The following is a 92645-nucleotide window of genomic DNA, read 5'->3' as shown; positions in this document are numbered from 1 at the left end:
ATCAATGACATGGTTACCTCCTAATCGAGGTGACCGGCCAAAAGGGGGATGCTCATGCCTTGCTCGATGGCGCTAAGTGTCCAAGCTCGTGCAGCGTCATCGGGCCATCTCCCCACGGCTTCGAGGCAACCCAACGATGCCTGGTAAGCGTGTCTTTCCTCTTTGGCAGTGATCTGCTTTGTCATGGCGAAAGCAGTCTCTTGACGGCCTCGACATACTCTTCAACGTCGTTGGCAACATCTTGAGGATCGAGGTTGCCAGGAGGACCAATATCACCGTAAGCCTTGTGCTTGCGCATGTTGTTTAGGTCAATGAGCAAGTCACCCACATCGGGTAGGCCATGAACCGAGGCAAGTTGCCGAGCTTCTTGTTCTTTCCTGGGGTGACTTCCAGGTCGGGGCAGCCCCAAAATGCAAAGCAGCCGCAACCACGCAAGCTTCGAGACAGTAAAGGCCGCACAAAGACAGGTCAGCCCAATCCACTGGGTCATCCCACGAGGCAAGCACCTTCTCAAGATGGTTCAGTGCTATCTGGAAGGATTCTGCTGCTGTCTGCTCCATTTGGGAATCCCCGCTTCTATTTCGGCGGATCAAATCCAATACGCAATCTACTTGCCGCTGAAGCAAGAGCAGCGACCAATACGGCTCACACTAAGTTGCAATAGTCTGGGGCATGGCCCAAAACCAGGCTGACGAGCGCTACATGATCTTGTCTTCGGACACCCATGCCGGCGCCCAGACCCGAATCTACAAGGAGTTCTTGGATCCCGCCTGGCACGACGAGTTCGACGCCTGGGAGGCGGCCATCACCAATCCGTGGGTCGACCTGCGGGACATGGATGCGGCCAAAGTCAACTGGGACTGCGACGCCCGCACCGCGGCCTGCGACGCCGAGGGCATTACCGGTGAGGTGCTGTTTCCCAACACGCTCACCCCCTTCTACGACATCTTGGTTCACCTTTCCGGCGTGCCCGACACTGCTACCGCCTATGCCCGCCGGTGGGCTGGTCTGCAAGCCCACAATCGCTGGCTGGTGGAGTTCTGCGGATACGAGCCCATACGGCGCAAGGGCCTCATCCAATTGCTGCCCAACGACCTTGACGACGCCATTGCCGAAGTGCGGTGGGCGGCCGAGACCGGGGTGATCGGCGGGGTGATGATCCCCGCCATCCCGCCAAACCATGTGGTCGAGCCGTTCTTCCACCCCCGCTACGACCCGCTGTGGGACGTGTGCAGTTCGTTGGAGATGCCGGTTCACCAGCACATGGGCTCGGGCTGCCCCGATTTGGGGGACGATCCGGTGGCGTGGGGAATCACCATGGCCGAGTACGAGATTTGGCCCAAGCGCACACTTATCCACCTCATTCTGGGCGGGGTGTTCGAGCGTTTCCCCGACCTGCGGGTGGTTTGGACCGAAATGTGGGGGATGCGGTGGGTGCTCGAAGAGCTGAGCCGCATCGACCAGCGGCTCCGCAATATCCAGAGCCAGTACGCCAACGACCCCCGAGTGCTCAACTATGCCCCCACCTTCGGCTCCGACACGGTGGACAGCTTGACGCTGTCGCCCAGCGAATACTGGCAGCGAAATTGCCGCATCGGAGCCTCCATGCTGCCCCGGGCCGAGGTCCAGTACCGCCATGCGGTGGGAGTGGACACCATCATGTGGGGGGCCGACTTCCCCCACGATGAGGGCTCCATCGGCTACACCACCGAAGCGTTGGCCGCCACCATGTGGGACGTGCCGGAAGACGAGTGTCAAAAGATGCTCACCGATGTGGCCGCCGAGCTCTACCGCTTCGATACCGAGGCCCTGGCTCCCATCGCGGCCCGCATCGGCCCCCCGGTGGCCGAGGTTCACACACCGCTAGATGAGCTGCCGGAGTCCAAGAGCCTGTCATTCAACACCGACCCCCCACTTGAATCGGTGATCACCTTCTAATCGCTCCAGCGTCGCTTCATAATTCCTGCTGAGGGGGTGTGTGGGGAGCGTTAGCGTTGCGATGTGGTGGTGATGCTGGGGGATATTGTCGATGAAGAGCTCTTGGCTCGGGCGGTGGCCGATGGCTATGTCTCGGCCCGTAGCGAAGAAGGGCTGATCGTCTACAACTACACGGCAGCTGCGCAGTACTCGGGGACGTGGAACGAAGCGACGCTGGTGTGCCGCGGGCTAATTGCAGATGCCGATGGGAGGGTGGTTGCCCGCCCGTTTGGGAAGTTCTTCAACCATGATGAGCCGCAGGTACCCGTCATGCCCTCGGACGCAACCATGATCGTCACCGAGAAGTGGGACGGGTCGTTGGGCATCCTCTACACGGCTTTGGACGGCACCAAGCGGATCAGCACCCGGGGGTCTACTCGCTCAGACCAGGCGCGGGAAGGGACCCGCATCTGGCGAGAGAAGTATGAGGGTCTGGACTTCGGGCCGGGTGTGACCCCGTTGTTCGAGATCGTCTACCCCTCGAACCGGATCGTTGTGGATTCCGGGGAATGCGCGACCTCGTGCTGTTGGCGGTGATCGACAACGCCACCGGCGCTGATCTGCCCCTTGAACGCTATGACTGGCCGGGCACTCAAGCTGCGCAGATCAGGTTCGAGACTCTGGCCGATCTTGCCGCGCATATGGAACGCCCGCGTCCTAGCGAGGGTATCGAAGAGGGATTCGTGATCCGTTTCGACACCGGTCCCGCCGAGCCACATCCTCGAATCAAAATGAAGTGGGCCGACTACCTGGAACTCCACAAAATCGTTACCGGGTTGACTGGCACTGCCGTTTGGCGGGTTGCCGCGGTTCGCGCCATGGACGAACGAGGAATGCCGGCCAAGCGGATCGCTGCTCGGCTGCACCTGGATCCGTCTGTTGTCGAGGGAATGCTGCGGCAGACCGATGCGGTGAAGGCGCTATTTGAAGTCGTCCCCGATGAGTTCCACGGGTGGATCAAAGGGACACTGGCCCAATTCGAAAAGGAGGCTGCGGCACGTATCGCACTGTGCGAATCGTTGGTGGCCTGCGCTGAGTCCGAATCCGACGGCTCGGACCGCGGGTTCGCGGCAGCCGCCCAGCGGTTTGCCGCTGACAATGGTGTGCATCCTGGAATCCTGTTTGCGTTACGCAGGGGAAAGCCTGAGGCCTACGCCTCCATCTGGTGGGATCTCAAGCCCGACGCCGATTCAGACACTCCTGCCGTCGGTTGGGAGACCCATCCGCCAGTTGCTGGCTGACCGTGCCATTGATGTGGTTGTCGGCACGGACAATGTGAGGTGGCCGTTGGCCGCTGCTACGGTCATCGCCCGTGCCGGTCACTAAACAGAATGTTATTGAACGGTGCTTCAATTCCGAGGTCCGATTGCCCTACGAGCTTCGGCTGCATGACTTCACATCGGCGATGCAGGACGTTTACGACTTCTTTTTCGACGTAAACTCACATTTGACCGACAAAGGCCTGGGACGCTTGGAGGACACGCTGCGGAAGGCCAATCTGTCCGGAACGCTTTCTGACATGGTCACGGCCAGTCTGGCCAAGCATTCCAGAGTCCTGACCCAGAATCGCTATCACAACGGACACCCTGATCTGATCGTGCAGAGTAGGTTCGCCAACGACTCAGTGAAAGCTGGGGATGAGGGTGTCGAAATCAAGACAACCGTGAAGAAGGGTGGGGCAGTCGACACCCACGGAGCGCGAGAGCAGTGGCTCTGCGTCTTTGTCTACGAAGTCGACAACAAGACTGAGCCAGCCATTGATCGCCGACCGCTGAGGTTCACCGAGGTGTATCTCTCGCATGTGCAGATCGACGACTTCCGAAGGAACGAACGAGGCGAGTTAGGCACACGAACGGCAACTCTCCACAGGGAAGGCATTCAGAAGCTGCGAGGCAACTGGGTCTACCTCGATGCGGGGTCAGTAGACGACACCGAGCCGATGCAGGGTTCGTAGTCCCTCAGCAACGGGATGGCAGCCTCGGCGAGCCGCAGATATTCGGGATCGGACTCCACCCCAGCGCTCGCGTAGCCGAGGCGTTCGGCCGCTGCGATTGTGGAACCCGATCCTGCAAATGGATCGAGAACGACGCCCTCACCCATCGGCAAGATTGCACGTACTACTTGGCGCAGAAAGGCCTGAGGCTTGAGGCTCGGGTGCGGGGCTAGTTGCCTTTCGTCGGGCCGGGTCGGAGCGGATGTGATGACATCGCCGAAGGGTCGATCTTGCGAGACGCGCCGCAGTCCCCCAGTGCCCCACCTGCGCAAGTTGTCCTGCACTCGCCCTTCAAGCGGCTTGCGGAACAGCAGCCACGGTTCCCACTTAGACCTTGGCATAACGGTCACGTCAGAAAACTCTTCGTGGGCGTTCTTCGGCCGGTCGCCACCCCGCATTGTCATCACAAGCCTGACTACCTCTCCCCGCCTCTCGAAACCCGAATGGCACACCGCAACTGCCACCCGATGCGAAAGGAGGGGATTCGACGCGACAAGCACATGGGCACCAGGCACCAGCACACGAAGAAGGGCGTCAGCCCAAGTGGAGAAGAAGCGATCCAAGGCATCTAGATCCGAGGGCGTCAGCGTGGTGAATCTGGGCACTGGGGAACGCTGATGGCCGTCGAAGGCAGGCGGGAGGCGCCAAACGCCCCCACGACCGCGACGAAGTTTCCGCTGTTGGTCCGGCTGGTATTCAACAAGCCCATAGGGAGGGTCGGTGACGACACCATGGACCGAGTTTGAGGGCTGGTCAGCCAGCCAGTCCAGGCAGTCGCCATGAAATAGGGTTGCCCGGCCTATCTGGAAGGCCGCGGGCCACGCCGAACCGAATACGGCCTCAGCTGAGCTCATAGACGCCACGCTGTACTCTTCTGAACTGCTTGGCTGGCCCTGTGTTGAGATTGAGATAGCTGCGAACCGACGACTCTGCGACCGTAGTTCCAAGTTGAGCTTCAACTGCGGCATGGATGTCCTTCACACTCATCGCACTTCCGGCATCGGTCAGAGCATCGCCAACGGCGTCGCGCACCTGACCAGGCCTCAGGCGATTCTGTTTGGAGGGGGAAGCAACGACCACGGAGCAACCGTAGACGTCTAGACGTCAAAAGTGGTGGACCACGCGACCGCGAAACCAGCATACGAAAGTGGAGTGACGCTTCAACTCAGCGACGATGGGTTTCGAGGGGTTGGCTACGCTGGGGGCTGATGAGAAGGATCACCTCATGATCACGGGGATGAACCATGCGGTGCTGTATGTGCGCGATGCCCGGCGCCAGCAGCAGTTCTATGCCGATGTGCTGGGGTTCGAGACCATCATCGACGAACCGGGGCAGTTCGTGTTCATGCGGGCCCCGGCGTCGGAGAACCACCACGACATTGCCTTTTTCTCCATTGGCGACGGGGCAGAGCCGTCGTCGGCGGGCCGCCGGTCGGTGGGGATGTACCACATCGCCTGGGAGGTACCGACCCTGGAGGAGTTGGTCGACATCCGCCAGCGGCTAGTGGATGCGGGCGCTCTCTACGGCGAGAGCGACCACGGAGCCAACAAAAGCCTTTACGCCAAAGACCCAGACGGACTGGAGTTCGAGGTGATGTGGCTGGTGCCGGCCGAGCATTGGGGCGACGAGGAGAACGAGGCCATCATCCGGCCGCTGAATCTTGCTGAGGAGCAGCGCCGCTTTGCCGCGTTGGCCGCGGACGACTGACCGCCATGAACTTCACCAACCAGTACTGCTACTTCTACGAAGACGACCTGTTCGTGGACACCGATCGGGATGGCTTCCGTCGGCGGGTCATAACCGGAGACGGCCTTCAGCTCTGCTTTTGGCGCATCGCCGGTGGGGCCACTGGGTCGTTCCTGCACCGCCATGAAGACCACGAACAGCTCGGCATTATCGTTCGAGGCAAGCTCGACTTCCGCATCAACGACGATCCCGACAGCACCGAGCGGGTGGTGCTGGGCGAGGGCGAGGCCTATATCGCGCCCAAGGGGGTGTGGCACGGTGACTCGGTGTTCATCGGCGATGACGAGTACGGCGAGTGCTGGATACTCGACGTGTTCGCCCCGCCCCGCGACGACCTGCTCGCAGGCTAATCAATGTCCGACTGGCGGCTGGCCGTTGACATCGGGGGGACGTTCACCGATGCGGTGCTGTTGGACGCCGCCACCGGTGAGGTAACTGTCAACAAGGCCCTCACTACCCCGGCCGCCCCCCTCGAAGGGGTACAGGCCGCGGTGGGCCAGCTCTTGCGGCGAGCTGAGGTAGCTCCCGGAGAGATCACTGCTCCCATCGTCCACGCCACCACGCTCATCACCAATGCCCTCATTGAGAATAAGACCGGTCGGGCCGCCCTGGTCACCACCACCGGTTTCGGCGACACCCTGTTGATCCGCGACGAGCACCGCTACGACATGTACGACCTCCAGATCGAGTTTCCCGATCCGCCCATCAGCCGGGAGCTCACTTTCGAGATCGACGAGCGCACCGCGGCCACCGGGGAGGTGCTGGTGGTTCCGTCGGCGGCCAGCATGGCCGCGCTGGTGCGAGGGCTGGAGGCCGCCGACGTCGAATCGGTGGCGGTATGCCTGCTCAACTCCTACGTCAACCCGGCCAACGAGCGGCTTCTGGCTGATGAGCTGCGCCGGGAGCTGGGAGTGCCAGTGTGCGCTTCGGCCGATATCTCGCCGCAGATCAGGGAGTACCCCCGCATGATCACCGCGGCCTGCAACGCGGCAACCATGCCCATCATTGGCCCGTATCTGGACGAGCTTCAGAAGTGGCTGTCAGCCGAGGGGTTCGGCGGTTCGGTGCTGATGATGCTGTCCAATGGCGGGGTGGTGTCGGCCGATGACGCTGCTGCCGCCCCGATCCGGCTGGTGGAATCTGGACCGGCCGCCGGCGCTCTGGCCGCCCGGTGGTTTGCCCGCCGCATGGGGGAGGAGAGATTGCTGGCCTTCGACATGGGGGGCACTACCGCCAAGGCTGCCCTGGTGGAGGAGGGAGAGCCAGCGCTCACCAACACCTTCGAGGTGGCCCGGCGGTACCGGTTCAAGAAGGGGTCGGGCTTTCCGGTGTCGGTGCCCTCGGTCGACTTGGTGGAGATCGGCGCGGGGGGCGGCAGCCTGGCCCACCTCGACCAGTTCGGCCTGCTCAAGGTGGGTCCTGAGTCGTCGGGGGCCGATCCTGGTCCGGCGTGCTACGGCCAGGGCGGCGATCAACCGGCGGTGACCGACGCCGACGTGGTGTTGGGCCTGCTAGACCCCGATGCCTTTCTGGGTGGCGACATGCCCTTGGATGCCGGGCTGGCGCAGTCCGCCGTCGAGACCTTGGCCGATGGTCTGGGCCTCTCGATCACCGACACCGCGGCAGGGATGTACGAGGTGGTCAGCCAGAACATGGCCGCCGCCGCCCGCATGCACGCGGTAGAGCGGGGGGTGGATCTGCGGGGGGTCACCGTGCTGGCTTTCGGAGGGGCCGGGCCGCCCCACGCCTGCCGGGTAGCCGAGCTGCTGGACTCGGATCGTGTGGTGTTCCCGATCAACGCCAGCGTGCTGTCGGCGTTCGGGACCCTGGTGTCGCCGGTGCGCATCGACCTCGCCCGATCCATGCCAGTGAAGCTGGCCGAGCTGGCACCCACGGAGCGGGACGGTCTGCTGGAGGAGCTGCGGGAAGAGGGCCGCCGGGTGCTGCTCAGCGCCGGCGTGCCCGAGGCCGACATCAGGTTCCGCTACGGCATCGACGCCCGCTACACCGGCCAGGGCAATGAGATCACCGTCTGGGTGGGAGAAGGGGATACCTGGTCGGCCTCCGAAGACGAGGTGGTGGGGGCGTTCGAGTCGGAATACCGCCGCATCTACGGCATGACCATCGACGACGTGGCCATTGAGGTTGTCACCTGGCGCCTGTCAGCCCGAGCCGACCCGGCCGAAATAGCTGATGCCGAATCGCCGCCGACCGCCGCCAACCGCTCTCCTAAGCCAGTATCCACCCGCACGGCAGTATTCGGCCGAGAGGAAGACGCGATCGAAGTCCCGGTTTACCGCAGGGCCGACCTGGCGATCGGCATGTCCTTTGCTGGCCCAGCTTTGGTGGAGGAGCGGGAGACGACGTCGATCATTCGTCCCGGATGGGAGGTATCGGTTTCTTACGACGCTTGTCTCGTCGCGGTTCGCGATCAAAAACCGCCTCCCAAATAACGATCTCAGCGAGAAACCAGAGCAGCTCTATGAATAAGACCACAACAAGCCCAAAGAAAGCCTCCGCTTACGATCCTATTCAACTTGAAATCCTGTGGCAGTCGCTCATCTCGGTGGTGAACGAGCAGGCCCGGGCGCTCCAGCGGGCCGCATTCAGCCCCATCGTGCGCGAGGCCGGCGATCTGGCCAACGCAGTGTTCGACAAGCGGGGGCGCATGGTGGCCCAGGCGGTGACCGGCACCCCCGGTCACATCAACTCCCTGGCCATTGGCGCGGCCAACATGCTCGATGAGTTCCCCCCTGAGGCCCTCGAGCCCGGCGACGTGCTGGTTACCAACGACCCCTATCTCACTGCGGGCCAGCTGTTGGACGTGACCGTGCTGGTTCCGGTGTGGCGTGCTCCGGCCGCCGGGGGCGCCCCTGTGCCCATCGCCTACTTCGGTTCCACCATTCACCACACCGACGTGGGCGGCTACGGCATCGGCGCGGGGGCCCGGGACTGCTTTGAAGAGGGACTGTGGATCCCCATCTGCAAGCTCATGAAGCGCGGCGAGCGCAACGAGGACGTGTGGAAGTTCATCTTGTCCAACGTCCGCCAACCCGACCACATGGCTGGCGACCTGCACGCCCAGATGGCATCGGGGGAGGTGGGCGCCCAGCGGCTGGCCTCCCTATGCAACGCCTACGACCTCGACGACATCGAGGAGTTGGCCGATGAGATCATCGACCGATCCGAGGCAGCCACCCGGGCTAGTATCGCCGAGTTGCCCGCCGGTGAGTACCAGGCCGACGCGGTACTGGATCTGGCCGACGGCAGCCGCATCGACATTGTGTGTTCGTTGCGGGTGGACCCCGATGTCGGGGAGATCATGGTGGACTACGGCGGCACGTCGGAGGCCAGCCCGTGGGGCATCAACGTGGTCCGCAACTACACCCACGCTTACACAACGTTCACGGTGCGCTCGGTGCTGAACCCGGAGATTCCCAACAACCATGGCAGCCTGGCCCCGATCAAGATGACCGCCCCCGAGGGGTCAATCGTGAACGCGGTCCTGCCCCAGCCGGGCACCGCCCGCCACGTGGTTGGGATGTTCTTGCCCAACGCCCTGCTCAAGGCCCTGGCCCAGGTCAAGCCGGATGAGTCCATGGCCGAGGGGGCGGGCGCGGTCTGGACCATGCAGGTGAGCGGCAACCACGACGACGGCACCCCGTTCATCACCGCCATGTTCACCTACGCCGGAGGGGTGGGAGCCCGGGCGTCCAAGCCGGGCTTGGACGCCTGCTCCTATCCCACGGGGGTGAGCGCGGTGCCCATCGAGGTGGTGGAGGCCTCTGCACCGGTGCGCTTTTCTCGCAAATCACTGCGCCCCGGCTCTGAGGGGCCGGGGGCCCAGCCCGGCGGCAAGGGCCAGACCATCGAGTTCAGCGTGGACACCTCCCAACCTTGGCTGCTCAACGCGGTGACCAGCCGCCTGTCCGACCCGCCGAAAGGCATCTTCGGCGGCGGCCCCGGAGAGGCGGGTTCGTTCCAAGTGAACGGCGAGCCGGTTACCACCCAGAGTCGGATCACCCTCGACCCCGATGATGTCGTGCGCCTCGACCTTCCCGGCGGCGGAGGCTACGGACCTCCCAGTGACTGATCCGGTCGCCTTCTCGTCCGTTTGGGAACGAGCGGTTGAACGTGGTGGCGATGCCGCCTTTCTGATTTTCGAGCGGCCCGACGGGACCACAGCTTCCTGGACCTATGAGCAGTTCGACGCCACCATCGCTGGTGTTGCCGCCGGACTGATCCAGCGGGGGGTGGCTCCCGGCGATTCAGTACATCTGGCGCTGACCAACACCCCGGCATTCGTGGCCCTGTGGCTGGCCGCCAACCGGCTGGGGGCGTGGATCGTGCCGTCCGATCCCATGGGCAAGGCACCGGAGTTGGCCGACCACATCGAGCGCACTCGGCCCAAGGCCGGCTATTGCGCTACCAGTCGAGCCGATGTCTACCGCCAGGCTGCCGAAGTGAGTCCCGATTTTGCCATCACCGAGCTGGACGAAGCCAGCGCCAGCCTTGATGCGCTGATTGGGAATGCCCGGGTGGATTGGCCCGCAGTGGATATTCGGGACCGCGCCGCGGTGATGTTCACTTCGGGGACCACCGGGCGTCCAAAGGGGGTGGAGATTACCCAGGCCAACTACGCCTTTTGCGGACAGGTCATGGCCAAGCGGGCCGATCTGGCCCCTGACGACCGCCAGTTGGTGGTGCTGCCCCTGTTCCACGCCAATGCCCAGTACTACTCCTTCGCCTCGGCCATCTGGACAGGGGCCTCAGTGGCGCTGATGCCCTCCTTTACTGCCAGCGGGTTTCTGGCCCAGGCCGCCCGCCATCACGCCACCTGCGCCAGCCTATTCGCCGCCCCGATGCGGATGATCCTGGCCCGAGGCACCCCGGTCAACGGTGTCGGGCTTCGCCACTGCTGGTACGCCCAGAACATTGCCGACGATCAGTACGAAACCCTGGCCGCTTGGTTCGGATGCCGGCCCCGCCAGCTCTACGGCATGACCGAGACCATCCCCGCCGTGCTTACCGAGCCGGCCGACAACCCCGTGCCGTTCTCCATGGGAGAGGTCACCCCCGGCTGCCAGGTGATCGTGCGCGACGGCGAAGTACTGGTCGGGGGACAGCCCGGCTCGACGCTGTTCGCCGGCTACCTGGACGATCCAGAAACCACCGCGGCCTCGTTCACAAACGACGGCTGGTTCCGCACCGGCGACCGAGCCCGCGTCGAAGTTGATGGACGCCACTACTTCGACGGCCGGCACTCCGATGTGCTCAAAGTGGCGGGGGAAAACGTCTCCATTGTGGAGGTGGAGTCGGTGCTGGCCAGCCACCCCGCGGTATTGGAAGCCGCGGTGGTGGGCGCGCCCGACCCGATACGCGACGAGGTGCCGGTGGCCTTTGTGGTCCCCGCCGACCACGCCACACCCCCAACCCATGAAGATCTGTCGTCTTGGTGCCAAGAGCGGCTGGCCAAGGCCAAACTCCCCCGGTCGTTTACGCTGATGGACGAGCTGCCTCGAACCAGCGTGGGAAAAATCCGCAAATTCCTGCTACGACAAGAGGCGGAGGCGACAAGGGGGTGACCACATGACCATGTTGACCAACGATTTGTTGGTGTCGTTCGACGATTCCATCACTGATGTCGCCACCGCGGTCACCCTTCCCCCCGAGATCTACACCTCAGAGGAGTTCCTGTCCTTTGAGCGTCAGGCGCTGTTTGAGCACGAGTGGTGCTGCGTGGGGGTGGCCAGCCGCATTCCCGAAACGGGCGACTGGTTCACCGCCACGGTGAGCACCGAGCCCGTGATCGTGGCCCGCCAGCGAGACGGTGGCATCGCGGCGTTCTCAGCCATCTGCCGCCACCGCGGTATGCAGGTGGTGGAGGGGGAGGGCAACAGCCGCTCCTTCCGGTGTCCGTACCACCACTGGAGCTACCGGCTGGACGGCCGACTGATGGGTGCCCCGGCCATGGAGCAAACCGAGGGCTTCGACAACGACGACTGGGGCCTGCCCAATCTGGCGGTTGAACTGTGGCACGGGTTCATATTTGTCAACTTCAATCCCGACGCTTCACCCTTGGCTCCCACCTTGGAGCGGTACGAGCCGTACCTCACCAACTACGAGCTCGACAACTGCGTTTGTCCGGGCACCTTCACGCTCGAAGACCTGCCCTGGAACTGGAAGGTCATGTTCGAGAACTTCAACGACGGTTACCACGCCAACCGCCTCCACCAGGTGATCCAAGACTTCTGCCCCTCAGAGATGGCCCGGTTCCCAGTGCCCTGGTCGGACGACTCCAACGTGATCTTCCGGGAGAACGGCTACACCCACATCGACGGCGGGTTCAACGCCACCCGCAAGGCCCTGCTGCCGGTGTTCCCACAGCTCACCGAGGAGGAGCGGTGGCGGTCGACGTTCGCCTTGATCCCGCCCACCCTCTGCTTCGGCACCGCCCCCGACCAAGCATTCTTCTTCATCGTGCGACCCAAATCGGCCGAGACCATCGATGTGGAGATCGGCTACCTGCTGCATCCCAGCGCGCTGGAGCACCCAATGTTCGACCACCTCTTCCAAGCCAGCGACGAGGGAGTGCAGGTGTTCGTGGCCCAAGACCAAGACGCCACCACCAAGGTCCAGCGGGGCCTGCGGTCCCGCTTTGCGGTGCGGGGCCGCTACTCCTGGCAGGAGGAAAGCCACGTGCAATTCAACCGCTGGTTGGTGCAGCGCTACCGCCGGCACTGGCCGGCGGGCACGGCAGTTTCTGACGGGGCCTGACTATTGGGACGGCTGGGCCGATGCTGCTTCGGCGTCGGCTCGGCCCTCTAGGCGACCCACTCGGCGGACCAAGTCCATAACGACCTCGGTCAGCTTGTCGATTCGCTCATGGAGATGGGCGAATCCCCTGTGCATTTCTTCTCGGAGTTGGGTGTCGCCGTTCTTTATTTCTTCTCGGAGTTGGGTGTCGCCGTTCTTTATTTCTTCTCGGAGTTGGGTGTCGCCGTTCTTTATTTCTTCTCGGAGTTGGGTGTCGCCGCTCTGTATGGCTTCTGCCACCTGGGCAAATCCCCTCTGCGTTTCTTTTCGGTGGAGGGCGAGGTCGGCGCGTCGGCCTCGGTCGAGGTAGAGCATCAGGGTGATGATTACCCCCAGCAGGGCGAGAATGGTTTGGTCCACGAGGTTCTCCTCATCTAGTCCAGGCGGTTTGCTGAGGGAAGATTTAGGGCCAGCCTACCGCACAGGGTGACAGATCCAACTGCGACCATCGGGGAGGGCGAAGGTCAGTAAGACGAGGACAAGATGGTGCGAGTAGGCTGCTGAACGTCAACTGGGCCGAATGGCCCGACATCGCAGGAGGGGAACGATGACGAGACGACTTACCCGCAAACTGATACTGATGGCCGCGCTGCTGTCGGTGCTGGCCTTGGTGGCCGCTGGCTGTGGCAACGACGACGATGACGACGGCGGCGCTGCGGTTGAGGCGCCTGCGCCAGAGCCCGAGCCCACTGAAGCCCCCGAGCCGGAGCTGATGGACGAGGAGCCCATGGACGACGAGCCGGAGCCCGAACCCGAGCCGATGGACGACGAGCCGGAACCCGAACCCGAGCCGATGGACGACGAGCCGGAACCCGAACCTGCACCCACTGAGCCGCCGATTGACATGGAGCTGCAAGCGCTGCTGGATACCTTCGACGCCAACGGCGACGGCACCCTCACCATCGGGGTTGCGGCCGCGGGGCCACGCGACGACCAGGGTTACTACCAGTCGCTGGTGGACTTCGCCGAGGAGTTCTCCGCGGCCAACGGGTTCGCCCCGCCCATCGTGAGCGACAACATCGGTGCCGCCGAAGCCGCTCAGGCCATGGCTGATCTGGCTGCCCAAGGCGTCGATGTAGTCTTGGTGGGCGCCAGTGAGATCGCCGAGCCCCTGGCAGACCTCACCGAGCAGTACCCCGACATCTTCTGGTACTGCAACTGCGGGGCCGGATACCCGGAGACCCCTGGATTGGCTCAGGCCACCGACTGGGGCGCTCCTATCCACTACACCGCTGGTGTGGCCATGGGCGCGGCGTTGCAGGATCACGACGGGGATACCGCGGTGTTCCTGGGCTGCTGCGACCTGGGCTTCGAGAAGGAGGCCTATAACGCCACCGTGTACGGTCTTCAGTCGGTGGACCCGTCGTTCACCATGGAGTATGTGGCTACCGGCGCGTTCCCGTTTGACTTCGACAACTCGGCCAACGCCACAGCCGCGCTCACCAACGCCATCGCCGAAGGCGCCACATTGGCCTATGCCTACTTGGGCGGAGCGCTGAACCCGGTCGGCCAGCTGGCCACCGACGAGGGCATCGCGGTATTCGCGGCCGGTCCTGGTGACATCTGCTCTCGCGATGATGGGATCAACTGGACAGGCTCGATCGTGTTCGATGCTGGCCGTTATGCCCGGATCGTGTTGCCTTTGATCATTGATGGCGAGCTGACCGAGGGTTCGACCTTCCAGTTCCCAACCGCGCCGGGCCTCAATGGCGGCGAGCTGTGCGATCCCTCGGCAGAGGGAGAAGCACTGCTGGCCGATGCCTTCGATGCAGTAGCCACCGATGGCGAGCTGCTCGGCGTGCTCGGCGGAATCTCCGGGGCCGCCTACGGCGGCGGGTGACCGACGCAACGACCGAATTGACAGGCGCCGGGGGGTCTGACCCCTCGGTGCCTGCGGTCGAACTCGTCGGCATCACCAAGCGCTTCGGGGGGATCGTCGCCTGCGATCAAGTTGACTTGACCCTGTACCGGGGCCGCATCCACGGCATCCTGGGCGAGAACGGAGCAGGCAAGTCCACGCTGATGAAGGTGCTCATCGGCCTCGTGCTGCCTGATGCCGGGTCGATCCGCATCGACGGCCTGCCCCGCACCATTCACGACCCTATAGCCGCGGCCGCTCTGGGAATCGCCATGGTCCATCAGCACTTCAGCCTGGTCGACCAGCTCTCGGTGTGGGAGAACGTCGCCCTGGGTGAGGAGGGACGGCTGAAGTCGGCGGGCGTGCGCGACCGGGTGGCGGCCATCAGCCAGCAGTATGGCCTGGAGATCGATCCCGACGCCCGAGTGGGCGAACTTACCACCGGTCTGCGCCAAAGGGTGGAGATCATCAAGTGCCTGCGCCGCGACCCCCACATCCTGGTGTTCGACGAGCCCACCTCGGTGCTCACTCCCGAGGAGTCAGAGGAGCTCTTCGGCACGCTGAGAGAGGTGGTGGCCGCTGAAGGCCGAGCCGTGGTGCTGGTCAGCCACAAGCTGGACGAGGTGCTGCACGCCACCGACGAGATCACCATCATGCGCCAAGGCCGGGTGGTGGATCACCGGCCCACGCAGGAGGCCGATGCCCGCAGTTTGGCCCGGGCCATGGTGGGACGGGAGGTGTCGCTGCGTTCAGAGCGAGCCGCCTTCGGCCTTGCTGAAATCGAGGCGGCCGACGGGAAATCCGCCGTCGACCCTGAAGACCCCCGACTCACCGGCCCGGCAGTCTTGGATGAGCCGGTGATGCGAATCGAAGGAGTCACCGTACGGGGCCGGGGCGGGGCGCGGCTGCTGGACGACATCAGCCTGGACCTTCGAGCGGGCGAGATCGTGGGTGTGGCCGGCGTGGAGGGCAACGGGCAGCGGACCTTGGGCGACCTCCTGTCCAGCCTCGTCCCGCTGGATGCCGGACGGGTGGTGGTCAACAACGCGGAGGTGCCTACCGGCTCGCCGGGGGCCATGGCCAAAGCCGGAGTGGCGGTGATCCCCGAAGACCGCCATGACTCCGGGGTGGTCTTGGACATGACCGTGGCCGAGAACCTGCTCATCGTGGACCCTCACCGGGTGGCCCGCCATGGTGTCATGGACAAGGCTCGATCCACCGAAACGGCTCAGCAGATGATCGAGGAATTCGACATCGGCTGTTCCGGACCCGACGCTCCGCTGTGGTCGCTGTCGGGAGGAAACCAACAGCGGGTAGTGCTGGCCCGCGAGTTGGCTGCCGAGCCTGATGTGCTGGTGGCGGCACAGCCCACTCGAGGACTGGATGTGGGGGCGATTGAGTACATGACCGATCGACTGCGCCAGACAGCGGTTGACGGTGTGGCCGTGCTGTTGATCTCCAGCGAGTTGGAGGAGATTCTCGAGCTGGCCGACCGCATCGTGGTCATGTCTCGGGGCCGCATTGTGGGTGAGCTGTCCCACACCGACGCCAACCTCGAATCCCTTGGAATGTTGATGGGCGGAAGCAGCGAATGACTAGAGGCGCCCGGCTGACCGAGTGGGTGGCCCTTTACGCCCTCAGCGTTGCCGTGGCCCTAGCCCTGGCCAGCGTGATTGTGGAGGCCACCGGAGGCGACTGGTGGCCGGTGGTACAGGCCTTGGTGGACGGAAGCATCATGGCCCCCGGCCGGTGGGGAGGGACTCTGGGAATCGCGGCGCCCCTGCTCTTGGTGGCCTTGGGCACAGTGATCTCGTCTAAAGCCGGCTTGATAAACATCGGCCAAGAGGGCCAATTGCTGATAGGTGCGGCAGTAGCGGTGTATTTCAGCTTCCGCATCGGCGGCCCCGGCCCGCTCAACGTTGTGCTGCTGCTCTTGTTCGGTGCGTTGGGCGGGGCAGCTTGGGCCTCCATATCCGGATTGCTGCGGTTTTGGCGGGGGGTGCCCGAGGTTCTGAGCACCCTGCTGTTGGTGTTTGTCGCCCTTCAGGCGGTGGGGTACGGCTTGAAGTGGCAGTGGCTGCTGCTGGCCGATGAGGCCAGTCGCGGCAACCGCAATCTGGTGAGCGAGCAGCTGGCCAAGGACAACCGGATTCCACGTCCGGACATATTCGGCAACGAGTTTCCCATCACCGTCTATGTGGCGGTGGCTCTGGCTTTGGCGGTGGCCTACGTGCTGGCCCGCACCGTATGGGGTTTTCGGCTGCGGATGCTGGGCCACAATCCCCGAGCCGCCCAGCGGGCCGGGGTGTCGTCCACGGTCTATGGAGCGTCGGCATTGGCGATAGGCGGGGCCTTTGCCGGCTTGGCCGGGGCAGCCATGTTCGCCGGCGGAGGATTCTCGTTCGGCAACTACCGGTTGGTGCCCGGCTTCTCCGACAACATCGGTTGGACCGGCCTCTTGGTGGCTCTGTTGGCCCGAGAGCGGGCGTTGCCCGCGGTGGTGGCTGCATTTGTGTTTGCCGGACTGCGGAACGGGGCGGGCTTCGTGAACAGCACCGGGGTGCAGAGTCGGATCACCGATGTAGTGCAGGGGCTCTTGGTGCTGGCCCTGCTGGTGCCCCCCGCGGTGGTCTTCCTGCGGGATCGGCGCCGGGCGCGGGCTGCGGCAACGGAGAGGGTGTGATGCGGTGCTGATCGACTTCTTCTCCGCGGTGGGCGACGTGCTGTCCAGCGAGTCCACCTATATCAACGGCGCGCTGTTTGCCGCGCTGCTGGCCTTCGCGGCCACCGGGGAGTGGGTGGCCGAGCGATCCGGCACCTTGAACATCTCGGTGGAGGGAATGCTGCTGAGCGGGGCCTTCGCGGGGATTCTGGGGTATCACATTTCGGATTTGATCGTGGTGGGCTTGGTGTTCGGTGTGATCGGCGGACTGCTGATCGCTGCCGTGCAGGCCGAGATGAGCCATCGGCTTACCGCCGACCAGTTTGTGGTGGGCCTCACCCTCAACATCTTGGTGTTCGGTTTGGTTGGGTTCTTGGATCGAGAGATTGAGCCCCAGGCCCTTCGGGCCTCAACAGTGGAGATCCCCATCCTGGTGGACATTCCCCTGCTCGGGAAGGCGTTGTTCGGGGAGCCGTGGCCGTTCTACCTCCTCTATGCGTTGGTGCCGCTCTCTTGGTGGCTGGTGTACCGCACCCGATGGGGGCTGGAGTTGCGGGCCGCGGGGGAGAATCCGCAGTCGGCTGACGTGAGCGGCATCGATGTGAACCGCCGCCGTCGCCAGTCCATCTACTATGCCGGGTTCACGTCCGGGTTGGGCGGGGCCTATTTCCTGTTCGCTCGGATCGCCGCGTTCGACGACTCGGTCATCGGCGGCCAGGGATTCATCGCCATCGCCGCGGTGATCTTCGGGGGCTGGACCCTATGGGGCACCATGGCCGGTTGCGTGCTGTTCGCCGGGGCTCTCTCCTTCCAGCTGTCGCTGCAAGGTCTGGGCTATGAGCTGAACACCGAGCTATTGCAGGCTCTGCCCTACCTGGTGACCCTTGGAGCCATGGCTATCTTCGCCAAACGGGTGCGACCGCCCGCCGCCTTGGCCCGACCGTTCATCCGCGGCCTGAAATAGATGGAGGAGGGCGGCGATGAAGGCGATGCGATATCACGAGCCCGGCGGCTCCGAGGTGCTCCGCTACGAGGAAGTGCCCGACCCCGAGCCTGGCCCGGTAGACGTGGTGGTGGACGTGGTGGCCACTGCGCTCAACCGGCTGGATGTGGTGCAGCGCAATGGCTGGTTCACCATGCCCGGCTTCACCCTGCCCCACATCGCCGGTATGGACGTGGCTGGTGTGGTATCCGAGGTGGGCCCCGAGGTCGATGGGTTGGCCGTGGGCGACCGAGTGGTGCTCGACCCGTCGCTGGCCGGGGTGGACGACCGCTCCAAATTAGGCGGCAGGGGCGATCTGTATGGAGAACTGGGCATCATCGGGGCCACCGCCGACGGCGGGTATGCCGAGCGCTGCCTGGTTCCGGCCTCGCACGTCTACCCAGTACCCCACGCCATGTCGCTGGAGACCGCGGCTACCTTTCCCACCTGCTATCTCACCGCCGCCCATGGGCTGTTCGAAGTAGGCGGGCTCACCGCGGGCGAGACGGTGATGATCCACGCCGCCGGTTCCGGGGTCTCGGTGGCCGCCATCCAGTTTGCGGTGAACGCCGGGGCCACCGTGCTGGCCACCGCGGGCACCGACGAGAAGTGCCAGCGGGCCCTTGAGCTGGGGGCATCCCATGTGCTCAACAATCGAACCGATGACGTGGCCGCCTGGGCCCGGGAGCTGACCAACGGAGCGGGGGTCCACATGGTGTTCGACCATGTGGGTACTGCGCTGTTCGGCCCGTCGCTGTTCGCGCTGGGCATCGGCGGGCGACTGGTGAACTGCGGCAACTCCTCCGGCGACGAGGCGGTCATCCCGTCGCTGGGCTACGTATTCCACTCCGGCATCAAGATCCTGGGCTCCGATCCCTATCGCCCCGAGGAGTTCGGCCCGGCTTGGGACACGTTCTGCGGCGACGGCTTCGCGGCTGCGGCCGACTCGGTGTTCGACCTGGCCGACGCCGCCGACGCCCAGGCCAAAATGCTGGCCAGCGACTTCTTCGGCAAGATCCTGCTGAAGCCCTGACATGGATTTCAGGAGAACGAGTGGCTGAATCCCCGTATCCCGAACTGAAGAAATCCCACGTCCCCGAGCGGGTAGGCCGCCCTTGGACCGACCACAAACCCCCGCCATCAGCTCCAGTGTGGGCCGTGATCGGGGGCCTCGGTTCGTTCTACGTGCTGGTGGCTGCCCTTGAGCTGGAGGTATTCGATGCCTTGGCCAATCGAGGTGCAATCCCCGGCATCCCCCCGGACGTGACCGCTCCCGAGCTGGCCAAAGAAATGGGAGTGTCAGCCCCCCACCTGGAGGCGCTGCTTGACTCCCTGGCGGTGCTCGGGCTGCTGGAGCGAGTGGGTGGCCGCTACGGCCTGAACGACACCGCAGCCCGCTATCTCACAAGCGACGGAGCCGCATCAATGGCCTCGCTGGTGCCGGTAGCCCCCGGCCCGCTAGAGAATTGGTCCCACCTCGCTGAGACCATTCGGGCTGGCCGTCCCGCGGATCCAATCGACAACGACCCGGCCGACTTCTACCGACCCCTGGTGGAGGGCACGTTTACCACCATTCTCCGAGCCGCCACCCGAGCCAACCTTCAAGTGCGCTACAGCGCCATGACCGCACCCCGGGTGTTGGATTTAGGGGCTGGCGGCGCCCCGTGGGCCATCGCCGTACTCAAGGCCTGCTCAGGGGCTACCGCGGTGATCAACGACCTCGACGGAGTGATCGACGTAGCCCGCCGCACTGCCGCCGAGCACGGCGTGGCCGACCGCTGCGAGTTCCGCCCCGGCGACTTCCACGCCATCGACATCGAGCCCGAGGGCTACGACATCGCGGTCCTGGGCCATGTCTGCCGCACCGAGGGCCCCGACGGTGCCCAGAGACTCATCGCCCGAGCCTGGGAAGCTCTGCGCCCCGAGGGACGACTGCTATTGGCCGACTACTTTGTCGCCCCCGAGCCCCAGTGGAGCCCCCACAGCGTGCTCATGGGGATGACCATGATGGCCAGCACCGTCCGCGGCTTCGGCATCACTGCGGCGCAGGTCGCCGAATGGTTGCGAGAAGCCGGCTTCGAGTCTCTCCGCCTCATCGAACCCATCGGCCACCAATACGCCTACACCGCCACTAAGTCCCGCCGATCCCCAGGAGGATCACCATGACCGAGCACATAGACACGCTGATCAAGGGCTGGTACGTGGTCTCCATGAACCCGACCCGCGACATCATCAGGCACGGCGCGGTGGCAATCCGCGGCAACCAAATCATCGACGTGGGCAAGGCATCCGACTTCGAGGCCCGTTACCAGGCCGCCGAGACGGTGGGGGGCGATCGGTTCGTGGTCACCCCGGGATTGGTCAACACCCACATCCACATCACCGGCGAACCCCTTACCAGGGGCTACGTGCCCGACGACACCCCGTTCGAAGAGAACGTGTTCCAGTGGCTGTGCCCGCTCTACTCGGTCTACACCGCCGAGGAAGAGCGCCTGTCGGGGCAGTTGGCCGCGGTGGAGATGCTCAAGTCGGGCACCACCTGCTTCTTGGAGGCGGGCACCATCCGCTTCGTCGACGAGGTGATGGACGGCTTGGACGAGGCTGGCATCCGGGGCCGCATCGGCAAGTGGGTGTGGGACCTGCCGCCCGAGCCCAGCGTGTACCGCCAAGACACCGACGAGGCCATCGCCAACCTGCGCGACACCGTCGAGCGGTTTCGGGGCGCGGCTGGCGGACGCTTGGGGGCATGGTCGATGGTGGTGGGCCACACCACTTGTTCCGACCCCCTCTGGCAGGCTGCTCGGGCCGCGGCCGATGAATTCGAGGTGGGTCTGAGCTTCCACATGTCTCCGGCTACGTTGGATCCAGACACCTTCATAGCGGCGTTCGGCCAGCGGCCCATGGTACATCTCCATGAGCTGGGGGTGCTGGGCGACGACACCGCTATCACCCACTGCGTGCATGTTGACGACCAGGAGATCCAGCTTCTGGCCGGGGCGGGATCGACAGTGGTCCACTGTCCCACCACCGCGCTGAAGGTGAGCTACGGCGTGACCCAGATCGGCAAGATGCCTGAGATGGTCAGCGCCGGGGTGAACGTGAGTTTGGGCACCGACGGCAACAATGCCTCCAACTACTCTGATCTGATGCGGGCCACCTACCTGGTGGCTGGATTATTCAAGGATGCCCGCATGGACCCCCAAATGTTCCCCGCCGAGAAGGCCTATGAGATGGCCACCCTGGGTGGGGCCCGCACCATGCTGATGGAAGATCAGATCGGCTCGCTTGAGCCGGGCAAGCTGGCCGATGTGGTGCTGCATGACACCGACCGCCCTGAATGGCGGCCCTTGCTCAATGTGATGAACCAGCTGGTGTGGTCGGCCGACGGCCGGGGCGTCCACACCGTGTTCGTGGATGGCCAAAAGGTGGTCGACGCCGGCCGCATGACCACCATCGACGAGGACACCTTCTACGCCCGTTGCCAAGAGGCCGGAGAGGCCATCGTCGGCCGCTCCGGTCTGCCCGATAAGGCGAAATTCCCGATCTGGTAGCGGGAGAGCCGCCTGCGATTACAACTCGCGCTTGACCACTTTGCCAGCAGGATTGCGAGGCAGGGGGGTGGGGCGGATCTCCCAGAGGGTGGGTACCTTGTAGGGGGCCAGCACCTCTTTGCACCACTCAGACAGTTCGTTGGTCTCAACTGACGCACCTTCGTTTAGCACCACCACGGCCTTGACCTCTTGGCCCATCTCGGGGTGGTCCACGCCGAACACCGCCGATTCGGATACCGATGGGTGGGCGTCGAGGCGGTACTCGATCTCTATGGGGTAGATGTTCTCGGCGTTGCGCAGGATCATGTCCCGGGCCCGGGAGTTGATGTATAGATAGCCGTCCTCGTCAAAGCGTCCGATGTCGCCGGTGTTGAGCCACCGGCCCTCGCCTATGGTGGCGGCAGTGGCGTCGGGGTTGTTCCAGTACTCGAGCATGGTGTAGGCGCTGCGGCACCAGATCTCGCCCTCTTGCCTCGTGGGCAGCGGCTTGCCGTCGGGGCCGCGGATCTCGGCTTCGAACCCGATGGCCACCCGGCCGCACGATGTGGGACGCTCCCGATATTCGGCGCCGCTGATAGTGGCGATGATCGCCACCGACTCCGACGATCCGTACCCCATGCCAACCGCGGGCGCGGCGTTGGGAAAGGCCTGGCGCACCAGGTCTTGCACTGCCGGACTGGCCGGAGCACCGCCGAAACCCACGTTGACCACGCTAGAGGTGTCGAACTCCGAGAAGCGGGGGTGGTTTGCCAGCCGTGATCCGATGCTGCCCAGAGCGGCGAAGGAGGTCACTCCCTCGTCTTGGATGAGCTGGAGCACCGCCTCGGGATCGAACCGGCCCCGGCGGTACACGATTTTGCCCCCGGTGACCATGCTGATAAGCGTGGTGGCATAAAGCCCCGACACGTGGAACAGCGGAGAGGTGCCCAAGGTAACCGCCTGGGCCGGCGGGCTGGGTGCCGTACCCTCTCCAGCAGGAGGGTTGGCTCGCATCTCGGTGAACACCCGCACCGCGCCGTTCATCATGGTGGACTGCACGAATCCGATCATTCCCCGATGTGAGGCCACCGCCCCTTTGGGGCGTCCGGTGGTGCCGCTGGTGAATAAGATCACCGCGGGGTCGTCCTCGGCCAGTGGGACATCGATGTCGTCAAGGCCGGTTCCTGCACCGGCGGCAATAAAGTCGGCCCAGTCGTCCTCAATCACCAAGCACGGTGTGCCAGTGCCCCCCGAACCGGAGCGCTCCAGACGGGGGCGGTCGGCGATCACCAGAGCGGGCCCGCTGAGCGCAGTGGCGTAGTCCACCTCGTCGGCAGTCCACCAGCCGTTGTAGGCCGACACGATAGCTCCGATACTGGTAGCGGCGAAGAAGCTCACCACCCACTCGGGGCAGTTGGCCGCGAAGATGGCCACCCGATCGCCACGGCTGATGCCCTGCTGCTGCATCGCGGTGGCCGCGGCCGCCACTTGGGCGATGAAGTCATTGAAGGTGTGCCGCTGGCCTTCCAGCACCAGGAAATCCCGGTCACCGAAATTGGCGGTGTTGGCCGCCATCTCTCGCAGCGAGCGCATCCGGGTGGCGAACACTGTCGCTGGCTGCCCCAACACCTCCTCGGTGGTCAGCTCGAACAACCCCCCCGGCCCGGTCAGCTCTTGGATTACATCTTCTCGAATACCCACGGAGTTGCACACTATTCAATGGAAGGCCTCGGACCGGCTTCGACGGGTTGAAACAGGAATAGAACCTCTATCGTGGGGCCATGACCGAAGTTGTGATCGTTGAAGCCGTTCGCTCCCCGGTGGGGAAGCGAAACGGTGGTTTGTCGTCCGTTCATCCCACCTCGCTGCTCAGCCAGGTGCAGTCGGCCGCGGTTGAGCGGTCGGGGATCGACCCCGCCGCCATTGGCCAGGTGGTAGGCGGCTGCGTGGATCAGATCGGGGCCCAGGCCATGAACGTGATCCGTACTGCGTGGCTTACCGCCGGGCTGCCCGAGGAAACGGCATGCAGCACGGTGGATTCCCAGTGCGGCTCCTCGCAGCATGCAGTGAATCTGGGCTACAGCCTGGTGAAGTCCGGTGTGGAGGACGCGGTGCTGGCCTGCGGGGTGGAGAGCATGAGCATCGTGCCCATCGGCTCGAATGCATCGGCCGAAGGAGTGGGCCGCCCGGTGACCCGCGACTACTTCGACCACTACGAGTTCACCTCCCAGTTCGAGGGGGCCGAGCGGATGGCCGACAAATGGGGCATCACCCGGGAGGACTGCGACCGGTTCGGCCTCTCATCCCAGCAGCGGGCCGCCCGGGCCTGGGACGAGGGCCGGTTCGAGACCCAGATCGTGCCCATCGAGGCCCCGGTGCTAGACGATGACGGCAAGAGGACCGGCGAGGCGGTCACCATCAGCGTCGACGAGGGTATGCGGGAGACGACCCTGGAAGGGCTGGCCACCCTTAAGCCGGTGGCCCGGCCCGACGGAGTCCACACCGCGGGATCGTCATCGCAGATCTCCGACGGCACCGGCGCGGTGCTGATGACCACCGCTGAGCGGGCCGAGCAGCTCGGCCTCACCCCGAAGGCCCGGGTGGTCGAGACCTGCCTGGTGGGGTGCGATCCGGTGCTGATGCTGGAGGGGCCGATACCGGCCACTCACCGGCTACTGGAGCGCTCCGGGCTGGCCATCGACGACATTGACGTGGTGGAGATCAACGAGGCGTTCGCTTCGGTAGTGCTTTGCTGGGCCGCAGAACTGGAGCCCGACATGGAGCGGGTCAACCCCAACGGCGGGGCCATTGCCTTGGGCCACCCCCTGGGCGGCACCGGGAGCATCCTGGTCACCAAGGCGCTGCACGAGCTTGAGCGCACCAACGGCCAGTGGGGCCTGATCACCATGTGCTGCGGAGGCGGCCTGGGTACCGGGACCCTGATCGAAAGGCTCTGATGGCAACCGACGCCGGGTTGGCCGACGAACTGGTCGGCGCTATCCGGACCTGGGTGGAACGCGAGGTCATCCCCAACGCCTCCAACCTGGAGCATGCTGACGAGTTTCCCGAGGACATGTTCACCCAGATGTGCGAGTTCGGCCTGTTCGGGGCCACCATCCCTGAGGACTACGGCGGGTTGGGACTGGACGCCACCACCTACGCCCGCATCATCGAGGAGCTCTCTCGGGGATGGATGTCGCTGGCCGGCATCCTCAACACCCACAAAATCGCCGCCACCATGATCGGGCGCTACGGCACCGACGAGCAGAGGGGTAGCTTCTTGCCCCGCATGTGCGATGGGTCGTTTCGCTCGGCCTTCTCGCTGTCGGAGCCCGACGCGGGCAGCGACACTCGCAACATCCGCTGTCGGGCAGTGCCCGATGGCGATGAGTGGATTGTCAACGGCACCAAGATGTGGGTGACCAACGGTATGCGGGCCCAGATGGTGATGCTGCTGGCCCGAACCCCCGATGACCGCATCACCTGCTTCATCGTGGAGAAGGAGCCGGGGCCGGGCACCGACGGCCTCACCGTGTCGCGCACCATCCCCAAGCTGGGATACAAGGGCGTGGAGACCGTGGAGATGGCCTACTCCGACTTCCGGGTTCCCGACGCCAATGTGCTCGGCGGCCCCGACGGCGTGGGCCACGGGCTGAGCTATGCCCTTTCGGCTCTGGAGCTGGGGCGGATCAACATCGCCGCCCGGGCGGTTGGGGTAGCCCAAGCCGCCTTGGAGGCGGCCATGAAGTACGCCCAGGAGCGGGAGACGTTCGGACGGCCCATCTACGACCACCAGGCCATCGGGTTCAAGCTGGCCGAGATGGCCACCAAGCTCCACGCCGCCCGGCTGATGACCTACGACGCCGCCCGCCGCTATGACTCCGGGGAGCGCATCGACATGGAAGCGGGCATGGCCAAACTGTTCGCCTCTGAGGCCGCCTTCGAGATCGCCTCCGACTCGCTGCGCATCCACGGGGGCAACGGCTACACCGAGGAATATCCGGTGGAGCGCTACTTCCGGGACACCCCCCTCATGATCATCGGAGAGGGAACCAGCGAAATTCAGAAGATGGTGATCGCCCGTCAATTGCGGGATCGGTATTCGTGAAAGGGCACTTGATGGCCGAGATAACTGAGGATCAGCTGCGTCAAGAGGTGCGGAATCTGCTGGCTGACGTCGATCCCGCAGAGGCCACGCAGTACGAGTTCCGGGGCGCTCAATTCGACCGAGGCCTGTCCCGGGTCGACTTTCCCGAAGGCAAAGGGGGGCTCGGCCTGTCGCCCAAGGCCCAAACCGTGGTGGACGAGGAACTGCGCAAGGGCAGCCACTATTGGCACGATCTGAACGTCAATCCCATTGGCATCGGCATGGGCGCTCCCACCGTGTTGGCCCACGGCACCGAGGAGATGCACCACCGTCTGTTGCGCCCGTTGTTCACCGGCGAGGAGATCTGGTGCCAGATGTTCAGCGAGCCCAGCGCGGGCTCTGATGTGGCCGGTTTGGCTTCCCGAGCCGAGCTCGACGGCGAGGAATGGGTGGTTAACGGACAAAAGGTGTGGACCTCGCTGGCCCATCGTTCCCGTTGGGGCATGCTGGTGGCTCGCACCGATCCCCACGCCCCCAAGCACCGGGGCCTCACTTATTTCGTGCTCGACATGACGCTGCCGGGAGTGGAGGTTCGCCCCCTCTACCAGATCACCGGTGAGGCCGAATTCAATGAGGTCTTCTTTGATGATGTCCGTATCCCCGACTCCATGCGGCTAGGAGAGCGGGGCCAGGGCTGGAACGTGGCCATCACCACCCTCATGAACGAGCGGGTGGCGCTCGGCGGAGGCGTCCCTGAACGGGGGAGCGGGCTCATCGGCATCTTGGTGTCGGCTTGGGAACAGCTTCAATGCCAGGCCGATGGCCAGGAAGGGTCTGAGGGCGTCCGCCGCCGGGTGCTGCGGGATCGAGTAGTCCGATTGTGGACCGAGGCCGAAGTCTTGCGGCTGACCAACTGGCGGGCCCGCACCCTGTCGTCAGCGGGAACCCCCGGCCCCGAGGGGTCGGTGGGCAAAGTGGTGTCGGCCGAGTTGAACCAGCGAATCTATGAGTGCCTGATGGACGTGATGGGGTCGGAAGCCATGCTTTTCCCCCAGGGCTATCCGATGTCGAGGCCCGATCAATCACAGGAGTATTCCCTTCGGACTACCCCTCCGGTCAAGGGCTTTCTGCGGTCGCGGGCCAACACCATTGAAGGCGGAACGTCCGAGGTGATGCGCAACATCCTGGGTGAGCGGGTGCTCGGCCTGCCCAAGGAGCCCGGTGTCGACAAGAACACCCCCTGGAGTGAGATTCCCCGCAACTGAAAGGGCGTGGCGATGGTAGATGCTCAGCACATGCGCACCGTGATGGAAAAGTACGCTGCCGCGGTGAGCGCCGGCGACAGAGAGGCGATCGTGTCGTTCTACGCCCCCGACGGATCGTGCCAAGTGCCCGTGGGTGGGCCGGTGCACCAGGGGATCGACGCCGTTCGGGCGTTCTACGAGGGCAATGAGCTGGCCGAGACCCTGGTATTGACCGGACCGGTGCGGGTAGCGGGCAATGAAGCAGCTGCCCCGATGGTGGCCCAGGTGTGTTTCGACGGCGTGGACTACGAGCTTGATGTGGTGGATGTGGCCGTGTTCAACGACGACGGGCTCCTGACCTCACTGCGGGCGTTTTATTCGCTCGACGATCTGCGTGCTGTTTGAGCAGTTGAAGAAGCGGCGGCGGTTGTTGCTGTGGCTGGCGGCGTTGGGACTGCTGTTGGGCTGGAGCCTCACCTGGGCGCTTGACTCTCCGCAACGGCCGGTGTTGGCCGAGCGTGACGACATTCGGACTGCGGCCGTTCACATCAGCGGCGTGGCCTGTGGCCAATTCAGCGAGGGGAGCGGCTTCGCCGTCGAGTCCGGTCTCGTGCTCACCAGCGCTCACGTGGTGGCCGGAGTCGAAGAGATCAAGGTGACCGCGCCGGATGGGAGTTCGGGACGAGGCGTTTTGGTGGGGTTCGACCCGGGAAGGGATGCCGCGGCGCTTTCGGTGTCGGGTTTGGGACTTTCCCCGGTAGCGATGGCCCCGGCCGTCGCCGCCCAGGCCGATGAGGGCGATGTCGGCACAGTGGATCGCGATACCGGCTTGGAGTTCGAGCCCTACCGAGTTCTTCGCCGCATACCGGCCTCGGGCGTCGACATCTACGAGAAAGAAGCGGAGAACCGCTACCTGTTGGAAGTCCGCTCACTGCTCGCCGCGGGCGACTCGGGTGCCGCGCTGGTGAATGTGGACGGCGAGGTGGTGGGCATGGTCTACGCCGTGGCCCGAGGGCAGCGGGATCAGGCCTATGCCCTAGATCGAAACGAGATCGCCGAATTCCTGGCCAGGATCGATCGAACCCCACTTGCCACTCCGCCCTGTCACGCGTTGTAGGGGTTGAGACGGCCGATAGGGCTAGTCTCATGCGATGCCAGTGGACTTGGACGAGCTGCTTTCTCCGGCGCACACCGCAGTGGTCACCATGGAATGCCAGAGGGGGGTGATCGGTGACATGGCCTCCATGGGGGGCCTGCGGGATGTGATGCTGGACCGAGGGGCCATTGACGCCGGGGCCCGGTTGTGCGCTGGAGCCCGGGCCGCGGGGGTGCCGGTGGTGCACTGTCTAGCCCACTTCCGGGCCGACCGGGCAGGAAGCGTTACCAACTGCCGGATGCTGGCCGCGTCGGCCAAGATGAGCGAGCAGAACGGGGGGCTGCTGATCGGATCGGAGTCGGCCGAGGTCATCCAGGAGTTCAACCCGCAGCCATCCGACATCGAGGTCGCCCGCTGGCACGGAATGTCCCCGTTCATCGGAACCTCGCTCGACCAAACCCTGCGAAATTTGGGGGTCACCACTGTGGTGGCCGCGGGAGTCTCGCTGAACGTGGGAGTGATGGGGATGGTGATCAACGCCGTCGACTACGGCTATCAGGTGGTATTGGCCGGCGATGCGGTGGCCGGTATACCGGCCGACTACGGCGATGCGGTGATGCATAACACCATGGCCTTTCTCACCACGATGGTCACCGTGGAAGACATCGTGGCCCGGTGGTCGTGACCGAAGCCACCGAGAAAGCTGTGCACGTTGGGGCCGCCGATAATCCGGCGGCCAATAAAGCCGTCGTAGAGCGCTTGGTGCGCGACATCGTGAACGGCGGGAAGATTGACTTGCTCGATGAGGTGCTGGCCGATGGCTTCGTCGCCCACGGCGTGGGGACCGGCCCGTCCGGCCCTGACGGAATGCGCCGCCTGATCACCACCTGGCGCACTGCATTCCCCGACTGGCAAGACCACATCGACGAGATGGTGGCCGAAGGCGATCTAGTGGTGCTCAAAATCTCGGCTCAAGGCACTCACGACGGTCCTCTGCTGGGCATCGAGCCCACCGGTGAGACCGTCCAGTGGGGCATGATCGAGATGGTGCGCCTCACCGACGGAAAGATCACCGAGCAGTGGGGCTACTCCGACTTTGCCGATGTGGTGCGTCACCTCCGTAAAGTTGCCGCGGCACAATCCGAACAGCAATCCGAACTGGAGGCTTGATCATGGCCGATACCTCACCCGTACCCGACTACGCCGGACTCATGCGGCTCGACGAGAAGGGCTTCATTGTGCTGGGCGCCGGCCAGGGCATGGGACGTCAGTCCTCACATGCCCTAGCCCAGATGGGGGCCAAGGTGTTTTGTGTGGACCTCGAGCAGGACCGGGCCGAGCAGGTGGCCAATGAGGTGGACGGCATCCCGTGGATTGCCGACATCACCAAGCGGGAAGACGTCCAGGCTCTGGTTGACGAGGCTGGTAGGACCATGGGATCGATTGAGGGGATCGTCGACATAGTGGGCGTCTCCGGTTGGTCTGGAGTGCTGGACATCGACGACGCCGAGTGGGACTGGCAGTTCGACATGGTGCTCCGCCACGCCTACCTGATCTCGCAAATCGCCGGACGGGCCATGAAGGAGACCGGCGGGGGAACCATGGTGTTTATCGCATCGGTCAGCGGTCTCACTGCGGCCCCCAACCACGCTCACTACGGAGCAGCCAAGGCCGGACTCATGGCATGGATGCAGTCGGTGGCCATTGAGCTGGCTCCCTACGGCATCCGGGCCAATTGCGTGGCGCCGGGCACGATCCTGACCCCTCGCATGGAGGCGCTGTTCGACGATGAGAGAAGGGCGATGAACGATGCCGCCGTGCCCATGGGCCATATGGGCGTGCCCTCGGACATTGCCGGTGCAGTGCTCTATTTCTCCGCGCCGATATCCAACTTCGTTTCGGGTCGCACATTGGTTGTGGATGGGGGAGTAGACGCCGACTTCCCCTACAACCCGATGTAGTTACAATGTGCCTATGGCGGATGAAGTGAGCGAACCGGACAATCGGATCGTCGTCGGAGTGGAAGGATCGGGTGGGGCCCGAGCCGCGCTTCGCTGGGCCATCAAGGAGGCTCGATACCGCAACGCCGCGGTGGATGTAGTGACCGCCTACTCAACCACCTACGTGCCCGCCTCGCCGGACTTCAACTATGTGCCGCTCGACCCCATCGATTTGGAGGCTGAGGTCAAGCGGATGCAGGACAGCATCATCGACGAAGTCCTGGCCGAAGTCGACTCCGAAGGGGTGGAGGTCAGGCGCCGCATGATCCGGGGTCGGGCAGCCGACACCCTGATCGCCGAGTCCGACAATGCCTGCATGCTGGTGGTGGGCTCACGGGGCCGGGGCGGTTTCCGAGGCTTGCTGCTGGGCTCGGTCAGCCAGCAGATCACTCATCACGGCAGCTGCCCAGTGGTGATCGTCCGCCCCGACCTGCCTACGTAGCTGTCTTTCGGCGCTTCCTTCTCCGTCGGAGCGGCTCAGATCTCTACGATGACCTTTCCCCAAGTGCGGCGGTGGTAGATGTCGTCGAGGGCGGCGGGGACATCGTCGAAGGCATAGGGGGGGAACACTGGGGGATTCAGGCGCCCTTCTTCGAGGAGGGCAAAGATCTCCTGGCGGGCCCGTTCGGATGGTTCGGGATTGCGGCCTACCGACGCCCCCCAGTGGACGCCGACCACTGAGTAGTTCTTCAAAAGAATGTGGTTGGTGGGAGCGTCGGCGATTCGGCCGCTAGTGAAGCCGATCACCAACAGTCGGCCATCCCACGCCATGCACCTCCGGGACCGATCAAACACGTCACCACCCACTGGGTCGAGGCACACGTCTACACCATGGCCTTCGGTGTGGGCTCGAACTGGGTCGACAAAATCGGGAGTCTCTCGGTAGTCGATGGCCAGTTCCACTCCCATTTCCTTGAGCAGGGCGGTTTTCTCGGCCCCACCAGCGGTGGCGATGATCCTGGCACCCGCAATCTGGCCAAGCTGCACGGCAGCCGAGCCCACACCACCCATTCCAGCATGAACCAACAGCGTCTCGCCTTCGGCCAGGCGTCCCCGGTCGTGGAGGGCGAACCACGAGGTGCCGTAGTTCACTAGCGCTGCGGCGGCTGCTCCGGCCGTTATCCCTTCGGCCAGCTTGTGAACGCCGCTGGCCCGCAGCGCAGTCTTCTCGGCGAGTGACCCCCCGCCGATACCCACCACTCGGTCACCGACGGCCAAGTGGTCAACCCCGTCGCCGAGTTCCCGTATCCGGCCCACCACCTCGGTACACGGTGACCACGGCAGCTTGGTCTCCATTTGGTAGAGGCCCCGAGCCATGAGACAGTCCACAAACGTCAGCCCCACGGCTTCAACATCCACCACGACTTGGCCGGGGGCTGACTCCGGGGGGTCGACTTGCTCTAGCTGGAGAAACTCGACTGGGTCGCCCAGCTCATATTGTCGCCAAATCTGCATCAGCTTCCCTTGGTGTCGGCACTTGAACCGGCCGCGGCGGGGCGGTCCACCACCGACTTGATGCTGTCCAAGGCCCGCTGTTTGAACTCCTGCACCGACGCCACGTTGCCGGCCAGAGCCTGGTATTCCGACATAGTGCGGATGGCGTTGCGGGTGCCCATCGCCTCCATGCCCCGGTGGACACTGCGTTTATTGATCTGCTGGAGGTCGGACGGCACCCGGGCCACCCGCTTGGCCATCTCCAGCACCCGCTCGTCCAACTCCTCTTCGGGGTAGGCCCGGTTGGCGAAACCCATGGCGGCTGCCTCGATGCCGGTGTATGAGTCGCCGGTGAGCATCATCTCCATAGCGTTGCGGAACCCCACCAGCCAGGGGTGGTAGTTGAAGTCGGGCGGGCTCAGCACCCGCACCACCGGATGGCCGATGTCGGCGTTTTCGGCCACATAGACCAGGTCACAGGCGGCGGCTAGCTCTGATGCTCCGGCTAGGGCGTAACCGTGGATCTGGGCGATAACCGGTTTGGCTAGCTCCCAGATGGCCAGCCAGCTGTCGGTCACGTGGCGGGACCACTGCCCGTCGCCCCCGGCGGTGTAGTGAGGAGGATCGTCCATGAGCGAATCGGTCAGGTCATACCCCGACGAGAAGCACGGTCCAGCTCCTCGAATGATCGACACCCGCACGTCGTCGTCGACATCGGCCGCTTGCAGGGCAGCCAACAACTCCTTTCGCATGGGAGTGCTGATGGCGTTTCGCTTTTCTGGGCGGTTCAGGGTTATGCGACGGATGTGGGGTGCAGGATCATCGAGCAGGATGAATTCGTAGGACATGGCCTGACCCTATAACGACCGGTGCCCCGGACCCGAAGGCCCGGGGCACCGAGTGTTCCGATCAGGTAGTGGAACTACTGCTGGGTACGCAGTCGGCGGCTGAGGCCGAGCACCATCGCACCCGCGAGCACCACTGCGAGAGCAACTATGGCCAACAGCGGGGTGTTAGAGCCGGTGTCAGCCAGCATGTCGTCGCCCATGTCGTCAGCCATGTCATCGTCCATGTCATCAGCCATGTCGTCGTCGCCCATGTCGTCAGCCATGTCGTCAGCCATGTCGTCGTCGCCCATGTCGTCAGCCATGTCGTCGTCGCCCATGTCGTCAGCCATGTCATCGTCCATGTCATCGTCCATGTCGTCAGCCATGTCGTCGTCGCCCATGTCGTCAGCCATGTCGTCAGCCATGTCATCGCCCATGTCATCGCCCATGTCGTCGTCGCCCATGTCGTCAGCCATGTCGTCGTCGCCCATGTCGTCGTCGCCCATGTCGTCGTCGCCCATGTCGTCAGCCATGTCAGATGCACCGACCGTCACAACAACCCGCGCGCTCTCGCCACCTGGCCGCAGCTCAAACATGACCAAGACAACTCCGTCTTCAAGGACATTCGCAGTCACTGTGGCAGAGAAGTTGCCGTCACCGTCGTTGGTGGCCGTGCTACCTAGGCCACAAATGGCGAGGAAGTTATCTGATGTGATCTCATCAGGATCAGCGGTGTTGCAGGCTGTCGCATTGAGGGAAGCAGCGGTAAAGCCACTTCCGGACAAGGAAATCTCGTGCTCACCTGCGGCATCCACATAGGCCGGATCGGCCGTCAATGTCGGCCCACCCTGGGCTGTGGCGGCGCTTGCTCCTACCCAGGCAACAAGCGCCAGTGCCATCGCAACGAATACCAACTTGGTCTTGGTCATGACATAGCTCCTTGGGCCGCGCCGACATTTGGCCAGCCCCTACTCCTATAGGTTACGAAACCTTAGCGCGGTATTGCGTTTGTGTCATCCATCTAACAATTACATTTCATCCCTGGTCAGAAACGACCGGTGCCCCGGACCCGAAGGCCCGGGGCACCGAGTGTTTTGATCAGGGGTTGGTGTTACGTGTTACAGGGTGCGCAGCCGGCGGCTGAGGCCAAACACCATCAGACCAGCGAGGGCGATGCCCGCACCGATGATGACCAGCAGTGACGTCTCCACGCCAGTATCTGCCAGCATGTCGTCGTCCATCATGGCCATGTCCGCATCGACTATCACCTGGACGAATGCGCCTTCACCGTCTGTCCGGAGTTCGAACAGCCCAAAGGCGATGCCTGCTTCACCGATTTCAACTTCAACGGTGTTGGTCCAGGTGCCATCTGCTTCCAAATCGACCGCCGCGCCGAAACCGCCGCATTCTGCGATCAGTCCGGCGCCGCCAGCAGGTCCGATAATGGCATCCATATCAGAAGTGCCGCAGGTCACGAAGTTCACTGACGAGAGCGTGTAGCCAGCTCCATTCAGGGTGATCTCGTAAGTGCCGGGTTCGGCCACATAGTGCGGATCGTCCCCGTTGGCCGTCAAGGTCTGGTCCTGAGCCGAAGCGGACCCGGCGAACAAAAAGCCCACCAGCGCCACTGCCAGCCCAACGAAAATCAACTTGGTCTTGGTCATAGTTGTGTCTCCCTGGACCAAGCCAAGTGTCGGCCGGCCCCTACTCGGAATAATTGAGGCCAGACTTTAGCCCCTTCAAACGCCCATGTCATTAATTCTCCAAACACAAGTAGTCAATGCAGGGGGATAGAGGTCTCCTGGCTAGGGTGCCCGGCGTGGAGTCCATACGAAACTTCCGAACGCTGGGTGGCCAGACCACGGTTGACGGGCAAAAAGTGCGCACTGGGCTGGTATTTCGGTCGGCTCACTTGGCTGAAGCCTCCGACGCCGACTTGGACTCGTTGATTGATTTGGGCATTCGAACGGTCTTCGATTTCCGGAACCGGGGAGATCTTGCCGCAGAAGGCCCCAACCGACTGCCCGACGGGGTGGAGCAGGTCTCGCTGCCGATGGCCGATTCTGCGAACCCGTCCGGGCTTCGGGAGAATTTCTCTGCTTTCAGCGCCGATGAGCTAGAAGAGAGATTCGGCAACGGCAAGGCCTTCCAGTGGATGAAGGAGGCATCGGCGAGATTGGTAAGCGACCCGGTGCGCTCGTCCCAATTCGGTGAGTTTGTGAGAGGGGTTTTGGCACCGGGAGCGGCTCCGTTGTTGTTTAATTGCAGCGCGGGCAAAGACCGCACCGGCTGGGCGGCCAGCCTGCTGCTGCTGGCCGTGGGGGTTCCGGAGCAGCAGGTGGTGGATCACTACCTGGAGACCAACCAGCATGTGATTCCCGGCCGCTATGGCGAACTGATGATGCCGCTGGCCGTAGTACACGAGGACTACTTTGCCGAGCAGATGCGGGTATTGGCTGGCACTTGGGGGAGCTTCGATCAGTACTGGGCCGACGGTTTGGGCCTAGACGGAGGGCATCGACAGGCCTTGCGGGAGCTACTGCTGGATTAGTGGCTAGGGGGCTTTCAGCTCGCCGATGTTGTGAACCGGGGCGAGGGTGTCTTGGAGGTAGTCGGGGCCCTCCAGGGTGTCGACGAACCAGCCGGTGGGGCACATGGTGAGGATTTCCACCAGGCTGAACCCGGCCCCGGCCATCTGGGACTCGTAGGCCCGAGTGATAAAGCGCTTGGTGCGAGCCACGTTGCCTGCGTTGTTTACCGCACACCGGGCAACATAGGCCGCGCCGTCCATGGTGGCGGCGAGATCGGAAAGCAGAATCGGGTGGCCGTGCCGGTGGGCATCACGCCCCTCGATTGAGGTCTTGGTGCGCTGTCCCAGGGTGGTGGTTGTGGTCATCTGGCCGCCGGTTTCGCCAAACACACCGTTGTTCAACAGCAGGCAGGTGATGTTCTCGCCCCGGGCCGCGGCGTGCAGCACCTCTTGCAGGCCCTCGTTGACCATGTCGCCGTCGCCTTGGATGGTGATCACGAATCCGTCGGGCAGCATCCGCTTGATACCGGTGGCCACCGATGGGGCCCGGCCGTGCAGGGCTTGCACCACCTCCACGTCGAGGTTGTGGGCAAATGCGGTGTAGCAGCCGATGCCAAAGACGGTGATCGTGGACTGGGCCAGTTCCAATTCTTCGATGGCCTCCATGGCGGCCCGTATGGCGATGGGCTCCCCGCAGCCGGGGCAGAGGTGGTGGTTGGCCTGGGTGATGAGCGACGGCGTGAAGTCGTCAACGAGCGCAGCGGGCTCTTGTGGAGGTGATTCGGTGGAAAGGAATATCCGCTCGTCGCTCATGGCCCTCCTCCCTTCATGGCCCTCTTCCCTTCATGACAGGGCCTCCAAGATGCGTTCGGAGATGTCGGGCACGTTGATGTCGGGTCCGATCCCAAAACCGGAGTGATCCCAACTCGGGCTCCCGATGAACTCCACCGGCACTGCCCCCAGCGTAGCCAGCCGCACGTCGTCGACCATCTGGCCCATGTTCTGCTCGTACACCGCTACTTTGGCGGCGCCGGCGACCGCGCTGTGCATAGCCTGCGACGGGAACGGCCACAGCGTGATGGGGCGCACGTAACCCACCCGGTGACCGGCGTCGCGCAGTCGCAAGCAGGCGTAGCGTACGAACTTGCCCACCGATCCGTAGGCGGCCACCACCAGATCGGCGTCATCGCAGAAGCCGATATCGACCAGCGGGTCGACTCCGGCAGACATCTCTTGGATGTGGGCCGCACACGCCGCGTAGTGGGCCCCCAAGTCGAATCCCTCCTCGCCCTCAACGCCGCCCCCTAGGGGAGAGATGATCTTGGCTGACCCCGACCCCCCCGAAGATCCGTTCAGTGCCCAATTGGGCAACTCAGGGGCGGCTCCTTCTATGGAGGGAACCGAAACCGCCTGGTAGGTGTGGGCCAAGTAGTAGTCGCCCAGCACCATCACCGGAGTGCGCCACTGACTGGCCAACTCGAACGCCAGACGGGTCAGCTCCACCGCCTCGGGCACGTCCATGGGAGCCAGCACGATGTGGCGGTAATCGCCGTGGCCGCCGCCGCGGGTGGCCTGGAAGTAGTCGCCCTGCCCCCGGGCCATGTTGAACACCACCAGAGGAAGGCAGGCGTTGGTGATCTCCGACAGCGATTCCTGCATCAGCGACAGCCCTTGACCGGTAGACCCGGTGGCGGCCAGGTGACCGGTGGTGGCCGCCCCCCAGGCCATGCCCACCGCCTCCAACTCGCTCTCGGCGTTCATGCACACGCCGCCCACCTCGGGCAGCAGGGCGGCCATGTGCTCCAACAACTCGGTGAACGGGGTCATGGGGTATCCCGCGAAGAACCGGCAGCCGGCGGCCACCGCGGCTCGGGCTATGGCCTCTGATCCTTCTAGCAGCGCCCGGTCGCTCATTGTTCGCCCTGATCCTCGAGCGGCAGATCCAATGGTATGTCGTACTTGTACACCTGGAACACGAAGTCGGGACATATCTGGGCACAGGCCTGACAGCCGGTGCAACCAGCCAGCAGGCGGGGATAGCGATAGCCCCGGGTGTTGACCTCGTGGACGGTCATCTCCAGCACCCGGGGCGGGCAGGCGTCGATGCACAGGTCACAGCCCTTGCAGGCCTCGACGTCGATGACCACGGTGCCCCTGACGGTCACTGTGCCTCCCGGGGTGCTTGGGCTCACGCCGCCATCTCCCAGCCCGAGGCCAGCGCACCCTCATTGGCCTCGATGAGCTGGCTGCGGTAGGGCGGCACCGAGCGGCGCATGCCCTCAACCAGTCCGTCCAAGCTCACCAGTCCGGACCTCCGCCCGTAAACCCCGGACATCACCATGGCGGCCAACAGCGGGTTGCCCAGATCGGTGGCCACATCGGTGGCGGGAACCTCCACAACTTGATAGCGATCCTGGTCCAGCTCGTCCTCGAACACCGAGGTGTTGACCAGCACCAAACCGTGGTCGCGGATGCGCTCCCGCAGCGGAGTCCAGTACTGGTGGTGCATCAAGATGGCCGACCAGGTGCTGAACAGCACCGGCGGCGCCTCGATGGGATGGTCGCTGATCACCACCGTGCTGTCGGTGTTGCCTCCCCGCATCATGCCGCCGTAGCTGCCGAACACCAGCACTTCTTTGCCGTCGGCAGTCGCGCCCTGGGCGATGACTTGGGCGGCTAGCTGCACCCCTTGACCACCGATCCCGGTGAGCATCAGCTCCCGCTCCCCGGTGGCCTGGTCGTTCATCGGCTGTGCCCGATTGGCCGATTCGACACGGCTTATCGGCCCTTCCACACCGGGGGTCTTTTTTCCACGAATGCCCGGGGCCCCTCTTTGAAGTCCTCGGTCTCGAAGAGTGCTCTCCCGGCTTGGGTGGCGATCTTGAAGGATTCGGCTTCGGTGGTTTCCAATCCATCGAGCAGGGCTTGGCGAGCACCCCTGACTGCCAACGGTGGATTTTCGATGATGCGCTCAGCCAGCGCCTTTGCCTCTGACAGCGCTTTCCCGGGTTCGCATACCACGTTTACCAAACCCAGGGAAAAGGCCCGATGGACGTCGATGGTGTCGCCGATCAGCGCCATTTCCATGGCGATGTTCACCGGTATGCGACGGGGAAGCCGGCTGACGCCACCCTCGGATGCGATCAGGGATCGCTTGACCTCAGGCAATCCGAACACGGCATCAGCAGACGCCACCACCAGATCACAGGCCAACACCATCTCAAATCCTCCGGCCACCGCGGGGCGGTCCACAGCCGCGATGACTGGCTTGGTGCGCTGACGGCGGGAGAAGTGGCCGAAGCCATGCTCGGGATGCATGATCCCCGCGGTCCGGCCCTCAGAAAGTGCTTTCAAATCGGCGCCGGCGCAGAAAACGCGGCCGTTGCCAGCCAGGATTGCCACCCACACCTCATCATCAGAGTCGAACCGGTCGAACGCCTCGCCCAATGCGGCGGACAGCTCCGGGCTCATGGCGTTGCGCGACTCCGGCCGGTTCATGGTGATGACCGCTATTCGGCCTTCAGATTCGTAGATGGCCAGGCTCATCGCGCTTCTCCCTACTCTGGATCTCTGACCTTCAAAAGCTGCTTGCCGTGGTTGGCGCCGGAGAACAGCCGTAGAAATGTTGCGGGGATGTTCTCGAATCCTTCCTGGATGTCGGTTTGAAAGGTGATTTCTCCGTCAGCCACCCACTTTCCGAGATCCTCGATGGCCGCGGGCACCCGGTCCATGTGGTCAAACATGATGAAGCCCTGAAGGGTGAGCCGCTTTTCGATGAGCTGGAACATGTTGGGCGGCCCTGGTCGGCGTAGGCCCTGGTTGTAGGTGGAGATGGCCCCGCAGCAGGCTATTCGCCCCCCTTGGGCCATGTGATTCATGACCGTCTCCAGCATGTCCCCGCCCACGTTGTCGAAGTACACGTCAACCCCGTCGGGGCAAAGTTCAGATAACCGGGCGCCTACGTCTTCGTTCTTGTAGTCGATGGCTCCATCCAGACGGGCCTCTTCGAGGAGCCATCGGCACTTGTCGGTCCCTCCCGCAATGCCCACCGAACGGCAGCCCTTGAGGCGGGCAATCTGGGCGGCCACTGACCCGGTGGCCCCTGCTGCCCCCGAGGTCAATACCGTCTCGCCCGGTTGGGGACGGCCGACATCGAGCAGACCGATGTGGGCGGTGAGCCCTGTGCCTCCCAGCGGGCCCAACATGACCGGGATGGGGGTGCCTGGTGGCACCACCCGGACGTTGCCGTCGACCACCTCGTAGTCCTGCCAGCTCATCATGCCGCTGACCAGGTCGCCCTCGTTCAGCGCCGAGGTGTTGGAGGCAACCACCTGGAAGACCCCCGGTCCCACCATGGGCTGGCCCAAAGGCGCAGGGGGCATGTAGGTGATGAAGTCCTCCAACCATGTGCGCATGGCCGGCTCGAAGCTGAGATAGCACAGTCGGGCCAGCGCTTGGCCGTCACCCGGTTCGGGGACGGCAGTCTCCCGGTACTCGAAGTTGTCCACGCCCACCGGCCCGTCGGGCCTGGTGGCGTAGATCCACTGGCGGTTCATCCCGCCAAACTACTCGGGTAGGTCCTCTGGCCTCTCAGCGAGCCGGGCGGACTCGCATCAACATGGTGGCCATCAAACGGTCCCCTTTGCCCAGATCCCTGATCTCGGCCACCACCCACCCAGATGATGGGTCGCCCATCCAGCGGCAGGTGCTGTACACCGGGCCGATTTTTCCCCCCAACAGGTAGCGGATGTCCATGTCGGCCACCGCGTGGGGCGTGCCGAGATCATGCTCGGCAAAGGTCTCGGCCCCCACCTCGCCCACCAGAGTGACCATGGCCCCCTGCATGATGCCCGCAGGGTTGAGCAACTGCGGGGTGAGCTCGACCTCCACATGGCCGGTGGCGGCATCCACCACCTCGATGCCAGCCACCTCGGCTAGGGGCTGGTCGATGTCGGGAAGCCCCGTGAGATCGGGACGGGGAGGGTCGTGGATGGGCTTGGCTGGATCGCCGGGTCGCTGGTGGTGGCGACCGAAACCGATCTGGGCGTAGCCGATCTCGGCGCCGTCGGTAGTGGTGAAGCGGCACTCGCAGGTCAGCGTGGAAGCCCCGGCCCGCAGCACCTCGGCGTAGACATCGATTTGATCGGGAAGAGGGACGGCTGCGGTGCGGAGTTGGAAGTCAGTGGTGAAATGCCAGCAGTCGGGATCTTCTTTCTCCCCGATCATGCCGCCCGTGATGTCGGCGATCAGCATCAGCACTGATGGCCTCACCTGACCGCCATAGCACTGCTCGTCGAACACCCGGAGCATTCCGTACCCGGGCTGGGAGCTGGGGTCGCAGTAGATCCCCAGTTGGGCGGTAAGCATGAATCTCGAAGTTGATGAATCAGGGGCGTTCATGGTGCCCTATTTCCCAAGGCGTTTTGGTTCTAGACGGAGACGTCCTCTAGGACGGTGCCCTTGAAGAAGTCAGGGCGGGCTTCGGAAAAGAAGCGGTGAGCGTTGCCGAAGGTGAATGCCCGGAACTGGTCTTCGTTCAGCCAGCCGTGCTCCACCTGCTCCCACACCTCAGGCATCACTTCTGACATGTCGGGCACGTCCCAGTGGCCCACGTCGGAGGAGAAGATGGTGTTGAGGTTGGCTCCTTCGGGTAGAGCGCCGTCGAAGGCCAGCCGCACAAGGGGGTCGTCGGCTTCGCACCCGAACCAGTAGGACCGGTCGATCTGCTCGATGATGTCCTCGGGGCAGGTGATGCCGGCGGCCTCAAAGTCGTTGACCACCACATCATTGCTGATGCCCTTCTGCATCGATTTCCCGAATCCGGCGGGCAAGTCGATGGGGTCGTTGGCCTCAGCCAGTAGAGAATCGAAGTACTCGGGATCAAATCGGGCCGGATCGTAGGCCTTCAGGCCTTCGGGACCGCGCTTCTCCCAGTGGCTGAGGAGGTCGCATACCAATTGGGCACCCCAGGTGACCCCTCCTTCAAGGAAGCCGAGGCGCAGGTCGGGGAAGCGATGGGTAACTCCGCCGAAGAAAATCGACTTGGCGGTGGCCTCACTAGCGGCGCCGAAGTTGCCCAGGTGGTTGTAGGTGAAGTTGGAGATGGAACGGCGTCCGTCCCAGCCCATCGATCCGGAGTGGAAGCTGGCCGGGGTTTGCAGGTCAACTAGCCGCTGCCAGAGGGGGTCGTAGTCGTAGGCCGAATCGAGGCCCAGCGAGTCGATCCAGGTGGCCATCTCCCCGCCGGCCGGTAATTGTCGGGGCACGAATCCGCCGATCATCACTGCCTTGAAGCCCAATTCGGTGACCGCGAACTCGAGATGCTCAATGGCCTCTTCGGGGGTGTGGGTGGGAATGGCGGCTACCGGAGTCAGGCGGTCTTGCAGGCCTTGGTAGCTGTCGGCCAAGTACCGATTGAGGGCTCGGCAGAGCTTGTTGCGGACCTCGTCGTCTTTGTAGGCGGGAAAATTGAGTCCGATGCTGGGGTAGCACACCGCGAAGTCCATTCCCAGCTCTTCGATTCGGTCGCGGAAAAGCGCGGGTGACACCGCGGTGGCGAAGTCGCGGGTGTTGCCCAGCGGCAGGGCCCACCACGGACCCCGGAAGGAGCGCTGGGCCAGCCGTTCGTCAGGCGACAGGCCGCTCCAATTGCGCTCTCCGTTGAACGAGCAGCTTGACATGTAGGGGTAAAGCCCTCCCTCAAGCCCCTCGTCGAGGCAGTACTGGTGCAGGGCTGGGTAGTGCTCGAACACGTGCCCATCGGCGTCGATAACGGGATGGCCGAGGTCGGCTCGGATGTCGGCGGCGGATCGCTGGCTGCTCATGGGGGAAACGCTAGCTACTACCGTTGGTGGTTGTCTCAGTGACACGAGATAGAAGAGGTTCAGAAGATGAGCACCGTTACCCCCGTTCGCCCTTGTATTTCGGCTGATTCGCACGTGACCGAGCCCGACAACACCTACATCGACTACATCGATCCCAAGTTCCGAGACCGAGCGCCGCGGGTGGATTGGGCCGATGACATGGGCGTGTTCATGTCGATCGACAACGGTCGCAACCGGATGCCTTTCGGCATGATCGCCGCGGCGGGCAAGAGCTGGCATGAGATCAGCATCTCCAGCGGCACTCGCTGGGAGGAGCTGCACCCCGGCGGCTACGACCCGGTGGCCCGACTGGAAGAGCAGGACCGCGACGGCGTGGTGGCCGAGGTGATCTATCCGTCGGTAGGGATGACCATTTGCAACCACCCCGACGGCGACTACAAGAAGGCCTGCTTCGACGCCTACAACCGCTGGATAGCCGAGTTCAACTCCCACTCCCCGGAGCGGCTCATCGGCCTGGGCCAGACCGCGATTCGCTCCGTGGACGAGGCCATCGCCGACCTGGAGGCCATGCGGGACTTAGGGCTCAAGGGGGTCATGCTTCCCGGTTACGCGGCCTCCGGCCTCGACTACGACCATCCCGATTTCGACGCATTCTGGGAGGCGGCGGTGTCGATTGGGATGCCGCTGTCGTTCCACATCCTCACCTCGGGCAACGACCACCCCATGGCCGCTCACTTCCGAGGGCCGAAGATCAACTCGTTTCTGGGGATTATCCGGGGCAACCAGGACATCATCGGCACGCTGATCTTCGGCGGCGTGTTCGAGCGCCATCCCGATTTGCAGGTGGTGTGCGTGGAGGCCGACGCCGGCTGGGCGCCCCACTGGATGTATCGGGCCGACCACGCCTACAACCGGCATCGCAACTGGTTGGAGAGCGCCGAGCTGTCCAAGAATCCCAGCGATTACTTCCGAGAGAACGTGTACCTCACCTTTCAGGACGACTGGGTGGCATTCAAGCTGCTCGACCTGATGAACGAGAACCGGGTGATGTGGGCCAACGACCACCCCCACTCCGACGCCACCTGGCCGTGGTCGCAAGAAATGCTCACCGAGCAGACCACCCACATGACCGATCACCAACTTGACCGAGTCCTCCGCGACAACTGCGCCGAGCTCTACGGACTGACCGTCTAGATCGATTTCGGTCGCTGGCTGAGTTTTTTCATATTTTCAGGCATATTTCAGGGGGGAATGTGTCACTGGGGTTGGTATAATTTCATCTATGGAATTTACGTTGAATCCCAGTACAGGCGGTGCCGACGACGGTGCTGCTGAGGGTTTTGCGTTCCCGGACTATTCGGAGGCCGGCGCTTCGGAGCTGTTGGGTTTGATGGGCGAGGCTGATCTGTTGCGCCGCCGGGCGGAGGGCTATCTGGTCGGGTTGGTCGTGCGTTACGGCGAGCTCGAAGGGCCGGGCGCGGCGGCGACGGTGTGCCACCAATTCGGTATCAGCGCCTACCGGGCCCGCCGGCTGGCCAAGACGGCCGAGAGCCTCACAGCCATGCCGCAGATTCTTGGCGCAGTCCAAGACGGGCACATCTCCGCGGACCAGGGCGCGCTGGTCGCCGAGTCGCACAAGCGGGCGCCGATGAGCGAACAAGACCAGCAGGAGTTGCTGGATCTGGGCGGCTGGCAGGGCCACGACGAGTTCAAGAAGTCAGTCGCCGCCCGCGAGGACCAGCGTCGCGCCGATGACGGGATGGGCCGCGCCGAGCGCCAAAGAGCCCGCCGCTCCTTCAAGGTGTTCGACAGCAGCGGCGGCATGGTCGTGTTGCACGCCGAACTGGACCAGGTGTCCGGCGAGCGGGTCAAAATCGCTGTTGACGCCATGAGCACCAAGATGCTCGGCGACGACATCGCCTTCGACCCCATCCGCACCTTCGAGCAGCGCAACGCCGACGCGCTGGTCGCGCTCATCACCCAGCAGCCCGCCGAGACCGCCAACGCTGTAGCGGAAGGCACCTCTGGCTGCGGGATCCCAAACGAGGTGGCGGCGGTGGCGCCGGACTGCGGCATCAGGCCGCAGAAGACGGTGCTGGTGATCTCCGCCGACTACGACGCCATCGAGGGCCGGCTCCAAAACGCCGGGCTGATCGACGGGACGCCCATCGAGCTCGACGAGCTCCGCCGCCTCGCCTGCGACGCGCAGATCGTGCCGATGATCTTCGCAGCCGACGGGCAGCCCCTCTACATGGGAAGAGCCCAAAGAGCACCCACCAAAGCCCAGAAGCTGGCCCTGTACCGCAGAGACCGCGGCTGCGTTGGCTGCGGCATCCGACCCCAAGTATGCGACGGCCACCACATCCAACCATGGGACCACAACGGGCCCACCGACATGCCCAACCTGGTGCTGCTGTGCCCCAAGTGCCATAGGAAAGTCCACAAACACGGTCACATTCTCGGGCGCGATTCTGCAACGGGCCGGAACCGCCTGCTGCCCCCACCCCGGCCCAGCCCCACAGCCCACCCACCGCCCGCTGAGCAACTGACCGCCGCCTGAGCCCACGCCCCGCCAACACCAGGCCGCCGCCTGAGCCCACGCCCCGCCAACACCAGGCCGCCGCCTGAGCCCACGCCCCCAAACCCCCGCAGGCCCTGTCGCCATGATTTGATGGAGCCCGTGCAGATATCGGTGCCGAGGCTGATAGGACTGGTGGTCGGACTGATGCTTCTGGCCACAAGTTGCCAGTCAGACCCGTCGATTCTGGAACAAGCCCTCGACCCCGGCACAGCAACGCCCACAGAGGAGCCATCGCCCGCGGCCCTACCTTCAGCTACGCCGTCGGCTCTCCAAGACCACGGCACACCCTCTCCGGTATCAGAAGATGGATTGTCTGCCGCGGAGCCTGAACTCGAGAATCGTCCAGATGCGTATCTTGGCCGCCCTCCCGAAAGTCTCGCTCCGGAGGACTACAGCGCCGTGCCACCGGAGGTGATGATACGTGATCTTGTGCGCCAGGGAGAGACGCGCGAGCCGCCGACGATCAGAGTCACCGGCCATGGAACCTCTTTTGAGCTAACAATCTGGACTACATGCTGGATCGACTTCATCGGTTCTGACGGCACATATTCGGACTACTGCGCTGACGGCGTTCCCGATCTCGTTGACGAACTTGAACGGGTGCGCGGGGCTGGACCCCTCTATGTCGAGTTTCCCGTGGCCGGATGGGAATTCAGCGCGACAACCTTTCAGATTGGTGACGAAGAAGGGTGCGGCCGTTCCCAGACGGAGCCGCTCGCCCGCATCGCACCCACCGTCCACAAACTGGTACCGCAGGGCTTCGCCGGTGCCTACATCGTCGATGTATACGGCAGCGGTCCGGGCGGCGACGTGATCTCCTCGTTCGTGTGGGAGATGACGGTTGATGGCGTTCTGCCGGTGCCGAAGGCCAACATGGGGCTGTTGTGGTTCGACGACGGGCAGGTGACCACCTACGCCGCCGGAATGTCGATTTCGGGGCTTGCCATTACACCTGACTCGGCTTCTGCCACCGTGATTGTCACAGCCGCCAACGGCGCCAGCACTGAAGTGCGTTACGTAGAAGACAGGCCGGAAGGTTGCCGCAGCCCCGGATTGGTGAGTCTGGACGTCAACAGGAGCGATGCTCTGCGGGCTGCGGCTCTGGGTGAGGCACCATTCACCTACGACGTCGAGTTGACGATGGACGGCACGGTGTACAGGGCAACAGCAACTTGGCCCCGAGACGAGTTTGTCGACCATTCCGGTTACGTCCCACTCAACTTTGACCCGGCCCTCCCCGCCCTCGCCCCTAGAGAGGCCACTCCGACGCCTCCTTAAGTGGCTCCTACGACCTGCTCCAATCTCGAAGCATGAGCTGCATGACGGCTAGACGCGATCAGTTGGCCGTCATATCTGGTTGGTGCGGAGGGCTTGCCAGATCCGTTCTGGTGTGCAGGGCATGTTGATGTGGGTGACGCCGAAGGGGGCGAGGGCGTCGATGATGGCGTTCTGGACGGCGGGGGGCGCGGCGATGGTGCCGCTCTCGGCCACTCCCTTGGCGCCGAGGGGGTTGCGGTCGGTGGGGGTTTCGGTGAAGCGGGTTTCCACTTCGGGGACATCGCTCGCTGCGGGTACGAGGTAGTCGGCCAAGCTAACGGTAAGCGGGTTTGCGTCGGCGTCGTAGCGCATCTCCTCGAAGAGGGCGACGGCGATGCCTTGCACGGCGCCACCTTGCACCTGGCCTGAGGCTTGCATCTCGCTGAGCACCCTGCCGCAGTCGGTGACGGCCACATGGCGGATCAGGTCCACATTGCCGGTCTCGGTGTCGACTTCTACAACGGCCACGTGGGTGCCACCGGAGAAGGTGGGCTGGCCTTGGTCGAAGGCCGCGGTGGCCTCGGTTCCGGCCAAGTCGGTTAGTGCGATGCTGGCTGAGGGGGTGCCCCGGATGCCCAGGGTGGCGTCGGGGTGGAGCTCGATGTCGTCTACTGCGGCTTCGAGCAACTCGGCGGCCCGTTCTTTCAGCTTGTCGCGCAATCGGCCAACTACCTGGACGGTAGAGCTGCCGGCCAGCGAAGCCGATCGCGATCCAAAGCTGCCCAACGCAGAGCGGAAGCGGCCGGTGTTGGGGGTGGCGGCCATAATCAGGGCAGGGTCTACATCCAAGGCGTCGGCAGCTAAGCGGGCGACAACAGTCTGCATTCCCTGACCGATGGGGGCGGTGCCCGCATCAATCTCGATGCGGCCGTCGTCGGTCACCCGGGCCGAGGCCGGCTGGCAAGGCTCGTGGCGGCCAGTGAAATCGGCCCAGCAGCTGATGCCGATGCCGAGGAGCCGGGGCTTTTCCGAGACTCTGAGGGCAGCTTGGTCTTCCCGTAGTTGTTGGTATCCGATCTCTTGGAGAGCCTGCTCCAAGGCACCAAGATGGTTGGCTTCATCCATGAGCAGTTCGCCAGGGGTCTGTCGGGGGAAGTCATCGGGCCGAAGCAGGTTGCGGCGGCGGATCTCCGCCGGGTCCAGATTCAGAGCTCGCGCCAAGTTGTCCATGGCCCGCTCCAAGAGCCCAATGGCCTCGGCTCGGCCCGGGCCTCGGTAGGGGCCGGTGGGGACTGTATTGGTCATCACCGCCGAAGCGGTGACCGCAACCCGGTCGATCCGATAGGGGCCGGGGAGCAGCCGCTGGGTTTGCAGCGGCTCAAATGCGCCCATCCCGGCGTACCCGCCCACATCTGCGCTCACCTCGGCTGTCAGCGCGGTGACAGTCCCGTATTGGTCGGCGGCCAGCGTGATGCTCTGGTCTTGATCCCGGGCCTGCATCGACAGCAGATTCTCAGGGCGGGTTTGAACGAGGCGCAGCGGCCGGTTCAGTCGCTGGGCCAATTGCGCGGCCACGGCAAACAGGCCGTTCTCGCCCCAGCACTTTCCTCCGAAGCCGCCTCCGATGGGGGGTACCACCACGCTGATCTGATCGTCGGGCAAGGCCAAGGTGCGGGCCAGCTCGTCGTGGGTGAGAGCAGGCATTTGGGAGTTGACATGGACTACCACCCGGTCGCCGTGGGGGACGACAAGACCAGCAATACCCTCAATGGGAGAGCACGCCACCCGGGGATAGTGCTGAGAGAGGGTGACGGCTACTTCGGCCTGTTCGAGAGCAGAACGGACCGCGGTGGGATTGCCGGATGGGACGGTGAGCACGACGTTGGACCCGTGCCGGGGATGCAGGAGCGGTGCATCCTCGCCGGTGGCAGAGGACAGGTCGGAGAGTGGGGGCAGCGGCTCGTAGCTGACCTCAACTAGTTCGCAGGCATCGGCCGCGATTGCTTCGCTGACCCCAACGATGGCGGCTACTGCCTCACCGACATAGGCCACCGATCCCTGGGCCAGCGGGGGTCGGCTGATCTCTGTGGGGGTGATGCCTTCCACGCTCGGCTGGGTGATCAGCGCAAGATCATCGGCAGTGAATACTCCGACAATGCCTTCGAGGGCTTCGGCGGCCGATGTGTCGATACCGGCAATGGTTGCCCGGGCCACCGGTGACCGCACGAAGCCCAGCCATAGCGCACTCTCAACATTGAGGTCACCGCCAAAGCGGGCTCGGCCGGTCAGCAGGTCGAAGTCTTCGACCCGGCCTTCCCAAGTGCTCACAGCAAGAAGTCTCTACAGGGCTTCTTCGATGACGGTGCCCTTGAAGAAGTCGGAGTTCGTGCCAGCCCAAAGCGACATCGGGTGCTCGAAGGTGAAGGCCCGGAAGTCGGCCTCATTGAGGATGCCGTCGTCCACCAACTCGTAGGCCTCGGGCAGCACTTCTCGCACATCGGGGACATCCCAGTGGCCCACGTCGGAGGCGAAGATGCCCTTCACCACTTGGCCCCTCGGGGTCACCTTCCGGTTAAACCCGATAGCGGTCATGGGGTCGTCGGCTTCGCAACCGAAATGGAACCGGTCCCAGATGGCCAGGATGTCTTCCACGGTGTCCACCCCGCTGAGGGCGAACTCATCGATGGTGGCCGGGTCTTCGTCGGGCTCGCTCAGCATGTGCAGCGCTTCTTGGAGGCGGTCGCGGTGGCTGTTGGCCGCTTCCGTCCCAAATTTGTCAAAGAGCTGGCCCAGCTCGTCCATGTCCACCGCGGCGGGGTCGTAGTGTCCGATGGCGTCGCGGTTGCGCTTCTCCCAGTGGCCGATCACATCAGACAGCAGGTTGACCCCCCAAGCCACGCCCCCTTCCAGGAAGGCCCACCGGAGTTCGGGGAAGCGGTGGGCCACCCCGCCCATGAACACCGCCCGGCACAGGGCCTCGCCGGCAGCGGCGAAGTTGCCCAGGTGGTTGTACACGTAGTTGGTCTCCGACGTGCGGCTGCCCCAGCCCATGCCCGCGGAGTGGAAGGTGGGCGACACGCCGAGTTCGGTACACCGCTGCCACACCGGGTCGTAGTCGCAGGGGGAGTCCATGCCCAGGGTGTCCATGCGGCGGGCGTGGCGGTGGCTGGTGTTCTCCCGGTCCACCGGCCGGGGCACCAGCCCGGTCATCATCACCGGGCGCATGCCCAGTTCGCCCGCTGCGAAGTCCAGTTCGGCAATGGCTTCGTCGGGGGTGAACATGGGGATGATGGCCACCGGCATGAGGCGGTCGGAGTAGGGCTCGTATGCCTGATGGAAGTAGAGGTTGAACGCCCTTGCCGCCCCGACGCGCAGGTCCTCGTCTTCGAGGCCCATGCAGGTCAGCCCGTAGGTGGGGTAGAGCACGGCCAAGTCGATCCCGATCTCGTCCAGTCGCTCGTACAGCAGCTTGGGCAGCAGGGCGGTGGCCCGGTCGAGGGTGTTTCGGGCCGGCAGCCCCCACCACGCCGAGCGCATCATCCCGGCGGCCCGGCGCTGCTCCAGGGTCAGATCGATGGACTTCCGCGCCCCGTACTCCACGACCTTGAACTTGTCCACCAGCTCGGGACCGCCGACGGTGGCCATGATGTCGTGGACTTCGGGGAGAAACTCGACGATATGGCCGTCGGAATCGATGATCGGATGGTCGATGGCGTCGCGGATGCGCCGCACCTCGGCGCTGGGCTCAAAGCTCATGGGGGACACACTACGACCCCGGATGTCAGTGGTGTCAGGCGTACACTTCGGCGGTATGCGAGGCGTTATCAGCTTCGGGGGCTACGTGCCGTACCGGCGCTTGGACCGGTCGGCCATCGCCGCGGTCATGGGCAAAGGCGGTGGGCGGGGCACCCGATCGGTGGCTTCCTACGACGAGGACACCACCACCATGGGGGTGGAGGCAGCCCGACTGGCGCTGCGCCCTGCTGATGCCGAGCCCCGGGCGTTGTGGTTTGCCACCGCCGATCCCGCCTATCTGGAGAAAACCAACGCCACCGCCATCCACGCCGCCCTTCGGTTGGATTCCTCCGCGAGCGCGCTGGACTTCGGGGGCGCGGTGCGCTCTGGCATCGGGGCGCTGCGGACTGCCCTGGATGCGATTGGACCGACGTTGGTGGTGACCGCCGACAAGAGAGGCGGACTGCCTACCGGTGCCGATGAGGCCACTGGCGGCGACGGCGCCGCCGCATTCTTGATCGGCACAGAGGACGACGGGCCGATGGTGGCCGAGTTGCTGGGTTCGGCATCGGCCACCGAGGAATTCGTGGACCGTTGGCGCCAGCCGGGCTCGCCCAGCACCGGCCAATGGGAGGAGCGCTTTGGCGAGACCCGCTACGGCCCGCTGGCTGACCAAGCCTGGAAAGAGGCGCTGGGCGCGGCGGGCATCGGAGCCGACGATGTGGATGTGGCGGTGGTGACCGGGTCTCACGGCCGAGCGGTCAAGCGGGTGGCCGGCCAGCTCGGAGCGGCTCGGGTGGCCGACGACTTGGGCGCGGTGGTGGGCAATACCGGCACGGCCCATCCGGGATTGTTGTTGGCCAATGAGTTGGAGCAGGCCGAACCCGGCCAGACCATCGCGGTGGTGATGCTGGCTGACGGGGCGGAGGTTCTGATTCTGCGGGCCACTGAGGCGTTGGCCGCTTACGCGTCTGCCCTTCCCGTGGCCGACCAGATCGCTGCTGGCGCCGAGGTGAGCTACGCCACGTTCTTGCAGTGGCGGGACATGATCCAGGTGCAGCCCCCGAATCGACCCGAGCCAACCCGACCGTCGTCGTCGGCCGCGGCCCGAGCCCAGGACTGGAAGTACGGGTTCGTGGGCAGCCGGGGGACCGAGAGCGGAACGCTGCACCTGCCGCCGGCCCGGGTGTCCATCCGCCCCGAGGACGATCTCGATGCCATGGACCCGGCGCCCATGGCCGACGTCGGGGCCACCGTGGTGACCTTCACCATCGACCGGCTGGTGTACTCGGTAAGCCCGCCGGTGGTGTTCGCAGTGGTGGACTTCGACGGGGGCGGGCGGCTCCCGGTTGAGTTGACCGACGTGGATCCCGACGCGGTCCGCATCGGCCAGCGGGTGGAGATGACGTTTCGGCGGCTGTACGAGGCCGAGGGCATCTACAACTATTTCTGGAAGGCCCGCCCGGCGCGGTCTTCATCGGGAGACTAGGAGGCGACCGATGGCCAGTCATGGCATCAAAGACCAGGTGGCGATCATAGGAATGGGTTGTACCCAATTCCGGGAGCACTGGGACAAGGGAACCGACGACTTGCTGATCGACGCCGCCACCGCCGCTTTCGACTCCGCCGGCGTGGCCAAAGACGATGTGGACGCATTCTGGCTGGGCACGGCATCAAGTGGCATGAGCGGACTCACGCTGAGCCAGCCCCTGAAGCTGGAAGGCAAGCCGGTCACCCGGGTGGAGAACTTCTGCGCCACCGGCTCGGAGGCACTGCGCCAAGCCTCCTATGCGGTGGCCAGCGGGGCCTACGACATAGCCATGGCCATCGGGGTGGAGAAGATCAAGGACTCCGGCTATCAGGGATTGAACGCCGCCCCCGCCCCCCACGACGGCACCAAGCGGAACCTGACCGCCGCGGCCATGTACAGCCTGGTGCTCCCGGCCTACGCCGCCCGCTACGGGGTGGACGAGGACGAACTGCGCATGGTGGTGGCCAAAATTGCCGAGAAGAACCACCGCAATGGGGCGCTCAACCCGCTGGCCCAGTTCCGCCGGGAGATGCCGGCCGAAAAGATCTGCGAGATGGCCTCGGTGGCCGGGCGGCTGTCAGTGTTCGACTGCTCCGGCGTGGCTGACGGTTCGGCCGCCGCCATCGTGGTGCGAGCTGAAGATGCCCACAAGTACTGCGACGACCCGCTGTACATCAAGGCGCTGTCGTTCGTGTCGGGCACCGGTGGCGGGCTCATCGACCCCGACTACGACTACACCACGTTCCCGGAGTGCGAGATGGCCGGAGCCGACGCCTACCGCCAGGCGGGAATCGACGACCCCCGCCCGGCACTGGCTATGGCCGAAGTTCACGACTGCTTCACCCCCACCGAGATGGTGCTCATGGAAGACCTGGGCTTCTGCGAGCGGGGCACCGCCTGGAAAGAGGTGCTGGCCGGGACTTTTGAGCGCAACGGCGACATGCCCATCAACACCGACGGTGGCCTCAAGGCGTTCGGCCACCCCGTGGGGGCCTCCGGCCTGCGCATGCACTACGAGTGCTGGCTCCAACTCCGCGGCCAAGCCGGCGACGACCGCCAAATCGACCTGTCCAACCGCAACCTCGGCCTGGTCCACAACCTCGGCGGCTACCCCGGCGAAATGGTCTCCTTCGTCTCCATCCTCGGCCCCGAACTGGGATGAAGACTCCATCTGAAGAAGACATCCGACTGCTTGCTGACAAGATTGAGGAGAAACTGACCTTTGTCGTCTACGAGAGACTTCCTGGCCTACTTGTCGAGGCGGTGAAACTGGCAGCGGTGACCGCTGCAACTTCGGGGAGTGGACCGGTGGCGGCAGTTGCGGCCCGAGGTGGCCGAGGGGCCAAGGTAGCGAGAGCAGGGTTAAGGGCACTCAAGATGGCCAAGGCAAAAGTGGCTACGAATCTGGTGGCGAAGAGGGTCACGCAAGCAGGACAATCGGTGGCCCAGACAAGATCGACTCGGGCTGCGGAGCAGGCGATAAGAAGGGTTCTGCCTCCCGATCGGATCAGGGCCATCGCCGATCGAACAGCTGTCTTGGTGATGCCGATGATGGCTAATGCATCAGAAGCGGGGAAGGATCGCGAATTCCGGCGGGCGCTGGCTCAAGCGCTTTCGGAAGCGGGGGTGGCAAATGCCATTGCCAAAGAACTGACTGAGCGCTTCACCAAGAGGTTAGGCAAAGCCGTTCCACAAAGGGTGCGAGACGCCTTGGAGAAGGCACTTCGACAGGAGTGACGACTGGTCGCCAGTGCGCTTTTGTAGGCCCGTTCAGAGCTTGAGGTGCTTGCTATCGCGAATCAGGCAACGATGGGTTGGAACTGTGGGCCGGACAGCGGCTCATAGTTTTCCGGCCAGGGAGCGGTCAGCCGGCAGATAAGTCGCATGTAGGGCTCTACTTCAGGGGGGTTGACGTGTTCGGCAGTGATCATGATGTCGTCTTCCCCGATGAGATCGCGAAGATCGTGGACGGTGTCCAGCAGATAGTCGGGGATCCAGCCCACGGTCTTGTTGTTCCGAGTGTTGATGAGAATTGCCTGCGGGTTTGTTGAGTTTTTGGGCTCATCTAAGAGGCTCAGACGGTCTCCCGGCCGCAAACCGGCCACTGCGTCCGAAGCCCCTTCGAGATGTCGCACTCCTCGGGCGAAGAACAGAGCGGTGAGATTGCCGTTTTCGGTCCGACGAGGAGGAGCGAACACTTCGATGCGGTCGGTCATCTTGCGACCCTCGTTGCGGGCCATGACCTCAAAGGGGTCAGTCTCCACATCGAGTCCTAGAGTCTCGACGTACTCCGCGTAGTCCGGACGTTGACGAGGCATCTGCCGTTTGCGGAATACAGGAAATAGCTGATCGTCCACATAAAGCCTGTGCAACTCAGGCAGACCCGGCAACAGCGGAAAGCCATCCAATGTTTCCGCATGCTTCAGATACACGAATTCGAACTCCTGCGACTCATCAGAGACGCGCTGAGTAAGCAACCCAACGGGATGGATCAAACCGTCAGGGTGGCGCCAAGTCACGAATAGGTGGTGGTCCGTCATTTGATCCACTCTATCCACGGGGAGTGACAGGTCGAATGTGACCAGAGTAGCCGAACTCATAAAGACAGTCGGGACCAGTTACGTCGCAGCATCCGCTCCGCGAACTCCTTCGATAGATCTGACATCCGGCGTTCTGTGACTTGCCAGATCGGGGCGACTAGGTCATCCAATTGCTGGACACGTCCGAGCCAGTGCACAAAAGCAGGTTGTCCGTCGAGTGCTCGAGCTTGCCCCACAACTTCGACGGGGTGAGACCTGTCGGCAAAACGGGTCTTGGCACGATCCGCCCAGCCCTCAGGGGTGAAGTTGCTGTCTCGCGAAGTAAGCCGTTCTTGCTTTTGCTGGTCACTGAGCTGGAAGCCCAGGCTGGAAGCGTGATCAAAGGTTGGCGCCAGACGGTGTTGACCTTCTAGGGAGGTCAACTTGATTGCACTCCAGTTTTCTTCGTGCCGGTCGGTATTGCCGATCAGAGCGTCTAGGACCAAGTACCCGACAAAGACATCCCAAGCCGATAGCCCTTCATCGGCATTCGATGGAGGGTCGACGTCTCTGAGCGCTCTGGCAGCTGCTTCCACCGTGTACAGCTCACGACGGTGATGCGAAACGCTGATACCCACATTCCACATCAATTCGTCGCCGTTGATGAGGCTCTCCCCTTCTTGAAGAACTGATCGACAGACAGTCCCGTAACGGATCTCGTCGGGGGTGCGCTCAACCGCGAGTTCAACAAGCGCGGCAGGGATGCCTAGGACTCTGGCTACTCCGTAGGCCACACGCTCGGCCCAGTCATCGCCTTTGCGATATCCAGGGCTGCCGTGTGGTTCGTTGAACGTGGCGTACTTCATTAGCCAGCGCTCTTGGGTGTCGGGATTCGTTAGCCAGCGCTTGGGCTTGGTGCCCAATTCCTCTCTACCCGACCGGGGCCAATCGCTGACGTCTAGTTCTGCGTACTCGGTGATTGCCGGCACTGGGTTGTGGTTGCCCTCAGCCATCAACCTTGAAGGGTACCTAGGGGCTGTGACAACGCCAGATATGTATCAGCGGGGCCAGACTTGGGGACAGCGGGGGTGGTCAACGGGTTCGCCCTCGGTGACTTCGGAGTGGTGGGGCTTTAGGGGGGTGCCTCGCTTGAAGCGGTAGACGGTGCCGTCGCCGCAATAGCGAACCGAGATGGCCCGGCGCCACTGGTCGGTGACGTTGGCGTGGGCGCCGTGAAGGGTCATGGCGTGGTGGACGGCCACGTCTCCGGGCTCCATGTCGAAACAGAGCAGGTGCTCGGCGTCGTCCCGGTCGTAATGGGGGACTTCCTCGCCGTCGGTGTTGGGCATGGAGAGCTGGCTTACGAACCAATTGGGTCGGAAGTTCCGCTCCCAGCGGTGTGAGCCCTTCACATAGACGGTGGCTCCGGTCTCTTTGCTGATGGGGTCGAGCGGGCACCAAGTGGTACACACCTTGTCGCCCTCCAACTGGAAGTAGGCCATGTCTTGGTGGATTGAGGTGGGTTCCTCGGTATGGGGCTCCTTCACCAGCACGCTGTCCTCGTAGAACCACAGCTCTTGGCTCTTCATCAATTCAGCAGCCAACTGGGGCAGGGGGGATCGGGTGGCGAATGCCTCAAAGTCGGCATCGTCCCACCAGTGGTCGGTGCCGCCGTGGAATTGGCCCCGAGGGGCGCCCCTCTTGGCCGCGTCGGGGTCGTTGAGCACCGTTCCCCCGCTGGGCGGAACCACCATGGCACCCATCTCGGTCATGTTGTTCATCGCCTCGGATCCCAGAGCTCGTTCCACCGGCCTGGTCATCGAGGCCAAGGTGTCATCAGAGAGCACTCCTCTGACAACCACCACACCGTCGCGCCAGAAGCCCTCGATCTCTTTTTCCGTCACCAGAGCCATAGCGGTAATCCTTACATCTGCTCCAGTTCGGGGGGCATGCCCAGGTGGACCAAGCTCTCGGCGGTGGAACCCTGGGGAGTCCAGTCGGAGGTGTCCATGGCGTTGGCCATGCCCTGGGCCACCGACTCCATAGTCAAGTCGATCTCTTGGGCGGGGGAGGCGGCGTACACGATGCGGGCGAACTGGCCGCCGCCCACGGTGAATGCCTCGCCGTTCACCATGCACTGATCGCTCACCAGATGGGCCACCACCGGGGCCACCTTCTCGGCGCCGAAATGCTCCCGCAGGTGCGACTTGAACGGCGATTCGGGCAGGCCCTCGGTCAGACGGGAGATGGCCGCCGGCAACAGCAGGTTGGCGGTGATGTTGTGGGCTTGGCCGAAGATGGCCTGGGTGCGGGTAAAGCCGAACAGCCCCGATTTGGTGGCGGCGTAGGAGGTGGTGGGGTTGCCGAAGCAGGCTGGAGAGCCGGTGTTGATGATGCGCCCGTAGCCCCGCTCCACCATGTGGGGCCATACCGCCTTGGCGGTGTTGAGGCATCCCAACAGGGTCACTCCCACGTGGCGGTACATGTCGTCGGCGTCGATGTCGGGAAAGAAGGACGCGCTGGCAAAACCGGCGTTGTTGATGAGGATGTCTATACGGCCCCACGCCTCGAGGGCATTGGACACCAACGTCTCGGCTGTGGCTGGGTCGGCGATGTCGCCGTTGTTGGCGATGGCCTCGCCGCCGGCGTCCCGGATGCGTTGAGCTGCCTCCTCTGCGATGTCGGGATTGATGCCCTGCTCAACCAGTCCCAGCGTGCCGTTGCCGAAGTCGTTGAGCACGATCTTGGCCCCCCGCTCGGCCAGGTAGCTGGCGTGGGCGAATCCCAGGCCGATTCTGTCTGCGGCGCCGGTGACTATGGCGACTCGGTCTTGGAATTCACTGGGCATGGCTGGTCACGCTCCGTTCAGAAGGGGGGCGAGAGTCTCGAGGGTTTCGAGGCTGGGGCGGGTCTTGTCTGCTGGATCGAGCGGCTGGATGCACACGTGGGTGGCGCCGGCCTCAAGGTGCTGGTGTATCCGCTCCGCCAGGGTGTGCTCGTCACCCCAGGCCACCACCGCGTCGACCACCTCATCGGCGCCGCCGTCGTCGAGGGCACTTTCTTCGAAACCGCAGCGCATGAGGTTGTTGCGGTAGTTGGGCATGTGCAGTGGCCCGACCATGGCCGCCCGGGCCCGCTCCCGGGCCCGCTGCGGGTCGGTTTCCAGCATCACCTTCTGCTCCGGGCAGATCCAGGCGTCGGGCCCCATGATCTCCCGGGACCGCCGGGAGTTCTCCGGTGGGGCGAAGTAGGGATGGGCGCCGAGGGTGCGCTCGGCGGCCAGCTTCAGCATCAGCGGTCCGAGGGCGGCCAGCACCGTGGGCGGTTCGCCGTCGAGCTCCGGCCCCCACCACATGGCGTTCTCCATCTTGTCGAGGTACTCCCGCATCGACGGGATGGGCGCGGGGTAGGGCTTGCCCTGCATCCGCTCCACCGGAGCTTGGTGCGACACCCCGAGGCCGAGCAAGAAGCGCCCTCCCGACTGGTCGTGCAATTCCTTCTGAGCGCAGGAAGTGGCCTGGGCCTCCCGCAGGTGAATGTTCACCACCCCGGTGGCCAGCACCAGGGTGCTGGTGTGGTTGAGCAGCAGCGAAGCGTGGGCGAATGGATCGCGGCCGAAGGCATCGGGGATCCATAAGGCTCCGTAGCCCAACTCCTCGATCCGCTGGGCGAACTTGATGGCCTCGCTAGTGGAGAAGCTGTCGGTGCGGGTCCACACCCCGGCGGATCCGATGTCCATGGTCATGGCGTCAACGTAGCGGTCTGCGCCCGCATCAGGAGATGTCAGGCCACGATCTGATTGTCGTGGAGACGGGCGATTTCAGTGCCTGACAGGCCGAGGACATCGGCCAATACCTCATCGGTGTGTTGGCCGAGGCGGGGGGCGGGGCCGGGATCGGCCACATTGTCGTCCGAGAAGCGGAGGGGAGGGCCAGGGGTGAGATATTGGCCGGTTTCGGGGTGTTCCACATCGGCAAATAGCGGATTCTCCGTAGAACAGCGGGGGTCGTTGGCCACCATCTCCAACATCGACTGATACCGCCCCCAGCACACCCCTTGGGCGTCAAGCGCGGCCGACGCCTCGGCCAGGCCGTGCCTCGCGCACCATTGGGCCACCAGTGGATTGAGGCGGTCAAGGGCCAAGTAGCGGTCGCCGTCCACCCTGGTGAAGTCCAAGCCGGTCTCGGCCTCTAGCGCGGCCACTTCTTCGCCGATCCCGCAGGCGGCAACGATGCTCTGCCACTGGCGGGCGCTCACCGCCACGATCTGGATGCGCTCGCCGTCGGCCAGCTCGAAGTCCCGCCCGAAGGCACCGTAGATGTCGTTGCCGATGCGGGGCCGCTGGGTGCCCAGGAGCTGGGCCTCGGCCACATGGCCGAGCATGGAAACCGCAGCCAGGGCTACATCCGACAGGGCCAGATTCACCAAGCTCCCCTCACCGGTGCGGGACCGTTGGCGCTCGGCGGCCAGCACCCCCACCGCGGCGGTCTGGCCGCAGATGATGTCCCAGGCGGGCAGCACATGGTTGAGGGTGCCATCGGTGCCGGTGAGCCAGGGGTAGCCCATGGCGCAGTTCACGGTGTAGTCCACCGCGGTGGAACCGTCGTGGTTGCCGGTGATGACCACCATGATGAGGTCGTCTCGGTGGTGGCGGAGGCTGTCGTACGACAGCCACCCGACGGCGGGGAAGTTGGTGGTGAAGATGCCGGCGTCGGGGCCGGGGGCGGTGGCCAGAGCGGTGATGAGCTCCCGCCCCTCGGGAGAGCGGAGGTCGACCTGGATCGACCGCTTGCCCTTGTTCAGCCCCTGCCAGTACAGCGACTGGCCCTCGGGAGTGAGCGGCCAGCGGTGGTAGTCGATGCCCCCACCGATGGCGTCGAAGCGGATCACGTCGGCACCGTGCTGGGCCAGGGTCATACCCCCCGAAGGGCAGGCCACGAAGGCCGATCCCTCCACCACCCGCATTCCGGAGAGCACGCCACTCATGATCGGGCTTCCAGCAGGGGCAGGACCTCAGCGCCGAAGCGGGCGATCTGGTCGATGTACTCGGATGCGTCGCGAGATCGGAAAAAAAGAAACAGCACCGAGGTACCCAGCTCGTGAGCATAGCGAAGCGACTCCGCAACCTGGTCGGGAGAGCCGCCGATATACGGCCATCCCGGCAGAAAAAGCCCCTCGGGAGGGTCGCCGACATAGACGGCCCCGGCCAACCAGCCGAGATCCACTTCATCGAGGTCGCGGCCCACAACATCGGCATGGGCCCGCATGTAGTCAATCTGCTCGGCCATGGCCTCCCGTGGCGTGCCCTGGGGAATCCAGCCATCTCCCCGCTCCACCACCCGGCGCAGGGCCGGACGGGTGCTGCCTCCGATCCAAACGGGAATCGCGTCCTGCGCGGCGGCGGGACCCACTCCCACATCCTTGAATTCGTAGAACTCCCCGCTGAACTCGCAGAACCCACCGGCGGCCCCCACGGCAGCCCGCACGGCGTCGATGGCCTCGTCGGTCATTCGGCCCCGGTCGGTGAAGCTCAGTCCCAGGGCTTCGAACTCGGCCTCGACGTGGCCGGCACCCACTCCCATCAACGCCCTTCCGCCGGTGAGATGGTCGAGGGTGCAGAACGAATTAGCCGTGGTCAGAGGGTGGCGATAGGGAAGGACGTACACCTCCGACAGCAGCCGGATGGTGCTGGTGGCCGCTCCCAAAAAGCCGAGGGTGGCGATCGGGTCGTACCACGTGGTGGACATGTGGGCGGCGTATTCGTTGTCGGGGATGGCGATGTGGTCGCACACTCCCACAAAGCCGAGTCCGGCGGCTTCCGCGGCCTGGGTGATGGCCACCAAGTCGTCCACGGTGGCGTCGGCCTCCCACGGCTGTGTGATTCGCTCGTTGAGGGTTTGGATCGGAAGCTGGATCCCGCAGGTGATCTCACCGTCGGCGGTTATACGGGTCATGGAGTCATTCTTGTGGGCCGATGTCGAGGCTGTCGAAGAGGAAGGTCCGTTGCAGCAGGAGCAGGTTCTCGGCTACCTGCTCCTGAGGAGTCATATGAGTGACGCCGGGCAGGGGGAGCACCTGGTGGGGGCGCCCGGCTTTGAACAGTGTCTGCGACAGCTGGAGGGTGTGGGCTGCGAACACGTTGTCGTCGGCCAGGCCGCAGATCAACAGCAGCGGGCGGGAGAGCCCGCCAGCCAACTCAAGCAGGCTGGTGCGGGTATAGGCCTCGGGGTTGTGGTCGGGGTGGCCCAAGTAGCGCTCGGTGTAGTGGGTGTCGTAGAGGTGCCAATCGGTGACCGGGGCTCCGGCTATGGCGGCGTGGAAGCGGTCGGGACGGGCCAACACGGCGAGCGCGGCCAGGTAGCCGCCAAACGACCAGCCCCGTAAGGCCACCCGACCCAGGTCGAGTCGGGGATGATGCTCGGCCAGCGCATCGAGGGCGTCGATCTGGTCTTCGAGCACCGGATGGGCCAAGTCGCCAGCCACGGCGCGTTCCCAGGCCGGACCCCGTGCCGGAGTACCCCGGCCATCGGTGATCACCGCCGCGAACCCCTGGTCGGCGAACCACTGCGACACCAGAAACGGTGAGCGGGCCTTGAGCACCCGCTGGGCGTGGGGGCCGCCATAAGGGTCGAGCAGAACCGGCAGCGAATCGCCCTCGGCACCGTCTTCGCCTGATGGATACAGCACCGCGGCGTGCAAGTCCCGGCTGCCGACCACGGAGAACTGGGGCGACGGAGACAACGACGGCGTCGCGGCTTTCGAACCTATGGGGATGCGCTCGGTGGTGGTCACTACCTCCACCGCCGACTCCTGATCGGTTCCCGCAGCCCGAACCACCACTACAGATCCGCCTCCTGCGGCCGCGCTGTGGACCCCCGGCTGGTTGCTGAGCCGGCCTAGTTTTTCTTCGCCATCGAGCTGCCAAATGTGGACTTCGGTGGGGTCGTCCGACGCAGTGAACACCACGCGGTTCTCATCGGCCGACACCACGCTGCGGACTTGCAAAGTGTCCGGGGTAGTTGTCCTGCCGTCGATCGTCAGGCATCGGGCCGACGCCCTATCCTCGACGGTCACTAGCCGTTCTCCTGTCCACGTCGGCGTGCCGGGCACCAACTCCACCCAGTGATCATCGGTCTGGCGGGCAATCTCGGTGGTTGCTCCGGTATCGGGGTCGACTTCCAGGATCACCACCGTGCGCTGGTCGCGGCTCTGCACGGTGATGACGGGGTTCGACCGGGGTGCCCATCCAGCCCGGGCCAGGTACTCGAACGCGTCTCGATCCCAGGCCACCTCGACCCGACTGCCGTCGAGCCCAAGGATGGCCAAAGAGACGTCGGCGTTGACCGTGCCAGCAGCGGGGTAGGCCATGGGCACCGGAGCCGTCGCTGGATCAGCCGGCGAGGCGATATGCCACACGGGCACCTCGGCGGTGTCCACCCGGGCCGCCAGCAGGCGCTGGCTGTCGGGTGACCACCAGAATCCCCGGCTGCGGCCCATCTCCTCGGCGGCGATGAATTCGGCTGACCCCCAGCTCACGGTGTCGCCCGGCTCGTCGATGACCAGGCGGTCAAGACCGTCAGCCGCAGCGTCCACCACTCGCAGGCCGGCACCAGAGACATAGGCCACCATCTGCCCGTCGGGTGAGGGGCGGGGGTCGAATGCGCCGGACTCTGCCGGCAGCAGATCAACTGAGCCTTCGGCCGCATCGGCCAGGAACACCCGCCCATCCAGTGTGAAGGCGATTTGGGTAAGCCCGGGGTCGCCGGCGTAGGCCACGATGCCACCGCCGCTTTCCCGGGCACGTTCTCGGCGAGCCCGCTCAGCCGGCGGCAGATTCTCCTCGCCGGGGTCGGCCAAGAGTTCGACCGGATCGGCGATCACAAGTTCCTCGCCGGTGGACGTGTCGAGCTGCCAGAGCCGGTTCACCGGATCGTCGCCGGCCGTGCTGCGCAGGAAGGCCACCCATCGGCCGTCGTCAGAAACAGCGAAGCTGCGAGGAGCTCCCAAGGTGAAGCCCCGGGTGCGGGCGTGCTGGCGGGGGAAAGATTCGGTCATAGCGCGCCGAATGAATCTAGGTCGGCAGCCGCCATCGCAGTGCGGTTCACTAGGGCGAGAGAAGTGGACTTGGGCATCATCACTCCCACCGCGGCGGTCACCAGCATGGCCTCGAGCGCGTAGACGACATTGCGCCGATAGGCCAGCCAGGCCTCGTCAACAGTCGGTGCGACGGGGCCTAGTTGCATCAGATAGTCGGCCAGCAAGTCGCGTTCGGCGCTCCGGCGTGTTTCGGGGTCCAGCGAGGTGGCCAGCAGGTATGCCACGTCTCGTGCCCACGGTCCCGCTCGGCAGAGTTGCCAATCGATGAGACCAGGACGGCCGTCAGCGGCGACAAACTGGTTTCCTGGGTGGCAATCGTTGTGGATCAGCGTTGTGGGACCGGCTGCCATGGTTGCGTGGGCCGATCGGCGGTTGCGGGCATATCGGGAGATGGCTTGGTGAAGTGGCTTTGGAACCGTCGAACCAACTCGCCAGAGCCCCAGTCGGCAGAGAGAAGGGCTGAGTAGTGCGCCCAGCTTCAGCTCCCGGCGGGGGTTGAGAGCCAGCCACGGAAGCGTTTCGGTGCGCCCCCACCACTGGCGGTGCATATCGGCTAGCGCGGCCAGCAACGAGGCGGCCTCATCAGCGCTGAGCGTATCGGTAGACGACCGCAACGTTGCCGCGGAGTGGGTCAAGTCCTCGAGGATCACGATGAACCCGCGCCAGAAGCGGCCAGCGCCATGGCAAAGGGGGGTGGCGATGGGAACCTGGTCGCGTAGTTCGGTATAGAAGCTGACCTCGGCCCGACTCAACCGAGGCACCGCCACAAAAGCCCGAGCGATGAGAGAGCGGGATGGTCGCTTGATGAACACAGCCAGCTCTTGGCCATCGTCCAAACGCAGCCGAGCCCGGGTCCTTCGCGTGGTGCCCGACTGATCGTCCAGTATCTCGATCTCCGCTACCGGTTGACCGAACATCTGGGTCTGGAACTTCCTCAGGATTTTCTCCAGATCGTGCCGCCGGGAGTGTCCTCCAACACGATTCCCCGGGCAGCCAGCTCGTTGCGAATGCGGTCGGCGGAAGCGAAGTCCTTGGCCTTGCGAGCCTCGTCTCGTTCGTCCAGCAGCTTCTCGACCTCTACGGCCAATGCGTCATCGCTCGCCTGGTCGTCGCTGGCCAAGGCCAGGCCCAGCGCCCCGGCCAAGTCGCACACTGTGGCGTGGGCGGATGCCGCCCGGTCGGCATCTCCGGCATCCAGCGCGCCGTTGGCCTCTCGGACCAGGTCGAACACCACCGCCAATCCGGTGGGAGTGCCGAAGTCGTCGTCCATGGCGGCGGTGAACCGGGCAACCGCATCGGCATCAGGCGTTGCCGCAGGATCCAGGCCGGAGGCAGCGGCCCGCCGATGCCAGGCCCGCAGCCGGTCCAGCGCTCCGGCCGCCCCAGCCAAGGCGTCGTCGCTCAACTCCATGACCGTGCGGTAGTGGGTTTGCAGCATTAGCAACCGCAGTACCTGGGGCTCATAGGCGTCGAGCAAGTCGGACAGGGTGGTGAAGTTGCCCAGCGACTTGGCCATCTTCTCGCCGTTCACGTTGAGCATGGCGCCGTGGATCCAGTGGCGGGCGAAGCCCAGATCAGCTCCTTCCGCCTCGGCCACCTCGTTCTGATGATGGGGGAAGGCCAGATCGTCGCCCCCACCGTGGATGTCGAAGGTTTCGCCCAACAGATCAGTGGCCATAGCCACACACTCGATGTGCCAGCCGGGGCGGCCCGGTCCCCACGGCGAGTCCCACACCGGCTCGCCCGGCTTGGCCGCCTTCCACAAGGCGAAGTCCAGCGGGTCGACCTTTTCGACGTCTACTTCCACTCGCGCGCCGGCTCCTTCCCGCAACTCCTCGGGGGTGCGTCCGATGAGATCGCCGTAGCGGTCGTGGGTGGCCACCGAGAAGTACACCCCTTTGCCCTCGATGGCGTAGGCCGCGCCCCGATCTACCAGGTCACCGATGAAATCCAGCATCTCCGCCACATATTCAGTGGCATGGGGTCGGTGGTCGGGCCGAGCGATGCCGAATCGGTCCATTTGGTCGACATAAACCTGCTCGTAGCGAGCGGCGAGTTCGGGCTCAGTGGTTCCGGTCTCAGATGCTCGGTTGATGATGTTGTCGTCGATGTCGGTGATGTTGGATACAAACGTGACCTCGAAGCCCCGCCACTGGAGGTAGCGGCGCATCATGTCGAACGTGAGCGCAGTGCGGGCGTGGCCGACATGGGGGTCGTCGTAGACAGTGGGGCCGCACACGTACATTGACACCCGGTCTTCAACCAGCGGCTCGAACGGCACGATCTCCCGGCGCCGAGTGTCATAGAACGAGACCACGCCAGAAGGCTAGCTATCGCCCCCGCCAGTGCTGCCATCCGTTTGGCGGGAAGCAAGGGGGTTGCAGCCATCCGGTGATGCAGCAAGCAGCCATCGACCCGGCGGTCATGCGCGGGGCCTGGCTGGTGCTGGTGGTGGTGAGCCTGGCCAGCTTCCAGACAGCCATGGCGCTGTCGATCATCTTCGTGGTTTATGCCGACCTGAAGGAGTCGTTCCCCGACGCCGGCGAGGCTGAGCTGTCGTGGGTCATCAACTCCTTCACCATGGTCGGGGCGGCCACGCTGGTGGTCGGCGGTGTGCTCGGCGAGCGATGGGGGCCGGCCAGATCGGCAACCTCGGCACCAGCTACGTCATGCTGGCCTCCGGGGGCGCGGTGACTGCCGTGCTGGGATTGCGCTGTACGCGTCCCGAGGGCACGTTTACCCCCGCGTTCCCATAAAGTCACGGGCATGAGCACTGCTGTCAAAGGGCTGGTCGCCTACTCGCACGTGAATATCTGTGTGACCGATGTGGAGGCTGCCGACGCCTTCTACATCGGCAAGCTGGGCTTGGAAAAGCTGCCCCGACCCGATTTCGGCGAGTTCGCGGGGTCGTGGCTGCGGATGGGACCATCCCAGCTTCACCTCAGCAAGGTAGACAAGATGCCGGACACCGCGGGGGCAATGTCCCACTTCGCCCTCTACATTCCCGCCGACGAATTCGACGCCACCATGGCCGAATTGGCCGAGCGGGGTCTGGAGTTTGCCTCCGAGCCGAACCAGCGGGAGGACTTTGGCGTTCCAGTGAAGACGGCGTTCGCCCGCGACCCCGACGGGAACCTCATCGAGTTCACCGACGTCTCCTTGTTCGAGTGAGGGAGGCCTCCACTCGAATCGACTAGGACTAATGCCCTCGATTCTTGGCCATCCGGTTCTGCGAAGGGAAGATCCCCGTTTTCTCACCGGCCAGGGCGCATTTGTGGCCAACCTGATCCCTCCCGACGCTGCTGAGTTGGTGGCGGTGGACGACGCTGGCACCGTTTTGAATCCACTCATCTTCGAAGGCCAGATCCACGGGGGTATCGCCGGTGGCGTCGCGCTGGCTCTGATCGAGGAGTTGGCCTATGACGCTGATGCCAACCCGCTAACCACCAACTTCGCCGATTACCCGGTGATCTCGGCGGCTGAGCTGCCCAGTTTCGAGTTGATCAGATCGGAGACCCCCACGGACCGGAACTTGCTGGGAGCCAAGGGCGTCGGCGAGTCGGGCACGGTTGGGGCCACCGCCGCGGTGCAAAATGCGGTGATCGACGCGTTGGGTCATCTTGGGGTCCGCCATCTGGACATGCCGACGTCACCCCAGCGAGTGTGGAAGGCCTTGCAGAACCATGTCTGAACAGCATTTGGAAGACCGGGTGCTGGCCATTTGGGCGACTCGTCGGGCCCAGGTTCTCTATTGGGCGTTGCGGGCGTTGATCCGTGTGGTGGGGCGCCTTTACCTGAGGACCAGAATGGTGGGCGCCGAGCGACTGAGAATCGAAGGGGCGTTCATCATCGCTCCCGTACACCGGTCCAATCTGGACGGTCCTTTGGTGAACTCCCGTTGCCCTCGTAAGGTGCGATCCCTGGCCAAGATCGAGATGTTCAAGGGAAGGGTCGGCACTTGGATCAGCGCCATGATTGGGTCGTTCCCCGTGCATCGGGGGGCGGGTGACCGACGGTCGCTGCAAGCGGCCATCGGCCTGTTGCGACGGGGCGAGCCTTTGCTGGTGTTCCCGGAGGGCACTCGCCATTCGGGTCGCCAGGTGGGGGAGATCTACGGGGGCGCTGCATTTCTGTCGGCTCGAACCGGGGTGCCAATCCTCCCGGTCGGCATCGCCGGCACCGAGGAGGCCATGCCCCCCCAGGCCAAGTTTCTCCGGCGGGTGCCGGTGTCCATTGTGGTCGGTGAACCGCTGTTGCCGCCGAGCATTGAGAGCGGCCGACTCTCCTCCAGCCAGCGCAGCGAGTTCACCGTCCGCTTGCGAGAGGCCATGCAATCGGCCATGGACGAAGCCGCCGACTTGGCGTCAACCCGCCGCAGCCGATGCCGCCGATGGAACAAGCGCGATGATTGAGGTTCTGTGAGCGCAGTCGAAGTCATCCACGCCGCTGAGGTTGAGGCCACCGCGCGGTATCCGGTAACGACGGTCGAGGTTGCCGGAAGCCTTGCTGCTCGGCCGGTGAGCCCTGACGGAGCATCGCTGTGGCTGATTGCCGCCGATCTGGCTGCGGGCACTGAGCTGCGGTGGGGCACCGAGCACGGCGACGAGGCCGTGTATGTGCGCTCCGGCAGCCTGGCCGTCGACGGGCGGGTCTGCCCTGTCGATGGGGCGATGGTGGTAGAGGCCGGAGTGGCTGCCAGCGCGATCGCCGAGTCGGACACCAGCATCTTGCACATGGGTCCCGCCGATGCCACGCCGCCGACCGACGGGCTGAGAGGCCCAGCCGAATCCGATGGTCGAAGTGTGCGGATTGTCGGCCCTGGCGGGGTGTGGGCCACGGTTGACGAATCCCAGCGCACCCGGTTCTTCTCTGACGCTTCCGCACCCACCAATCGGCTGTGGCTGTTGGCTAGCGATCGTCCCCAGTATTTCGAATCCTCCGCTCACAGCCACTCCCAGGACGAACTGATCCACGTGCTGCGAGGTGAGATCCGAGTCGGTCGCCGAATGGTCGGCGTGGGCGACACCCTTTGGGTGGCCGCCGCCCGCCGCTACAAGCTCTACAGCGGCGACGATGGCGTCCATTTCATCAACTACCGCCGTGACGCCTCGGTTATGACCTCCCCCAAGTACGACGGCCCCCTGCTCGAAGCCGGAGAGCCCACCAACATGACCTGGGTGAACGACACCCGCTGACCAGAACCTGGCGAGAACTCCTCCGGTCACGATGGGTATTGCTGAACTGTCGTCGCGCCCGGATATCTTGAGGCCACCAGGCCACGACCAAGGAGGGTTGATGAGAAGGTATCCGAGGGCGATTGTCGGAGCGGGTGTGCTGCTGGTGGCGGCCTTGCTTGCCGCCGGATGCTCCGACGGCACCGATGCGCCCTCGGCTGAAGAGCCTGCACCTACCACTGTTCAACCTGAACCCGAAGCCTCCATCTTCCAGGACTGCGGGCAGGTTTATCTCTGCGCCGAGTTGGAAGTTCCTGCCGATCACAACGACCCAGACGCCGGAACAATCACCCTGGAACTCGGGATGCTCCCCGCTGGCGAGCCGGACCGTCGTATCGGTGTGCTGCTGGTGAATCCGGGCGGCCCTGGCGGAGAAATGGGCGACTTTCTGGAATACGGCGCGGGACTGTCCGACCAGGTGCTGGCCCGGTTCGACGTGGTGGGCTGGAATCCCCGGGGAGTAACTGCGAGCCTGAACCCCAACTGTCGCGAAGAAGCTGAGAATCTTCAGTTGGTGGGTGCGCTCTCGGACACTCCGGAGAACGAGGCCGCGATCGCTGAAGCCGCCCAGCAAGCCGCCGAAGCCTGCTTGGCTGGTTTGGACGGTCGATCCGAGTTCATCAGCACGGTGCAGACCGTGCGCGACATGGATTTGATTCGCCAGGCTTTAGGCGAGAGTCAGATCAACTTTCTCGGCTACAGCTACGGGACGGTGCTGGGCCAGTTCTACGCCGATCAATACGGTGCCAACGCCCGGGCGGTGGTGATTGACGGCGTGCTGGACACGTCGTTGACCCATGCGGACGTCTTGGTGGAGCAGATCAGGGGCTTCGCCCGAGTGATCGACGCGGTGTTCGACGCCTGTCTGCAAGATAGAGCCTGCCCAATTGTCGGTAATCCCAAGTCGGCCTATCTCCAGTTGATGGACAGCTTAGAAGCCGACCCGCTGCTCGATGCCAAGGGCAATGTTCTGGCGGGCCCGGGAGAGGCGCAGCTGGCTCTGGTGAACATCTCCTATAGCTCAGCCGAGCAGTGGCCGTTGTTTTATCGGGCATTCGCCCAGGCTTGGGGGGAAGGTGATGGCCAGTTGATGCACGACCTGGCTCAGTTCTATCTGGGGGCTGTAGACCTCGGCTCGTTTTTCAGCATCAGTTGCACCGACGGCGGCCGGATGAGCGAGAGCGACCTGGACCGACTGATCGGTCGGATGATCGAAGAGGCTGGCGAATTCGGACGAGCCGCAGCAGCCGAGGCCCGCATGTGTGTGTATTGGGACAACGCGGAGACCCGCCCGCACGAGCCGGTGCGAGCGCCGAATGCACCCCCGGTGCTGGTCATTGGAAACCGAGGCGACAACGCCACCCCTTATGAGTGGGCGGTGGCAGTGGCCGAGGCCTTGGAGACTGGTGTATTGCTCACCTACAACGGCACAGGTCACACCAGCTATGGCCAACATCCGTGCGTGGACGAGGTGGTGGACAACTATCTCATCGACCTGGTGCTGTCCTCAGAAAACATCGAGTGCGGCTGACATCCCCAGGCGGGTTCGCCCGGCTGAGCACGGCATTGGTGGCCCTTGGGCTGCTCTGCGGAACTGCGGCCTGCGCCGAGGAATCCGAAGTGGTGCTGGAGGTGACCTCAATTGGCGGGGAGGCCACTCCCACAGTGGTGCCGACTCCAGTACCCGCCGCGGTGCCCACGCCGACGTCTCCGGCACCAGCACCTACGCCGAGCCCCACCATCGAAGCGACAGTGCCAGCTAACCCGGAACCGACCGTCGAGCCAACCCCGACTCCTGATCGCTCCGCACAGGAGTTCTTGGACTCATTGGCTGAGGAGTTCCACTTCGTGCTGGCCGAGGTGTTCGAGTATCTGGCCGAGGTCTCCGAGGAGTGGAATCCCGACGGGCAGATTTCGATTGCTGTGGTACTCCCCGATGAGACGCTCCACGGATATGAGGCCACTGAATCTCGGATCTCGGCCAGCGCGGTCAAGCCAATGTGGGCTGCCGCGGCCCTGGATTCTGCTGGCGTGGAGGCGGCGAGTTCCTCCGCCTATTCGGCGTTGATTTTGTCTGACAACTTGGCCGGGGGAAGGTTGATCGACCTGGCCGGGGGAGTGGACGCGGTGAACGCCTGGACTAGGAATGTGGCCCAGCTGTCCGACACCCGACTGGAGGCATGGCGATTCCAGGACCCCAACCGGGTGGCCAGCAGTTTCAACCCCGAGAATCCCCTGGGCAACCGCACCACCATGGCCGACCTGGCCCTTTTCTTTGCCCGTCTGTACAAGGGCGAGCTTCTAGATCCCGACGAGAATGCCGCCCTTCAACAGTGGCTGTTGGACACTTCCCATTCGCTGCATTCTTCGAGAGACCTTGATGGGGTCTTACTGGACCGGCTGCCCACCCAAGTGGCTGAATCGTCGCTGCACAAGGCGGGCTGGCTTCGACCCAACTGCTGCCCCGCGGAATACCGGCAGATGATCGACGCTGGAATCATCGTGCTTCCTGACGACAGCTGGTATGCGTTAGCTATCTTGAGCTCCCGGGGGGAGTTCTACGATCTGACCAATCAATGGGTGGCGCTGGCCGCCTGCCGCATCTATGCCTTTGTGGCCGAAGACCGCGAGCTTGTCTGCGAGCGGGAGGGCGATGGCGTCCACGACCCGGAGATTTGGCCTGAAGCAGGAACTGGCGGGTAATTCCAAACAATTCCGCCCCGACATCAGAGGCTGAGTCGTGCCAGCATGGGGCCCCATGCAGGAATTTGACAACAAGGTGGCAGTGATAACCGGGGCGGCCAGCGGGATCGGCGCGGCCTTGGCGGCCGGATTCAGTGCCGAAGGCGCAAAAGTGGTGGCTGCGGATATCGACCTGGCGGGCGCAGCCGCTACCGCAGGCGCCATCGGAGACAATGCGATGGCAATTGAAGTAGACGTGGCCGACCGGTCATCAGTCGAGGCGCTGGCCGACGCTGCCTGGGATGCCTTCGGGCAGGTGGACCTGCTGTTCAACAACGCCGGGGTATTCCAGGCCGGGCTCATGTGGGAGCGCACTCAGGCCGACTGGGACTGGGTGCTCGGGGTGAACGTCTACGGCATCATCAACGGGGTGGCCGCTTTCGTGCCCCGGATGATCGCCCAGGACACCGAGGGCCACATCGTGAACACCGCGTCGGTGGCCGCCTTCGTGGCCGGCGGATTCTCCAGCCCCTACGTAGCGTCGAAGTGCGCCGCCTTCTCGCTCACCGAGTGCCTAGCGCTGGACCTGGCCGGGGTGGGGGCCAAGATCGGAGCCTCGGTACTTACCCCCAGCGCCATCGACACCGCCATTGCCCACACCGCTCGAGTCCGTGGCGAGCGCTACGGCACCGACGAGAGCGAGGACAACGCCTTTGTGGTGGAGTCGCTGTCCCAGATGACGGCGACCGGCATTTCGCCGGCTGACGTGGTCGGCCCGGTCATGGCCGGCATCAGAGCGGGCGACTTCCTCATTCCCACCAAGCCCAGCTACGCCAATCAGATCCGGGTCCGCTATGACGCATTGCTGGAGCGAAGGGTCCCCCCGACCGCCGAAGTTGACTGACCCGAATTCCTGATGGCGCAGCCATAGGCTGGGCCCATGGCCGAAGCTGGTCGGAGGGCATTGGCACCCGTTCTTGTCTTGGGGCTGGCTTTTGCCGGATGCAGCCAAGACAGTCGCTCACAACCCGATACTTCGTTGCCAGCGCCCACTTCGGGGTCCCCACCAGTTGCCGTTGCGCTGACCCCAGCTCCCACCGAGCGGCCTGCTACTCCGGAACCCACCCCGAGGCCGTCTCCGACTCCGAAATTGGCCCCAACTCCGTCGCCATCTCCGGTTCCATCTCAGACCCCTACTCCGACCCCGACATCGGCTCCGACCCCGTCTCCTACTCCGACTCCGGCACCGACCCCGTCGCCGTCTCCGGTTCCACCTCAGACTCCGGCCCCGACCCCGTTACCCACTCCCGCTCCGAGTCCCGACGAGTCTGCCCCGGTCATGTACCTCACGTTCGACGACGGCCCCCATCCGGTGCATACGACGGAGGTGCTCGATGTGCTGGCCCGCTACAGAGCTCGGGCCACATTCTTTGTCGTCGGCTCGCTTGCCCAGCACTACCCCAACACAATGCAGCGAATGCTGGATGAGGGGCACACCATCGGCAATCACACATGGAACCATGAGAATCTGGCTGAACTCTCTCGAGAGGAATTCGATGAGACAGTCGGACGGACCCAGGAGATGCTTGGCGATCGCGGTGCCGCCTGTCTGAGGCCGCCCTATGCTGGCGTGGGCCCGTCCACCCGGCAGTGGGCTGCCGAGCACGGTCTTGACCTGGTTACGTGGGATTTCAGCCCCAGAGACTGGATCCCGCAGTCGGCGCACGAAATCGCTCAGCAAGTTGTGGAACACGCCCGCGATGGTGTGATCATCCTGCTTCACGACGGTGGCGGCGATCGCTCGCAAACTGTGCTCGGTCTCGATGCCGCGCTCAGCGAATTGTCCAGTCGGGGCTATCGCTTCGAACCGCTCTGCCGGTAGCTGACCATGACTTCTAGCAGACTTGTGTTCGCTGGGCTCGCCATAGCGGTGCTTCTCGGCGGGTGTGGCCAGGATGACTCGCCTTCGCCACCAGGCGGGTTGTCGGACCCTTCCCTGGGCGCTGCTCTATCCCCAGAGCCTTCGAGCTCGCCGCCTGCTTCTCCAACGGTGTCTGCCCCGGCAAACCCAGACTTCACGCCACCAGAGGAACCACCAAGCGAGCCTCCGAGCCCGCCGGCACCAACTCTGGTGCCGATCGAACGAACGGGGGTGGACTGGGAGGACCTCGAAAATCTTGCCTTCGAGGTAGACGGCCAGTTCATACAGCTTGAAGGCGGCAAAGCCGAGATCTCCTACGGCGGCGCTTCCACCGACCTCTTTGTGCTTCAAAACCGAGTGGCACAGGGTGATCTGGATGGTGACGGATTCGAGGACGTGGTGGCCCACATCACCTTGAGATCGGCCGGTTCGGGCGTATTCCACCTGCTTGTGCCGGTGGTGGACGACGGGCGAGGTGGGGCGGCCAAACAGCCGGTGCCGGTGGGCGATCGCATTGTGGTGGAGGGAATCGAAGTGCGAGACGGCCTAGTAAGGGTGTCACTTCTGGATCGCGAGCCGGGCGAGCCCTTCACCGTCATTTCTCTGCGTCAGACGCTGGAGATCGACATCTCCGGGCCAGAACCCGCGGTGTCGGTGGTCGAGTCCATGCCTTTGGAAGCCCTTCCGCTTCCTGAGGCCGAGGCGCCCGAAATCGACATACGGTTCGACCCGGGTGCCGTAGGCGGCACGGTGACCGGATCGATCGACTTCCAGCAGAGGCAGCCCTACACGGCCTACATATCCGAGGGCCAGGCGTTCACCGCGATACTGGAGGCCCCCATCGGGGTGTGGTTGGATGTGCGGCTCGGCGATCGCGTGCTGACCTCGGGGTCCAAACGGTTCCAGTCGGTGTCCGCCAACCTGCCCGCCACCGGTCCTTGGAGGGTGACGGTGGTATCCACTCACGCCGGGCCGGTCGACTACAGGCTCTATGTGGAGGCCCTACCGCGGGGGGCCAGTCCCGCCCCAGTTCCCACTCCCACAGGACCTGCCGAGCCGACCTCGGTGTCGTCCGCACCTGACAGCGGCGCCGGCCCGGTCTTGTACTTGACATTCGACGACGGCCCCCACCCCGTGTACACGCCGCGAGTGCTGGAAGTCTTGTCCCGCCATGGCGCTCGAAGCACGTTTTTCGTCATCGGCTCGTTGGCCGAGCAATACCCCGGCATCATCCAACGCATCAATGCTGAGGGCCACACTGTCGCCAACCACACGTGGAATCACGAGGCCTTGGCGGGCTTGCCCCAAGAGGTGTTCGATGACACGGTCGGGCGAACCCAGGATTTGCTCGGCTCTCGGGCAACGCCGTGCCTGCGGCCCCCCTACGGGTCAATCGATGCCTTCACCCGCGACTGGGCGGCGGACCACGGCCTGGATGTTGCCCTGTGGGATGTCGACCCTGCCGACTGGCGCAATCCTCCAGCCGCGGAGATTGCCCAGCACATCGTGGACCACGCCCGCGACGGGGCCGTTGTGCTGCTTCACGACGGCGGCGGCGACCGAACCCAAACCGTCTTGGCCCTCGATGCCGCCCTTAGCGAGTTGTCCACCCTGGGCTACCGCTTCGAACCGCTCTGCACCTGACGCAGACAGTCGACCGAAGCTGCTGCCCAGCGTCTCACTAGTGTGAAGCGCATGGGAAAGAGAGCGGCGGCGATTGTGGGGCTCACGGAGTGGGCGCCGAAACGGGTGTGGGATGAGCCCATGTTCACCATGGAGGCGTGTGCCCGGCTAGCGGCCGAGGTGCTGGCCGATGCCGAGGTGGACAAGGGCGAGGTGGACGGTCTGGTGATTAACGGCCTGCGGGAGTCGCCGTTGTTCGCGCCGTCGGCGCTGGCCGAGTTCCTGGGCGTCCGCAGCAACTTCAATGAAGTGGTCGACCTCGGCGGAGCCACTCCGGCGGGCATGGTGTGGCGCGCCGCGGCCGCCATCGAGGTAGGGATTTGCGAGACGGTGCTGGTGTTCACCCCCTCAGTGCCCGCCCCGCCTCAGCCGGGGGCCAACGGTGGCCCGATGAAGATGAAGATGGGTGCGTATATGGGCGGCGAGGTCTGGGGCTCCCCCCAGGGGCAGTTCGAGATTCCTGCCGGTTTGGTGGCAGCCACCCCCAGCTTCGCCATGGCCGCCAGCCGGTACATGGCCGCCTACGGAGTGAGCGAGGAGACGCTGGCCAAGGTGGCGGTGGACTCCCGCTACAACGCTCAGGCAAATCCCATGGCCGTGTTCTACGGCAAGCCCATCACCATCGACGACGTGATGAACTCCCGCTACGTGGCCGACCCACTGAAGCTGCTGGAGATCGTCATGCCGTGCTACGGCGGCTCCGCGGTGCTGGTGACCACCGCCGAGCGAGCTGCCCGGAGTCCGCACCGACCGGTGTACGTGAGCGGCTACGGCGAGCACCTCACCCACAAGAGCATCACCTATGCCCCCGACGTCGTCGATACCCCCATCCGACTGGCTGCCGACCGGGCGTTCTCTATGGCCGGGGTGTCACGCGAGGCAGTGGACATGGCCTCCATGTACGACTGCTACACCATCACCGTGCTGTTGACCATCGAGGATGCCGGGTTCTGCCCCAAGGGCCAGGGCGGTCGATTCATTGACGAGCACAGCCTGCGTTACGACGGCGACTGGCCCCTCAACACCCACGGCGGGCAGCTGGGCATGGGTCAGGCCGGCTTGGGCGGCGGCATGAGCCACATCACCGAGGCGGTGCGCCAAGTGCAGGGCCGGGCCGACGACCGCCAGGTGCCTGATTGCAATATCGCCTACGCCAACGGCACCGGGGGAATGCTGGCCGAGCAGGTGGCCCTCATCCTGGAGGGAGCCTGATGGTTCACTTCTCAACCGACGGTCGGCCGCTGCCCACCCCCACTCCGATCACCGCGCCCTACTTCGACGGCTTGCGGCAGCGGCGCCTGGTGCTCCAGCGCTGCCCCCGCCACGGATACTTCTTCTACCCCCGCGGCCGGTGCCCAGTTTGCCTGGGAGACGACTGGGAGTGGGGGGAGTTGAGCGGCCAAGGCACGGTGTACTCCTTCACCGTTGACCGGGCTGGCCACGACCCGGCCCTGGCCAGCCGCATCCCCTTTGCCATCGCCCTAGTGGACCTGGATGAGGGCCCTCGGCTGGTGGGCAACATGGTGGACTGCGATGTAGGAGACGTATCCGTGGGCCTGGCCGTGGAGGCCGCTTACGAAGACGTCGACGACACCACCCTGCTGGGATTTCGCCCCGCTGGCTAGCTGTTGTTGAAGGCCTGCCAGGTGGGTTCTTCGTAGGGGAGGGTGCCGAGGCCGTCGTGGTTCTCGGGCCAGTTGGCCGGGGGCAGCCCGAGCGGATTCACGCCCACCTCAGCGCCGTAGAACAGCTTGTGGAGGCGGCGCACGAAATACCAGTGGCCGTCTCGGCGCTCGTAGGTGTCGTCGTAGCGGATGGCCTGGTGGATCCAGCGGTCCCCATCGGCGATCTCGGCCTTGCAGTACACATGGCCGGTGGCGTGGTCGTCGTCGATCAAGTCGATCTGATGGGTGCCGATGTTCAGAATTGACGGCCCGATGTCCCCTAGCGACTCCTCGAAGTTCGCCCGAAGGGCGTCGCGCCTGTAGGTGTCCTGTCCCACCCGCACGTCGTCGATGAACAGCTTAATGAGGGCATCCAGATCTCGCCGGTCGATCGCCACCGCGTATCGGGAGGCCAGTTGCCGGATTTCCTCATAGGCCAGCAGCCGGGCGACGTCGTCCACCTAGTGATCTTGGCACGCAAAGGCCTTCGCGACAGTGGCTTGCCAGCATTTGTTGAGTGCCAGCAGACCGCAGTCGCGGTACCATTGGCGGCGAGAAACAAGCGGCTCGGAGGCGTGAACATGGGTTTTAAGCGCCGTCAGGCTGAAAATTGGCGCCGCGAAGTTCCCGGGGCACGCTGGTTCAAGGCCGACTTGCACATCCACACCATCGACGATGCCCCAGGCGGGCGCGCCAAGGTGCCTGCTGGGATTGAGGGCCCGATTAGTGGCCCCGAGCAGCTCACTGCCTACGCACGCGCATTCCTTCAGGGGACAATCGACAAGGGTGTTCAAGTTCTCGGTTTGACGCCACATAGCCCGCGCGTTGGCGACAACGGCGACCTCAGCGCTACCTGGCAGATCGTGGAGGAGTGGAATAGCGGTGCTGATGACCAGGGAGTGCCGTTTCGCGAGCGAATCTTCGCAGTGTTCCCGGGGTTTGAGCCGTCATTGCACCATGGCAGGGACGGTCTGCACCTGCTTTTTCTCTTCGACCCCGAGATCGGCAAGGACCGCTACCTGCAACTCTTTGATCTGGTTATGGAAGGTGTATCGCCGTGGTCGGGAAAAGAACTTCAGATGACGAAAAAACGTCCCGACGAGGTCTTCGACCTGGTCCGCAGCTATCAGGTGGAGAATTCTGGTGCTGCTGCCAACGACCCCTTGTCGTGGAATTACCTTGTGTTGGCTCCCCACATCAACCGCGATAAGGGGCTTTTCGAAACTCAGAAGGCCCAAGTCCTAGCTGAATTTGATGAGAGCCAGCTCTCAGGACTGGAACTTGCCGACAACCATCTGGGGGAAGACGCCCTCAAGAATCGCGACTGGCTTCGCGAATCTATGCTGGAACATCGGCACGCGTTCTTCCACAGCAGCGATGCCTATGCCGTTGAGGACATTGGTCGCCGCCATGTGTGGTTGAAGATGGCCTCCCCGACTATCGAAGCACTGCGTCAGTCCTTCGTCGCGTCTGGATCGCGGCTACGTATTGGATATGAGCGCGGTGAGGATGGCGAACTTAAGGAATTGATGCAACCCCCGGATGCGACGCGGCACGAAAGGCCTTGGCTACGGTCAGTTACCGTCGATGGGAAGGCCTCCTTCTTTGGCCAGCCGAAGGGCAGCGATGCCCCAACCAGAGTTGAGTTCAGTTCAGATCTCACTTGCGTAATCGGTGCCAGCATGACTGGCAAGAGCACCCTTCTTGACGGGCTCCGTGTGCATATCGGGGCTCCTCTGCCAGACGACAAACGAGCGAAGGAAGGTGTTGTCGAGCGCGCCTCAGAGCGGTTTCTGGCAGGATCGGCTTCGGTTGAAATGGATTGCCCTGGAAGCGATCCTTTATTGGCGGGACATGAGCAGTGGCCAGCGGTCTTCTACACCCAAGGTGAGCTGCAACGATTGGCGCAGGAACCCGGTGCCGTTGAGGAGATATTGGCCCGCCTAGACGCTTCGGAGTCCAGTGGGATAGCAGAGCGCGCGGTCCAGCTCGCTGATATCGACCGGGATCTCAATCGGACGGCAAGCAAGCTCAATGATCTCGAGGAGGGTATCGCAGAAGCCCAACAAGCCCTTGGCCACAGCAAAGATGCCGTCGAGAGGCTCGAGGGTTTTGCCAGTGCGGGAGTCGGCTACCTCAATCGCGCTTCAGGCGCGGCGGCTGCTTGGAATAGCCACGCTGGTGCCGTAGAAGACGTCTCCGCCAAAGCGGAGAGCCTCGTCGAGTCGGTCAAATCCCTAGAATCGCCCCCGGTAGATGGAGACGCGACGGACCTCCAAGAACAGCTGGTGGGCCAGCGGGAGCGTGCCATCGGCTTTGCGGAGAGCCTCGCCGCTGAGCTCGCGGCGGCCAAAGGCACGGTTAAGGACATCAGCGCAAGACAAGTGCAGAATCGTGACCAACTGCGCCAGAAGGTGGACAGAGTGCTCGCCGATCAGGGAATCGACGCCTCGAGCATCAGCGAATTCCAGGCACTGAACTCGCGGGCCGCGCTGCAAGACAGCTACCAGGCGAACCTCGATGCTGTCCAAGCCGAGTTCGACCAACTGGACGCCTCGTTCGGGCGGTCGCAAGACGAGCGGCAGGGGCTTGTGCAGAAACAGCGAGGGGCGTTCGACCGAGTCTCGCAGAGCATTGACCGTCAATTCGAAGGACGTATTGCGGTGCGGCGCGTCCATAGCGGACGCTCGAAGTCCTTGGAGGGATTCCTCACCGATCTAACTCAAAGAGGTATCACGCGCTGGTGGAACGAGTGCGAAGATTCGCTGCGGCCATCACCGGCCGAATTGCTGCGCCTGCTGGAGACAGATTGCTTAGCGGAGATTGGCATGAGCGAAGCGGTCCAGGACACGTTTCGCGACCAGATGACACCCTCAAAGCGCCGCGAACTCGCCGCGCTTCGTTGTCCCGACCGGTACCTGCTTGAATTTCGACCGGATCCTGACGATGATGACTACCGCCCCCTTGACGAGCTATCCGGGGGTCAGAGGGTCAATATTCTGCTTTCGTTGCTGTTGGAAGCAGCAGACGACCGCCCCTTGGTCATCGATCAGCCGGAAGACGAGTTGGACAACCGATTCTTGTTCGAGACGCTGCTGCCAACGCTTGGACGTCTCAAGGGACGTCGCCAAGTGATCTTGGCAACCCACAACGCGAACATCGTGGTCAACGGCGATGCCGACCAGGTGGTACAACTCGAAGCCAGTGCCGACCGCGGGTTTGTGGCCGCCTCGGGTGCCATTGAAGATGCGTCCGTGCGTGACGCAATTGTTCGGACTGTGGACGGAGGCGATGAGGCGTTCCGCCTCCGCCGGCTCAAGTACGGGTTCTGAGCGCTGGCATGGAGTGGACCGAAGTCCTAAACCGGATTGCCTCTGGCGAAGACGAGCACACCGAGTTCAAGCAGCACTTTCGAGACCGCGGCAATGTCGGCAAGGCGATTTGTGCCTTCGCCAACACTGATGGCGGGTTGGTTGTGCTGGGCATCAGCAATGGCCAGAAGATAATCGGCGTTGCCGAAGACAGTGAACAAGTGCAGGAACGGCTGACGTCTTTCCTGCAGACCGGGTGCAGTTCGCCCGTCAGTGCTCGTCTGGGTCGGCACAAAGACCCGCAGGGTTGGATGCACTGGATCGAGGTGCCTCGTCAGCGCGGCTTCGAGCCTATGCGCTACGACGGCCGGGTCTGGGTACGTCGCGGCCGCAGCAGCGTCGAGCCGTCGCCGACCGAATTGCAAGATCTGTATAACACCTTCGGCTACGTGCTGACAGAGGATCGAACCATCAGTGCGGCGACCGCGTCAGATCTTGATGTACAGGTGTTCCGGTCTTACTTGGCCTCACTGGGTATCGACACCGCTGGCGACCCGCAGCCCAATGCTGACGACGACTTGCGCAACCGCGGTGCCATTGCAGAGATCGGTGGGGAGCTGCAACCGACGCTCTATGGTGTTCTCGCATTCGGCAAGACACCGCAGGACTATCCGCAGACGGAGAGCTTCTACATTGAGTGCGTTGCCTACGATGGCAACGACCGGGCCGATGGGATTCTGCAAACTTCCGAGGCCAAGGGTCGCCTCACCGAGCAGGTCGAGCGTGCCGTGGGATGGTTTTCCGGTTTGGGGAAATTCGAGGTCTACCGCGAACTTCGGCGCCACGACCGGCGCTTGCTGCCATTGGAGGCTTTGCGCGAGGCATTGGTGAATGCTGTGGTGCATCGCGACTATGCGATCACTGGCTCGAAGATCCTGTTTGAGGTTTTTACCGGGCGCGTCGAGGTGACGAGTCCAGGCACGCTGCCGAACCACATGACCGCAGAAAGCGTGCGAGCCGGTGGTCGAGCCCGATCTCGCAACGAATACATGGCGAACTACATGCTGGCCCTTGGCTTCATGGAGCGACGCGGCCGGGGATGGCCGATCATGCACAAAGCGATGCTTGAGTTCAATGGCACGGAGCCCGAGATTGAGCAAGACCGAGAGGGCGGTTTCGTTCGGGTGCGGTTCCTTCTCGATTGAATCCCCCCAGACATAACCCCTCAGACAGCGATGTGGCGTGGCATTGTTCGAAATTCGCCAAGTGTGGGAAGTGCGCGGTCTCGTCACCGTGCAGACAAGCTGGTAAGACCGGCGTTTCGCGTTGACCGAGGTGGGCGAAGCAGCCGCACCTAGCTACCTGCGCGACGTTGCTGCTGGTCCACGAACTTCGCTGCAATGACCGGTCATCATTAGACATACGTATTCTGAGTTACCGCACCTCACCGGGCACTTAGGATGGTCCATTGGCCCTGTTCAGACGTATATTGAGATGTTGGATGTGGTCTCTGATGCTTGATCGGGATCGAGTGGTTCAAGCGCAGTGTGCCTGTGGTCGTAGCAAAAGTGGGGTGCCTGGTGCGGATCATCCACCATGCTGCACTCTCTACTGCAAAATAGATGATTGATCTTTTTCGGCCTATGGTCGCAGATCGAGCAGCTGACTCCCTTGTGGGTGCGCTTCCGATACCGCGGTTCTAGCTTCGTGTCTCGCTGGCCCATGACTAGCCGGGCACGCGCCAACGCCTTAACCTCGGGTTCGCTGAACTCGTTCAGCCAGTCTGCTGGGGAAGGGTCCAGACTGATGATGGCTCTTGGCTTTAGGTCGCTTCGGGCTAGCCGAGAAAGGAATCTGACGGGCCGCATGCGAGTGCTGAGGATTCTCCGCAGCAGCCTGTCCATCCGCGGATTTGAGGAATAGCAGCGAAATTGATCGTTCCAAGCCCATGAGCTGTAGACCCCCAGTGCCCATGCCCCAAGTCGCCACCGCTATCCCCATTGAAACACCTGGTAGGCACCGGTGAGGGCGGCGATACCCGCGAAAGCAGCCGTCAGTATTGAAAGTAATGTCATCCTTGTATTTTACAAGCGCCTCGGACAGTTTCCGCTGGTGAGTTGCCGTCTGCGAGCAGCCCCGAGACGGAGGCGGCTGATTCGACCGCCACGCCGAAACCTGCCATCGACTGGAACGCCCGAGCTATTCCAGCGGTGTCTGAGATTCGCAGTTCGGCACCAGCAAACAACAGCAGCGTGAATCCACTATCACGCCTACGCGAACGTCCCGGGTGAATCACCGCCGCGACCACCAGCAGAGCTTGTCGTCGCTCCACTCGGAATCACAACGGTGTGGCCTATCAAGCCATTAGGTCACACCCTCGTGCCATGATGAGGGAGTGATTCTGCGCAGGGTGAACGTCTAGCGATGGGCCCAAAGCATCTGTCGAGCGTCGACCTGTTCTCCGGGGCCGGGGGCCTCATGCTCGGCCTGCTGTTGGCCGGTTTCGACACCCTGGTTGCAAATGACAATTGGCCTCCTGCTATCGATACTCTGAAGCACAATTTCGATGGCGCGAGGGTGTCTCCCGATGACATTCGAGAGCTGTCGGCATCCGATGTCTTGGCGCGAACGAACGGTGTGACCCCACTTCTGGTTGCGGGGGGGCCTCCATGTCAGGGGTTCACTTCGGCTGGTGCGCGACGGGCCTCGGATCAGCGCAACACGCTTGTTGGAGAGTTCGCCCGGATGGTCGCGGAACTTCAGCCAAAGTGGTTCCTGTTCGAGAATGTCGAGGGCTTTCTCACAATGTCGGAAGGCGATTTTGTCGTCGATCTGCTCGATGGGGTGCTTGACGGTGGCTACCAGGTGAGACTCCGCAAGGTGAATGTCGCCAATTACGGGGTGCCTCAACTTCGCAAGCGTGTGATTGCAGTCGGATCGCTCGGAGCCGACCCGGGCTTTCCCGGTCCGTCGCATCATGCGTACGGTGCGCCGGGAGCGGAAATTGAGCGCACTGCGGCACTGCCCCCTGCGCCTACGGTCACTGATGCGCTTGATGGGCTGGGTGTCCCGGCCGTCTCAGCCTCGGATGAAGCGATTCAGGGCCACATAGCGCCTGGCATTTCAGAGTCGGATGCTGTTCGCTTCCGACTACTGCTACAAGGCCAAACGATGCGCGATCTTCCAAGAGACCTTCAGCACCGTAGCTATGCCAGAAGGGCTAATCGACGGGTAGCCGACGGAATGCCAACTGAGCGTCGAGGCGGCGCGCCTGCTGGGCTTCGACGCCTTCGCGCTGATGAACCGTCCAAGGCCATTACCAGCGCTGCGACCCGAGAATTTCTACATCCCCTGGAAAATCGCTGCCTCACCTTGCGAGAGTGTGCGCGACTACAGGGGTTTCCCGACAGTTTCGAGTTCGTTGGCAGTCGATCAGAGCAGGCGACGCTCATCGGCAACGCAGTCCCGCCGAACTTTGGGAAAGTGTTTGGGGGGTGGATCGCAGATGGATCGAATTCTCATTCGACAGAGACAGCCGACTCGGCGCGGCTTCTCGAATTCCAGGTCACGAACGGCACTGGGATGAGCCCTGCTTTGCACAGCGTCGTCCGACGCATCAATGCTCGGTATCAGATCGGAGAAGTGCCGCTTTGGAGCTGAGTAAGGCACAGTCCACTGCCTTTGAGAAGGTGCGAGCGAAGGGAGCCGGCGATCAAGGGATCGCATTGACGGATGGATCCATTCGAGCACTTGTCGCTCTGGTAGCTCGCGACCTAGCACTACCGCCGATAGAAGGAGTCGATCCGCTTGGTGATCAAGAGTTCTACGAGATTCCCCCTGACGGCCTTTCCACCGCTGGCGAGGCTTCTGCGCTGAGCGCATACTGTTCGCTCCTGGAGATGGGTCCGGTCGACACAGACACATACTTCCTTTCACTCGCCACTCTTCACCGAGCCCGGTTGAAATTTGCGAACATTGTCAAATCCCAGAGCACTCCATCGCTTGAGCAAGTCGGCCCCAGGGGTCTCTTGCAGTACGGCGACCTCAGTACAAGGGCGCTTGGCTCACTTCTCATCGTCAGAAAGTGGTTGTACGACATTGACAATCGTTCTGCCCAGGAGACTGGATACTTGTTCGAACCAATAATCGCTGGTGCAGTCGGCGGTGTTCCAGTGTCGGCGAAATCAAGCCCCGTCAAGAGAGGTGGCAAAGGGGGAGGCAGACAGGTGGATTGTCTCCGTGAGAATCAAGCCTACGAAATCAAGATCCGCGTCACTATCGCCGCTTCGGGACAGGGCCGATGGAAGGAGGAACTTACCTTTCCCCCAGACTGCGAGGCTAGCGGTTACACACCCGTGTTGGTGGTATTCGACGGCACTGCCAATTCCAAGCTGTCGGAACTCAGCGATGCTTTCTTGAGGCACGGCGGTCAGGTATACATCGGCGAAGACGCCTGGGCCCATCTGGAATCTCAAGCTGGGTCTACGATGGGTATCTTTGTCAACAAATACATTCGTGGCCCTTTAGACGACCTTCTTGCCCAGACACCGGCCGACCTTCCTTCGATAACTCTTCTGATTCAGCCGGACATCGTAAGCATTCGTGTAGGCACTGAAGAATTGCGGGTAGATCGGACTGGATCGGTTCCACCAATAGATTTCCAGATGCCTGACGACGTTGATGCAGCGCTACCCGGCTCGGACTGATATCTCAGACTGGATCCCTCTTCCCCACAAGGTCCCAGTTTCAATGCAAAAACCTCTAGACGCTCTCGGCTAGGCGGTTCTCGGTCCAGTCGATTTGCAGTTCCCGGACCGCAATGCGCCAGCCCTCGTCGAGGCGGACGAATTGGTCGTGATAGCGGATGAACATGATGAAGTCGGTAGCGGGGGTCCCGTCGTCGGGAACCGTCAGGTGGTGGGCGATGCAATAGGTCTCGCCGGTGGCGTCGTCGCCGGTGATCTCGGTCTGCTGCTGGCCTAAGAAGTGAAAGGTGGCGTTGTAACTCATCCGGGAGATCGCCCGGGCAATCTCCTCTCGGCCAGTCCGCTCGCTGAGTATCGTTCCTCCACTGGGCAGGTCGACGCGACGCAGTACCCCGTCGGGGGCGAAGCAGGCTGCCACGCCCTCGGGATCGCCCCGGTCCACACAGCGGGCGTAGTCAGCGGCGAGGTCGGCCAATGCATCTCGATCAGACATGGCCCCACCTTGTCATGCGGCCAGCCGGAGCGAAACTCGCCAGCGCGATCGCGGTCCCCCCGTTACTTTGACCGGTTCGAGGGAAGTAGGCTGCGGTCATGGCTGTCATCGATGCTGTTGATCTGGATGTTCGCCGAGTAGCGGGCGCGCTGGGTGCTGAAGTTCGCGGCCTGTCGCTGGCTTCAGTGTCCGACGAGGAGTTCGCTCTCATCCAAGAGCTGCTGGATGAGCACTTGGTGCTGTTCTTCCCCGACCAGCACTTGACTCCGGATGAGCACCGGGCTTTTGCCATTTGCTTTGGCGAGCCGGAGATCCACCCCTACATCCCCAAGCTGGACGAAGACCATCCCGAGATCGTGGTGCTCAAGGGCGAGTCGGGCTATGTGGCCGACGTGTGGCACACCGACTGCACCTTCGAGCAGTCCCCGCCCATCTGCTCGGTGCTCAACGCCATGGTGATGCCCCCCGCTGGCGGCGACACCATGTGGTCGAACATGTACAAGGCCTACGAGACCCTGGCCGAGCCCATGAAGCAGATGATCAACGGGCTCACCGCCATCCACACCGCGGCCAACTACGGCCAACCCGACCACAAGGCCGAGCACCCGATTGTGCGCCGCCACCCCCGCACTGGCCGCCCGTCGCTGTACGTGAACAAGCAGTTCACTCGGCGCATCCCTCAGCTCAGCCGGGACGAGTCCGAGTCGCTGCTAGACCTGCTCACCGCCCACGCCTGCAAGACCGACTTCACCTGCCGCTACAGCTGGAGTGAGGGAACCATCGGCATTTGGGATAACCGGGCCACCCAGCACTTCGCGGTGAACGACTTTGACGGCAACCGGGCCATCAGCCGGGTCACCATACTGGGCGACAACCCCGAGCCAGCCTTCGACACCACCCAGTGGGGCCCGTACCAGTACGGGCGGATCTCTGCCGCCGCCAACGGCCTCGACCGCGACTAACTAGGCACCGGCCAGAGCACCTCGCTCGTTTTCCTCGTCTGAAGTTTCGCAGGCAGCCTACGCTGCATGGCCGATGGGGTCAGCAAGGGGTGAACCTCGATGAGTGAGCAGGTCAACCACGTCGGGCTGGCTGTGGCCGACCTGCATGCCGAAGTTGATTTCTGGACTGGGGCGCTGGACTTCGAGCGGGTCGGAGCACTCGACGCCGACGATGCGTCGACCGGCCAGCTCTTGCGGATGGAGAGACCAGGGTTGCGGGCGGTGTATCTGCGCAAGGGCGAATTCGTGCTCGAACTTCTGAATTTTCGCGGGGCCGGGTTGGTGGATCGACCGGCCCGGGTGGTGAACGAACCCGGCCTCACCCACCTATCGTTGAATGTCGCCAACATGGATGCTGCGTTGGAACGAGTGAGAGCCCATGGCGGCGAAGTGTTGGACGACACCCGACTGTGGGATGTGGCAGTGATGATTCGCACCCCCGCCGGCCAGCTGGTGGAACTGCTGGTGGGCTTCGAGACCCCGACCACCGACCTGGGAGAATAACCCGGTGATAGGAAACCCCAGAACCTATTGGGAGGCGATCGAGGCCCGGGCCGCCGCCACCCCCGACTTCCCGCTAACCATCGAGCCCGACGGCACAGTGATGACCTTCGCCGGCTTCCGGGATTCCGCCGAGCGGGTAGCCGCCGGGTTGGCCGCGATGGGTGTGGCCGCAGACACCCGGGTGTCGTGGCAGCTGCCCAACGGCCGTGCCTCGCTCATCCTGTCGGCGGCGTTGGCCCGATTGGGGGCAGTCCAGAACCCGATCATCCCGATCTACCGGGAGCGGGAGGTGGGCTTCGTGGTTCGCCAAACCGGGGCCCGGCTGCTGGTGGTTCCATCGGTATGGCGGGGATTCGACTACCCAGCCATGGCCGAGGCCGTGGTGGCCGCCACCGATGATTGCGACGTGCTGGTGTGCGACGGCGAGCTCCCCGAGGGTGACCCCAGCACCTTGGCCCCGTTCGAGGCGCCCCTGGGAGACGACGGCCGGCTCCCAGTGCGCTGGATCTACTACACCTCGGGCACCACCGCCGACCCCAAGGGGGCCATGCACGGCGACGACTCGGTCATCGCCGCGGCCCGCCATATCTGGGAAAACCTCGAACTGCGGGCCGACGATGTGTGGCCCCTGGCCTTCCCGTTCACCCACATCGGCGGCATCAGCCTGCTCATTGCCACCCTGGTGTGCGGCCCTCCCCTGCTGATGGTGGAGAGCTTCAACCCCGAAGCCGACACCCGTTTCTTCCGGGAACAGGGCTTGACCCTGGCCGGCTCGGGCACGCCGTTTTTCATCGCCTTTCTGGCCGAGCAGCGCAAGACCCCCGACCAGCCCATCTTCCCCAAGATGCGGGCCGCCATCGGCGGCGGTGCCCCGAAGCCGGCCGGACTGCATATGGAGGTCAAGAACGAGATGGGCGGCGTGGGCATCATCTCCAGCTACGGGCTCACCGAATGCCCCATTGTCACCTACTGTTTTCTTGACGACCCCGACGAGAAGCTGGCTACCACCGAGGGGCGGATCCTGGACGACACCGCCTGGAAGCTGATCGACGGGGAACTGCTCCTGAACGGCCCAACCCTGTGCCGGGGCTATCTGGACGATGCGCTGAACGAGACCGGCTTCGACGACGAGGGGTTCTTCTTCACTGGTGATCTGGCCGAGGTGGACGACGAGGGGTTCGTGACCATCGTCGGGCGCAAGAAGGACGTGATCATCCGCAAAGGGGAGAACATCTCGGCCAAAGAAGTGGAGGATGTGCTGTTCTCCCATCCCAATGTGGCCGATGTTGCAGTCATCGGATTGCCCGACGCGGTGTCGGGAGAGCGGTGCTGCGCGGTGGTGGCCCTCAAGGACGGCGAAGGGTTCGGCTTCGGCGAGATGGTCGAGCACTGCAAGGAGGTCGGGCTGATGAACCAGAAGATCCCCGAGCAACTGGAGATAGTCGACGAATTGCCCCGCAACCCGGTGGGCAAAGTGCTCAAGCAACAGCTCCGAGAGACCTACGGAGGGTGACTGCCATGTCTTCTGCGCAACCCAACATCTTGTTGATCGTGTCCGATGAGGAGCGGCGCAACCCGTGGCTAAACGGGGTGGTGGAGATGCCCGCCCACGACCGGCTGCGCCGTGACGGTTTGGATTTCAACCGCTACTACACCCACTCCTCGCCGTGCTCGCCGTCGCGGGCCAGCCTGTACACCGGCAGCTATCTGGCCGAGCACGGGGTGGTGGACAACGTCAGCTTCCCGGCCCACACCGCGCTGGATCCGGCGATACCCACCGTGGGGCGGCTGATGCGCGACGTGGGCTACGAATCGGCCTACCTGGGGAAGTATCACTTGACCCATGAGCCAATGCCCGACATGGAGGCCTTCGGCTACAGCGGCTGGCAGGGCGACGACCGCCATTACGTCGGCGGGCCGTGGACCGGTCGGCACTTCGACCCGGTGATCGCCGACCAGGCGGTGGACTGGCTGCGCACCCACGGCGCCGACTCCTCCGTGGGGCCCTGGTTCTTGACCGTGGCGCTGGTGAACCCCCACGACGTGATGTGGTACCCGCTGGATCAGCCGTCATTCCAGGAGGCCAACCCCGACCTGATGGGCGTGTTCAACTTCCTCCACGAACACATGCTGGGCGGCAAGGTCGATCTCGAACCATTGGAGGAGATTTACCCCCGCCGGTTCACCCGGCTGCCCGACAACTTCGACGACGACCTCCACACCAAGCCCGAGGTCCAGCGGGCCTGGCGCCACGTCCGCAACCGGGAGCACATGGTGGGCCACATGGCCCTCGACGACGTCGACTCCTGGCTGCGTCAACTCGACTACTACGCCTGGCTCCACGAACTGTTGGACCACAGCATCGCCTCGATCCTGGGGGCCCTCGACGACATCGGGGCCTACGACGACACCGTGGTCATCTACACCTCCGACCACGGTGACGCCTGCGGATCGCACGGGCTGCGGGCCAAGCTGCCGTGTGTGTACGAGGAGGTCATGGGGGTGCCGCTCATCGTCAAGGCTCCCGGGCTCACCCCGCAAGGGGCGTCCACCGATGCGCTGGCCACTCACGTGGACCTAGCCGCCACCGTCGCCGCGCTCGGCGGGGTGGACGTCGGCAGCTCGCCCACCTTGTCGGGGAAGGACCTCACCCCTTCGCTGGCCGATCCGTCTACGTCGGTGCGGGACTACGTGCTGTTCAGCCAGGACAGCGCCCAGTCGGAGCTGCTCCGCCACAGCCGCTACGCGGTGCGGGGCTTCTTCGACGGCGAGACCAAGTACGCCCGCTACTACGGCGTGGGTGGCGGCATCGACCGCACCGGCAACCTTGCCCCTGAGTCGAAGCTGTTCGACACCGACGCCGACTTCGACGACCACGACCACGAGTGGTACTCCCTGGCCGACGACCCCCATGAGCTGGTCAATCTGGCCAACGACCGCTCTCGGCGCTCGGAGTTGCGTGACCTGTTCGGCCGCCTGCTGGAATACGAAGCCGCCGAGCTCAGCGGCTAGGCCGCATTGGGGTTCTACCCGTGTAGGGTGGGCCGCCTGACGGTCGCTGGCCCCCTTGTTCTTCCCAAGCCGGTACTCCGGGGCTGGTCCCACGTTCTGGCGACTATTGCTGCCATTGCCCTCGCGCCCATTGTCATCGCCTTGGGGCCCGGCGGTGCCGACCGAGCCGTTGTGTCGGTCTACGCCATCGCAGTCGTGGGCGTATTCGGGGTGAGCGCGGCCTACCACCGCTTCGACTGGACCCCTCGGGTCCATGCCTTGATCCGCCGCCTTGACCACTCAATGATCTTCGTGTTCATTGCCGCCACCTATACCCCGGTGGGCTTTTTTGCGCTGGAACTCGGTGCCGCCAAGCTGGTTCTGAGCGTTGTGTGGTCTGGAGCCCTGCTCGGAGTCGTCGGTCGAGTGGCATGGCTCAATGCCCCGCGGTGGGCGTTGATCGCCCCCTATCCGGTCGTGGGCTGGGCCGCGCTACTGGTCATTGGCGACATCTGGCGCGGCTTAGGCGTAGCCGGGTCGACGCTGCTGTTCATCGGCGGCGGTCTGTACACGCTGGGCGCACTTATCTACGCCGTCCGGCGTCCCGATCCGTGGCCGCGCTGGTTCGGTTACCACGAGCTCTTCCATCTGCTGGTAGTGGCCGCGGTTGCCGTCCACTACGTGGCTATCGCCTTTTACGCCCTTCCGCTGGCCTGAGACAAAGGCGGGTACCTCCCGCAGCAAACTGCGCTGCTACTCGCGCTTCCAGCCGCCAGTCTGAATCCGGCGCCAGAACTCGGCATCGCGCTCATCGGCGGGGCGACCGACATGGGTCACCACGTCGACGTCAGGAGACTCGGCCCGCAGCGCGGCGGCGGTGCATTTCTCCGGCGGCCGGTGGGCGAAGGGGTCGAACTGGTAGTGGCGCATGGCGTTCTGGTGGGTGATCTTGGCCACGATGTCCTCGGGTAGGTGGCCGAGCAGTTTGGCCACGTACTCCGGGGACTGGGGCCAAGTGCCGTCGGAGTGGGGGTAGTCCGACTCCCAGCACAGGTTGTCCACGTTGAACTCGTCCAGCAGCTTCACCCCGATGCGGTCGTTGATGAAGCAGCACAGGATGTGGTTGCGGAACACGCCGGTGGGGCTGCCGTCGATGCCGAACTCGTGCTTGGTCCAGCCCGAGTGGCGGTCTTGCACGTGCTCGGATCGCCACATGAAGTAGGGGATCCAGCCGATGTCGCCCTCGGTGAGTGAGAACTTGAGGTCGGGGAAGCGGTCCCAGAACTCGGCCCAAACCAACTCCACCAGCGTGGAAATGGTGAGAGCCGACGAGAGAGTCATCGGCACGCTGGGAGGAGCGTCGGCCGAGGCACCCATAGACCGTGACGACGATCCCAAGTGACAGCACAGCACGGTGTTGAGATCGCTGCATGCGGCGAATAGCGGATCCCACGCCCCGGAGTGGATCGAGGGCATGCCCAGCATCGCCGGGTTCTCCGAGAAGGTCACCGCATGGCAGCCCTTGTCGGCGAGACGCTTCACCTCGGCCACGGCCCGGTCGATGTCGAACAGGGGCAGGATGCCGCAGGGGATGAACCGATCCGGGTAGGCGCCGACCCACTCGTCGATATGCCAGTCGTTGTAGGCCTTGATCATGATGTCGTTGAGGTCGGGATCGGGTCCCTCGTTGAGCACCTGGCCGGAGAAACCGGTCCAGTTGGGGAAGTTCAGCCCGGCCAACTGCCCGCCGGCGTTCATGTCCCGCACCCGCTCGTGCACGTCGTAGCAGCCGGGGCGCATCTCGTCGTAGCGGCTGGCGTCGATGTTGTAGTGCTCCCGGGGCTTTCCTGCCACCGCGTTCAGGCCCAGGTTCCGGCCCGGTAACTTGCCGTAGTACCACTGCTCCCGCCCGTTCTCGTCGGTGACCACCTTGGGGGCGTGCTCCTTGTACTTCTCGGGCACGTGGGCTTCGAACATGTTGGCCGGCTCGGCTATGTGGTCGTCAACGCTGATCAAAATGAGGTCGTCGGGGTTCACAGCAATTCTCCGGGTTTGGAAGAGGTTCTAGGGCTCAACGGTAATGGAGACGGCTTTGTGAATGCCTGCTTGGACCAGGGTCTGCACCGCATCGGCGGCCTGTTCCAAGGGAAAGTGGTGGGTGTGGAGGCGCTCCACCGGCATCCACCACCGGCTGAGTGGTGTGGGGAGTGGTGTCTACCACGATGTCGGTTCCCCGGCCGTTGGTCTCCGCCAGTACTCGCTCAACTGCGTCCTCCGACTCCACGTCGATGGTCACATCGGCTCCGAACTCGGCGGCCAAGGCCAGTTTGCGGGCGTCTTGTGATCCCAGGCCGGTCACGAAAATCGCCGACGCGCCCGCGGCTGCCGCCGCGATCACGCAGGCCAGCCCCCGCTGGCCGGGACCGAGCACGGTGACGGTGTCGCCATAACGCAGGCCAGGAGCCGATACCGCCCAGGCGAACCCCGCCCCCAGCGGGTTGTACAGCGCAGCTATACGAGGGGGGATCGAATTGTCAATCTTGTGGGGGACCGAACCCGGTGCCAGATACATCATCTCGGCGTACCCGCCCCACAGCGATGGGGCCCGGCCCGTGGGCGTGAAGCCGTGGTTGCCCGGCGCCACCTGGCACATCTGCCGGTCGAGACAGGCCAGACAGCGCCCGCACCCGTAAGCGGCTTCGGCCACCACCCGGTCGCCGGGCTTCAAACCCCAGCGGTCCGCGTACCGCTCGCCCACCTCTTCGATCACCCCCACCGGCTCATGTCCGGGAATGACCGGGTAGTTCATCAGCGAGCTGCCCGAGTATGTCTCAACGTCCGTACCGCAGATCCCGCAGGCTTCGATCCGCAACAGGGCATCGTCATCGCCCACCCGGGGCCGAGCGAACTCCTGCAACTCCAACTGCTCCGGCCCCAGCTGAACCATCGCTCGGATCCCATCGCTCATAGCGACGATCCTACGATGCACTCATGACGGTTCTTGATCTGACAATTGATGAGGTATTGACCACCACTCGGGCGGTGCGCAAGCGGCTGGACCTGGAGCGGCCGGTGGAGCGGGCCGTGATCGAGGAGTGCCTGGACTTGGCGTTGCAGGCGCCGACCGGGTCGAACCAGCAGCGGTGGCACTGGATCGTGCTCGACGATCCCGAAGTAGTCGGGCAGGCGTCGGAGATCTACCGGGCGGCCATGGCCCAGTACTCAGCCGACATCGCCGCCGGCCGGGAGCAATATGAGCGCCAGACTGTGCGGGCCGAACAGATGTCGGAGTCGGTGGCCTACCTGCGCGACAACATGCACCGCCTTCCCGCCATGCTCATTCCGGTGCTGGTCGACCGGTTCGGGGTCTTGCGCAGCGACCGGGCCCAGACTTTCCACCACGCCAGCCAGTGGGGGTCAATCATCCCCGCGGTGTGGAGCTTCATGCTGGCCCTGCGCAGCCGGGGCATGGGCAGCGCGTGGACCACCATCCACCTGCACCGCGAGCAGGAGATGGCCGACCTGCTGGGCATCCCCTACGACACCCACATCCAAGCCGGCCTCTTCCCCGTTGCCTACACCCTCGGCACCGACTTCCGCCCCGCCCTCCGCCATCCCGCGACCCAGGTAACCGCTTACAACCACTGGAACCCTTCCTGGGAATGAGCAGGATTTTATGACGAGAGCGAGTTCCTAGACACGCCTACTGTGTCGCATTGCAAGCGGAAGGCGATCACCCACTACTCTCACAATATGTTGACTCGTAGTCTTTCCGTCTATCAGTAATGGGCCGCCAACCTTTATTCTCGACGTACCGATCGGGCGAAAACCGGGTTACCGCATCAATGCTTGCTGTGTTCGAACGTGTCGGAGTCGATGTTGTCGAAAGGATTCTTGTCTCTGCGACCGGCGAATCTTCGCTAACTATTGTCAATTTCCAAAACCAAGTTTCGAGGGGAAGCGGCAGCGTCCCCGATGCATTGATCTCAGCAAGCTTTAAGCTTCTCTTCGAGGTGAAGACAACCAGAAACGCGGTTTTAGCTGACCAATTGTACCGTCACCTTGATCATTTTGAACATTCTCAAGATCAAGAACTCCTTATCGTCCTTACACCGGACCCTGAGGAACCGGGGGTCGTTTCTGATGTTTCTGATGAACGGATAGTATGGTGCAGCTTTAGAGACATCAGCGATGCAATAGATGGGCTCTTCGACAGCCCTAGCGAGATGTTGGGCGAGCGGTCAGAGTATTTGTTGCGCGAGTTGCAAGCACTATTCGAGGAGGACGGACTATTATCTCGTCCAGAGGATACAGTGATTGTAGCCGCAAACTCAGCCTATGATGAATACCACAGATACTCAGCTTATATTTGTCAACCAAATCGATCATTCCGACGCGGTATAAAGTATTTGGGCTTCTACCGAGAAAGATGTATTCAGCCCGTGATAGCCCGTATACTTACGGACGAAGATGGCTCTCCATTAGTTGCAGAGGAACTTGTCATCGAAGATAGTGCAACCGATTCATTTTCGTCATTGGTATCGCAGCTAATTGACGACGAAGAGAAGAAAGGCAAGGCCTACAAAGTGTTTCTCCTAAGCTCTTCGACTGATCCCGATACGATTATTCTTAAAGATCCCATCAGGAATACAAAGAAGTCGTCCAAGACAGGCCGGCCAACTGCATGGACACAAAGTCAAAGGTACGTTAGTTCCGACATTCTCTTGTCTGGCATAACGACCACAGATGAACTCGACGCCCTAGGATAGTTTCAAGAGCATTTCACCAAGAGGTTGAGGTGAGAGCGTCAGACAAGGTCCCGAATGCGCAGGCTGCGTACCTTCTCAAAGTCGCTGCGGTTTCGGGTAGCGATGCTGAGGCCGTGCTCGATGGCGGTGGCAGCGATCAGGGCATCGGGCAGCCTTGTTCCGGTCTCTCGGCGGATTCGGCCTGCCCTCTCCGCGATGGCTCGATCTACTAGCAGTTCACGAAATGGAGATAAGAGACGGTTGACCACTTCGGTGGCAGAGTTTCCGGCGTACAACTCAGACCGGGTGATAACGGAATAGCTAACCCTGATTGTTCATGGGTTGGGCTGCGGGTGTTGTGTGGGTCCGCGGAAAAGCCC

The 92645-nt window shown here is 63.8% G+C and carries 88 protein-coding genes and 1 pseudogene; 56 read left to right on the top strand and 33 right to left on the bottom strand.

Features of this window, described 5'->3' with window-relative positions; all coding sequences use genetic code 11:
- Window positions 1–181 precede the first annotated feature (181 nt).
- On the bottom strand, window positions 182–490 hold the full coding sequence (locus OXG30_08535; GenBank protein MCY4134945.1) for a hypothetical protein: 309 nt from the start codon (window positions 488–490) through the stop codon (window positions 182–184).
- Between the two features lie 182 nt (window positions 491–672).
- Between OXG30_08535 and OXG30_08530 the strand changes: the two genes are divergently transcribed.
- The 4 genes from OXG30_08530 (at window position 673) to OXG30_08515 (ending at window position 3931) form a co-directional block, all read left to right on the top strand.
- Window positions 673–1938, top strand: coding sequence for an amidohydrolase family protein (locus OXG30_08530; GenBank protein ID MCY4134944.1), 1266 nt, complete (start codon window positions 673–675; stop codon window positions 1936–1938).
- 72 nt (window positions 1939–2010) lie between these two features.
- Window positions 2011–2514, top strand: coding sequence for a hypothetical protein (locus OXG30_08525; protein ID MCY4134943.1), 504 nt, complete (start codon window positions 2011–2013; stop codon window positions 2512–2514).
- Window positions 2487–3218: a hypothetical protein gene (locus tag OXG30_08520; protein ID MCY4134942.1), complete on the top strand. Its 732-nt coding sequence runs from the start codon at window positions 2487–2489 to the stop codon at window positions 3216–3218. Before OXG30_08525 ends, OXG30_08520 begins: the two co-directional genes overlap by 28 nt.
- Window positions 3219–3343: 125 nt before the next feature.
- Entirely contained in the window at window positions 3344–3931 is a 588-nt protein-coding gene (locus OXG30_08515; GenBank protein MCY4134941.1) for a hypothetical protein, read from the top strand.
- Here OXG30_08515 and OXG30_08510 read toward each other — a convergent pair.
- The gene (locus OXG30_08510; protein MCY4134940.1) at window positions 3880–4824 is read right to left on the bottom strand and encodes a DNA methyltransferase; all 945 of its coding nucleotides are present in this window, start codon (window positions 4822–4824) and stop codon (window positions 3880–3882) included. The two genes, OXG30_08515 and OXG30_08510, sit on opposite strands and share 52 nt — an antisense overlap.
- Window positions 4811–5050 carry a hypothetical protein gene (locus tag OXG30_08505; protein MCY4134939.1) on the bottom strand — a complete coding sequence of 80 codons (240 nt, stop codon included), beginning with the start codon at window positions 5048–5050 and terminating at the stop codon, window positions 4811–4813. Before OXG30_08505 ends, OXG30_08510 begins: the two co-directional genes overlap by 14 nt.
- Before the next feature lie 94 nt (window positions 5051–5144).
- On the opposite strand from OXG30_08505, the gene OXG30_08500 reads away from it, so the two are divergent.
- Genes OXG30_08500 through OXG30_08475 form a run of 6 tightly spaced genes read left to right on the top strand, consistent with a single transcriptional unit; the run spans window position 5145 to window position 12494 of the window.
- Complete coding sequence (locus OXG30_08500) at window positions 5145–5678, top strand: VOC family protein (GenBank protein MCY4134938.1); 534 nt, start codon at window positions 5145–5147, stop codon at window positions 5676–5678.
- A gap of 5 nt (window positions 5679–5683) precedes the next feature.
- A complete protein-coding gene (locus tag OXG30_08495; GenBank protein ID MCY4134937.1) occupies window positions 5684–6067 on the top strand; it encodes a cupin domain-containing protein in 384 nt (127 codons plus the stop codon).
- A 3-nt stretch (window positions 6068–6070) separates the two neighbouring features.
- Window positions 6071–8170 (top strand): hydantoinase/oxoprolinase family protein, encoded by a 2100-nt coding sequence (locus tag OXG30_08490; protein ID MCY4134936.1) that lies wholly within the window; start codon window positions 6071–6073, stop codon window positions 8168–8170.
- A 29-nt stretch (window positions 8171–8199) separates the two neighbouring features.
- Window positions 8200–9810: a hydantoinase B/oxoprolinase family protein gene (locus tag OXG30_08485; GenBank protein MCY4134935.1), complete on the top strand. Its 1611-nt coding sequence runs from the start codon at window positions 8200–8202 to the stop codon at window positions 9808–9810.
- The gene (locus tag OXG30_08480) at window positions 9803–11302 is read left to right on the top strand and encodes an AMP-binding protein (GenBank protein ID MCY4134934.1); all 1500 of its coding nucleotides are present in this window, start codon (window positions 9803–9805) and stop codon (window positions 11300–11302) included. Before OXG30_08485 ends, OXG30_08480 begins: the two co-directional genes overlap by 8 nt.
- A 4-nt stretch (window positions 11303–11306) precedes the next feature.
- Window positions 11307–12494: an aromatic ring-hydroxylating dioxygenase subunit alpha gene (locus OXG30_08475; GenBank protein ID MCY4134933.1), complete on the top strand. Its 1188-nt coding sequence runs from the start codon at window positions 11307–11309 to the stop codon at window positions 12492–12494.
- On the opposite strand, the gene OXG30_08470 is transcribed toward OXG30_08475, so the two are convergent.
- Window positions 12495–12893: a hypothetical protein gene (locus OXG30_08470; GenBank protein MCY4134932.1), complete on the bottom strand. Its 399-nt coding sequence runs from the start codon at window positions 12891–12893 to the stop codon at window positions 12495–12497.
- Between the two features lie 187 nt (window positions 12894–13080).
- Between OXG30_08470 and OXG30_08465 the strand changes: the two genes are divergently transcribed.
- Genes OXG30_08465 through OXG30_08435 form a run of 7 tightly spaced genes read left to right on the top strand, consistent with a single transcriptional unit; the run spans window position 13081 to window position 21586 of the window.
- Entirely contained in the window at window positions 13081–14373 is a 1293-nt protein-coding gene (locus tag OXG30_08465; protein ID MCY4134931.1) for a hypothetical protein, read from the top strand.
- Window positions 14370–15986, top strand: a complete 1617-nt coding sequence (locus tag OXG30_08460) for an ABC transporter ATP-binding protein (protein MCY4134930.1) — start codon at window positions 14370–14372, stop codon at window positions 15984–15986. Before OXG30_08465 ends, OXG30_08460 begins: the two co-directional genes overlap by 4 nt.
- Window positions 15983–17074: an ABC transporter permease gene (locus tag OXG30_08455; protein ID MCY4134929.1), complete on the top strand. Its 1092-nt coding sequence runs from the start codon at window positions 15983–15985 to the stop codon at window positions 17072–17074. Before OXG30_08460 ends, OXG30_08455 begins: the two co-directional genes overlap by 4 nt.
- A gap of 4 nt (window positions 17075–17078) precedes the next feature.
- Window positions 17079–18017: an ABC transporter permease gene (locus OXG30_08450; GenBank protein MCY4134928.1), complete on the top strand. Its 939-nt coding sequence runs from the start codon at window positions 17079–17081 to the stop codon at window positions 18015–18017.
- A gap of 16 nt (window positions 18018–18033) precedes the next feature.
- Window positions 18034–19068, top strand: a complete 1035-nt coding sequence (locus OXG30_08445; GenBank protein ID MCY4134927.1) for a zinc-binding dehydrogenase — start codon at window positions 18034–18036, stop codon at window positions 19066–19068.
- Between the two features lie 20 nt (window positions 19069–19088).
- Window positions 19089–20201, top strand: a complete 1113-nt coding sequence (locus tag OXG30_08440) for a class I SAM-dependent methyltransferase (GenBank protein ID MCY4134926.1) — start codon at window positions 19089–19091, stop codon at window positions 20199–20201.
- Window positions 20198–21586 (top strand): amidohydrolase family protein, encoded by a 1389-nt coding sequence (locus OXG30_08435; protein MCY4134925.1) that lies wholly within the window; start codon window positions 20198–20200, stop codon window positions 21584–21586. Before OXG30_08440 ends, OXG30_08435 begins: the two co-directional genes overlap by 4 nt.
- Window positions 21587–21604: 18 nt before the next feature.
- Here the strand turns inward: OXG30_08435 and OXG30_08430 are convergent, their stop codons facing one another.
- Window positions 21605–23266, bottom strand: a complete 1662-nt coding sequence (locus OXG30_08430) for a class I adenylate-forming enzyme family protein (GenBank protein ID MCY4134924.1) — start codon at window positions 23264–23266, stop codon at window positions 21605–21607.
- Between the two features lie 80 nt (window positions 23267–23346).
- Here OXG30_08430 and OXG30_08425 point away from each other — a divergent pair, with 80 nt between their 5' ends.
- Genes OXG30_08425 through OXG30_08385 form a run of 9 tightly spaced genes read left to right on the top strand, consistent with a single transcriptional unit; the run spans window position 23347 to window position 30434 of the window.
- On the top strand, window positions 23347–24522 hold the full coding sequence (locus OXG30_08425) for a steroid 3-ketoacyl-CoA thiolase (GenBank protein MCY4134923.1): 1176 nt from the start codon (window positions 23347–23349) through the stop codon (window positions 24520–24522).
- A complete protein-coding gene (locus tag OXG30_08420) occupies window positions 24522–25673 on the top strand; it encodes an acyl-CoA dehydrogenase family protein (protein ID MCY4134922.1) in 1152 nt (383 codons plus the stop codon). The genes OXG30_08425 and OXG30_08420 overlap by 1 nt, the downstream gene beginning before the upstream one ends.
- Before the next feature lie 11 nt (window positions 25674–25684).
- Entirely contained in the window at window positions 25685–26917 is a 1233-nt protein-coding gene (locus OXG30_08415) for an acyl-CoA dehydrogenase family protein (GenBank protein ID MCY4134921.1), read from the top strand.
- 12 nt (window positions 26918–26929) lie between these two features.
- Window positions 26930–27301, top strand: coding sequence for a nuclear transport factor 2 family protein (locus OXG30_08410; GenBank protein MCY4134920.1), 372 nt, complete (start codon window positions 26930–26932; stop codon window positions 27299–27301).
- Window positions 27291–28013: a trypsin-like peptidase domain-containing protein gene (locus tag OXG30_08405; GenBank protein MCY4134919.1), complete on the top strand. Its 723-nt coding sequence runs from the start codon at window positions 27291–27293 to the stop codon at window positions 28011–28013. Before OXG30_08410 ends, OXG30_08405 begins: the two co-directional genes overlap by 11 nt.
- A gap of 34 nt (window positions 28014–28047) precedes the next feature.
- Window positions 28048–28677 carry a cysteine hydrolase gene (locus OXG30_08400; protein MCY4134918.1) on the top strand — a complete coding sequence of 210 codons (630 nt, stop codon included), beginning with the start codon at window positions 28048–28050 and terminating at the stop codon, window positions 28675–28677.
- Window positions 28668–29162, top strand: a complete 495-nt coding sequence (locus OXG30_08395; protein MCY4134917.1) for an ester cyclase — start codon at window positions 28668–28670, stop codon at window positions 29160–29162. Before OXG30_08400 ends, OXG30_08395 begins: the two co-directional genes overlap by 10 nt.
- A 2-nt stretch (window positions 29163–29164) precedes the next feature.
- A complete protein-coding gene (locus tag OXG30_08390) occupies window positions 29165–29953 on the top strand; it encodes an SDR family NAD(P)-dependent oxidoreductase (GenBank protein ID MCY4134916.1) in 789 nt (262 codons plus the stop codon).
- Between the two features lie 13 nt (window positions 29954–29966).
- On the top strand, window positions 29967–30434 hold the full coding sequence (locus OXG30_08385; GenBank protein ID MCY4134915.1) for a universal stress protein: 468 nt from the start codon (window positions 29967–29969) through the stop codon (window positions 30432–30434).
- Window positions 30435–30469: 35 nt separating this feature from the next.
- On the opposite strand, the gene OXG30_08380 is transcribed toward OXG30_08385, so the two are convergent.
- The 4 genes from OXG30_08380 to OXG30_08365 form a co-directional block, all read right to left on the bottom strand.
- A complete protein-coding gene (locus OXG30_08380) occupies window positions 30470–31447 on the bottom strand; it encodes an NADPH:quinone oxidoreductase family protein (protein MCY4134914.1) in 978 nt (325 codons plus the stop codon).
- Complete coding sequence (locus OXG30_08375) at window positions 31447–32274, bottom strand: enoyl-CoA hydratase/isomerase family protein (protein MCY4134913.1); 828 nt, start codon at window positions 32272–32274, stop codon at window positions 31447–31449. Before OXG30_08375 ends, OXG30_08380 begins: the two co-directional genes overlap by 1 nt.
- 74 nt (window positions 32275–32348) lie before the next feature.
- Window positions 32349–33182, bottom strand: a complete 834-nt coding sequence (locus OXG30_08370) for a hypothetical protein (protein ID MCY4134912.1) — start codon at window positions 33180–33182, stop codon at window positions 32349–32351.
- 189 nt (window positions 33183–33371) lie between these two features.
- A complete protein-coding gene (locus OXG30_08365) occupies window positions 33372–33917 on the bottom strand; it encodes a hypothetical protein (GenBank protein ID MCY4134911.1) in 546 nt (181 codons plus the stop codon).
- Between the two features lie 155 nt (window positions 33918–34072).
- On the opposite strand from OXG30_08365, the gene OXG30_08360 reads away from it, so the two are divergent.
- On the top strand, window positions 34073–34804 hold the full coding sequence (locus OXG30_08360; GenBank protein MCY4134910.1) for a tyrosine-protein phosphatase: 732 nt from the start codon (window positions 34073–34075) through the stop codon (window positions 34802–34804).
- A 3-nt stretch (window positions 34805–34807) separates the two neighbouring features.
- On the opposite strand, the gene OXG30_08355 is transcribed toward OXG30_08360, so the two are convergent.
- From OXG30_08355 to OXG30_08320, 8 genes are all read right to left on the bottom strand, one after another.
- Complete coding sequence (locus tag OXG30_08355; GenBank protein ID MCY4134909.1) at window positions 34808–35596, bottom strand: thiamine pyrophosphate-dependent enzyme; 789 nt, start codon at window positions 35594–35596, stop codon at window positions 34808–34810.
- A 30-nt stretch (window positions 35597–35626) separates the two neighbouring features.
- A complete protein-coding gene (locus OXG30_08350) occupies window positions 35627–36697 on the bottom strand; it encodes a hypothetical protein (protein ID MCY4134908.1) in 1071 nt (356 codons plus the stop codon).
- Window positions 36694–36975 carry a 4Fe-4S dicluster domain-containing protein gene (locus OXG30_08345; protein ID MCY4134907.1) on the bottom strand — a complete coding sequence of 94 codons (282 nt, stop codon included), beginning with the start codon at window positions 36973–36975 and terminating at the stop codon, window positions 36694–36696. Before OXG30_08345 ends, OXG30_08350 begins: the two co-directional genes overlap by 4 nt.
- Window positions 36972–37529, bottom strand: a complete 558-nt coding sequence (locus tag OXG30_08340; GenBank protein ID MCY4134906.1) for a 2-oxoacid:acceptor oxidoreductase family protein — start codon at window positions 37527–37529, stop codon at window positions 36972–36974. Before OXG30_08340 ends, OXG30_08345 begins: the two co-directional genes overlap by 4 nt.
- Before the next feature lie 32 nt (window positions 37530–37561).
- A complete protein-coding gene (locus OXG30_08335) occupies window positions 37562–38329 on the bottom strand; it encodes a crotonase/enoyl-CoA hydratase family protein (protein ID MCY4134905.1) in 768 nt (255 codons plus the stop codon).
- A gap of 11 nt (window positions 38330–38340) precedes the next feature.
- Window positions 38341–39339 (bottom strand): NADP-dependent oxidoreductase, encoded by a 999-nt coding sequence (locus OXG30_08330; protein ID MCY4134904.1) that lies wholly within the window; start codon window positions 39337–39339, stop codon window positions 38341–38343.
- A 34-nt stretch (window positions 39340–39373) separates the two neighbouring features.
- The gene (locus OXG30_08325) at window positions 39374–40150 is read right to left on the bottom strand and encodes a PaaI family thioesterase (protein MCY4134903.1); all 777 of its coding nucleotides are present in this window, start codon (window positions 40148–40150) and stop codon (window positions 39374–39376) included.
- A 62-nt stretch (window positions 40151–40212) separates the two neighbouring features.
- Window positions 40213–41607 carry an amidohydrolase family protein gene (locus tag OXG30_08320; GenBank protein ID MCY4134902.1) on the bottom strand — a complete coding sequence of 465 codons (1395 nt, stop codon included), beginning with the start codon at window positions 41605–41607 and terminating at the stop codon, window positions 40213–40215.
- A gap of 66 nt (window positions 41608–41673) precedes the next feature.
- Between OXG30_08320 and OXG30_08315 the strand changes: the two genes are divergently transcribed.
- The 3 genes from OXG30_08315 (at window position 41674) to OXG30_08305 (ending at window position 45466) form a co-directional block, all read left to right on the top strand.
- The gene (locus OXG30_08315; GenBank protein ID MCY4134901.1) at window positions 41674–42801 is read left to right on the top strand and encodes an amidohydrolase family protein; all 1128 of its coding nucleotides are present in this window, start codon (window positions 41674–41676) and stop codon (window positions 42799–42801) included.
- Between the two features lie 88 nt (window positions 42802–42889).
- Window positions 42890–44167, top strand: coding sequence for a DUF222 domain-containing protein (locus OXG30_08310; GenBank protein MCY4134900.1), 1278 nt, complete (start codon window positions 42890–42892; stop codon window positions 44165–44167).
- A 435-nt stretch (window positions 44168–44602) separates the two neighbouring features.
- Window positions 44603–45466, top strand: a complete 864-nt coding sequence (locus OXG30_08305; protein MCY4134899.1) for a hypothetical protein — start codon at window positions 44603–44605, stop codon at window positions 45464–45466.
- 69 nt (window positions 45467–45535) lie between these two features.
- Here OXG30_08305 and OXG30_08300 read toward each other — a convergent pair whose 3' ends face one another.
- Window positions 45536–47773 carry a xanthine dehydrogenase family protein molybdopterin-binding subunit gene (locus OXG30_08300; GenBank protein MCY4134898.1) on the bottom strand — a complete coding sequence of 746 codons (2238 nt, stop codon included), beginning with the start codon at window positions 47771–47773 and terminating at the stop codon, window positions 45536–45538.
- Window positions 47774–47785: 12 nt separating this feature from the next.
- Window positions 47786–49201, bottom strand: coding sequence for an amidohydrolase family protein (locus OXG30_08295; protein MCY4134897.1), 1416 nt, complete (start codon window positions 49199–49201; stop codon window positions 47786–47788).
- A 22-nt stretch (window positions 49202–49223) separates the two neighbouring features.
- Between OXG30_08295 and OXG30_08290 the strand changes: the two genes are divergently transcribed.
- The 3 genes from OXG30_08290 to OXG30_08280 all read left to right on the top strand — a co-directional run bounded on the left by OXG30_08290 (window position 49224) and on the right by OXG30_08280 (window position 52448).
- Window positions 49224–50669: an OB-fold domain-containing protein gene (locus OXG30_08290; GenBank protein MCY4134896.1), complete on the top strand. Its 1446-nt coding sequence runs from the start codon at window positions 49224–49226 to the stop codon at window positions 50667–50669.
- A 10-nt stretch (window positions 50670–50679) separates the two neighbouring features.
- Window positions 50680–51873 carry an acetyl-CoA acetyltransferase gene (locus OXG30_08285; protein ID MCY4134895.1) on the top strand — a complete coding sequence of 398 codons (1194 nt, stop codon included), beginning with the start codon at window positions 50680–50682 and terminating at the stop codon, window positions 51871–51873.
- Window positions 51874–52088: 215 nt separating this feature from the next.
- Window positions 52089–52448 (top strand): hypothetical protein, encoded by a 360-nt coding sequence (locus OXG30_08280; protein ID MCY4134894.1) that lies wholly within the window; start codon window positions 52089–52091, stop codon window positions 52446–52448.
- Between the two features lie 62 nt (window positions 52449–52510).
- Here OXG30_08280 and OXG30_08275 read toward each other — a convergent pair whose 3' ends face one another.
- Genes OXG30_08275 through cysS form a run of 10 tightly spaced genes read right to left on the bottom strand, consistent with a single transcriptional unit; the run spans window position 52511 to window position 63644 of the window.
- A complete protein-coding gene (locus tag OXG30_08275; GenBank protein MCY4134893.1) occupies window positions 52511–53251 on the bottom strand; it encodes a hypothetical protein in 741 nt (246 codons plus the stop codon).
- 56 nt (window positions 53252–53307) lie between these two features.
- On the bottom strand, window positions 53308–54243 hold the full coding sequence (locus OXG30_08270; GenBank protein MCY4134892.1) for a HipA domain-containing protein: 936 nt from the start codon (window positions 54241–54243) through the stop codon (window positions 53308–53310).
- A 45-nt stretch (window positions 54244–54288) separates the two neighbouring features.
- Entirely contained in the window at window positions 54289–55143 is an 855-nt protein-coding gene (locus OXG30_08265; GenBank protein ID MCY4134891.1) for a phytanoyl-CoA dioxygenase family protein, read from the bottom strand.
- A gap of 11 nt (window positions 55144–55154) precedes the next feature.
- Window positions 55155–56078, bottom strand: a complete 924-nt coding sequence (locus OXG30_08260) for an SDR family NAD(P)-dependent oxidoreductase (GenBank protein ID MCY4134890.1) — start codon at window positions 56076–56078, stop codon at window positions 55155–55157.
- Between the two features lie 6 nt (window positions 56079–56084).
- Window positions 56085–56975, bottom strand: a complete 891-nt coding sequence (locus OXG30_08255) for a TIGR03620 family F420-dependent LLM class oxidoreductase (GenBank protein ID MCY4134889.1) — start codon at window positions 56973–56975, stop codon at window positions 56085–56087.
- Between the two features lie 38 nt (window positions 56976–57013).
- Window positions 57014–58216 (bottom strand): CoA transferase, encoded by a 1203-nt coding sequence (locus tag OXG30_08250; GenBank protein MCY4134888.1) that lies wholly within the window; start codon window positions 58214–58216, stop codon window positions 57014–57016.
- Complete coding sequence (locus OXG30_08245) at window positions 58213–59184, bottom strand: TIGR03619 family F420-dependent LLM class oxidoreductase (protein ID MCY4134887.1); 972 nt, start codon at window positions 59182–59184, stop codon at window positions 58213–58215. The genes OXG30_08250 and OXG30_08245 overlap by 4 nt, the downstream gene beginning before the upstream one ends.
- Window positions 59185–59188: 4 nt before the next feature.
- Window positions 59189–61285, bottom strand: a complete 2097-nt coding sequence (locus OXG30_08240; GenBank protein MCY4134886.1) for a prolyl oligopeptidase family serine peptidase — start codon at window positions 61283–61285, stop codon at window positions 59189–59191.
- A complete protein-coding gene (locus OXG30_08235; GenBank protein MCY4134885.1) occupies window positions 61282–62244 on the bottom strand; it encodes a phosphotransferase in 963 nt (320 codons plus the stop codon). Before OXG30_08235 ends, OXG30_08240 begins: the two co-directional genes overlap by 4 nt.
- A gap of 17 nt (window positions 62245–62261) precedes the next feature.
- Window positions 62262–63644, bottom strand: a complete 1383-nt coding sequence (gene cysS, locus OXG30_08230) for a cysteine--tRNA ligase (protein MCY4134884.1) — start codon at window positions 63642–63644, stop codon at window positions 62262–62264.
- Window positions 63645–63718: 74 nt separating this feature from the next.
- Between cysS and OXG30_08225 the strand changes: the two genes are divergently transcribed.
- The 12 genes and pseudogenes from OXG30_08225 to OXG30_08170 all read left to right on the top strand — a co-directional run bounded on the left by OXG30_08225 (window position 63719) and on the right by OXG30_08170 (window position 74472).
- Entirely contained in the window at window positions 63719–64021 is a 303-nt protein-coding gene (locus tag OXG30_08225) for a hypothetical protein (GenBank protein ID MCY4134883.1), read from the top strand.
- A 72-nt stretch (window positions 64022–64093) separates the two neighbouring features.
- Entirely contained in the window at window positions 64094–64498 is a 405-nt protein-coding gene (locus tag OXG30_08220; protein MCY4134882.1) for a VOC family protein, read from the top strand.
- A gap of 136 nt (window positions 64499–64634) precedes the next feature.
- Window positions 64635–65018, top strand: a pseudogene (locus tag OXG30_08215) (molybdopterin-dependent oxidoreductase).
- Window positions 65011–65739: a lysophospholipid acyltransferase family protein gene (locus tag OXG30_08210; protein ID MCY4134881.1), complete on the top strand. Its 729-nt coding sequence runs from the start codon at window positions 65011–65013 to the stop codon at window positions 65737–65739. The pseudogene OXG30_08215 and the gene OXG30_08210 overlap by 8 nt, the downstream one beginning before the upstream one ends.
- Window positions 65740–65745: 6 nt before the next feature.
- Window positions 65746–66522 (top strand): hypothetical protein, encoded by a 777-nt coding sequence (locus OXG30_08205; protein ID MCY4134880.1) that lies wholly within the window; start codon window positions 65746–65748, stop codon window positions 66520–66522.
- Between the two features lie 100 nt (window positions 66523–66622).
- Window positions 66623–68092: an alpha/beta hydrolase gene (locus OXG30_08200; GenBank protein ID MCY4134879.1), complete on the top strand. Its 1470-nt coding sequence runs from the start codon at window positions 66623–66625 to the stop codon at window positions 68090–68092.
- Window positions 68083–69264, top strand: a complete 1182-nt coding sequence (locus OXG30_08195) for a serine hydrolase (protein ID MCY4134878.1) — start codon at window positions 68083–68085, stop codon at window positions 69262–69264. Before OXG30_08200 ends, OXG30_08195 begins: the two co-directional genes overlap by 10 nt.
- Window positions 69265–69319: 55 nt before the next feature.
- Window positions 69320–70147 carry an SDR family NAD(P)-dependent oxidoreductase gene (locus OXG30_08190; protein MCY4134877.1) on the top strand — a complete coding sequence of 276 codons (828 nt, stop codon included), beginning with the start codon at window positions 69320–69322 and terminating at the stop codon, window positions 70145–70147.
- A gap of 435 nt (window positions 70148–70582) precedes the next feature.
- Window positions 70583–71125 carry a polysaccharide deacetylase family protein gene (locus OXG30_08185; GenBank protein ID MCY4134876.1) on the top strand — a complete coding sequence of 181 codons (543 nt, stop codon included), beginning with the start codon at window positions 70583–70585 and terminating at the stop codon, window positions 71123–71125.
- A gap of 249 nt (window positions 71126–71374) precedes the next feature.
- Entirely contained in the window at window positions 71375–72808 is a 1434-nt protein-coding gene (locus OXG30_08180; GenBank protein MCY4134875.1) for a polysaccharide deacetylase family protein, read from the top strand.
- Window positions 72809–72859: 51 nt separating this feature from the next.
- Window positions 72860–74059 (top strand): thiolase family protein, encoded by a 1200-nt coding sequence (locus OXG30_08175; protein MCY4134874.1) that lies wholly within the window; start codon window positions 72860–72862, stop codon window positions 74057–74059.
- Window positions 74059–74472 carry a Zn-ribbon domain-containing OB-fold protein gene (locus OXG30_08170; protein MCY4134873.1) on the top strand — a complete coding sequence of 138 codons (414 nt, stop codon included), beginning with the start codon at window positions 74059–74061 and terminating at the stop codon, window positions 74470–74472. The genes OXG30_08175 and OXG30_08170 overlap by 1 nt, the downstream gene beginning before the upstream one ends.
- Here OXG30_08170 and OXG30_08165 read toward each other — a convergent pair.
- Window positions 74469–74972, bottom strand: coding sequence for a nuclear transport factor 2 family protein (locus OXG30_08165; protein MCY4134872.1), 504 nt, complete (start codon window positions 74970–74972; stop codon window positions 74469–74471). The genes OXG30_08170 and OXG30_08165 overlap by 4 nt on opposite strands.
- 120 nt (window positions 74973–75092) lie before the next feature.
- On the opposite strand from OXG30_08165, the gene OXG30_08160 reads away from it, so the two are divergent.
- From OXG30_08160 to OXG30_08145, 4 genes are all read left to right on the top strand, one after another.
- Window positions 75093–77843 (top strand): AAA family ATPase, encoded by a 2751-nt coding sequence (locus OXG30_08160; protein ID MCY4134871.1) that lies wholly within the window; start codon window positions 75093–75095, stop codon window positions 77841–77843.
- Between the two features lie 8 nt (window positions 77844–77851).
- On the top strand, window positions 77852–79027 hold the full coding sequence (locus OXG30_08155) for a putative DNA binding domain-containing protein (GenBank protein ID MCY4134870.1): 1176 nt from the start codon (window positions 77852–77854) through the stop codon (window positions 79025–79027).
- Window positions 79028–80246: 1219 nt separating this feature from the next.
- Window positions 80247–81482, top strand: a complete 1236-nt coding sequence (locus OXG30_08150; protein ID MCY4134869.1) for a DNA cytosine methyltransferase — start codon at window positions 80247–80249, stop codon at window positions 81480–81482.
- Window positions 81473–82528 (top strand): restriction endonuclease, encoded by a 1056-nt coding sequence (locus OXG30_08145; GenBank protein MCY4134868.1) that lies wholly within the window; start codon window positions 81473–81475, stop codon window positions 82526–82528. The genes OXG30_08150 and OXG30_08145 overlap by 10 nt, the downstream gene beginning before the upstream one ends.
- 55 nt (window positions 82529–82583) lie before the next feature.
- Here the strand turns inward: OXG30_08145 and OXG30_08140 are convergent, their stop codons facing one another.
- Window positions 82584–83021 (bottom strand): nuclear transport factor 2 family protein, encoded by a 438-nt coding sequence (locus OXG30_08140; protein MCY4134867.1) that lies wholly within the window; start codon window positions 83019–83021, stop codon window positions 82584–82586.
- 98 nt (window positions 83022–83119) lie between these two features.
- Here OXG30_08140 and OXG30_08135 point away from each other — a divergent pair, with 98 nt between their 5' ends.
- The 5 genes from OXG30_08135 (at window position 83120) to OXG30_08115 (ending at window position 88234) form a co-directional block, all read left to right on the top strand.
- Window positions 83120–83983: a TauD/TfdA family dioxygenase gene (locus tag OXG30_08135; GenBank protein ID MCY4134866.1), complete on the top strand. Its 864-nt coding sequence runs from the start codon at window positions 83120–83122 to the stop codon at window positions 83981–83983.
- 99 nt (window positions 83984–84082) lie between these two features.
- Window positions 84083–84526 (top strand): VOC family protein, encoded by a 444-nt coding sequence (locus tag OXG30_08130; GenBank protein MCY4134865.1) that lies wholly within the window; start codon window positions 84083–84085, stop codon window positions 84524–84526.
- Between the two features lie 4 nt (window positions 84527–84530).
- Window positions 84531–86039: an AMP-binding protein gene (locus OXG30_08125; GenBank protein MCY4134864.1), complete on the top strand. Its 1509-nt coding sequence runs from the start codon at window positions 84531–84533 to the stop codon at window positions 86037–86039.
- Between the two features lie 5 nt (window positions 86040–86044).
- Window positions 86045–87538, top strand: a complete 1494-nt coding sequence (locus OXG30_08120) for a sulfatase-like hydrolase/transferase (GenBank protein MCY4134863.1) — start codon at window positions 86045–86047, stop codon at window positions 87536–87538.
- Window positions 87539–87565: 27 nt separating this feature from the next.
- Entirely contained in the window at window positions 87566–88234 is a 669-nt protein-coding gene (locus OXG30_08115; GenBank protein MCY4134862.1) for a hemolysin III family protein, read from the top strand.
- 36 nt (window positions 88235–88270) lie between these two features.
- Here OXG30_08115 and OXG30_08110 read toward each other — a convergent pair whose 3' ends face one another.
- Window positions 88271–89554: an amidohydrolase family protein gene (locus OXG30_08110; GenBank protein ID MCY4134861.1), complete on the bottom strand. Its 1284-nt coding sequence runs from the start codon at window positions 89552–89554 to the stop codon at window positions 88271–88273.
- Window positions 89555–89588: 34 nt separating this feature from the next.
- Window positions 89589–90485 carry an alcohol dehydrogenase catalytic domain-containing protein gene (locus tag OXG30_08105; protein MCY4134860.1) on the bottom strand — a complete coding sequence of 299 codons (897 nt, stop codon included), beginning with the start codon at window positions 90483–90485 and terminating at the stop codon, window positions 89589–89591.
- A 23-nt stretch (window positions 90486–90508) separates the two neighbouring features.
- Here OXG30_08105 and OXG30_08100 point away from each other — a divergent pair, with 23 nt between their 5' ends.
- Window positions 90509–91183, top strand: a complete 675-nt coding sequence (locus OXG30_08100) for a nitroreductase family protein (protein MCY4134859.1) — start codon at window positions 90509–90511, stop codon at window positions 91181–91183.
- A gap of 179 nt (window positions 91184–91362) precedes the next feature.
- Complete coding sequence (locus OXG30_08095) at window positions 91363–92286, top strand: hypothetical protein (protein ID MCY4134858.1); 924 nt, start codon at window positions 91363–91365, stop codon at window positions 92284–92286.
- The last annotated feature ends 359 nt before the right edge of the window (window positions 92287–92645 follow it).

Source organism: bacterium, assembly GCA_026708015.1.
Classification (GTDB): domain Bacteria; phylum Actinomycetota; class Acidimicrobiia; order Acidimicrobiales; family Bin134; genus Poriferisocius.
The sequence above is the reverse complement of the archived record's forward strand: the minus strand, read 5'-3'. Positions and strand labels throughout refer to the sequence as shown.

Excerpts from the sequence above, each read along its gene's own strand:
- OXG30_08535 (MCY4134945.1), bottom strand. The coding sequence starts at position 490 with ATGACCCAGTGGATTGGGCTGACCTGTCTTTGTGCGGCCTTTACTGTC.
- OXG30_08530 (MCY4134944.1), top strand. The coding sequence starts at position 673 with ATGGCCCAAAACCAGGCTGACGAGCGCTACATGATCTTGTCTTCGGAC.
- OXG30_08525 (MCY4134943.1), top strand. The coding sequence starts at position 2,011 with ATGCTGGGGGATATTGTCGATGAAGAGCTCTTGGCTCGGGCGGTGGCC.
- OXG30_08520 (MCY4134942.1), top strand. The coding sequence starts at position 2,487 with ATGCGCGACCTCGTGCTGTTGGCGGTGATCGACAACGCCACCGGCGCT.
- OXG30_08510 (MCY4134940.1), bottom strand. The coding sequence starts at position 4,824 with ATGAGCTCAGCTGAGGCCGTATTCGGTTCGGCGTGGCCCGCGGCCTTC.
- OXG30_08500 (MCY4134938.1), top strand. The coding sequence starts at position 5,145 with ATGGGTTTCGAGGGGTTGGCTACGCTGGGGGCTGATGAGAAGGATCAC.
- OXG30_08495 (MCY4134937.1), top strand. The coding sequence starts at position 5,684 with ATGAACTTCACCAACCAGTACTGCTACTTCTACGAAGACGACCTGTTC.
- OXG30_08490 (MCY4134936.1), top strand. The coding sequence starts at position 6,071 with ATGTCCGACTGGCGGCTGGCCGTTGACATCGGGGGGACGTTCACCGAT.
- OXG30_08485 (MCY4134935.1), top strand. The coding sequence starts at position 8,200 with ATGAATAAGACCACAACAAGCCCAAAGAAAGCCTCCGCTTACGATCCT.
- OXG30_08475 (MCY4134933.1), top strand. The coding sequence starts at position 11,307 with ATGACCATGTTGACCAACGATTTGTTGGTGTCGTTCGACGATTCCATC.
- OXG30_08465 (MCY4134931.1), top strand. The coding sequence starts at position 13,081 with ATGACGAGACGACTTACCCGCAAACTGATACTGATGGCCGCGCTGCTG.
- OXG30_08455 (MCY4134929.1), top strand. The coding sequence starts at position 15,983 with ATGACTAGAGGCGCCCGGCTGACCGAGTGGGTGGCCCTTTACGCCCTC.
- OXG30_08445 (MCY4134927.1), top strand. The coding sequence starts at position 18,034 with ATGAAGGCGATGCGATATCACGAGCCCGGCGGCTCCGAGGTGCTCCGC.
- OXG30_08435 (MCY4134925.1), top strand. The coding sequence starts at position 20,198 with ATGACCGAGCACATAGACACGCTGATCAAGGGCTGGTACGTGGTCTCC.
- OXG30_08425 (MCY4134923.1), top strand. The coding sequence starts at position 23,347 with ATGACCGAAGTTGTGATCGTTGAAGCCGTTCGCTCCCCGGTGGGGAAG.
- OXG30_08420 (MCY4134922.1), top strand. The coding sequence starts at position 24,522 with ATGGCAACCGACGCCGGGTTGGCCGACGAACTGGTCGGCGCTATCCGG.
- OXG30_08415 (MCY4134921.1), top strand. The coding sequence starts at position 25,685 with ATGGCCGAGATAACTGAGGATCAGCTGCGTCAAGAGGTGCGGAATCTG.
- OXG30_08410 (MCY4134920.1), top strand. The coding sequence starts at position 26,930 with ATGGTAGATGCTCAGCACATGCGCACCGTGATGGAAAAGTACGCTGCC.
- OXG30_08400 (MCY4134918.1), top strand. The coding sequence starts at position 28,048 with ATGCCAGTGGACTTGGACGAGCTGCTTTCTCCGGCGCACACCGCAGTG.
- OXG30_08390 (MCY4134916.1), top strand. The coding sequence starts at position 29,165 with ATGGCCGATACCTCACCCGTACCCGACTACGCCGGACTCATGCGGCTC.
- OXG30_08385 (MCY4134915.1), top strand. The coding sequence starts at position 29,967 with ATGGCGGATGAAGTGAGCGAACCGGACAATCGGATCGTCGTCGGAGTG.
- OXG30_08380 (MCY4134914.1), bottom strand. The coding sequence starts at position 31,447 with ATGCAGATTTGGCGACAATATGAGCTGGGCGACCCAGTCGAGTTTCTC.
- OXG30_08375 (MCY4134913.1), bottom strand. The coding sequence starts at position 32,274 with ATGTCCTACGAATTCATCCTGCTCGATGATCCTGCACCCCACATCCGT.
- OXG30_08370 (MCY4134912.1), bottom strand. The coding sequence starts at position 33,182 with ATGACCAAGACCAAGTTGGTATTCGTTGCGATGGCACTGGCGCTTGTT.
- OXG30_08365 (MCY4134911.1), bottom strand. The coding sequence starts at position 33,917 with ATGACCAAGACCAAGTTGATTTTCGTTGGGCTGGCAGTGGCGCTGGTG.
- OXG30_08355 (MCY4134909.1), bottom strand. The coding sequence starts at position 35,596 with ATGAGCGACGAGCGGATATTCCTTTCCACCGAATCACCTCCACAAGAG.
- OXG30_08350 (MCY4134908.1), bottom strand. The coding sequence starts at position 36,697 with ATGAGCGACCGGGCGCTGCTAGAAGGATCAGAGGCCATAGCCCGAGCC.
- OXG30_08340 (MCY4134906.1), bottom strand. The coding sequence starts at position 37,529 with ATGAACGACCAGGCCACCGGGGAGCGGGAGCTGATGCTCACCGGGATC.
- OXG30_08335 (MCY4134905.1), bottom strand. The coding sequence starts at position 38,329 with ATGAGCCTGGCCATCTACGAATCTGAAGGCCGAATAGCGGTCATCACC.
- OXG30_08330 (MCY4134904.1), bottom strand. The coding sequence starts at position 39,339 with ATGAACCGCCAGTGGATCTACGCCACCAGGCCCGACGGGCCGGTGGGC.
- OXG30_08325 (MCY4134903.1), bottom strand. The coding sequence starts at position 40,150 with ATGCTTACCGCCCAACTGGGGATCTACTGCGACCCCAGCTCCCAGCCC.
- OXG30_08320 (MCY4134902.1), bottom strand. The coding sequence starts at position 41,607 with ATGAGCAGCCAGCGATCCGCCGCCGACATCCGAGCCGACCTCGGCCAT.
- OXG30_08315 (MCY4134901.1), top strand. The coding sequence starts at position 41,674 with ATGAGCACCGTTACCCCCGTTCGCCCTTGTATTTCGGCTGATTCGCAC.
- OXG30_08310 (MCY4134900.1), top strand. The coding sequence starts at position 42,890 with ATGGAATTTACGTTGAATCCCAGTACAGGCGGTGCCGACGACGGTGCT.
- OXG30_08305 (MCY4134899.1), top strand. The coding sequence starts at position 44,603 with ATGATACGTGATCTTGTGCGCCAGGGAGAGACGCGCGAGCCGCCGACG.
- OXG30_08295 (MCY4134897.1), bottom strand. The coding sequence starts at position 49,201 with ATGAGCTTTGAGCCCAGCGCCGAGGTGCGGCGCATCCGCGACGCCATC.
- OXG30_08290 (MCY4134896.1), top strand. The coding sequence starts at position 49,224 with ATGTCAGTGGTGTCAGGCGTACACTTCGGCGGTATGCGAGGCGTTATC.
- OXG30_08285 (MCY4134895.1), top strand. The coding sequence starts at position 50,680 with ATGGCCAGTCATGGCATCAAAGACCAGGTGGCGATCATAGGAATGGGT.
- OXG30_08280 (MCY4134894.1), top strand. The coding sequence starts at position 52,089 with ATGGCCAAGGCAAAAGTGGCTACGAATCTGGTGGCGAAGAGGGTCACG.
- OXG30_08275 (MCY4134893.1), bottom strand. The coding sequence starts at position 53,251 with ATGACGGACCACCACCTATTCGTGACTTGGCGCCACCCTGACGGTTTG.
- OXG30_08270 (MCY4134892.1), bottom strand. The coding sequence starts at position 54,243 with ATGGCTGAGGGCAACCACAACCCAGTGCCGGCAATCACCGAGTACGCA.
- OXG30_08265 (MCY4134891.1), bottom strand. The coding sequence starts at position 55,143 with ATGGCTCTGGTGACGGAAAAAGAGATCGAGGGCTTCTGGCGCGACGGT.
- OXG30_08260 (MCY4134890.1), bottom strand. The coding sequence starts at position 56,078 with ATGCCCAGTGAATTCCAAGACCGAGTCGCCATAGTCACCGGCGCCGCA.
- OXG30_08255 (MCY4134889.1), bottom strand. The coding sequence starts at position 56,975 with ATGACCATGGACATCGGATCCGCCGGGGTGTGGACCCGCACCGACAGC.
- OXG30_08250 (MCY4134888.1), bottom strand. The coding sequence starts at position 58,216 with ATGAGTGGCGTGCTCTCCGGAATGCGGGTGGTGGAGGGATCGGCCTTC.
- OXG30_08245 (MCY4134887.1), bottom strand. The coding sequence starts at position 59,184 with ATGACCCGTATAACCGCCGACGGTGAGATCACCTGCGGGATCCAGCTT.
- OXG30_08240 (MCY4134886.1), bottom strand. The coding sequence starts at position 61,285 with ATGACCGAATCTTTCCCCCGCCAGCACGCCCGCACCCGGGGCTTCACC.
- OXG30_08235 (MCY4134885.1), bottom strand. The coding sequence starts at position 62,244 with ATGTTCGGTCAACCGGTAGCGGAGATCGAGATACTGGACGATCAGTCG.
- OXG30_08220 (MCY4134882.1), top strand. The coding sequence starts at position 64,094 with ATGAGCACTGCTGTCAAAGGGCTGGTCGCCTACTCGCACGTGAATATC.
- OXG30_08210 (MCY4134881.1), top strand. The coding sequence starts at position 65,011 with ATGTCTGAACAGCATTTGGAAGACCGGGTGCTGGCCATTTGGGCGACT.
- OXG30_08200 (MCY4134879.1), top strand. The coding sequence starts at position 66,623 with ATGAGAAGGTATCCGAGGGCGATTGTCGGAGCGGGTGTGCTGCTGGTG.
- OXG30_08190 (MCY4134877.1), top strand. The coding sequence starts at position 69,320 with ATGCAGGAATTTGACAACAAGGTGGCAGTGATAACCGGGGCGGCCAGC.
- OXG30_08185 (MCY4134876.1), top strand. The coding sequence starts at position 70,583 with ATGTACCTCACGTTCGACGACGGCCCCCATCCGGTGCATACGACGGAG.
- OXG30_08175 (MCY4134874.1), top strand. The coding sequence starts at position 72,860 with ATGGGAAAGAGAGCGGCGGCGATTGTGGGGCTCACGGAGTGGGCGCCG.
- OXG30_08170 (MCY4134873.1), top strand. The coding sequence starts at position 74,059 with ATGGTTCACTTCTCAACCGACGGTCGGCCGCTGCCCACCCCCACTCCG.
- OXG30_08160 (MCY4134871.1), top strand. The coding sequence starts at position 75,093 with ATGGGTTTTAAGCGCCGTCAGGCTGAAAATTGGCGCCGCGAAGTTCCC.
- OXG30_08155 (MCY4134870.1), top strand. The coding sequence starts at position 77,852 with ATGGAGTGGACCGAAGTCCTAAACCGGATTGCCTCTGGCGAAGACGAG.
- OXG30_08150 (MCY4134869.1), top strand. The coding sequence starts at position 80,247 with ATGGGCCCAAAGCATCTGTCGAGCGTCGACCTGTTCTCCGGGGCCGGG.
- OXG30_08140 (MCY4134867.1), bottom strand. The coding sequence starts at position 83,021 with ATGTCTGATCGAGATGCATTGGCCGACCTCGCCGCTGACTACGCCCGC.
- OXG30_08135 (MCY4134866.1), top strand. The coding sequence starts at position 83,120 with ATGGCTGTCATCGATGCTGTTGATCTGGATGTTCGCCGAGTAGCGGGC.
- OXG30_08130 (MCY4134865.1), top strand. The coding sequence starts at position 84,083 with ATGAGTGAGCAGGTCAACCACGTCGGGCTGGCTGTGGCCGACCTGCAT.
- OXG30_08120 (MCY4134863.1), top strand. The coding sequence starts at position 86,045 with ATGTCTTCTGCGCAACCCAACATCTTGTTGATCGTGTCCGATGAGGAG.
- OXG30_08105 (MCY4134860.1), bottom strand. The coding sequence starts at position 90,485 with ATGAGCGATGGGATCCGAGCGATGGTTCAGCTGGGGCCGGAGCAGTTG.
- OXG30_08100 (MCY4134859.1), top strand. The coding sequence starts at position 90,509 with ATGACGGTTCTTGATCTGACAATTGATGAGGTATTGACCACCACTCGG.
- OXG30_08095 (MCY4134858.1), top strand. The coding sequence starts at position 91,363 with ATGCTTGCTGTGTTCGAACGTGTCGGAGTCGATGTTGTCGAAAGGATT.